Source organism: Aquicella lusitana (genome assembly GCF_902459475.1).
Taxonomy (GTDB): Bacteria; Pseudomonadota; Gammaproteobacteria; order DSM-16500; family DSM-16500; genus Aquicella; species Aquicella lusitana.
Window position 1 is genome coordinate 402,171 of the sequence record NZ_LR699114.1, and the last position, 115,343, is coordinate 517,513.

101 protein-coding genes, 4 tRNA genes and 3 rRNA genes (2 of these 108 cut by a window edge) are annotated in these 115,343 nt (G+C 45.9%); 60 read left to right on the forward strand and 48 right to left on the reverse strand.

Annotated features, from left to right (window positions below; all coding sequences use genetic code 11):
- The 3 genes in view from dotB to dotD are tightly spaced (at most 18 nt apart) and all read right to left on the reverse strand, a layout consistent with a single transcriptional unit that may run on beyond the window.
- Positions 1-40, reverse strand: the start of a protein-coding gene (dotB, locus tag AQUSIP_RS01865; protein ID WP_114834859.1) for a Dot/Icm type IV secretion system ATPase DotB. The gene continues 1,100 nt to the left of window position 1, outside the view; 40 of the gene's 1,140 nt are visible here — the first part of the coding sequence; its start codon is at positions 38-40; its stop codon lies off the left edge, out of view.
- The gene (locus AQUSIP_RS01870; protein ID WP_114834860.1) at positions 33-854 is read right to left on the reverse strand and encodes a type IV secretory system conjugative DNA transfer family protein; all 822 of its coding nucleotides are present in this window, start codon (positions 852-854) and stop codon (positions 33-35) included. The genes dotB and AQUSIP_RS01870 overlap by 8 nt, the downstream gene beginning before the upstream one ends.
- Before the next feature lie 18 nt (positions 855-872).
- Entirely contained in the window at positions 873-1,346 is a 474-nt protein-coding gene (gene dotD, locus AQUSIP_RS01875) for a type IVB secretion system lipoprotein DotD (RefSeq protein ID WP_170131846.1), read from the reverse strand.
- Between the two features lie 218 nt (positions 1,347-1,564).
- On the opposite strand from dotD, the gene icmT reads away from it, so the two are divergent.
- On the forward strand, positions 1,565-1,807 hold the full coding sequence (icmT, locus tag AQUSIP_RS12455) for an IcmT/TraK family protein (protein ID WP_114834862.1): 243 nt from the start codon (positions 1,565-1,567) through the stop codon (positions 1,805-1,807).
- 9 nt (positions 1,808-1,816) lie between these two features.
- Positions 1,817-2,164 (forward strand): type IV secretion IcmS family protein, encoded by a 348-nt coding sequence (locus tag AQUSIP_RS01885; protein WP_232058616.1) that lies wholly within the window; start codon positions 1,817-1,819, stop codon positions 2,162-2,164.
- A 225-nt stretch (positions 2,165-2,389) separates the two neighbouring features.
- Here the strand turns inward: AQUSIP_RS01885 and AQUSIP_RS01890 are convergent, their stop codons facing one another.
- The 6 genes from AQUSIP_RS01890 to AQUSIP_RS01915 form a co-directional block, all read right to left on the reverse strand.
- Positions 2,390-3,406: an NAD(P)H-dependent glycerol-3-phosphate dehydrogenase gene (locus AQUSIP_RS01890; protein ID WP_114834863.1), complete on the reverse strand. Its 1,017-nt coding sequence runs from the start codon at positions 3,404-3,406 to the stop codon at positions 2,390-2,392.
- Between the two features lie 16 nt (positions 3,407-3,422).
- On the reverse strand, positions 3,423-3,911 hold the full coding sequence (gene secB / locus AQUSIP_RS01895; protein WP_114834864.1) for a protein-export chaperone SecB: 489 nt from the start codon (positions 3,909-3,911) through the stop codon (positions 3,423-3,425).
- A gap of 18 nt (positions 3,912-3,929) precedes the next feature.
- Positions 3,930-4,184, reverse strand: a complete 255-nt coding sequence (grxC, locus tag AQUSIP_RS01900) for a glutaredoxin 3 (protein ID WP_114834865.1) — start codon at positions 4,182-4,184, stop codon at positions 3,930-3,932.
- Between the two features lie 2 nt (positions 4,185-4,186).
- Positions 4,187-4,609 carry a rhodanese-like domain-containing protein gene (locus AQUSIP_RS01905; protein WP_114834866.1) on the reverse strand — a complete coding sequence of 141 codons (423 nt, stop codon included), beginning with the start codon at positions 4,607-4,609 and terminating at the stop codon, positions 4,187-4,189.
- Positions 4,610-4,783: 174 nt separating this feature from the next.
- Positions 4,784-5,119 carry an endonuclease domain-containing protein gene (locus tag AQUSIP_RS01910; RefSeq protein ID WP_197737809.1) on the reverse strand — a complete coding sequence of 112 codons (336 nt, stop codon included), beginning with the start codon at positions 5,117-5,119 and terminating at the stop codon, positions 4,784-4,786.
- Between the two features lie 89 nt (positions 5,120-5,208).
- A complete protein-coding gene (locus tag AQUSIP_RS01915; protein ID WP_114834868.1) occupies positions 5,209-5,970 on the reverse strand; it encodes a ComF family protein in 762 nt (253 codons plus the stop codon).
- Here AQUSIP_RS01915 and AQUSIP_RS01920 point away from each other — a divergent pair.
- Positions 5,951-6,739, forward strand: a complete 789-nt coding sequence (locus tag AQUSIP_RS01920; RefSeq protein ID WP_114834869.1) for a methyltransferase domain-containing protein — start codon at positions 5,951-5,953, stop codon at positions 6,737-6,739. The two genes, AQUSIP_RS01915 and AQUSIP_RS01920, sit on opposite strands and share 20 nt — an antisense overlap.
- Here the strand turns inward: AQUSIP_RS01920 and AQUSIP_RS01925 are convergent.
- Positions 6,736-9,813, reverse strand: a complete 3,078-nt coding sequence (locus tag AQUSIP_RS01925) for a hypothetical protein (RefSeq protein ID WP_114834870.1) — start codon at positions 9,811-9,813, stop codon at positions 6,736-6,738. The genes AQUSIP_RS01920 and AQUSIP_RS01925 overlap by 4 nt on opposite strands.
- Positions 9,814-10,178: 365 nt before the next feature.
- Between AQUSIP_RS01925 and AQUSIP_RS01930 the strand changes: the two genes are divergently transcribed.
- The 3 genes from AQUSIP_RS01930 to nagA all read left to right on the forward strand — a co-directional run bounded on the left by AQUSIP_RS01930 (position 10,179) and on the right by nagA (position 15,198).
- Positions 10,179-13,010, forward strand: a complete 2,832-nt coding sequence (locus tag AQUSIP_RS01930; RefSeq protein ID WP_114834871.1) for a hypothetical protein — start codon at positions 10,179-10,181, stop codon at positions 13,008-13,010.
- A gap of 113 nt (positions 13,011-13,123) precedes the next feature.
- Positions 13,124-14,029 carry a glucosamine kinase nucleotide-binding domain-containing protein gene (locus AQUSIP_RS01935; RefSeq protein ID WP_170131847.1) on the forward strand — a complete coding sequence of 302 codons (906 nt, stop codon included), beginning with the start codon at positions 13,124-13,126 and terminating at the stop codon, positions 14,027-14,029.
- A complete protein-coding gene (nagA, locus tag AQUSIP_RS01940; protein ID WP_197737810.1) occupies positions 14,026-15,198 on the forward strand; it encodes an N-acetylglucosamine-6-phosphate deacetylase in 1,173 nt (390 codons plus the stop codon). Before AQUSIP_RS01935 ends, nagA begins: the two co-directional genes overlap by 4 nt.
- Before the next feature lie 8 nt (positions 15,199-15,206).
- On the opposite strand, the gene spoT is transcribed toward nagA, so the two are convergent.
- Positions 15,207-17,381, reverse strand: a complete 2,175-nt coding sequence (gene spoT / locus AQUSIP_RS01945; protein ID WP_148326078.1) for a bifunctional GTP diphosphokinase/guanosine-3',5'-bis pyrophosphate 3'-pyrophosphohydrolase — start codon at positions 17,379-17,381, stop codon at positions 15,207-15,209.
- Between the two features lie 169 nt (positions 17,382-17,550).
- Between spoT and AQUSIP_RS01950 the strand changes: the two genes are divergently transcribed.
- The 3 genes from AQUSIP_RS01950 to AQUSIP_RS01960 are packed head-to-tail and all read left to right on the forward strand — an operon-like array spanning position 17,551 to position 18,873.
- Positions 17,551-17,889 carry a hypothetical protein gene (locus tag AQUSIP_RS01950; RefSeq protein ID WP_114834874.1) on the forward strand — a complete coding sequence of 113 codons (339 nt, stop codon included), beginning with the start codon at positions 17,551-17,553 and terminating at the stop codon, positions 17,887-17,889.
- Positions 17,890-17,947: 58 nt separating this feature from the next.
- Positions 17,948-18,487 carry a DUF3592 domain-containing protein gene (locus AQUSIP_RS01955; RefSeq protein WP_114834875.1) on the forward strand — a complete coding sequence of 180 codons (540 nt, stop codon included), beginning with the start codon at positions 17,948-17,950 and terminating at the stop codon, positions 18,485-18,487.
- Between the two features lie 5 nt (positions 18,488-18,492).
- The gene (locus AQUSIP_RS01960) at positions 18,493-18,873 is read left to right on the forward strand and encodes a Rid family detoxifying hydrolase (RefSeq protein WP_114834876.1); all 381 of its coding nucleotides are present in this window, start codon (positions 18,493-18,495) and stop codon (positions 18,871-18,873) included.
- A 330-nt stretch (positions 18,874-19,203) separates the two neighbouring features.
- Here the strand turns inward: AQUSIP_RS01960 and AQUSIP_RS01965 are convergent, their stop codons facing one another.
- Both AQUSIP_RS01965 and gpmI read right to left on the reverse strand, forming a co-directional pair.
- The gene (locus AQUSIP_RS01965; protein WP_114834877.1) at positions 19,204-20,640 is read right to left on the reverse strand and encodes a S41 family peptidase; all 1,437 of its coding nucleotides are present in this window, start codon (positions 20,638-20,640) and stop codon (positions 19,204-19,206) included.
- 52 nt (positions 20,641-20,692) lie between these two features.
- A complete protein-coding gene (gene gpmI, locus AQUSIP_RS01970) occupies positions 20,693-22,237 on the reverse strand; it encodes a 2,3-bisphosphoglycerate-independent phosphoglycerate mutase (protein ID WP_407641513.1) in 1,545 nt (514 codons plus the stop codon).
- Positions 22,238-22,572: 335 nt separating this feature from the next.
- Between gpmI and AQUSIP_RS01975 the strand changes: the two genes are divergently transcribed.
- The 3 genes from AQUSIP_RS01975 (at position 22,573) to icmQ (ending at position 24,572) form a co-directional block, all read left to right on the forward strand.
- Positions 22,573-23,523, forward strand: coding sequence for an MlaA family lipoprotein (locus tag AQUSIP_RS01975; protein WP_114834879.1), 951 nt, complete (start codon positions 22,573-22,575; stop codon positions 23,521-23,523).
- An 80-nt stretch (positions 23,524-23,603) separates the two neighbouring features.
- Entirely contained in the window at positions 23,604-23,843 is a 240-nt protein-coding gene (locus AQUSIP_RS01980) for a hypothetical protein (RefSeq protein WP_114834880.1), read from the forward strand.
- Between the two features lie 150 nt (positions 23,844-23,993).
- Positions 23,994-24,572: a type IVB secretion system protein IcmQ gene (gene icmQ / locus AQUSIP_RS01985; protein WP_172621964.1), complete on the forward strand. Its 579-nt coding sequence runs from the start codon at positions 23,994-23,996 to the stop codon at positions 24,570-24,572.
- On the opposite strand, the gene AQUSIP_RS01990 is transcribed toward icmQ, so the two are convergent.
- On the reverse strand, positions 24,569-25,273 hold the full coding sequence (locus AQUSIP_RS01990) for a hypothetical protein (RefSeq protein WP_114834882.1): 705 nt from the start codon (positions 25,271-25,273) through the stop codon (positions 24,569-24,571). The genes icmQ and AQUSIP_RS01990 overlap by 4 nt on opposite strands.
- 388 nt (positions 25,274-25,661) lie before the next feature.
- On the opposite strand from AQUSIP_RS01990, the gene hfq reads away from it, so the two are divergent.
- The 4 genes from hfq to AQUSIP_RS02010 all read left to right on the forward strand — a co-directional run bounded on the left by hfq (position 25,662) and on the right by AQUSIP_RS02010 (position 29,076).
- Positions 25,662-25,964: an RNA chaperone Hfq gene (hfq, locus tag AQUSIP_RS01995; protein ID WP_114834883.1), complete on the forward strand. Its 303-nt coding sequence runs from the start codon at positions 25,662-25,664 to the stop codon at positions 25,962-25,964.
- Between the two features lie 254 nt (positions 25,965-26,218).
- Positions 26,219-27,469, forward strand: coding sequence for a ribosome rescue GTPase HflX (gene hflX, locus AQUSIP_RS02000; protein ID WP_114834884.1), 1,251 nt, complete (start codon positions 26,219-26,221; stop codon positions 27,467-27,469).
- A 51-nt stretch (positions 27,470-27,520) separates the two neighbouring features.
- Positions 27,521-27,718, forward strand: coding sequence for a DUF2065 domain-containing protein (locus AQUSIP_RS02005; RefSeq protein WP_197737811.1), 198 nt, complete (start codon positions 27,521-27,523; stop codon positions 27,716-27,718).
- 26 nt (positions 27,719-27,744) lie between these two features.
- A complete protein-coding gene (locus tag AQUSIP_RS02010) occupies positions 27,745-29,076 on the forward strand; it encodes an adenylosuccinate synthase (protein ID WP_114834893.1) in 1,332 nt (443 codons plus the stop codon).
- Here the strand turns inward: AQUSIP_RS02010 and AQUSIP_RS02015 are convergent.
- Positions 29,058-29,141, reverse strand: a tRNA-Leu gene (locus AQUSIP_RS02015). The genes AQUSIP_RS02010 and AQUSIP_RS02015 overlap by 19 nt on opposite strands.
- 381 nt (positions 29,142-29,522) lie before the next feature.
- Between AQUSIP_RS02015 and recG the strand changes: the two genes are divergently transcribed.
- Positions 29,523-31,616, forward strand: a complete 2,094-nt coding sequence (gene recG, locus AQUSIP_RS02020) for an ATP-dependent DNA helicase RecG (protein ID WP_232058617.1) — start codon at positions 29,523-29,525, stop codon at positions 31,614-31,616.
- Between the two features lie 43 nt (positions 31,617-31,659).
- Here the strand turns inward: recG and AQUSIP_RS02025 are convergent, their stop codons facing one another.
- Positions 31,660-32,628: a leucine-rich repeat domain-containing protein gene (locus AQUSIP_RS02025; RefSeq protein WP_170131848.1), complete on the reverse strand. Its 969-nt coding sequence runs from the start codon at positions 32,626-32,628 to the stop codon at positions 31,660-31,662.
- A 214-nt stretch (positions 32,629-32,842) separates the two neighbouring features.
- On the opposite strand from AQUSIP_RS02025, the gene AQUSIP_RS02030 reads away from it, so the two are divergent.
- On the forward strand, positions 32,843-37,093 hold the full coding sequence (locus AQUSIP_RS02030) for a hypothetical protein (RefSeq protein ID WP_114834887.1): 4,251 nt from the start codon (positions 32,843-32,845) through the stop codon (positions 37,091-37,093).
- Positions 37,094-37,145: 52 nt separating this feature from the next.
- On the opposite strand, the gene AQUSIP_RS02035 is transcribed toward AQUSIP_RS02030, so the two are convergent.
- Complete coding sequence (locus tag AQUSIP_RS02035; protein ID WP_114834888.1) at positions 37,146-38,279, reverse strand: anhydro-N-acetylmuramic acid kinase; 1,134 nt, start codon at positions 38,277-38,279, stop codon at positions 37,146-37,148.
- A 131-nt stretch (positions 38,280-38,410) separates the two neighbouring features.
- Here AQUSIP_RS02035 and tyrS point away from each other — a divergent pair, with 131 nt between their 5' ends.
- From tyrS to rrf, 6 genes are all read left to right on the forward strand, one after another.
- The gene (tyrS, locus tag AQUSIP_RS02040) at positions 38,411-39,610 is read left to right on the forward strand and encodes a tyrosine--tRNA ligase (RefSeq protein ID WP_114834889.1); all 1,200 of its coding nucleotides are present in this window, start codon (positions 38,411-38,413) and stop codon (positions 39,608-39,610) included.
- 182 nt (positions 39,611-39,792) lie between these two features.
- Positions 39,793-41,340 (forward strand): 16S ribosomal RNA (locus AQUSIP_RS02045).
- Between the two features lie 145 nt (positions 41,341-41,485).
- A tRNA-Ile gene (locus AQUSIP_RS02050) sits at positions 41,486-41,559 on the forward strand.
- A gap of 41 nt (positions 41,560-41,600) precedes the next feature.
- Positions 41,601-41,673 (forward strand) — tRNA-Ala (locus AQUSIP_RS02055).
- 249 nt (positions 41,674-41,922) lie between these two features.
- Positions 41,923-44,834 (forward strand): 23S ribosomal RNA (locus AQUSIP_RS02060).
- Between the two features lie 73 nt (positions 44,835-44,907).
- Positions 44,908-45,022, forward strand: a 5S ribosomal RNA gene (gene rrf, locus AQUSIP_RS02065).
- Together the 16S, 23S and 5S rRNA genes with 2 tRNA genes alongside form the textbook arrangement of a ribosomal RNA operon.
- A gap of 395 nt (positions 45,023-45,417) precedes the next feature.
- Here the strand turns inward: rrf and AQUSIP_RS02070 are convergent.
- The gene (locus AQUSIP_RS02070) at positions 45,418-45,726 is read right to left on the reverse strand and encodes a hypothetical protein (RefSeq protein WP_148326079.1); all 309 of its coding nucleotides are present in this window, start codon (positions 45,724-45,726) and stop codon (positions 45,418-45,420) included.
- 33 nt (positions 45,727-45,759) lie between these two features.
- Here AQUSIP_RS02070 and AQUSIP_RS02075 point away from each other — a divergent pair, with 33 nt between their 5' ends.
- On the forward strand, positions 45,760-46,644 hold the full coding sequence (locus AQUSIP_RS02075) for an IS982 family transposase (protein WP_148326070.1): 885 nt from the start codon (positions 45,760-45,762) through the stop codon (positions 46,642-46,644).
- Here the strand turns inward: AQUSIP_RS02075 and AQUSIP_RS02080 are convergent.
- The 3 genes from AQUSIP_RS02080 to dtd form a co-directional block, all read right to left on the reverse strand.
- A complete protein-coding gene (locus AQUSIP_RS02080) occupies positions 46,607-48,061 on the reverse strand; it encodes a hypothetical protein (RefSeq protein WP_114834089.1) in 1,455 nt (484 codons plus the stop codon). The genes AQUSIP_RS02075 and AQUSIP_RS02080 overlap by 38 nt on opposite strands.
- Before the next feature lie 350 nt (positions 48,062-48,411).
- Positions 48,412-49,974 carry a GMC family oxidoreductase gene (locus AQUSIP_RS02085; RefSeq protein ID WP_114834088.1) on the reverse strand — a complete coding sequence of 521 codons (1,563 nt, stop codon included), beginning with the start codon at positions 49,972-49,974 and terminating at the stop codon, positions 48,412-48,414.
- Between the two features lie 335 nt (positions 49,975-50,309).
- Positions 50,310-50,747, reverse strand: coding sequence for a D-aminoacyl-tRNA deacylase (dtd, locus tag AQUSIP_RS02090; RefSeq protein ID WP_114834087.1), 438 nt, complete (start codon positions 50,745-50,747; stop codon positions 50,310-50,312).
- A gap of 152 nt (positions 50,748-50,899) precedes the next feature.
- On the opposite strand from dtd, the gene glnA reads away from it, so the two are divergent.
- Positions 50,900-52,378, forward strand: a complete 1,479-nt coding sequence (glnA, locus tag AQUSIP_RS02095; protein WP_267896349.1) for a type I glutamate--ammonia ligase — start codon at positions 50,900-50,902, stop codon at positions 52,376-52,378.
- Positions 52,379-52,490: 112 nt separating this feature from the next.
- Entirely contained in the window at positions 52,491-53,261 is a 771-nt protein-coding gene (gene xth / locus AQUSIP_RS02100; RefSeq protein ID WP_197737857.1) for an exodeoxyribonuclease III, read from the forward strand.
- Positions 53,262-53,266: 5 nt separating this feature from the next.
- Here the strand turns inward: xth and AQUSIP_RS02105 are convergent, their stop codons facing one another.
- Positions 53,267-55,045 (reverse strand): tetratricopeptide repeat protein, encoded by a 1,779-nt coding sequence (locus tag AQUSIP_RS02105; RefSeq protein ID WP_114834085.1) that lies wholly within the window; start codon positions 55,043-55,045, stop codon positions 53,267-53,269.
- 169 nt (positions 55,046-55,214) lie between these two features.
- Here AQUSIP_RS02105 and rpmE point away from each other — a divergent pair, with 169 nt between their 5' ends.
- The gene (gene rpmE, locus AQUSIP_RS02110) at positions 55,215-55,451 is read left to right on the forward strand and encodes a 50S ribosomal protein L31 (RefSeq protein ID WP_114834084.1); all 237 of its coding nucleotides are present in this window, start codon (positions 55,215-55,217) and stop codon (positions 55,449-55,451) included.
- 28 nt (positions 55,452-55,479) lie between these two features.
- Complete coding sequence (locus tag AQUSIP_RS02115) at positions 55,480-56,706, forward strand: malic enzyme-like NAD(P)-binding protein (RefSeq protein ID WP_232058677.1); 1,227 nt, start codon at positions 55,480-55,482, stop codon at positions 56,704-56,706.
- Between the two features lie 23 nt (positions 56,707-56,729).
- Here AQUSIP_RS02115 and AQUSIP_RS02120 read toward each other — a convergent pair whose 3' ends face one another.
- Entirely contained in the window at positions 56,730-57,005 is a 276-nt protein-coding gene (locus AQUSIP_RS02120; RefSeq protein ID WP_114834082.1) for a hypothetical protein, read from the reverse strand.
- Between the two features lie 205 nt (positions 57,006-57,210).
- Between AQUSIP_RS02120 and AQUSIP_RS02125 the strand changes: the two genes are divergently transcribed.
- Positions 57,211-58,098: a hypothetical protein gene (locus AQUSIP_RS02125; protein WP_114834081.1), complete on the forward strand. Its 888-nt coding sequence runs from the start codon at positions 57,211-57,213 to the stop codon at positions 58,096-58,098.
- A gap of 126 nt (positions 58,099-58,224) precedes the next feature.
- Here the strand turns inward: AQUSIP_RS02125 and AQUSIP_RS02130 are convergent, their stop codons facing one another.
- Both AQUSIP_RS02130 and AQUSIP_RS02135 read right to left on the reverse strand, forming a co-directional pair.
- Positions 58,225-59,112: a sterol desaturase family protein gene (locus tag AQUSIP_RS02130; protein ID WP_114834080.1), complete on the reverse strand. Its 888-nt coding sequence runs from the start codon at positions 59,110-59,112 to the stop codon at positions 58,225-58,227.
- A 248-nt stretch (positions 59,113-59,360) separates the two neighbouring features.
- Positions 59,361-59,434, reverse strand: a tRNA-Met gene (locus AQUSIP_RS02135).
- 147 nt (positions 59,435-59,581) lie between these two features.
- Between AQUSIP_RS02135 and AQUSIP_RS02140 the strand changes: the two genes are divergently transcribed.
- The 7 genes from AQUSIP_RS02140 (at position 59,582) to alr (ending at position 65,521) form a co-directional block, all read left to right on the forward strand.
- Positions 59,582-60,205 carry a glutathione S-transferase N-terminal domain-containing protein gene (locus AQUSIP_RS02140; RefSeq protein ID WP_114834079.1) on the forward strand — a complete coding sequence of 208 codons (624 nt, stop codon included), beginning with the start codon at positions 59,582-59,584 and terminating at the stop codon, positions 60,203-60,205.
- Between the two features lie 139 nt (positions 60,206-60,344).
- Complete coding sequence (gene rpsF / locus AQUSIP_RS02145; protein WP_114834099.1) at positions 60,345-60,767, forward strand: 30S ribosomal protein S6; 423 nt, start codon at positions 60,345-60,347, stop codon at positions 60,765-60,767.
- A gap of 21 nt (positions 60,768-60,788) precedes the next feature.
- The gene (rpsR, locus tag AQUSIP_RS02150) at positions 60,789-61,013 is read left to right on the forward strand and encodes a 30S ribosomal protein S18 (RefSeq protein ID WP_114834078.1); all 225 of its coding nucleotides are present in this window, start codon (positions 60,789-60,791) and stop codon (positions 61,011-61,013) included.
- A gap of 13 nt (positions 61,014-61,026) precedes the next feature.
- Positions 61,027-61,959 (forward strand): YybS family protein, encoded by a 933-nt coding sequence (locus tag AQUSIP_RS02155; RefSeq protein WP_114834077.1) that lies wholly within the window; start codon positions 61,027-61,029, stop codon positions 61,957-61,959.
- Positions 61,960-61,988: 29 nt separating this feature from the next.
- On the forward strand, positions 61,989-62,441 hold the full coding sequence (gene rplI, locus AQUSIP_RS02160) for a 50S ribosomal protein L9 (protein WP_114834076.1): 453 nt from the start codon (positions 61,989-61,991) through the stop codon (positions 62,439-62,441).
- A gap of 559 nt (positions 62,442-63,000) precedes the next feature.
- Complete coding sequence (gene dnaB / locus AQUSIP_RS02165; RefSeq protein WP_114834098.1) at positions 63,001-64,350, forward strand: replicative DNA helicase; 1,350 nt, start codon at positions 63,001-63,003, stop codon at positions 64,348-64,350.
- 91 nt (positions 64,351-64,441) lie between these two features.
- Positions 64,442-65,521, forward strand: a complete 1,080-nt coding sequence (alr, locus tag AQUSIP_RS02170; protein ID WP_211310088.1) for an alanine racemase — start codon at positions 64,442-64,444, stop codon at positions 65,519-65,521.
- A 16-nt stretch (positions 65,522-65,537) separates the two neighbouring features.
- Here the strand turns inward: alr and AQUSIP_RS02175 are convergent, their stop codons facing one another.
- A complete protein-coding gene (locus tag AQUSIP_RS02175) occupies positions 65,538-66,305 on the reverse strand; it encodes a hypothetical protein (RefSeq protein ID WP_114834075.1) in 768 nt (255 codons plus the stop codon).
- Positions 66,306-66,467: 162 nt separating this feature from the next.
- Here AQUSIP_RS02175 and ceg10 point away from each other — a divergent pair, with 162 nt between their 5' ends.
- A complete protein-coding gene (gene ceg10, locus AQUSIP_RS02180; RefSeq protein WP_114834074.1) occupies positions 66,468-67,604 on the forward strand; it encodes a Ceg14 family Dot/Icm T4SS effector in 1,137 nt (378 codons plus the stop codon).
- 83 nt (positions 67,605-67,687) lie between these two features.
- Entirely contained in the window at positions 67,688-68,536 is an 849-nt protein-coding gene (locus tag AQUSIP_RS02185) for a S1/P1 nuclease (protein ID WP_170131773.1), read from the forward strand.
- A 139-nt stretch (positions 68,537-68,675) separates the two neighbouring features.
- Here the strand turns inward: AQUSIP_RS02185 and radA are convergent, their stop codons facing one another.
- Together radA and AQUSIP_RS02195 are read right to left on the reverse strand one after the other, a co-directional pair.
- Positions 68,676-70,040, reverse strand: a complete 1,365-nt coding sequence (radA, locus tag AQUSIP_RS02190; RefSeq protein ID WP_114834072.1) for a DNA repair protein RadA — start codon at positions 70,038-70,040, stop codon at positions 68,676-68,678.
- A 416-nt stretch (positions 70,041-70,456) separates the two neighbouring features.
- Positions 70,457-70,918, reverse strand: coding sequence for an RT0821/Lpp0805 family surface protein (locus tag AQUSIP_RS02195; RefSeq protein ID WP_114834071.1), 462 nt, complete (start codon positions 70,916-70,918; stop codon positions 70,457-70,459).
- 103 nt (positions 70,919-71,021) lie between these two features.
- Between AQUSIP_RS02195 and AQUSIP_RS02200 the strand changes: the two genes are divergently transcribed.
- Complete coding sequence (locus AQUSIP_RS02200) at positions 71,022-71,468, forward strand: GNAT family N-acetyltransferase (RefSeq protein ID WP_114834070.1); 447 nt, start codon at positions 71,022-71,024, stop codon at positions 71,466-71,468.
- A 36-nt stretch (positions 71,469-71,504) separates the two neighbouring features.
- Positions 71,505-72,353, forward strand: a complete 849-nt coding sequence (locus AQUSIP_RS02205) for a hypothetical protein (RefSeq protein WP_114834069.1) — start codon at positions 71,505-71,507, stop codon at positions 72,351-72,353.
- On the opposite strand, the gene AQUSIP_RS02210 is transcribed toward AQUSIP_RS02205, so the two are convergent.
- Genes AQUSIP_RS02210 through potA form a run of 4 tightly spaced genes read right to left on the reverse strand, consistent with a single transcriptional unit; the run spans position 72,350 to position 76,098 of the window.
- Positions 72,350-73,390 carry an ABC transporter substrate-binding protein gene (locus AQUSIP_RS02210; protein ID WP_114834068.1) on the reverse strand — a complete coding sequence of 347 codons (1,041 nt, stop codon included), beginning with the start codon at positions 73,388-73,390 and terminating at the stop codon, positions 72,350-72,352. The genes AQUSIP_RS02205 and AQUSIP_RS02210 overlap by 4 nt on opposite strands.
- Positions 73,387-74,160 carry a spermidine/putrescine ABC transporter permease PotC gene (gene potC / locus AQUSIP_RS02215; protein ID WP_114834067.1) on the reverse strand — a complete coding sequence of 258 codons (774 nt, stop codon included), beginning with the start codon at positions 74,158-74,160 and terminating at the stop codon, positions 73,387-73,389. Before potC ends, AQUSIP_RS02210 begins: the two co-directional genes overlap by 4 nt.
- A complete protein-coding gene (potB, locus tag AQUSIP_RS02220) occupies positions 74,157-75,011 on the reverse strand; it encodes a spermidine/putrescine ABC transporter permease PotB (RefSeq protein ID WP_114834066.1) in 855 nt (284 codons plus the stop codon). Before potB ends, potC begins: the two co-directional genes overlap by 4 nt.
- The gene (gene potA, locus AQUSIP_RS02225) at positions 75,001-76,098 is read right to left on the reverse strand and encodes a spermidine/putrescine ABC transporter ATP-binding protein PotA (protein ID WP_114834096.1); all 1,098 of its coding nucleotides are present in this window, start codon (positions 76,096-76,098) and stop codon (positions 75,001-75,003) included. The genes potB and potA overlap by 11 nt, the downstream gene beginning before the upstream one ends.
- 428 nt (positions 76,099-76,526) lie before the next feature.
- Between potA and AQUSIP_RS02230 the strand changes: the two genes are divergently transcribed.
- From AQUSIP_RS02230 to purN, 8 genes are all read left to right on the forward strand, one after another.
- Complete coding sequence (locus AQUSIP_RS02230) at positions 76,527-78,113, forward strand: protein kinase family protein (RefSeq protein WP_147277475.1); 1,587 nt, start codon at positions 76,527-76,529, stop codon at positions 78,111-78,113.
- A gap of 176 nt (positions 78,114-78,289) precedes the next feature.
- Positions 78,290-80,629, forward strand: coding sequence for a phosphoribosylformylglycinamidine synthase subunit PurL (gene purL / locus AQUSIP_RS02235; RefSeq protein ID WP_114834095.1), 2,340 nt, complete (start codon positions 78,290-78,292; stop codon positions 80,627-80,629).
- Positions 80,629-81,672, forward strand: a complete 1,044-nt coding sequence (gene purM, locus AQUSIP_RS02240; protein WP_114834064.1) for a phosphoribosylformylglycinamidine cyclo-ligase — start codon at positions 80,629-80,631, stop codon at positions 81,670-81,672. The genes purL and purM overlap by 1 nt, the downstream gene beginning before the upstream one ends.
- Before the next feature lies 1 nt (position 81,673).
- Positions 81,674-82,924 (forward strand): phosphoribosylformylglycinamidine synthase I, encoded by a 1,251-nt coding sequence (purQ, locus tag AQUSIP_RS02245; protein ID WP_114834063.1) that lies wholly within the window; start codon positions 81,674-81,676, stop codon positions 82,922-82,924.
- Entirely contained in the window at positions 82,896-83,891 is a 996-nt protein-coding gene (locus tag AQUSIP_RS02250) for a phosphoribosylaminoimidazolesuccinocarboxamide synthase (protein WP_114834062.1), read from the forward strand. The genes purQ and AQUSIP_RS02250 overlap by 29 nt, the downstream gene beginning before the upstream one ends.
- 167 nt (positions 83,892-84,058) lie before the next feature.
- On the forward strand, positions 84,059-85,531 hold the full coding sequence (gene purF / locus AQUSIP_RS02255; protein ID WP_114834061.1) for an amidophosphoribosyltransferase: 1,473 nt from the start codon (positions 84,059-84,061) through the stop codon (positions 85,529-85,531).
- A gap of 1 nt (position 85,532) precedes the next feature.
- Positions 85,533-86,855, forward strand: a complete 1,323-nt coding sequence (gene purD / locus AQUSIP_RS02260) for a phosphoribosylamine--glycine ligase (protein WP_114834060.1) — start codon at positions 85,533-85,535, stop codon at positions 86,853-86,855.
- Positions 86,855-87,418, forward strand: coding sequence for a phosphoribosylglycinamide formyltransferase (gene purN / locus AQUSIP_RS02265; protein WP_114834059.1), 564 nt, complete (start codon positions 86,855-86,857; stop codon positions 87,416-87,418). The genes purD and purN overlap by 1 nt, the downstream gene beginning before the upstream one ends.
- Here the strand turns inward: purN and AQUSIP_RS02270 are convergent.
- The 3 genes from AQUSIP_RS02270 to AQUSIP_RS02280 form a co-directional block, all read right to left on the reverse strand.
- Entirely contained in the window at positions 87,415-88,635 is a 1,221-nt protein-coding gene (locus tag AQUSIP_RS02270; RefSeq protein WP_114834058.1) for a GumC domain-containing protein, read from the reverse strand. The genes purN and AQUSIP_RS02270 overlap by 4 nt on opposite strands.
- Positions 88,636-88,828: 193 nt before the next feature.
- Entirely contained in the window at positions 88,829-89,701 is an 873-nt protein-coding gene (locus tag AQUSIP_RS02275) for a DMT family transporter (RefSeq protein ID WP_114834057.1), read from the reverse strand.
- Positions 89,702-89,746: 45 nt separating this feature from the next.
- Positions 89,747-90,184: a hypothetical protein gene (locus AQUSIP_RS02280; protein ID WP_147277474.1), complete on the reverse strand. Its 438-nt coding sequence runs from the start codon at positions 90,182-90,184 to the stop codon at positions 89,747-89,749.
- Between the two features lie 61 nt (positions 90,185-90,245).
- On the opposite strand from AQUSIP_RS02280, the gene purH reads away from it, so the two are divergent.
- On the forward strand, positions 90,246-91,808 hold the full coding sequence (gene purH, locus AQUSIP_RS02285; protein ID WP_267896348.1) for a bifunctional phosphoribosylaminoimidazolecarboxamide formyltransferase/IMP cyclohydrolase: 1,563 nt from the start codon (positions 90,246-90,248) through the stop codon (positions 91,806-91,808).
- 131 nt (positions 91,809-91,939) lie between these two features.
- Here purH and AQUSIP_RS02290 read toward each other — a convergent pair whose 3' ends face one another.
- A complete protein-coding gene (locus AQUSIP_RS02290; RefSeq protein WP_147277473.1) occupies positions 91,940-92,179 on the reverse strand; it encodes a hypothetical protein in 240 nt (79 codons plus the stop codon).
- A 66-nt stretch (positions 92,180-92,245) separates the two neighbouring features.
- Here AQUSIP_RS02290 and purE point away from each other — a divergent pair, with 66 nt between their 5' ends.
- The gene (gene purE, locus AQUSIP_RS02295) at positions 92,246-92,740 is read left to right on the forward strand and encodes a 5-(carboxyamino)imidazole ribonucleotide mutase (protein ID WP_114834055.1); all 495 of its coding nucleotides are present in this window, start codon (positions 92,246-92,248) and stop codon (positions 92,738-92,740) included.
- Between the two features lie 5 nt (positions 92,741-92,745).
- The gene (gene glyA / locus AQUSIP_RS02300) at positions 92,746-94,026 is read left to right on the forward strand and encodes a serine hydroxymethyltransferase (RefSeq protein WP_114834054.1); all 1,281 of its coding nucleotides are present in this window, start codon (positions 92,746-92,748) and stop codon (positions 94,024-94,026) included.
- A 72-nt stretch (positions 94,027-94,098) separates the two neighbouring features.
- Here glyA and AQUSIP_RS02305 read toward each other — a convergent pair whose 3' ends face one another.
- The 3 genes from AQUSIP_RS02305 to idi form a co-directional block, all read right to left on the reverse strand.
- Positions 94,099-95,223, reverse strand: coding sequence for a tetratricopeptide repeat protein (locus AQUSIP_RS02305; RefSeq protein WP_114834053.1), 1,125 nt, complete (start codon positions 95,221-95,223; stop codon positions 94,099-94,101).
- 83 nt (positions 95,224-95,306) lie between these two features.
- On the reverse strand, positions 95,307-96,896 hold the full coding sequence (locus tag AQUSIP_RS02310; RefSeq protein ID WP_114834052.1) for a hypothetical protein: 1,590 nt from the start codon (positions 96,894-96,896) through the stop codon (positions 95,307-95,309).
- A gap of 99 nt (positions 96,897-96,995) precedes the next feature.
- Positions 96,996-97,529, reverse strand: a complete 534-nt coding sequence (gene idi, locus AQUSIP_RS02315; protein WP_114834051.1) for an isopentenyl-diphosphate Delta-isomerase — start codon at positions 97,527-97,529, stop codon at positions 96,996-96,998.
- A 65-nt stretch (positions 97,530-97,594) separates the two neighbouring features.
- Here idi and AQUSIP_RS02320 point away from each other — a divergent pair, with 65 nt between their 5' ends.
- From AQUSIP_RS02320 to mvaD, 5 genes are all read left to right on the forward strand, one after another.
- A complete protein-coding gene (locus AQUSIP_RS02320) occupies positions 97,595-98,656 on the forward strand; it encodes a hydroxymethylglutaryl-CoA reductase (protein WP_114834050.1) in 1,062 nt (353 codons plus the stop codon).
- A 137-nt stretch (positions 98,657-98,793) separates the two neighbouring features.
- Positions 98,794-100,011 carry a hydroxymethylglutaryl-CoA synthase gene (locus AQUSIP_RS02325; RefSeq protein WP_114834049.1) on the forward strand — a complete coding sequence of 406 codons (1,218 nt, stop codon included), beginning with the start codon at positions 98,794-98,796 and terminating at the stop codon, positions 100,009-100,011.
- Positions 100,012-100,147: 136 nt separating this feature from the next.
- Entirely contained in the window at positions 100,148-101,158 is a 1,011-nt protein-coding gene (locus AQUSIP_RS02330) for a mevalonate kinase family protein (protein WP_114834048.1), read from the forward strand.
- Entirely contained in the window at positions 101,148-102,095 is a 948-nt protein-coding gene (mvk, locus tag AQUSIP_RS02335) for a mevalonate kinase (protein ID WP_114834047.1), read from the forward strand. Before AQUSIP_RS02330 ends, mvk begins: the two co-directional genes overlap by 11 nt.
- Positions 102,082-103,098, forward strand: a complete 1,017-nt coding sequence (gene mvaD / locus AQUSIP_RS02340; protein ID WP_197737812.1) for a diphosphomevalonate decarboxylase — start codon at positions 102,082-102,084, stop codon at positions 103,096-103,098. The genes mvk and mvaD overlap by 14 nt, the downstream gene beginning before the upstream one ends.
- Before the next feature lie 10 nt (positions 103,099-103,108).
- Here mvaD and AQUSIP_RS02345 read toward each other — a convergent pair whose 3' ends face one another.
- From AQUSIP_RS02345 to thiL, 6 genes are all read right to left on the reverse strand, one after another.
- The gene (locus AQUSIP_RS02345; RefSeq protein ID WP_148326080.1) at positions 103,109-103,888 is read right to left on the reverse strand and encodes a hypothetical protein; all 780 of its coding nucleotides are present in this window, start codon (positions 103,886-103,888) and stop codon (positions 103,109-103,111) included.
- Positions 103,889-104,120: 232 nt separating this feature from the next.
- Positions 104,121-106,532, reverse strand: a complete 2,412-nt coding sequence (locus AQUSIP_RS02350) for a hypothetical protein (RefSeq protein WP_114834044.1) — start codon at positions 106,530-106,532, stop codon at positions 104,121-104,123.
- Between the two features lie 121 nt (positions 106,533-106,653).
- Positions 106,654-108,030, reverse strand: a complete 1,377-nt coding sequence (locus AQUSIP_RS02355; protein WP_114834043.1) for a cryptochrome/photolyase family protein — start codon at positions 108,028-108,030, stop codon at positions 106,654-106,656.
- A 9-nt stretch (positions 108,031-108,039) separates the two neighbouring features.
- A complete protein-coding gene (locus AQUSIP_RS02360) occupies positions 108,040-108,450 on the reverse strand; it encodes an EamA family transporter (RefSeq protein WP_114834042.1) in 411 nt (136 codons plus the stop codon).
- On the reverse strand, positions 108,447-108,977 hold the full coding sequence (locus AQUSIP_RS02365) for a phosphatidylglycerophosphatase A family protein (RefSeq protein ID WP_114834093.1): 531 nt from the start codon (positions 108,975-108,977) through the stop codon (positions 108,447-108,449). The genes AQUSIP_RS02360 and AQUSIP_RS02365 overlap by 4 nt, the downstream gene beginning before the upstream one ends.
- Positions 108,946-109,905, reverse strand: coding sequence for a thiamine-phosphate kinase (gene thiL, locus AQUSIP_RS02370; protein WP_114834041.1), 960 nt, complete (start codon positions 109,903-109,905; stop codon positions 108,946-108,948). Before thiL ends, AQUSIP_RS02365 begins: the two co-directional genes overlap by 32 nt.
- Positions 109,906-110,200: 295 nt before the next feature.
- On the opposite strand from thiL, the gene AQUSIP_RS02375 reads away from it, so the two are divergent.
- Positions 110,201-111,469 carry an MFS transporter gene (locus AQUSIP_RS02375; protein ID WP_197737813.1) on the forward strand — a complete coding sequence of 423 codons (1,269 nt, stop codon included), beginning with the start codon at positions 110,201-110,203 and terminating at the stop codon, positions 111,467-111,469.
- Positions 111,456-112,619 (forward strand): acetylornithine deacetylase, encoded by a 1,164-nt coding sequence (gene argE / locus AQUSIP_RS02380; RefSeq protein ID WP_114834040.1) that lies wholly within the window; start codon positions 111,456-111,458, stop codon positions 112,617-112,619. Before AQUSIP_RS02375 ends, argE begins: the two co-directional genes overlap by 14 nt.
- Before the next feature lie 57 nt (positions 112,620-112,676).
- Here the strand turns inward: argE and AQUSIP_RS02385 are convergent, their stop codons facing one another.
- From AQUSIP_RS02385 to nrdR, 3 genes are read right to left on the reverse strand one after another with little or no spacing between them, the layout of a single operon-like run.
- Entirely contained in the window at positions 112,677-113,930 is a 1,254-nt protein-coding gene (locus tag AQUSIP_RS02385) for an MFS transporter (protein WP_114834039.1), read from the reverse strand.
- A 29-nt stretch (positions 113,931-113,959) separates the two neighbouring features.
- Entirely contained in the window at positions 113,960-114,448 is a 489-nt protein-coding gene (gene nusB, locus AQUSIP_RS02390) for a transcription antitermination factor NusB (RefSeq protein WP_114834038.1), read from the reverse strand.
- The gene (nrdR, locus tag AQUSIP_RS02395) at positions 114,405-114,896 is read right to left on the reverse strand and encodes a transcriptional regulator NrdR (protein ID WP_114834037.1); all 492 of its coding nucleotides are present in this window, start codon (positions 114,894-114,896) and stop codon (positions 114,405-114,407) included. Before nrdR ends, nusB begins: the two co-directional genes overlap by 44 nt.
- A 193-nt stretch (positions 114,897-115,089) precedes the next feature.
- Here nrdR and AQUSIP_RS02400 point away from each other — a divergent pair, with 193 nt between their 5' ends.
- A protein-coding gene (locus tag AQUSIP_RS02400) for a glycosyltransferase family 4 protein (protein WP_267896352.1) crosses the window boundary here: on the forward strand, positions 115,090-115,343 show its 5' end (the start). It continues 658 nt past the right edge of the window; 254 of the gene's 912 nt are visible here — the first part of the coding sequence; the start codon lies at positions 115,090-115,092; its stop codon lies beyond the right edge, outside the window.

Below are 115,343 nucleotides of genomic sequence, written 5' to 3' on the forward strand. Positions count from 1 at the left end.
ATAAACGGATAGGTTCTTGAGGAAAGAGAAATTCAGTCATTTTGTTTCACCACAACGGCTTTCCAGCCTTTACTGTTTGTTTGAAGTTGAGGCAGCTCAACGATACGTAGCACCTGATCATTGATGCGCATATCATTGCCATCTCCTGTGACGCCCAATTCTGTTCTTGCCACGAAAGGCGGGCTGATTTTTCTTTCTTGCAGTAGACGACGGTATAATACCATGCCGCGAAAATCCCGCTTCAGGCGCGCCAGATTCTGTTGAAAAATACTATAAGCCTGCTCAATGCCTTTTTCCCAGCCAACGCGAATGCCTTTTCGCCAGATGGCTTGTTCCTCCGGTGTTCTGGGCAGGAGGGTTTTGTCCGGCAATTGCGGCTTGTCGTATGAAAGCCAGAGATACTCACGCCAGTTAGGTGCTGTTGTGGCAAATCGGGCTTGCTGCACGATCTTGTATGTTCTGTCTGAAACACGAATGGTATTGGGATCCGCCAGGTTAAGGGTAAATTGGCCCTCTTCCAGCACAGGAGGAAGAACACCGTGACTTAGCATCATGGCATTAAAATTGTAAATGGTTTCCAAGTACTTGCTATCTTTTTCCATCCGCTTGTCAATCTGCTGGGAAGCCCATGCTAATCCTGCCTGGGCGCCAATGCTCATGGAAGAGTCGTGCAAGGATTTTGCCCTGAGCTGGCTGAGATCCGTTTTATGGGTAGAGCGTGATCGGGCTTGCACGCGTACCCCTTCAAGCTGTGAAAGGTTGGTGGTATCAATATCATCCAGATTTTGCTGATGTTGACCGCATCCAGTCAGCAGAAGAAAGATAAGGCCGGTAAGAGCATACTTCTTAATCATATGGGCGATAGGTCCAGATTAATTTTTTGCATAACGCAATTCAATTACACGGCTTTCAGGAAAAACAGTAACGGTTGCACGCCGTCCTGCCTGATAACCAACATCCCTTAATATGTCGCCTAGCATCGCATTTTTTGCATAGACGGTGACAATGACCGGTATGGCTGGCGGCGTTCCTAACACTCTGACGCGATAATCAGAGGCACGCGCGATTTGGCGAATCAGGGGCTCAATGGGGCCTGACCAATCAACAGTAGTAAGACCCGCCATGCCATAACTGGCAGGGTTGGGCGGTGGCGCAAGCGGCGGCAGCGGATGGGCAGCCTGTGCAGTTTCCGCTAGGTCAACCATCGAGCGGCTTACTGAATAGGAAGCCTCAGCTAGCGAAGCTTCGGTATTCGAGACATTGTAGCTCTGCTGGGGTTTGGGGGTGGCACATGCGTACAACAAAAGAGAGAAAAAACTGATAAGCGCGATCTTTTTATCGTTCATATTTGATAATGTCCCTCTATTTCGCATTGCATCCAATGACATATAACGAACATGGTATAACGGCAGGTAAGAAATTTGAATATTTTTCTTAGTTTCACAGGTCTTACAGTTAATTGTTTGGTTAATCGCGTCACACACCCTTGTTGCAGAAACCGCAAGATAGCATTCAGCGGCTTCTTTAGTTAAAATTGATTAATAAGGGACAAAGGGATAAAGCAATGGCGCATTGGCGTGATTCCGCAAGAAATGTCAGATTCTTCTTTATTGATTTTAGAGCAACCTTTCCTTTGCTTATCCTTATTTTCCATATTCGCTTGTGGACATTTATTTTTGCTATTGTAGCCACTTTGTTTTTTACCTTGCTTGACCGGTATGGATTTACACCGATCGTATTTTTGCGCTGGCTGCGGTCCTATGTAGCCGGCCCTCGCAAGATCGCTCACCCGTGGTGGAGAAACTAAGAATAGATTATGGCAACGCCCGATATTTCACAGCAGATGATCAAAATTGCCCGTCTCATGAATACGCAATTCACGTTGAATGGCCGTCCCATGACGATGGAAGAAGTTTTTGCGCCCACAGGATTGCTGCCAGGTATAGCACGTCGCGCAGATCAATTATCTTCGCTCTGTCTGGGTTATGGAATAGGCGTGACCTTTGAAGAAGCAGAGGGTTCAGTATTAGGCGTAAAAGTAATTTTTGACGACATCACACCGAATGTACTGAGGCTGCTCTGCCTGATGGATGTACTGAATGAACTGACCAAAGGCACACCGCGCGGTGAACCGACTGCATTGGACCAGCTGATGTATGATTAAGCGGAATGCGGGATAAGAGAAAAATTGACACTGCCAGGACTGTGCAACGAACGCCTCGTTTTGCGTGTTTTTTACTTCTAGATAACGCAAATAGTTTATGTGATGAAGCTTAAGATTCTCTTAAGAGAATAAATATTTTTGATTTTTTTCAAGTAACTATTTTCTGCTATGGCATGTGTTCGATTAACTCGTTCGCTCTGAGTGCCTCAAGCATCAAGTAAAAATTCAAGCGCTGAGCTCGCTTTTCTCTGCCCGGGACAGTAGCTGATCCACTGCGTCTTTTGCACTGATTTTTTCCTGCAAAATCTGCCACACCGTTTCGCAGATAGGCATGTCAACATTGTGGCGCTCCGCCAGCAGAACAACCAGCTCGGCATTCCGTTTGCCTTCTACCACCTGGCCAATTTCATGTTCCGCTTCTTGGACGTTGCGGCCTTTGCCGATGGCAAGTCCCAGGCGACGATTACGGGACAAGTTGTCTGTGCAAGTCAGAATGAGGTCTCCCATGCCAGATAAGCCAATAAACGTTTCCAGCTTGCCGCCAAGCGCGATGCCGAGCCGCATGATCTCCGCCAATCCACGCGTGATCAGGGCGCTGCGGGCATTGGCGCCGAGCTCCATTCCATCAGAAATGCCTGTCGCAATGGCAATGACATTTTTTACCACGCCACCCACTTCCACACCGACCACATCATCGCTGGGATAGATGCGGAAAATAGAACTGTTAAAACGCTGGGTCAAGTCGCTCAGCAGTATTTTATTGCGGCTCGCAATCACAACCGCAGCCGGTAAGCCGGCTGCTACTTCGCGTGCAAAGGAGGGCCCTGAAAGAACGGCAAAAGGCCGGTCCTTTTCAAGAATTTCCTCCGTTACTTCGCTCAGCAGTTGTCCTGTGTCCTCATCCAGTCCTTTTGACGCGCAGGTAATTCTTATCCGGTCATGAATAAGCGGCTTCAGCATGATCAGGGTTTCACGAAAGCCCACGGAAGGAACGGCAATGATGACGTCGTCAATATCTTTGATGGCATCAGCCAGATTAGCTGTTGGCTGAATAGTATCCGGAAATTGAAAACCGGGCAGGTAACGGCTGTTTGCCCGCTCTGCCAGCATGGCAGCAACTTCGGGAATTTCCACGCTCCATAGCCGCACGGTTTGCCCGCGCCTTGCAAGGTACAACGCTAACGCTGTGCCCCAGGAGCCGGCGCCAAGAATGGTGACAGGTTTAAATTGCTGACCTTCCATGTGGATTTCCTTCTTGCTAGTTGGCTTTTTGCGCCCCGCCGCCATTACCTTCCTGGCCCTGTTTTTCCATGTGTTGAGCATATAAGGCATCAAAATTGACAGGGGCTAAAATCAATTGCGGGAAACCGCCTCGTACAACCACGTCAGAAATCACTTCGCGTGCGTAAGGAAAAAGAATATTTGGACAGAAGCTGCCGAGCATCTGGTGTAATTGTTCGCTGGGAAATCCGTTGATCATGAAAACACCTGCCTGATGAACTTCAACCAGAAAAGCTGTTTTTTTGCTGGTGGTCACTGTCGCGGTGATGGATAACACCACTTCATGCAGATTATCCTGGAGGCGGTTGCTTTTGGTCTCCAGGTTTAAGGCAACTTCAGGTTTCCATTCTTCAACGAAAGTATGGGGGGTGTTAGGCGCTTCAAATGAAATGTCTTTGACAAAAATGCGCTGGATTTCAAATTGTGGAGCGTTAGCTTGATTAGCTTGGTTTGGTTGCTGTTGCATGATAAGAGCCCTTTCTGATTATGTTTTTAACAATCCTTCCAGGTTACCGGATTTTGCCAGTGCAGCAAGATCATCGTAACCGCCAATAGGTTGATCATTGATAAAGATCTGCGGGACAGTGCGCCGATTGCTGAGTCTCAGCATTTCATCGCGCTTACTTTCATCCAGATCAATGCGTATTTCTTCAAAAGTAATATTGCGCGCGGACAGCAGGTTTTTTGCCATGACGCAATAAGGGCAGTTTTCTTTGGTGTAGACCACAACTTTAGCCATTTTTACTCCTTGACCACGGGCATGTCTGCTGAATCCCAGGCGCGCATTCCGCCTGTCAATGAATAGGCATTATAACCCTGTTTTTGTAATAACGCGGCTACTTTTTGCGACTCTACGCCCGCACCGCATACGACAATAATGGGCTTGGCCCTGAATTTTTCGACTTTTTTAGGCGTTTCCAGGATTTCCTGCGCCGGAAGCGAAACCGCCCCGACAATATGGCCCTTACGGTAAAGGTCATTGGCGCGGACATCGATGACGACAGCGTTCTCACGGTTAATCAGCTGTGTTGCTTGCGATGGCGTTAAACTCAATGCTTTTTGCCGTGCACGAATAAACTCAATCACGACGATTAAGACAAAAATAATGAGAGCTGAAAGGCTCAATACAGGATGATTCGAGATGAATGTCATTATTTCTTGCATGCTAGTACCTTTATGATGATTAGGTGGCTTACTCTATAGCGCATTAGCTTTTGGGGCAATATTAGGTGATTTTGCCTGACAAGACCACCCCTTTTATCCATCACACCCGGGAGATACATGATAATCCTTCTCCCCTTGTGGGAGAAGGTGCCCGAAGGGCGGATGAGGGGGTGTTTAAACTTTATTTAATAATATCTGGTAAATAGTTTCCAACACGTCTTCCCTATTTCTCATTACCTCATGATTCCAAAATCGTAAAACGTGAAACCCTTCTTCTTCCAAGAGATTCGTACGTTTCCTGTCATACTTTTCTTGCTCTGAATGTTGTCCGCCATCAAGTTCTATAATGAGCTTCTTTTCGAAGCAAACAAAATCAACAATAAAACCTCGTAAAATCTGTTGGCGTCTAAATTTAAACCCATGAAATCGGCGATTTCTCAGATGAGTCCATAAATATATCTCAGCTTCTGTTAGATTCTTACGTAATTTTTTCTGATATTCCTTTAGCATAAATGCCTCTCTCCCCCTCATCCGCCCTTCGGGCACCTTCTCCCACAAGGGGAGAAGGATTATTTTTTATATCGGGCCATGTGGTCTTTTCATCCCCGCCGTGCGCAGCACCAGACATCAATTCGGCTGGCACCGTGTGCTTTAAGCATTTTGCAGAGTGCTGTCAGGGTATGTCCTGTGGTGATGACATCATCGAGAACGGCCAGATTTAAACCTGTATAATCACGGCAAATCGAGAAGGCGTGAGACACATTTTGTTTCCGTTCTGATCCGGTCAGTGTACTTTGCGGTGCGGTATGTTTAATACGGCGGGTACCGTGTGCATCAATGGGAATAGAAAGAGCGCGTGCAACAGGCTTTGCGATCTCGAGTGCCTGGTTAAAGCCGCGTTCACGCAATCGGCGCGGATGCAGCGGAACGGGAATGATAAGGTCTGGCAGGTGAGCGTCACTGTACCATTCGTGTCTGATTTTCTGGATTAATAGCTCACCCAGCGCTTTGGCGTGGCTTAGCCGGTGCTGGAATTTTAATTGAATGATGAGCTGTGTGATGGGCGGATCGTAAGGAAACAAGGCGAAGGTCTGATCAAAAGGAGGCGCCAGTTTGAGGCAGGCGCCGCAGGTGGGCACCGGCTCGGCCAGGGCATGAGGCGTAATGGGTAAAAACTGGGCGCATCGTGGACAATGATAAGGTAAAATGGGCAAATCCTGAAGGCAGGCAAGGCAGAGATTGCCCGTCTGCCGGGTCAGGCGGCCACATAAAATACAAACGGGCGGCAACAGACTTAAACCCAGCCTGCCCACTTGATGACGTAAGGTTGAATAAAAAGCGATGAGTTTTTCCAAGAACATACAATGGTCTCCCTCAGATTATGCTGACGCTTCAGTGTTGTCCCGCGAGGTGGGAGAGGAAATACTTTCCCGTCTCGCCTGGATGACGTTAAAGCCTGAAGTGATTGTAGATGCGGGGTGCGGAACGGGTGAGATGAGTGCACGTTTACAGGCGTGCTACCCAGATGCGCGGGTCATTGCGCTTGATATTAGCGAACCCATGATCACCTATGCCAAACAGCAGATGCAGAGCGCCAGTGGCAAAATTTCCTGTCTCCAGGCTGATGCGGGTTGTTTGCCGTTTGCGGATCAGTCTGTGGATTTCCTCTTTGCCCATTTGCTTTTGCCCTGGCATGAAGACCATAGCCGCTTGTTCCGTGAGTGGCGCCGCGTGCTGCGGCCCGATGGGCTGCTGTTCTTTACGGTGCTAGGGCCTGATACGCTGCGGGAATGGGAGAAACACACAGTGCTTATTCCTTCCAAAATGGATATGCATGATATGGGCGATCTGCTGCTGAAAGAAGGTTTCGCGGATCCCGTGCTGGATGTGGATTATTTTACGGTGCGGTATAAAGATAAGGATAAGATGATGAGGGAGTTGTGCGCAAGCGGGATGTTAATGCTGGAAGCTAAGCGGGACATTACTGATGAATATGCCTGGCAGGTGACGTATGAAGTTGTGTATGGGCATTCCTTTGCGCCTCTTGCGACGGGGTATGCTGCCCAACCTGATGGAACGGCAAGAGTACCCCTCGCTAGTTTGAAGAAAAAGCTGATAGCAAAAGATTAATGATGACTTTCGTTTGTTAATCCTCGTTGCTGGGTTTCAGTAAATCGCGCATCGTCTTTGGTAACGATGTCTATAACTTCATTTAATACCAGCTCTAAGCCACTTGAAAAACCTTTAAAATATTTTTTACCAGGAGTTTGATTTGGTGGCTCGTTCTGCAATATGTTTGTTACATCATTTGCGGTTTCACCATATCGGCTACCCATTAAAAGCATAGAAATATAATTTTTCTCGTCAGTAGCATTTTTATGCCTATCTTGAATAGACTCAATAATGGTTTTCATCGCAATTTGTTCTTCGGGATTTTTTTCATAGTGAGTTGCGACCTCATTTAAAATTTCTTTATAAATATTCTTAAGTGCGTCTATTTTTGCTTTGGTATCCAAAAGTCCCTTGTCGAAGATTTGTTCAATTGTGTAATTCAAGATAGCAGCGGCTTTGCTAATAATCTTTGCTTGATTAATAAAAAGAATGCGATTCTCATCAGCAAATATGTCTCTCAGACTCTCGGCAAGAGCTTTCTTATGCCTGGTTAGGGCAGGTTTTCTGAATACAAAGTTTAAGAACCCTTTTCTCTCTTCGAGATATTCAATATTTATTGTATCAACAATTAAGTCACGTGCTTCTTTGCTCATTACTGGTAAAGTATCGGAAAGTTTTTCAACTTTCAAATTTTGTACTGCTTGCTCAACTTTCGTTGCAGTTTCCTCTTTCTGTCTTTCTAACGCTTGTTTTTCTTCCACAACTCTCTTTTGCTTTTCTTCTTGTTTTTGCTGATATTCCTCTGAGTTTTCATAGGCTAGCGTTTCAACGTCAACTTGCAACTTAATTTGTTCAATATCTTCTTCCAGATCAGATAATCCCACCTTTAACGTTGATTCACCATCGTGAAATTGTTGATAGATTGATTCATAATGATCCAGATTTTTATTAGATTTAGCAGAATCAAAATGTTCTCTTGTCCTCTTTAAGGATTCAAGAGCTGAGATATTATTCTGGAGGCGTATTTTCAGATTAGCAATATCTTGCTTGAATTTGGATGGGTCTTGGGTTTCTGCAATTGTTTTTTCTAAAGCTTCGATCTCTTTGCTGTGAATGTTGATGTTACTTTCGAAACTCTCCATTACCTTGCTATCATGTATCGAATTGTAAAATTGCTGATATGTAGATAATGCGATTGTGTACTCCTTTTGAATGGATTCAACTTCGGATTTATACTTTTCCCCCAATGATTCAATTTCTTTTTTGATTTGCATGGCATCCATGTCTACTTTCATGGTTTGTGTTTCGCTTGCCAATCGGCCAAGTTGCAAATTTCTCGCTTTGATAGAATCTTCGTCTTTGTAAGGGATAAATGGATACGCTTTGCTAAGCGTTTCTGCGTCAGGTTTTATTTTTATTTTATCCTGTAAGGCTTGAATTTTTTCATTATACGTATTACGTGCCTCTAGCAGCTTGCTGTAGAAGGGTTCAAGATGCACAAGGTCTGGATGCGTAAAAGCATCTATAATTTTTTCGGCCTCCTTGGAATCCGCTTTTGCCTCTTTGAAAATTTCTTCATTGCCGAGTTGAGGAATGGTTTTTTTGACTTCTTCTTCCTTCTTTTTTGCATCTTCGTGAGCTTTTCGGAGATTATTATAATATGTCAGGTCTCTTTGGAACGGCTCGTAGTTATTATTAAACAAATAGATGGGCTGATCAGCTTTCATGTCTTCCTGCAGATAGCTGGAAGCCTGCTCATTTACCGATTTTTCAATCGCAGCTTTTAATTCCTGGCGAGATCTAAAGACGTTGCTATTCCAGGCAAATGTCCCGCCTTTAACATTCATTGTAAAAGGAAGTTGTTGTTTACTGCTTTCCTTGGTAAGAGTGTCGATTAAAGAATCTTGTTTGTCAGAGGTGCCAATAGTGGATGTGGCGATACCATTTTTGCCTAATAATTCATTGATAACTTTAGCAATTTGATCAAGATCAGACCCGCTAGTACCTGATTGGTATGCTAGTAATTTTTTTTCAACTGATGCGAGCGGTTCAGGATCAAGGTTTTGGTCAAATGTAATGAGGCCGCGGAAACATTTGTTGATTTCGTCCACTTTTTCTTGCACTGATTTTTTGGTTTTTTTGTTGTAATAAGTGATTGCGCTGTTGTATATGATTCTCGCAAGCTGTAATTTCGCTTCTTTAATCAGGCTTTCATTTTTCTCGTATTTGCTAACTTCGGCGTTGATTGTTTCTAATATCAAATTAAAGCCATCGATTTTATGTTGGGCTCTTTTTTTGGCTGCTTCTATATTTTTCAGTAACCAGTCTCTGCTTTGTGCTAATGTTTCAGGCAGATCTTTAGAAGAAAGGTCTTTTAATTTACTTTCTTTTTCCTCTAGATCCTTTAATTCTTGTACGGCTTTATTTTTTTTATTAACAAGCGTATCAAACAGCGGATTGTCGGGCAAAAGAGCTTTTGCTTTTTGCATTACCTCTTGTTCATTGAGCTGCGATACTTGATGTCTTTCCTCTTCGCTCTTACGGCTGAGCGTTGGTGTTAATTCGAGCGTTTGTTTAAATCGGCCATCTGTTATAAGTTGTCGACGAGTTTCATTGATGGCTTCATCTGATTCTCTGGGATTAGAATTTTTTATAGCTACGAGAGCATCTCGTTGACTCATTTCTTTTTTTACGGGTGATGTAATAGCGAGCCCTGGTGTTTGATAAGAGGGTGTTTCGATTGCGAGTGAGGATGAGATTGTTTCAGGTGCAATATGGGCCCTGAGGCTCTGTTCGCTGTTTATATATAATTTTAGTTTTCCATCTTTTGCATCTTTATAAATAAGAGGTATATATATGTCTGACTGGCGCTGAATATAAGTTATCATGTCAGATAAAATAGGTATTTTATCATTCGGATCAGCTAACGGCTTTGAATTAAGAATCAGATCTACGAGTCTTGTGGAGACTTCTTCTTCGTCTTTAATATTATAAAAACTAATGAACTCTCTATAAGCTTCATCGCTTAAATAAATTTTCCCATTTTTAAAGCCGACTTGATTATTGTAGAATGAATAACTAAATTCGCGCATAGACGCCTCGTAAGATTACTTTTGTTGTCTTCTTGTTACTACTATAGATCAGTTCTATTAAATCAATATTAACACGACTGCTATCTGACCATTTGCTATAAGTATAGATGAATATTAAGAAAATCGAGCCGGCACCTCCTTTTTTGATTACAAAATTAACCGATTGTTTTTATTGGTTATTTATATATTGATGCAACAGATTTGTTGCATAGAAGCTGGCTTTTAGCTGAAAGCCGCGATTTAATAAAATGACTTATTGAAATTAATACAATTTTAAGCCTAACAAAGTATGATGATAAAAGTAAAAAAAGAAGAAAAAGACAAGACGTATTTTGCATCATATTCTCAGAACGAGGTTAAAGGTAATGCAGTCTAATCACGTAACAAATACAGAAGCTCGGTCGCTTGGATCATTGGTGGTCCAGACAGAGCGATCGATTGTAGACAGGGTAAACGGCTTGCACAGCGCTTTTGATGCAGCGTTTAAAGACAAAGATGGCGGACATATTTCGCAGCTGGTGTATCGTGCATTGTGGGATAAGATCAAATCGATTTTCGAAAAATCCAATCCGTTTCTACAGCCGGAAAAAATTACCAGCCTCAATAACATTGATATAGCATTGTCTCAAGAGGAGCTGGAGAAAGCCTTTGATAGCCTTAAGTCTCAGCTTCGAGAAATAACGGAAGAATATTTTAAAACGCATCAGGCTGAATTCTCTAATTCAAAGCTTAAATCAAAGCTTAAATTTAAAACTACAACTAATTCACTAGATATTGAAGATTTATTCAAAAAGCTATCTGCAGATAAGCTACAACTTTTTCCTGTTCTTATTGACGCATTTAAGGCATTGGCTGTGCAAGGCTACTTGGTGAAAAATCTTGCGCCAGATAACAAATATATCCGTGACAGAAATGCGTTGATTGGAACCCATGTTGATATATACATCCGGGAAATGGATGAAGCGGAAAAGATTCTGGATTCCAACTTTGGGCCTGGAATAGGTTTTTTAAAAACGAGCGCTTTCGATGAAGTGTTGTCGGCTGCTGAAGACAGAGAAGCGTTAGGTAAAGATGCGGCTTTTAGAGATGCATTAGATACCAAAAAGCAGAAAATTGCAGAGGCAATGCAAAAGCTATTTGATGATTTGAAGAAAGAAAATACCTTGCTTGCTAAGTATAGTGAATTAATGCTGGATATTACTCGCTATAATGATTTTTATCGGCAAACTCAGCTGCGCATTCAGGAAGGTCAAATTGAAAAAACAGAATTAAATCGTATTCAGGATCAAATTGCACTTCAATATAAATCGCTATCGGAAAGAATGACGGATTTCCTTAAAACTGAAGGAAAAGAGTTTGAAAAAAACAAGAAGCAATTGCTCAGTAGAATTGCTTCAGTCAAAAGCCAACTTTCGCAAAATGATTATGTTCTGAATATTGAGAGTTTAGGGGAAAGTGTATTCACTCGAGTGGTTGCTATTGCAAGCATTGATTCTAAAATTAAAGAGTTAGCGCAAACGTTAACTTTTATTCAGCTTGAGAACTCGCCTCCTGCAATCGTCGCTGGGAGCGTTCAAGATGTCAGTTTGTTTATGGGAGAGATTGTTGCTCGATTGGAGAAGCTTAAGAGCAATTTGTCAAGTGCGCTGGTTGACAAAGAAATTGCCGCTTACCGCGAAGCGATAAAAGCGGCAATATCCTTAAAAGAAAAACTGGCGGCGCTATGCAAACAACAAACCGGTACGTGGAATGATTTGTGGACGGGACAAGCCGTGGGGGCGGTTGAACAGGCTTTTTCTCTTGATCCCTTTAGTCAACAGTTGCCCAATAAAGAAAAGTTGATTAAGGCTGATTTGGAAGAATTGATAGAGCATACCAACAATAAAATTTCTGAATATGAAGAAAAAAATAAAAGCAGTGTCAGTCGTTTGTTGAATAAAGCAGTGATTGCTCGTCACGCTTTGGTTGAGGCTCGTCAACGAGGTATTAAGTTATTGAGACAGATTGAAAGCGAAGAGTGTCAGCTAGCTGAAAGCGCGGCAAAGTCGAAATGCCTCGACAGCTTGAATCAATACGAAAGCATCGTTCAACAAACATCTCTGCCGGATTTGAGTAATGTGCAGCTGAGTAAACCTGAAAATTTAGTCAGCTTAAGTAAGCCGATTGTTATGTCAGGTTCTTCAGGTGGCCGACGAAAAAAGGATGAAGAAAATAGTGGTGAATTACCTGTAATATTACGCCCACGTCAGTCTGCATCTAAAAACCCAAAACCTGGCCTTTGGCAGCGCTTCAAGGGTTTTGCCCGGAAGCATCCTGTTATTACCGGCGCGTTGGTCGGGCTTGGCGTTGGTGTCGTTGCGGTCGGTGTCGTTGCTGCCTTGGTTTTTGCGCCTTATGTTGCTGTACCAGCCGTTGCTGCTGTGGGAGCAGCTGTCATCGGCAAATTCGGCGTCCTAGGTACGATCGGGCTGGTTGCAGGCGCTGTTGTGGCAGTAACAGGTGCAGGTGCTGCCGCGGGCGGCATAGCATCATGCTGCATAGAACTAGAAAGCTATGATGTGGAACGCCAGCCTTTATTATCAAATGGCCCTGATGCTGAGCCGAATAGTGATTCTGAAGACGAGGATAAGGACAAACATAATCACGATAAAGATGCGGATATATTAACCCATCATTCCAAACGGAGAGGCAGCACAGATACTTTGGATATTATAACAACTTTAGATGGGAACTCTGTTGGCAAGAACCCTTCTAGCCTGAGAACATCATCTCAGTTGACTGAAAAAACGAAAGCTTCAGCCCATTATAGTAATGGTTCCTTATTAAAAAGGAGCGGATCATTCCATGAGGTTCCTGCCGTCACTGTTAGTATCAATAGAGCACTGGTAAACGCTTTTGAGAAAGCGCTGGCTAAAAAAATTATGCAGGAGATTGTTTGGAAAAAAAATCCAGTAAGTGAAAAATTTAAAGAAGCTTTTTTAAAGAAAATTGATGATGGCGAAAGAGTCAAGGAGATATTCGAGAAGAATTATGAGGATATTGAGCGCAAAGAAGCTATTGATACATGCATTTCTTCTCTGATGAACGACGAGCAATTTAAAGGAAAACTGGAATTGAAGGATTTTCAATCTTCTTTCTTAAGAGACAGCATTGCTTCTTATTTTAATAAAAGACCTTCTTCAGCTTTCCACAAATAAACCAGTTGGATAATTCATGATAGGGGCGCTGAGACAAGCGCCCTTTTTATTTTTTTATTCTTCTTTCCAATCCGACCCGATACAATGAGCTTATTTACCCAAAGGACAAGCTCTTGACCAAACATATCTTCATCGGCGTCGACGGCGGCGCGACAAAATGCGTTGTCCGCGTTGAGGACGAGACTGGCTCCCTGCTGGGACTTGAAGTGAGCGGGCCTGCGAACATTCGCCTTTCTGCGGATCAGGCCTGGCAATCCATTCACTCTGCGTTGAACAATATCTTTCGTCCTCTTTCGCTTTCCCTGGCCGATAGCAGCTGTCAATTTCATGCCGGCATGGGGCTCGCTGGTTGTGAAGTGAAAGAAGCTTATCAGGCCTTTCTTGCGCATCCTCATTCACTGGCAACGCTGATCGTTTCTTCCGATTCACACACTGCCTGCCTGGGCGCACACGGCGGTCAGGATGGTGCGATTATTATTGCGGGTACGGGTGTGGTCGGTTTTCAGATCCAGCAGGGTAAAACGGTGCAGGTGGGTGGCTTTGGTTTTCCGCATGATGATGAGGGCGGCGGCGCCTGGCTGGGCTTGCAGGCGGTGAGGTTGACCCTGCAGTGGCTGGATGGGCGGCTGCCTGCATCAGCATTAGCTAGTGTCGTGTACAGCTATTTTGGTGAGGACCAGGATCAACTCATCAGCTTCGCAAACCGTGCCAATTCCACTCAATTTGCCGTACTCGCACCGCTCGTGATTCAACAAGCTGAAGCAGGCGATCAGATGGCCGGCGCTGTTCTGCAACAGGCGGCCAAGTTCATTGACCATATTGCCGATACGCTTGGGCGACAGCAGCTTGTCTCCGATAAACCACTTCCCTGTTCACTGGTCGGTGGCATTGCGCCTTTTCTTGAGCCTTATCTGGGATCGGCTTTACGTACACGGATACGCGACTGTCAGCTAACACCGGACGCAGGCGCCGTTTTAATGGTACGCCAGCATCTTAAGCAGCATAAAGGTGCCGCATGAGTGAATTTAACCGGACTATTTTTTCAGGTATGCAAATCCTGACGAATCACGCATGGGCAAAAGATCAAGCGGTTGTGGTGGAAGATGAAAAGATCAAAGCCATTATCCCTGACAATATGATTAAACATCATATGCCAGCCGCGCGTTTTGAGTTTACGGAAAATCACTATCTTGTTCCGGGATTCATCGATTTGCATATTCATGGTGCGCATGGCAAAGATGTGATGGATGCCTCGGAAGAGGCTTTACATGTGATAAGCCGTTCACTCGCTGCCGAAGGGGTCACGGGCTTTTTACCGACGACGCTGACAGCGTCTAGCAAACAGATTGAACGAGTGTTAAAAAACATTGCCTCAACCCCTTCACCCGCGGAAGGCGCCGCGATATTGGGCGTGCATCTGGAAGGGCCGTTTATTGCGCCATCCCGCATGGGTGCACAGCGCGGTGATGAAGTACAACTGCCCGATATAGCGCTATTGAAACAATGGCAGCATGCGGCGCAGGGGAATATCAAAGTGGTGACGCTTGCCCCCGAATTACCGGGGGCGCTGCCATTGATTGAGGCATTGCGAGACATGGATATTGTCGCATCCATCGGCCATACCAATGCAACATACGAGGAAGTGAGCGCAGCGATTGCTGCGGGCAGCACACAGGCCACGCATTTGTTCAATGCCATGCGCGGTATGCACCAGCGCGAACCAGGCACCGTTGCTGCGCTGCTCCTTGCGAGTGATGTGATTGTGGAACTGATAGCAGACGGCCTGCATGTTCATCCGGCCATGATCGAACTGGCTTATAAACTTAAAGGCAAGGACCGCGTCTTGCTGGTCACGGATGCCATGCGGGCCAAATGTCTTGGCGACGGACATTATGACCTGGGCGGTCAGTCTGTGCAGGCGCAATCGGGAAAAGTGACCCTGGCGAATGGAACGCTTGCCGGAAGTACGCTGCGCATGCCGGAGGCAATCCGGAACATGACACAATTTTCCAAATGCACCTTGATTGATGCTATTTACATGGCCTCACGCAATCCAGCACGCGTGCTTCGGCTTGATAACCGCAAAGGTACCATTGAAGTAGGCAATGATGCTGATCTGGTGGTGCTGAATACAGAGCTTGAGGTGGTATTGACCATGCGAGAGGGGCGGGAGATTTTTCGGGTATAATGGTTTGTTCACATCACCGTTTCTACATGCGGTTTATGACGCAGTACGCGGATCACATCTTTGCGTTTACGGATTTTGCGCAGAATGCGTGCGAGGTGTGAGCGGTTGCGGACGGAAATAGTGACATCGACATGAAAATGATGGCGATCGCTTTCTTCCGCGCGGATGTGTTCAATGTTGGATTCACCTTCGGAAATGGCGAGTGTGAGTGAAGCAAGACTGCCGCGTCGATTCACCAGATCAACTTTGAGATCCACAGAAAAATCCCCTTCAATACCTTCCTGCCAGATCAAGGGAACATATTTTTCCGGGACATGATGGTATTTCTCAATGTTAGGGCAATGCATCATGTGAACCTCGATACCTAATCCTACTTTGATGAGTCCTGCAATCTGATCACCTGGAATAGGGCGGCAGCATCGGGCAAAATTGATCACCAGTCCTTCCGTTCCTTTTATGATAAGCGGTTGAATCACAGCCTTATCTTCGACTGCTTCCCGGCTGCCTTTTTCCGCTGTTCCTTCTTTTCTTACCGTTTCGCCGATGAATTTCACCACCTGTTTTGCGACCAGCAAGGCAGGGCGGTTGCCAATGCCCACTTCTTCAAACAGATGGGCGATGGATTCCAGTTTTGAAGCGATGACGATCGTTTGCAGGGCAGGTTCTGAAACCTGATCCAGCGGAATGCCATAGAGCTGCAGTGCTTTTTCCACCAGCCGTCTGCCCAGTTCGATAGATTCTTCGCGCTGTTGTTTTTTCAGGTAATGTTTAATCTTGCTGCGGGCTTTTCCCGTTACGACAAAATTGAGCCATGCCGCGTTTGGCCGTGCGCCAGGCGCCGTGATGACTTCAACCTGTTGCCCGCTGACAAGCGGGGTTGACAGTGGGGACAGACGTTTATCCAGGCGCACCGCGACGCACGTATTACCAATATCAGAGTGGATGGCGTAAGCAAAATCCACGGGTGTTGCGCCTGCAGGTAATTCAATGATCTGGCCCTTGGGCGTGAAAACATAGACTTCGTCAGGAAAGAGATCAATTTTTACATTCTCAATGAATTCCAGTGAATTGCGCGAGCTCTTGTCCATTTCCAGAATGCCTTTCAGCCATTCGCGTGCGCGTGATAGCGCGTCATGGAAAACTTTTTTCTCTGTTTTGTAAAGCCAGTGCGCAGCGATCCCATTCTCTGCCATTTTGTGCATTTCTTCCGTGCGTATCTGCACTTCAATAGGCACTCCATAAGGACCGAAAAGCGTCGTATGCAGGGATTGATAGCCGTTCGCTTTAGGAATGGCTATATAATCCTTGAAGCGTTGTGCGATGGGCTTATAAAGATTATGTAAAACACCGAGTACACGATAGCAGGTGTCGACTTTGTCCACGATGATACGAAAGCCGTAGACGTCCATAATTTCAGAAAAAGATAAATGCCGCTCGTGCATTTTTTTATAAATACTGTAAAGATGTTTTTCGCGACCGGAAAGTGTGGCGGAAGGAATATGGCCTTTCTTGATGCTCTCCTGAATTTGCTTGTTAATCATATCCATAATTTCACGGCGATTGCCAAGCGCCTTGGCGACGGCTTCTTTTAATACGCGGTAACGCATGGGATAAAGCGATGCAAAGCCCAAATCTTCCAGCTCAACCCGGAAGGTGTGCATACCCAGGCGATTCGCAATGGGAGCAAAGATTTCCAGTGTTTCCTGAGAAATGCGCCTGCGTTTGTCAGGCGGCAAGCCATAGAGCGTGCGCATATTATGCAGTCGGTCAGCCAGTTTGACCAGGATAACACGGATGTCGCTCGCCATGGCCATCACCATTTTGCGAAAGTTTTCAGCTTGCGCTTGGGCGTAATTTTCAAAATGAATTTGTGTCAATTTGGTTACGCCATCAACCAGTTCAGCGACTTCATTACCAAATTTTTCTATGAGTTCCGCTTGGGTGACAGGTGTGTCCTCAACTACATCATGGAGGATGGCTGCCATGATGGTAGGCGGGTCCATGCGCATCTGTGCCAGTATTTGGGCCACTGCCACGGGGTGTGTGATATAAGGTTCGCCGGTATAGCGACTTTGGCTGCCGTGGGCTTCTTTTGCAAAAAGGTAGGCCTTTTCGATATCTGCCACCTGGGTGTGGCTAATATATTGATTTAATTCATCCCGTAATGTCTCAAATTCACCCACGCAAAGCTCCACTCAGCTATCCGGATTTAATGGCCAAAATTTACTATGATACTCTTTTTATTATGGATTGTCGGTGACAAGTTCGCTACTTAAAATGCTGCATTTAAGAACAAATTGCAGGAAGTGTCTTATAATTATAATGAAAAAGTAGAGGAATGAAGGAGGTCTTATGTGGTGCGGAAAATGCAAACGATCAGGGTCATTGTGTCCCGTTTCGTTTGGTTTGGCTTGGGGCATTGTGATTGGTTTGTTTATGGCAGGCTATGCCTGGATAGCATGGTTATCGGGTTATGGCACAGCAGTGGTCGATCAATATGCCGTATTTTACTATGGCTATGAAGCAACTTTTCTAGGCGGTATTATCGGAGGCTTCTGGGGCCTAGTAGTAGGGTTTTTGTTCGGGTTTTTCATCGCACTGTTTTATGACTTGATTGCTTGCTGTTGCAAGGCAAAGTGCTGCAAGCCATCAGAAGGGTCTGATGAATGCTGCAAGCCATCAGATAAGTAAGGTACAGAAAACAAATAAAAATTAGATTTGATCTTTCTGTGACCCTTCGTTACCATCCATGAATATGTGGAAACGTCATTTATCGCCAAAAAAGCGGATTACATTACTAATAGGACAATTTGTCGTTCTCGTTATATGCATAGGTTATATCGAGTATTTTTACACAACCCGCCTTCTACCAGATAAACGCGCACAAGCTGTTTTTAATTCTGCCGATTGTTTCCTTGTCAGTAAAAAACTCAATACCCGAAATTATCCCAAGCATGTTTATCGTGCAGATTTTCTGGTGAGTTATAACGTTAATAATGTGCAATATAATCGTTGGGCTTTTGGCAACGGAATGGATCGCTCATTTAGTGAAAGCAAAGGGGAACAGGAAGCTATCTTGGCCCGGTATGAAGTCGGCAAAACGTATCAATGCTGGTATGACCCGGAAGATCCTCAGCTGGTTGTGCTTGTCATGCGCCATGATTGGAGAGTGACATTCCCCTTGATTCTGCCTGCTGTTGTTGCTGTAATCATGCTCTATTATTTTCTGACAAATGCAGTTGGCTTAATGGGTATGATGGGAACAGTGATATCAAAACGGAAAAAGTAAGCAATATGAAAAACAAAATCCAGGCAGATCAGGCCCCCCAGGCAATCGGGCCTTATTCACAGGCAATTAGAACAGGGAATGTAGTTTACTTTTCAGGCCAGATTCCACTTGATCCCAACACGATGGCACTGGTTGCCGATGACTTTGCCAAACAGGCCACTCAGGTATTTGCCAATCTCGTTGAAGTATGCAAAGCGGCGGGCGGCAGTCTGGAGGCGATTGTAAAGCTCACTATATACCTGACGGACCTTGCTCATTTTCCTATCGTGAACGAAGTAATGATGCAATTTTTCAGTGAACCTTATCCCGCCCGTACCACGCTGCAAGTTTCTGCTCTGCCCAAGAATGCGCAAATTGAAATTGAAGCAATAATGGTGATGGAATAGCGAGCCTGCTTTTCTTCCTGCATGTCACTCTCTGCAAATCACTCTGTGCTTTACTTTGTCATCCCCACACTGCCCACTCTCTGTCATCCCGCACTTGCCTCTCTGTCATCCCGCATTTGTTGCGGGATCCGGTATCAAAAAATAAAGGAATACATTATGTTTTACACACCAGCCCCCGCAACAAGTGCGGGGTGACAAGGATTAAAGTGCGGTGCCAAGGAACAAAGAGAGTGACAAGGAACAAAGAGAGTGACAAGGAACAAAGAGAGTGACAAGGAGCAAAGAGAGTGACAAGGAGCAAAGAGGCTGTCAAAGAATAACCGTTTTACCTCATTTATTCGTCGCCACATTGCTGGTATGACCGACTTTACTGTTATCACCCAGCATATACATAGTGCGTAGAATTTTGATGGCTTCAAATAGTTGAAAATCTTCCTGGGCCAACAAGATATCATTGCGGCTTAACGCTGCGGGATTGGGTTGATTGCTGGTGGTTCCCGAGGTCAGATGGTTTTTGAGTTGATATTCCTTAATCGGCTCAAGCATCGCAATGTCTTCATCGGATTTGTTTTTTATTACTTTCAAATCTTCCACGTGCACATCAGGAATAATACCCACATTTTGGATCACGCGTCCTGAAGGAGTGTGGTAAAGGGCAGTGGTAAGTTTAAGCGCGTGTGTTTTATCCAGTGGTATGACAGTCTGCACAGAGCCTTTGCCAAAACTGGTGGTTCCTACAATCAATGCCCGTCTGTAATCTTGCAAGGCACCGGCGACAATTTCGGAAGCAGAAGCGGATCCGCCATTTATCAGGACAACGATGGGTGCACCATTTAAAATATCATTGCCGTTGGCTTTAGCGCTGTACTGCGCTTCAGGCAGCCTGCCTTCCGTGTAGACAATGAGATTTTTATGCTTGTTATTGAGGTTCTTGCTGTCAAGAAAACTATCGACGATTTGTACGGCTGTTTCCAGCAGGCCGCCCGGATTATTGCGTAAGTCTAGAATGATGCCATGCAACTGGCCGCGATTTTTATTTTTTAAATCCTGAATGGCATCGCGCATCAGCTTTGCAGTCGGTTCCTGAAACTGGGTGATGCGTATATAACCAAAGTTGTCATCGAGCATTTTGCTTTTAACACTGGCGATGCGAATGGTCTGACGCGTAAGCTTGAAAGTCAGCGGTAATTTTTCGCCCTTGCGCAAGACTGTCAATATGACTTGCGAACCGGATTTGCCGCGCATTTTTTCAACGGCTTCCTGCAGTGTCATTTCACTGACGAGTTTGCCATCAATGGCGACAATATAATCTCCCGCTTTGATGCCCGCTTTAGCAGCAGGCGTATCATCCATTGGCGTGACAATTTTAAGGATGCCAAATTCCGGTGTGACTTCAATGCCAACGCCGCCGAATTCGCCACTGGTTGTCATCAACAGTGTTTTGTAAGCTTCTTTATCCAGATATTCAGAGTGCGGATCAAGCCCGCTCACCATACCGCGAATAGCGTCATCCAGTAAAGAACGATCGCCAATAGGCTGCACATAAAAGTCTTTAATCAGGACGATGGTATTCGTAAAGCGATTAATATCATCATCGCTCACGCCCTGATTTTTTTCATCAGAAGTGGTTTTGGTGTCTTTGTTTTTTATATCAGCCGCTATCGTCTGGGTGCTGGAAACAGGAGATGTTTGGGCAATCGAAGAAGGGCCAACAAAAACAAAAGCCATAGAAATAAAAATAACTAAGATAAAGGTACGAATGTTCATCAGGGATGTTCCCCTTCTCTAGTTATTATAAGTATAGCACCTTGTCTTTTCGTTATACTAATTTGATGATGGACTCCCCCGTCATTTCGCTAGGTTTTCGTAGACCCATCAGATAGAGCAGAGTAGGGGCAATATCCGATAATTTCCCATCGTATTTGACGATTTCAGCCGGACGGCCTACATAAATAAAGGGGACTGGATCCGCAGTGTGTGCTGTATGTGGTTGATTAGTTTTGTAATCAAACATTTGTTCGGCATTGCCATGATCAGCCGTGATAATCGCTTCCCCTCCCGCTTCGCGAAGGGTTTTGATGATCTTGCCCAGGCATTGATCAATTGTTTCAATGGCTTTCACCGTCGCTTCAAAGTTGCCTGTATGTCCAACCATATCAGGGTTGGCAAAATTGCACACTATCACATCATATTGGCCCGTTTTGATTTCATTCACTAAGCGCTCGGTGAGCTCTGGCGCGCTCATTTCAGGCTGCAGGTCATAAGTGGCTACTTTAGGGGAGGGTATTAATATGCGATCTTCGCCCGGATAAGGTGGTTCCACGCCGCCATTAAAGAAAAAAGTCACATGCGCGTACTTTTCTGTTTCGGCAATGCGCAATTGTTTGAAACCCTGATGGCTCAGGCATTCGGCGAGAATGTGATTGAGTGGTTGCGGGGGGAAAGCAACCGGCGTGCTGAAACGGCTGTCATATTCTGATAAAGAAACAAACTGACCAAGATGAGGCCATTTTTCGCGGACGAAGCCATGGAAATCAGCATCAATAAATGCCTGGGTAATTTCACGCGCCCGGTCGGCACGGAAGTTCATGAAAAGAAGGACGTCACCATCATTCATGGTAACCGGCGGCGCATCCGCTGGATGAATGCTGGTGGCATGAACAAATTCATCGCTTTCGCCTCGCAGATAAGCAAGTTCTAGTCCTTCAATGGCTGTAGTGGCATGAAAATCTGCCTTGCCTTGCACCATCAGGTCATAGGCTGGGTGAATGCGTTCCCAACGTTTATCTCGGTCCATCGCATAATAGCGCCCAATCAATGAAACAATTCGCCCGCATTGTACTTCGCGGCATACGGCATCAAGCGCAAGCAGTGACGATTTGGCGCTCCTCGGCGGGGTATCGCGCCCGTCCAAAAAGGCATGGATATAGAGTGATGGCAGGTTTAATTTTGCGGCGAGCCTAACCACGGCCTGAATATGGCGCTCATGGCTGTGGACACCGCCTGCGGAGAGCAAGCCCATTAAATGAACAGCTTTTTGGGTCTTTTTTGCCTGGTTTATAGCGTTAACAAGGACTGCATTCTGAAAAAAATCCCCGGTTTCTATGGCGAGATCGATGCGTGTTAAGTCCTGGTGCACGATACGGCCTGCACCCATATTTAAATGGCCCACTTCTGAATTGCCCATCTGGCCTTCCGGTAGCCCCACACAGCGGCCGGACCCTGAGATGAGGGTGTGTGCACAGGTTTGCCATAGTCGGTCCCAGTGAGGTTTGTGCGCGGCGGCAATGGCATTGGCATCGGTTTGTTCTCGGTAACCAAAGCCGTCGAGGATAATGAGAGCAAGGGGTTTAGGTCGGGGTATCTTCGTCATAAATACTTCTTGTTACGCTAATAGGCTAATGATGATCTGCGCAGCTAGGCGCACCGTTTGATTTTTGGGAGGTTACATTATTTAGCAAAGTTGGCTTTTTGCAAATAGAGAATTCATTCCTTTATGATGTTGACAAGAGAATACCTGCCTCTGTGCCTTCACGGATGACAATAAGCATCCCTCATCCGCCCTTCGGGCACCTTCTCCCACAAGGGGAGAAGGATAAGGATTTTAAATTCCTAGAACGGACCTTCTATGATCTTAAGCGGGACATTTTTTGGGGATGGCGTTAAAATAAATTTTTAGCACATGTTTAGGATTGCGTTATGAACGATAAAAAACAAAAAAGGTCAAAATTACTTGCTCCAGCTCTCATGATTGCCATTATCTCAGGTGTGCACTGCTCACCCGGTTATGCTGAAACTGTCGTTAATCCGGATACAAGTGTTAATAGCTCAGATTCTTCTGCTAGCGCAGACACTGCTACCACTACAGCGAATAATAAAGATCCTCTCGAGCGCTTTAACCGCGTTATGTTTACGTTTAATGATAAACTGGACCAGTTTATTCTAAAGCCGGTCGCCACCGTCTATAACAAGATCATGCCCAAGCCCTTGAATAAGGGAATTCATAATTTTTTTAATAACATAGGCGAGCTGCCCACCATTGCGAACGATGTGTTACAGCTTAATTTTTATCAAGCAAGTAATGATTTCTGGCGTTTTGGCGTTAACACGACAGTGGGAATTTTAGGCTTTTTTGATGTCGCCTCACGCATCAACCTGAAATATTATTCCAACGATTTTGGCTTGACCCTGGCGGCTTGGGGTTACAAAAGTTCAAATTATCTTGTCTTGCCATTTTTCGGCCCAAGCACGATACGCGATGGTATAGGCTTGCCCGTCGATTATTTTGCCTTTTCTGTTTACCCTTACATCGAGCCTGACTCTACGCGTTATGCAGTATACGCGCTGGGCGCGGTTGATCGCAGGGCGCAGCTTTTGAAATTCGAATCTGTCATGGAAGAGGCTGCACTGGACAAATATGTGTTTGTGCGTAATGCCTATCTGCAGCGCCGTTCTTATCAAATTGAGCAGAATAAGCAGCGAGGCTATCAATACCAGGCGGATCAGCAGGAAGAGACGCCTCTTATCACTTCCGCCGCGGCGGTTTCTCCAATGGCTGACGTTGAATCACAAGCGGATACCTCAACCCAAAAGGCAGGATCAACGCCAAAGACGGGATCAGAGCAAGAAGCTGAATCAATAGCACAATAATCATTCTGATCAATCATCTTGCAAGGCGCTATGCTATGCTTATAAGAGAGAGTTACCTCCTGTCTAAGAGGGGTAGTGTGATGAGTGATATCGCCATTATTGCTGCATTGGTAAAAGGCACTTTTCTTGAAATTGGCAAACAGCAACGCGCCTTGGGTGAAGGCTTGCTTAACGCTGCGCCGGGAGACAGGACCGGTACACCCAATAATTCTGTGCAGTATTTGATAGCAGGAGCAGAACAACTGATTAATATGGCAAAACAGTGTGATGAGTTTATTCCAGCCGCCTCGCAGACATCAGAGACAGGGAAATCAGAGTGAGTCGGTTTTGTATCAAAATAATATTATCTGAATCATTCAGTCACTCATTTCCATGATGAAGAATGGGCAGGAATATCGTTAAAAAACGTTCTTTTTACCCCGTGTTGCGGGCTTGTTGCCGAATCTGGATTTAAATATACTCAAATGTATATGCCTAATAATAATGCAGAACAAAGAGAAAAGCTTCTTAAGCTCGTGCGTGATGCAGTTGAGCAGGATAAGATGTTGCGTGAGCAATATCAGATAGGCGATAAATTCCGTTTTATTCGCGATCGCCTGCATGCATTGCTGGCACGCATTGAAGAAAGCGTTGCCATTTCACAAAAAGAAAGCGAAATAAAAGCAGATAAGCTGGCTGAAGATGAAGAGCTGGTTTATGTGTATTTATACAATGCTCAGGGTCTCGCTTTGCAGTCATGGCAAAAGATGCTAAATCCTGCTGTGTTTTATGAGTATAGTGTTAATCGTCCGATTTATACGGATCGATCAGCAATCGATGCTTTTATTCGTAGTAAAACGAATAAAGCACAGCATGGTTATATAACCGTAGCAGTTAAAAAATCAAATATTCTTAAAATTCAGGATGCATCGTTAAAAGACCCTATTGGGAATCCGCTTGTCAAGGTAAAGGAAGGATCCCTTTCACCCGGCCGCATGTTTGCATTCACACATAATGGCCAGAATTACATACTCGATGAAGAAGGAAAAATTGTGCCGAAGCCGGTTTAGCGGCTCCTTGAGCCGGGACCAAATGAGCGCTTTACGTAGTCAGTCAAAGATTCTTCTTTTTTTTCTCCGGGTTTCTCATCTTTTGTTTGTTGTTTCTTGGCACCTTCAGTAGCTCTTACCAAAGGCGCGGCGTTACCTAGTACGCGCTTTTTGAATTCATGAAAGATGGAGCTCTGTTCATATTTAATTTTACCCGTAATTTCTGTATCCCTGAACGGCCCAGTAAGGTCAATCTGTCTTTCTTTGGCAGCCTGCTGTTCACCACCCACAACCTGTTGCTGTGCCTCTGTCCGGGGTTTAGTGCTGCTGTCTAAGAATGAACGCTTTTCCAGATAACTTTCACGGTGTTTTTTTTCATCCCGCGTACGGGTTTCGATTTTTTGCGTGCGATCTGCCAGCTGCTTTTCATCTTTTTCCATCTCATTTTGATCGAGTGTTTCCTGGCGCTGGCGCTGCTGTTTTTTGTCTACTTCTATCGCTAGACGTTCGCTGGCCCTGATTTTTGAACCGCCAGTTTCGCGTCGGGTTCTTTCATCCGCTTCTTTGGGGGTGGTTTTGTCCATTTGCGTCTTGCGACAGGCGGAGCAGATATTTCCGTACGTGGCTCCCTGTACGCCGGCAAGTTGCAAAAAGGCAGACAACGGCTTTTGAAGCCCGCAGCTGTTGCAGGTTTTTGTTAACGCTTGGTTCGGCTTATTCATGGTTCAATCTCAATCAATCTGAGCCTTTTAGAGGCTAGGGCGCAAGCAATATTATATCATATCAATAATATCAGTTTAGCAAATGATCAATCTTTTTAAGCTATATTACTAGGTCATGTTATCTCAAAAAAATGTAAGAAAATCTCGATCTTGCTTGAAAATACTATATCCGATATCCTCGGTTTTTTTATCGCCGTCCATTAACAAGGGATTTGAGGTTAGGGAGGCGAAAAAAATATCCGCAGCACTAGGATCTGATCAAGCGAGTCGCGGTTGTAAGCTAACCGGATGCGCACGATTCCGTGGGATTCAACGGCGAAAGATATTGGAAGGAAGCATTGTCGCCTCGATGAGAGGAAATTAAAAATTAAAATTGGAGAATAAGTACATGACAAAAGGACCATCTTTACAAGATCCTTTCTTGAATTCGTTACGTAAAGAAAAGATTCCCGTATCTATTTATTTGGTAAATGGGATCAAGCTTCAGGGAGTGATTGAATCATTTGATCAATTTGTAGTCTTGCTGAAAAACACGGTCAGTCAAATGGTATACAAGCACGCTATCTCAACCATTGTTCCAGCGCGGAATGTATCAGCAGCTTTTGAGTACAGCAGCAATGGCTATCATAGCGGTGGTAATGGTAATAAAAATAACGGGAATAGCACTAAGCAAGGCTATCCTCACGAATAAAAGTTAAGGTAATTTTGCCCGGACGGTCAAGCGACGGGCAATCTTTTTAATAGCTGCTGCTTGTTGTTTTAGAAAAAAGAGTAACAGGTAGCTGTGCCGCAAAGATTGTCATCCCGCGCAGGCGGAGACCTATCTATCTTTGACAATAATCGTGCCCAGCAAAACATGGATCCCTGCCTGCGCGGGATGACACAACTAGTAGAAAACGCTCGTGTTTAGCAGCAGAGCGGCATTATATATTGCGAGGAGATACGTTGAACGATCGCCCTTCTGGCGGAGAACGCGTTTTATTAGTCCATGTCCATTTTCCCATCGGGAAAATGGAAGAAGACCTTGATGAATTCCGGGAACTGGCTGCTTCTGCAGGCGCCGCCACTATTGAGGTGGTTACGTGCACGCGAAGGGTGCCGGAGTCCAAGTATTTTGTGGGTTCAGGCAAGGCGGAAGAAATTCGCGATAAAGTCGCCGCTAACAAGATCGAACTCGTCATTTTTAACCATAACCTGTCGCCGGCACAGGAACGGAACCTGGAGCAATTGCTAAAGTGCCGTGTTCTGGATCGCACTGGCCTCATTCTGGATATTTTTGCCCAGCGCGCACGCAGCTTTGAAGGAAAGCTCCAGGTAGAGCTTGCCCAGCTCAGACACCTTTCTACCCGGCTAGTACGAGGCTGGACTCACCTTGAGCGGCAACGGGGCGGTATTGGTCTGCGTGGTCCGGGTGAAACCCAGTTGGAAACCGACAGACGGTTAATACGTAATAAAATTAAGGTCATCACTGCAAGGCTCGCCAAATTGCGCAAACAGCGCGAGCTCGGAAGACGTGCCCGCCGGAAGGCGATTGTGCCTACCGTTGCTCTGGTTGGCTATACCAATGCCGGAAAGTCTACGCTGTTTAACCGGCTGACGGGCGCTACCGTGTATGTGGCGGATCAGTTATTTGCTACGCTTGACCCTACCTTGCGCCGCGTTGATTTCCCGGAAATTGGCCCGGTAATACTGGCTGATACGGTAGGTTTTATACGCCATCTTCCGCACGATCTGGTAGAAGCCTTCCAGGCTACACTGGAAGAAGTGAGCGAAGCGGATCTGCTGCTGCATGTAGTGGACGCAAGTGATGAACAGAAAAATACTCACATCGAGCAAGTCGAGCAAGTGCTTGATAGTATTCACGCGGAAGAAGTACCCAGGGTGTTAGTTTATAACAAGATTGATTTATGCCCCGGCTTATCGCCCGGCATTGAGCGCGATGAATGGGGTCAGATCAGGCGGATACTGATTTCAGCCTATATGGGAACAGGCATGACGGAGTTGTCGCTGGCTATTAGTGAAAGGCTGGCCAAAGAAATCGTTGAGCGCGAACTTATTTTGTCCCCCCATCAGGCTGGGTTGCGGGCTACGCTATACCGGCGTTCCGCCGTGATGGAAGAAAGAATTGATGAGGAAGGTAACTATCATCTTCGCATTCGCCTGCCCCGGGTGGAGTTAGAGAAGCTTTTTCATTAATATACAGGCTTGCTGTTCCATCATGCCCAAATTATAAGAGGAGACGATTGCATGATGTGGTCTATATTTCTGAGTGCTTTAGGGTTACTCTTTGTTTTTGAGGGGATCCTGCCGTTTTTATCCCCGTCATTCTGGCGACGGGTGATGCAGCAAGTTATTATCCAGAGCGATCGAACATTGCGCGTGATGGGGCTAGTCAGCATGCTGGTTGGTCTCGCGTTGGTTGTTATTGCACATGATCTTTTTTAGAAGAGAACTGACATATGGAAAAACATATGGGTAAAAGCGTTGTCATTTTAGGTAGTCAATGGGGCGATGAAGGTAAAGGCAAGATCGTGGATATGCTCATGGAGCAGGCGGAGGTCGTCGTGCGTTTTCAAGGCGGCCATAATGCGGGGCATACACTGATGATAGATGGTCAAAAAACCATCCTGCGCCTGATCCCTTCTGGTATTTTGCATTCGCATGCCAAGTGCCTTATTGGAAATGGCGTCGTGCTTTCACCCACTGCCTTGCTGGAAGAAATCGAAGAGCTGGAATCACGCGGTATTCCTGTGACCGAGCGCTTGCGTATCAGCGAAGCTTGCGTGCTTATTCTGCCCTACCATGTGGCGTTGGACCGAGCGCGCGAAACGGCGAAAGGCAAATCCGCCATTGGCACAACAGGCCGCGGCATTGGGCCCGCTTATGAAGACAAGGTGGCGCGCCGCGCATTGCGATTTGGCGACTTGTTTGATGAAAAACGTCTCAGCGAGAAGCTGGAAGAAGTACTGAATTATCATAATTTTATCCTGCAACACTACCATGGCCATGAGGTTATTGAATTCCGGCCTCTTCTGGATAACCTGCTAAGGATGGTTCCGCGTTTAAAACCCATGTGTGCAGATGTAGTTGCGTTGCTTTCCCAATATCGGACGGAAGGTAAAAACATTATGTTTGAAGGCGCGCAAGGCACTCTACTGGACGTGGATCATGGAACTTATCCTTTTGTGACTTCTTCTAACACCATTGCTGGCGCAGCTTCTGTGGGAAGTGGTTATGGACCGCGAAATCTCAATTATATTTTGGGGATCACTAAAGCCTATACCACCCGCGTGGGTTCAGGGCCGTTTCCGACCGAATTAAAGGACGAGGTAGGAAAACAGCTGGCTGAGCGCGGCAATGAATTTGGATCTGTGACCGGCCGGCCTCGACGCTGCGGCTGGCTCGACATCGTCATCCTGCGCCGCTCGATTGAATTAAACAGTTTTTCAGGACTTTGTGTCACCAAGCTGGATGTGCTGGACGGTCTGCCCACTGTAAAAATTTGCACGGGTTACCGATTGCATGGGAAAGAATGCCATTACCCGCCGGTTGAAAGTGATTTGTTTGCTGCGTGTGAACCCATCTATGAGGAATTGCCCGGCTGGCAGGAGTCCACTGCGCATATCCGTCATTTCAATGAGTTGCCTGTTAACGCACAAAAATATCTTTTACATATCGAAAAGCTGGCAGGGGTTCCTATTGATATCGTTTCGACGGGATCGGATAGAAAGGATACGATTTTGTTACGGCATCCCTTTGAAAGCGTAGAGTTAGATCCGTTTATTGCCGAGGAGAGGACTTGAACCTCCACGGGGTTTCCCCCACAGGCATCTGAAACCTGCGTGTCTACCAATTCCACCACCTCGGCATTGGAACTGAAGGCGCATTTATACATGCTCTGGTTTTTTTTTTCAATTCCGGAAAAAAAATTTTTGAATAATTCTATAAGTTAGCGGGCTGGCAGGTTCTTAACCCAGCCCGTGCCGAACCCACTATCACCCTGACAAAAGCCCTTGACTCTTATTCCCTGCCACCCCGGCACTGCCTCGCCACCCCAGCACTTGCCTCTGTACCTTGTCACCCCGCACTTGTTGCGGGGTCCGGTATATTAAAAAATAATGTATTTTCATTTTTTGATACCGGATCCCGCAACAAGTGCGGGATGACAGAGCGGAAAGTGCGGGATGACATAGAAGGATACTGTGGCGATTTATTTTTGTATAATCACCCAAAAAGGAGATTTTATTTTTTGCGCTCCAAAAAAGAAAAAACACCCAGCGTTGCTCCCTTTCGTTTGCGGGGGGTGGGCAAGCAGATTGCCAAGCACCTTGCACGGTTAGATATCCATTCTGTTCAAGATCTTCTTTTTCACTTGCCTTCTCGTTATCAGGACCGTACGCAAATCCAGGCTATACGGCAGCTGCTGCCAGGCCATGAAGCCGTGGTTGAGGGCGTCGTAAAAGCGGTTTCAACCCCGCGTCAGGGCCGTACGAAGTTGTTATGCGAATTGAAAGATGAAACCGGATCTATTTGGCTGCGTTTTTTTCACGTATTGCCGTTTCAGTCCGATATACTGAAGCCTGGTGCCCGGTTACGCTGTTATCATGAAGTGCGGCAAGGGCCAAAAGGGCTCGAAATGATCCATCCTGAGTTTCAGGTCATCATTCAGGATAAGTTTCAACCTGTCGATCCGCATTTAACGCCTATTTATCCCGCCACGGAAGGGCTTAGCCAATATACGCTAAGAAAGTTAACAACCAACGCGCTGGCCTGGATGGAAAATGAGCCATCTTTTGTTGAGCTGCTGCCGCTTGCGGTACTGCAAAAACTGAGCATGCCTACTTTAAAAGAAGCGTTACGGTTCGTGCACAGGCCGCCCCGCGATATTCCTGTCTCACACTTAGTTGAGAATAAAACGCTTCCGCAAAAAAGACTGGCATTTGAAGAACTTTTAGCGCACCGCATCAGCTTGTTGCAGGTCAAGCATCGTTTTCAGGCACAAGGCAGTTTGCCTTTTGGACGCTCCGAAAAATTGTCAGAGAAATTTCTCAAAAGTTTACCTTTTCAACTTACTCAAGCCCAACAACGGGTCATCGCCGAAATCAGGCAAGACCTTAATCAGGCTCACCCTATGCTGCGGCTGGTACAGGGGGATGTTGGATCAGGCAAAACAGTGATCGCGGCATATGCCATGCTGCAAGCGGTAGAAAATGGTTATCAGGCAGCGATGATGGCCCCTACAGAACTGCTGGCTGAGCAGCATGATCGCGTATTTAGGCGCTGGCTTGCGCCGTTGGGTATAAAAATGGCTTTTCTCTCGGGCAATGTGAAATCACGGGCAAGAATTTCTGCACTAAAATCGATTGAACGCGGCGAGGCGCAAGTTATTTTAGGAACTCATGCATTGTTTCAGGAGGCGGTTACTTTTTCCCGTCTTGCGTTGGTAGTGGTTGATGAGCAGCACCGCTTTGGTGTGCACCAGCGCGCCTTGCTTCGCCAGAAAGGCATCCAGGCTGATTATTATCCGCACCAGCTGGTGATGACTGCAACACCCATACCCCGGACGCTCGCGATGAGTTTTTATGCGGACCTGGATGTTTCTGTTATTGATGAATTACCCCCCGGCAGAACACCTATCATGACAAGTGTCATGACGAATGCCCGGCGCGAAGAAGTCATTGCGCGCATTCGCGAAGCCTGCGAGGAAGGCCGGCAGGTTTATTGGGTATGCCCGCTTATCGAAGAGTCCGACGTACTCAATTGCCAGGCAGCAACCCGTACTGCCGAAATGTTACAACAACAACTGCCCGAAATAAAAATAGGATTGATACACGGACGCCTCCGTGCTGAGGAAAAAGAAGGAGCAATGCGCTTATTTCAGCAGGGAGAGACAAAGCTGCTGGTTGCGACGACCGTGATTGAGGTGGGCGTGGACGTGCCCAATGCGAGTGTCATGGTCATTGAGAATGCAGAACGCCTTGGACTATCCCAATTACACCAGTTAAGGGGCAGGGTAGGCAGGGGTGCGGTGGCGAGCCATTGTGTTTTGCTGTATCAGCCGCCTTTGTCAGCGCTTGCTAAAGAGCGGTTGACAGTGATGCGAGAGACAACAGATGGCTTTCACATTGCGCAGCGTGATCTAGAGCTGCGCGGTCCTGGAGAAGTGTTGGGTACGAGGCAAACCGGCGATCTTGCTTTTAAGGTGGCCGATTTAATCCGGGACAGCGAAATATTACCTATCGTTCACGAAGCGGCCGATTTTATTATAAAGCAGCATGACGAAATTATTCAGCCCTTGATGAGGCGCTGGTTAGAGAAAGGTGAAGAATATGGGAAAGTCTAACGTATCATGCCAGCGCAAGCTGGCATGATTACTTTTAGGTTTTTCATTTAAGGAGAGCAGGAGGCTGAAATACAATAACGTTATTGTAATTATCCTTTTGTCTATATTCATCCCATGACCTGAATAATTCAGCGTGCCTTTTTGCAGGCGTAGGCTGGCAATACTGCTGTAATTTTTTGTTTAAGGACCAATCTGGACTTGTTGCATTTAATTTTACCGCACGAAGCAGCGGAATATTATCGGTAAGGTAGCTAGCAAGTGATTGGCTAATGGTACCCAGATTGAGAGTAAAGCTATGTTTAGCGTTAAGCGTTTGCAGTAAACAGCCGATGGCGTGGTGTGAAAGATTCGACAGCGAGCCGCTCAGATCAAGCTCTTGAAGAGAATTATTTGAGGATAAACCGCTTATCATGGCCTGAAAATGAGGGTATTGCAGGTTGATATTTCGTAGCGAAAGTTTAATCAGTGTGTCATTGACTGCAAGAGCACTTAAGAGTGTGGTGAGGGTCAGGTCATCGCTTGAGGGAGTGTCAAGCGCATTATTGTCCAGGGTCAGTACCTTAAGGGTTTTGTTGTATGAAATGAAAGAATTGATAATATTGCGATCTATGCTGTCTATCGCGTTGTCAGCAAGATTGAGCGATTCTAATCCCGTGTTGGGATTACGGGCAATAGCATTAAGCAGGCAGCTTGCGCCGTCACTGCCAAGACTGTTCCCTGAAACATCTAACTCTTTTAACGATGTATTTTTCCGTAATGCCCAAGCCAACTGTCGCATACTGCTGAAATTGAGTTTGTTTTGAGCCAAGTTCAAGACCTGAAGCCGCCCTGTTTCCAAAATTGCCAAGGCAGTTGAAGACAAAAAACCAAAGAGGTCATTATTGCTGAGGTCCAGATAAACCGGATTGAGGGAAAGCAGGGTGTTTAGCCATTCGTCATCTAATGATTTGTTTTTTAGCACGAATTTACCGTCTATTGAAGAAGCGATCGCTGGTTTTTCTCCGCTTAACATGATCATTTTCCCCTTATTTTGCTTGTCTTAATGGTACAAAAACTATAGATTAGGCGACCTTTCCTGGCATGAATTGGTTAATATTTTATTAATATTCAAGTTTTATAATCACACTTCACATCATATTGAGATTTTTAAAATTATTAAAGTCTAAAGACCCAAAAAAATAATAGCATTTAATGCTGAAATAACACACACAGCAAACGAGATTTCAATGTATAACCGTCACAAAAAAAGCGCCAAAGCAACGGGCAAGCCTGACTTGTTTCAAAAGGCAGATAGTTTTAATGAGAAATGCCTTGGTGCTCTCCACGAGTTAAAAAAACTGAGCAAATCATTAACTGATATCCACTCTGATCATTCCAGTGTCAAGAAAAACTTACGGAAGGATACGTTATTGCAACTGCGCTCGGAAATTGCAGAGCAAACCAAGAAAATATTAAATAATGTATCTGCAATAGAAAAAACGATTGCGCACGACAAAATAGACAGCGAAATAGCTGAGGCAATCGCAGAGCTAGAAGACGAATACAAAATAAAAACGAATGAAATCACAGAGGACTTGGCCCGTTTGGAAGAAAGCAAACGGCATGCAAAAGAAGAATTAAGAAAAATACAGAGCCAAGTGAATCAGCTTAAATTAATTTTGGCAAATTTACCAAAAGAAAGTGATCTTGCCCTGATCGCTAAATTATTGGAGTGGTCCGGTGAGGAGAAAAAAAAATGGAAAGAGATGTTTGTAGAGGCAGAAAAATATCAAGCCCGCTATTCGATTTTTAAGCTAAAAGATGCGCTTTTGGGTTCCTCGCATCCTGTTGAGAATCCGGCAGAAGCTATTCTTGCTGAAATAAAGAATAAAATAAAAACACTTGAAGCTGCTATCTCTTCGACGGAAGCTTTAATTGAAGACGATGAAACAAAAGTCGAAACGCTTATCGTTAAGATGAAACATTTGCGCGAGCAAAACGATGCGTTTTTGCTTAAGTTGGGGAATAGCAAAGATAAGTATTTGAATACACTGAATCAATGCAATGAAGAATTAAAAGAAATTTATAAGCAGGCCCAGAGAAGAGAATTACTCGATGAGATTGATAAGGCGATCTCGAGGCTGGAAAAAGAAGAGAGCCTAATGGGCCGATTAGACCAGCTGACAGAGCAGGCGCGCGGTCGAACCAGAGAGATGGCGTCTATTAGCAATGAAGTGAGAGAGCTATGTTTTACTTGGGAGTTGGCGGGAGATTTTGACAGTCAGGACGAGAGGCTGGGTTCACTGAAAAAGAAGTTTGCCAACCTGGAAAAGAAAAAAAATAGAACGGTACAGCAGGCTGCCGAGGTGGTTAAGGCGATTGCCGGTGTTACCGGTGCCGTCATGCAAGAGTATCAAGACAGCGTGCCCGGGGAAATCAGAAGGCAGCTTAAGATACTTGAAGCGCTTAATTCCTCTCTTTCTAAAGAAATGGAAAACGTTACAGCAAGCGTGAAAAAGAAGCAGGTTGAAATAGATTCAGCCTTGAAAATACGCGCGCAGCATAACTCGATGATTCAATATGAAGAAATGCTGACTCAATACCTTTCGGACATTCATTCCGATGAAGCCAGTTTCGCAGAGGTGGCAGAGAGGTTTTCTGATATCAGTGGGAAATTGCAATTTAACGGAAAGGCATTAAAGTTGTGTGATGAAACTTTTAAATGTCTGGCCATTATACAGAAAGAGAAGGGCGGAAAAGATAATAACCAAAAGCTATTAGCAAGCTTGAAAGTCTTCGCTTCATTTTTGACGGCTTATATCCAAGACGCGAATCCAAAGGGTATCCATGAAGCGCATGTTTATGTTCTTTCAATTTTAAGTTCCCTGCAGCAAATGAAATTTTTCGATTTGAGTACAGGGCTGATGAAGAACATGGGAGCGCTGCTGGATTTAAGCGGGTCAGCAACGGTCATTGAAGATATTAAGCTTTGTTTGTTGTTTAAAATGCCGGTTTTGCCTGTGATAATAGACATTGCTAATGATAGAGTGCTGGCCAATTTTTCTGCTGCACAAATTACAGAGTTATTGCAAATTTGCGAACAAATTGGTCTGAATAGGACGGGCAAACAGGATGACCAAAAAATAGCATCGTCTGAATTCAGTAAATTACAAGGCAAGTTTGAGTTATATTCCATTCGGGAGCACACTCAACAGCTGAGTATTTGCAAAGACATCCCTGAGGTCGCCGAGTTAGTTAACAAGCTAAGAAATAAATTGAAGACCCATCTGGGTCATTACGAGATGCTGATCGCGCTGGATCTGGCATTTAATAAAATGAATGTCTTTCGGAAAGCGGGCGGATTAAACAATACTAAGAAGAAGCCTGATATGTCTGGCCTTCTGGATGCGCTAAGCGATTTTTTATCTTATTATCAGCCGAATCCTAAAAATGCTTCCACGCAGCATAAATTCATTATCAATATATTACGCAACATTAACGAAATGCAATTTGCCATCATGGGGCGGGATAAGACCAGGATAGCGTCTTTGCTTTGTTTCGCACATATCAAGTCTACGGTGACTTTACAGGCGCTGAGCGAGCAATTATTAATTTGTGCGCGAGCAGGCATTAGCATTCGTGAATCGCTTGAACGTGTTTGTACGGAGCTTTTTATTAATGGAACAGATCAAAATAATCTTTCCATTATTCTGTATGCCTGCTGTTTGCATGATACATCCTATCCCAGCAGTAAAATCCCGGAGAAAATTGTTAAAGCCTGTCTTGATCGGGCGAAGTTACTGCAATCCAATGAAACAAGCAAATCGTCGAAGAGGAAAGGCGCAGCAGATACAACGGTAATTGAGAAAATGTTCTACTCCAATTCTGCCGAGCGGTTTCAAAATAATAACCTAAAAGATGTTAAATTTGCCCGGTTCCTGCTGATGGCTGTGGCTTTTTATGGTTATTCGATGGGCGAAGATAATGTAAAGTATCTTTCTTCTTATGTGGAATTCAATGATGAAAACACGATTTCAGAACCTCAAAAGAACTTGTTCCTTTATTTAACTGAGCAGTTCAAGGATCAGCAGTTTATTAAGATTACAATGGAGCAGAAAGCTGTCGCGGGTATGAGTGCGGATTTACTGATATTTAATCAGAAAACAGGCAAAAGGGTCAATGTAGAATACGATGGGTTGGACCACTATTATAAAAGACCTAACTTTACTTGCACATTTAATCAGCTGAGAGAAGATCGTGTCCGTGATTTCATCATGACAAAGAATGGCTATGAAGTGTTGCGGGTCAATGTAAATGATTTTTGCATTACCAAAACTGGAAAATTGCTCACTTCTCAAAGATTGCGGGATTTTATTTCAAATTTGAAAGGTGAAGATAGCTCGTTAAAAAAGACTGAATCGGATCGGCGCTTGGGAAGGAGCGATGTATCACGCAAGTCTTCTTTCTCTGAACAGCATCGTACGCGAGAGAGCAAAGTGCGAGCGGCATGCATCTATAAGAAGGTCGAAAAGAAGGTCGAAAAAACGACGCCACAGGGGCTTCCATTGGGTGCATCTGTCTTGTCTGAAATTCACTCCGCGATGCCTCTGTTAAAGGAGACGCCGAGCTTAACCAAGGCCACAAAGACTGTTTGTACCTCAACACCTGATTTGGTTTCAAATGAAATGGTATCAAATGCGTTTTCCGAACACCTCATGGCTTCGGAAGAGCAGACTTATCTGGAATATCAAGAAGAGAAATACGCCGAAGAGAAATACGAAGAAGAGAAATATCAGGAACCGGAATATTCCGAATATTCCGAATATTCCGAAACGCAGGCGCTTTCAACCGAATTTGAGCAAGACCCATATCAGCTTAATGAATGCCAGTATACGGAGTTTGATTATTACAATTCAGGTAATTTTTATCCCGTCCAAGAGACAACGCCTGCTACTTTTTTCCCCTATCCGTCGCAGGATATTGAACATCAACAGAATCCCTATTGCACGACGCAGTATCCCCAGCAATATCCGCAAATGCCGTATATGCCACCAAATTTTGCGCCCTATCAGCAGCCTTCTCTCTCTCCGAGCCAGAGACAGTATCCGCAGCATGGCGTATTCTATCCGCCGTCCTCAATGCATCAGTATGGCATGCCATATCAGTATGGTTTGCCATATACTTTCCAGAACTTTATAGCGCCGCCTCAAAGCGTGCCTTTCACTCATTCGGCGCCTCCGTACCAGCATTCTGGTTTCGGTATGAATCATTCTGAGCGCACAGAATCTCCTTTGCCTCCCAACCTGGAGCAGGTGCAGGCTCAGCCCCGATTTTATCGTGACTCTACTACATCTTTACTGTTTTCTCGTGACCTTAGCCGGCAACCAGTCAATACAATCCAGCAACCGGTTAACACAGCCCCACAGCCGGTGAACTCCATCCAGCAACAAACAGCGAACATAAAGCAACCGGATCCAAGGGTTATACAAAAGCGCTAGTAAGGGCACAAATCAGGATTATTTAAAGCCTTGCTGCTTTTGACGACGTGATTTATGCACTGTAATAAATGCCACCCAAAATCGCAGCCTGTTTTGCGCCGGTAACACTCGGCAGGTTGCCGGGTTGGCGATGCAGGGTTTGTTTTGCGAGCCAGGCGAAGGCCGTCGCTTCCATCCAGTCAGGATCAATGCCATAAGCTTTAGTCGAGGCTACTGTGAAATGCGGCGCAGCAAGTGTTTGCATGCGCTGCATTAGAAAAGCATTGTGTGCTCCTCCGCCGCAGACCAGTATTTCGCCACTAGAAAAATAGCGCTGAATGGCTTCAAGAATGCTCACTGCTGTTAATTCAGCAAGCGTTGCCTGCACATCCACAGCTGAAATGGCCTTGCCATAAATCAGTAATTGCTTGTGCAGCCAGGCGGAATTGAAATATTCCCGCCCGGTACTTTTGGGAGGCGGCAAATGAAAATAGGGATCAGATAGCATTTGTTTGACCAGGTCGGCATGCACATTTCCCTGTTTGCCCCATTTGCCCTGTTGATCATAGGTAGCCTGATGATGTGCCTCAATCCAGGCATCCATGAGTATATTGCCTGGACCCGTATCAAATCCAAAAACAGGCATTTCTTTTGCTTGCGCAAGCAGCGTGATATTGGCGATGCCTCCAATATTGACTATCACACGATTCGTGTCAGTTGAAGCCAGCACTTGCTGATGAAATGCGGGCACAAGCGGCGCGCCTTGGCCGCCAAACGCCATATCTTTGCGGCGGAAATCGGCAATGGTTGTGATACCGGTCAAGGAGGCAATCGTGTTGGGGTCACCAATTTGCAGGCTGAATCGATAAGGCCGGTCTGGGTAGTGACGGATGGTTTGCCCGTGGCTGCCAATGGCCTTGATGGAAGCGGCAGAAATGGCGTGCTGTTTCAATAAGTCATTGGCGGCTTGTGCAAATGCTTGCCCCAGTATAACGTCGAGCTCGCCCAGGCGTTCTATCTCATCTTCTCCTCTTTGGCATAGTGCCAGAATTTGATCGCGAATAGCTTGAGAATAAGGCGCATAATGGGTCGCTATCACGCGAGGGATAGCGGTCTCAAAATCAACCAGTGCCGCATCAATACCATCAGCGCTCGTGCCTGACATTAATCCTATATAAAATTCGGTATCCGCTTTGCTTTCTGTCATTAGAGGCCTCTTCTCAAGATACGAACTACGGAATGTGCGGGAATATAAAACCTTTCTGCTTGCATTGGGTATTGTGCCATAATTTCGGCTTCCTTTTAAAAATGATTTGCTAAAAAGCGGAGATGTATTTGATGGCAACGATTGATGAAGCTTTATCGATCATTCGTCGAGGAACAGAAGAAATCCTTGTTGAAGAAGAATTAATTGAGAAACTGAAGTCCGGCAGGCCTCTGCGCGTGAAGCTAGGTTGTGATCCCACTGCGCCGGATTTGCATCTCGGCCATACCGTTGTATTAAACAAGCTGAGGCAGTTTCAGGATCTGGGCCACGAGGTGCAATTTTTAATCGGTGACTTTACCGGCATGATCGGTGATCCTTCCGGAAAAAATGAAACACGGCCGCCGCTTTCACGTGAGCAGGTGCAGGAAAACGCGCAGACTTACCAAAAACAGGTTTTTAAAATTCTGGATCCGGCAAAAACGCAGATCATGTTTAACTCAGCGTGGATGAATAAATTGACATCGGCAGATTTAATCCGCTTGGCTTCTACTTATACCGTTGCCCGTATGCTGGAGCGAGACGACTTTCATAAGCGTTATACGACCGGCCAGCCAATCGCTATCCACGAGTTCCTTTATCCGCTGCTGCAGGGTTATGACTCTGTTGCCATGCAATCGGACATTGAGCTCGGCGGCACCGACCAGAAATTTAATCTTCTGATGGGCAGGGAGCTGCAGAAACACTTTAATCAAAAACCTCAAATCATCATTACATTGCCTTTATTGCCCGGGCTGGATGGGGTGAAGAAAATGTCCAAGTCGGTGGGCAACTATATCGGTATTAGTGAGTCGCCTGACCAGATTTTCGGTAAGGTGATGTCTATTTCGGATGAAACGATGTGGCTTTGGTATGAGCTCATCAGCTTCCGCTCATTGGCTGAGGTCAGGAAGCTCCGTGACGCGGTCAATGAAGGCATGAATCCGCGGGATGTGAAATTCCTATTAGCAGAAGAAATAGCGGGCCGTTTCCACGGCGAACAGGCCGGCAGGCAAGCGCGGGAAAATTTTGTGGCGCAATTTCAGAAAGGTCAGCTGCCTGAAGAGATGCCTGAAGTAAAACTCGCTATGGGTGAAAAAGGGATGTCTATTGCTGCCGTGATCAAATCCGCCGGACTAGCAGAGAGCGCTTCAGAGGCAAACCGCCTTATTCAACAAGGTGCTGTGCGCGTGGATGGTGAACGGATTCAGGATAGAAATGTACTGTTTGAAGATAAAAAGACAATTATTTTACAGGTTGGTAAGCGTCGCTTTGCAAAAGTAACGCTGGAATAAAAAAAATTAAAATTTTTATATTTTTAGTGTTGACACAAAACAGAGAACGGGTAGAATGCGCCCTCTCAAGCGGTAAAAGTTCTTTAACAAGATGAAAGAGTGAGATATGTGCGCGCTTACCTGAGAAGGTAATGCAAGGAGAGAATTAGCTGTAGATTTATTTCTATGGCGAAGAGTTTCAAGAAGTGGAGAGTTTGATCCTGGCTCAGATTGAACGCTGGCGGCACGCCTAACACATGCAAGTCGAGCGGTAACAGGATCTGTAGCAATACAGATTGCTGACGAGCGGCGGACGGGTGAGGAACACGTAGGAACTTGCCTGGGAGAGGGGGATAACCAAGGGAAACTTTGGCTAATACCGCGTAAACTCGAGAGAGCAAAGCTGCCCCGCACTTGTTGCGGGGTGGCGCTTCCAGAGAGGCCTGCGTCCGATTAGCTAGTTGGTGGGGTAAGAGCTCACCAAGGCGATGATCGGTAACTGGTCTGAGAGGACGACCAGTCACACTGGGACTGAGACACGGCCCAGACTCCTACGGGAGGCAGCAGTGGGGAATCTTGGACAATGGGGGCAACCCTGATCCAGCGATGCCGCGTGAGTGAAGAAGGCCTTCGGGTCGTAAAGCTCTTTAGGTTGGGAAGAAGTGTGTATGAGGATAATTCATGCACATTGACGGTACCGACAGAATAAGCACCGGCAAACTCTGTGCCAGCAGCCGCGGTAATACAGAGGGTGCAAGCGTTGATCGGAGTTACTGGGCGTAAAGGGCGCGTAGGCGGATGAGTGTGTGTGATGTGAAAGCCCCGGGCTTAACCTGGGAAGCGCATCGCAAACTACTGATCTGGAGTATGGGAGAGGGTGATGGAATTTCCGGTGTAGCGGTGAAATGCGTAGAGATCGGAAGGAACGTCAATGGCGAAGGCAGTCACCTGGCCCAATACTGACGCTGAGGTGCGAAAGCGTGGGGAGCGAACAGGATTAGATACCCTGGTAGTCCACGCTGTAAACGATGAGGACTAGATGTTGATTGGGGAACCAAGCAGTATCGAAGCTAACGCGATAAGTCTTCCGCCTGGGAAGTACGGCCGCAAGGTTGAAACTCAAAGGAATTGACGGGGGCCCGCACAAGCGGTGGAGCATGTGGTTTAATTCGATGCAACGCGAAGAACCTTACCTACCCTTGACATCCTGCGAATCCCGATGAGAGTTGGGAGTGCCGAAAGGAACGCAGAGACAGGTGCTGCATGGCTGTCGTCAGCTCGTGTTGTGAGATGTTGGGTTAAGTCCCGTAACGAGCGCAACCCTTGTCCTTAGTTGCCAGCATTAAGTTGGGGACTCTAAGGAGACTGCCGGTGAGGAACCGGAGGAAGGCGGGGACGACGTCAAGTCATCATGGCCTTTATGGGTAGGGCTACACACGTGCTACAATGGGGCGTACAGAGGGTAGCCAACCCGCGAGGGGGAGCCAATCTCAGAAAGCGTCTCGTAGTCCGGATTGGAGTCTGCAACTCGACTCCATGAAGTTGGAATCGCTAGTAATCGCGAATCAGCAACGTCGCGGTGAATACGTTCCCGGGCCTTGTACACACCGCCCGTCACGTCATGGGAGTGGATGGTACCAGAAGTGGGTAGTTGAACCGAAAGGGTGACGCCTACCACGGTATGATTCATGACTGGGACGAAGTCGTAACAAGGTAGCCGTAGGGGAACCTGTGGCTGGATCACCTCCTTACTATTATTGCTGCGAAAGCAGCCAGCCGAAAGGCAAATGTAGATGCATACGACTCGGAATAGGCGCGCACATAAGTCACTCTTTTAAGATCTTGTTAAATAAAGTTGTAGAGATGGGCTAGCAAAGCCCCATGAGTTATAGAAAGGGGCCTGTAGCTCAGTTGGTTAGAGCACACGCTTGATAAGCGTGGGGTCGGTGGTTCAAGTCCACCCAGGCCCACTAACTAAGTGGAAGGGTGAAGAAGAGTAAAGGTTGAAGTTGGGGCCATAGCTCAGCTGGGAGAGCATCTGCTTTGCAAGCAGGGGGTCGTCGGTTCGATCCCGACTGGCTCCAGGGTGAAGAGAGATTTGAAGATAAGGTTCTCGAGAAAGAGAAGGTTATGTTCTGATCTCTAGACGAGACAGAAAGTTCTTTAACAAAATGGTTGTAAGAAGCGAAGTACACTGTACATGAAGATGTACAAAACTGGGTGTTACTTGTGTGAGAGTCAGCACACCCGCAAAGAATGCGGGATGACGAGTATGACGCTGGAAGTTAAGCTGATGCGCGCGAGCGTATGAGTAAGACGACTTAGGGTTATATGGTCAAGAAATTAAGCGCACATGGTGAATGCCTTGGCAGTAAGAGGCGACGAAAGACGTGGCAGCCTGCGAAAAGCCCCGGGGAGCTGGCAACGAGCATTGATCCGAGGATATCTGAATGGGGAAACCCGATACGAGAGATCGTATCATCCTGGCCTGAATACATAGGGTCAGCGAAGCGAACGTAGGGAACTGAAACATCTAAGTACCTATAGGAAAAGAAATCAACCGAGATTTCCCAAGTAGTGGCGAGCGAAAGGGAAAGAGCCTGAACGTGGAAAGCATCGCTATCTTATTTGAATGACCTGGAAAGGTCAGCCGCAGAGGGTGATAGCCCCGTAGATTAAAAGATGTGATGTGCAAGCGTTCGAGAAGTAGGACGGGACACGAGAAATCCTGTTTGAAGATGGGGGGACCATCCTCCAAGGCTAAATACTCCTTACTGACCGATAGTGAACCAGTACCGTGAGGGAAAGGCGAAAAGAACCCCGGAGAGGGGAGTGAAATAGAACCTGAAACCGTGTGCGTACAAGCAGTAGGAGCAGGGCGCAAGCCTTGTGACTGCGTACCTTTTGTATAATGGGTCAGCGAGTTAATAGCGTTGGCGAGCTTAACCGTATAGGGGAGGCGAAGGGAAACCGAGTCCGAAATGGGCGTTAAGTCGGCGTTATTAGACCCGAAGCCGGGCGATCTATCCATGACCAGAGTGAAGGGACGGTAACACGTTCTGGAGGCTCGAACCCACTACTGTTGAAAAAGTAGGGGATGAGTTGTGGATTGGAGTGAAAGGCTAAACAAGCTCGGAGATAGCTGGTTCTCCTCGAAAGCTATTTAGGTAGTGCCTTGTATTTTAAGCTGTGGGGGTAGAGCACTGTGCCGGCTAGGGGGACGTGATAGTCCTACCAAACCGATGCAAACTCCGAATACCGCAGCGGATAATACAGGAGACACACGGCGGGTGATAAGGTCCGTCGTGAAGAGGGAAAAAGCCCAGACCGTCAGCTAAGGTCCCGAAGAGATAGTTAAGTGGTAAACGATGTGGGAAGGCAGAGACAGCCAGGAAGTTGGCTTAGAAGCAGCCATCTTTTAAAGAAAGCGTAATAGCTCACTGGTCGAGTCGGCCTGCGCGGAAGATGTAACGGGGCTAAAACTATCCACCGAAGCTACGGATTCACACGTAAGTGTGAGTGGTAGAGGAGCGTTCTGTAAGCCTGTGAAGGTGACCTGAGAGGGTTGCTGGAGGTATCAGAAGTGCGAATGCTGACATGAGTAACGATAATGCGGGAGAAAAACCCGCACGCCGGAAGTCCAAGGTTTCCTGCGCAACGGTAATCGGCGCAGGGTGAGTCGGTCCCTAAGGTGAGGCTGAGAAGCGTAGCTGATGGGAAACAGGTTAATATTCCTGTACTTGTAGACTGGAGCGAAGTGGGGACGGAGAAAGCTAGGCTAGCTGGGTGTTGGATATCCCAGTTTAAGCAAGTAGGCAGAACGGTTAGGCAAATCCGGCCGTTCATATGCTGAGATGTGATGACGATTTTATACTTCGGTATGAGAGAAGTAGCTGATGCTAAGCTTCCAGGAAAAGCCACTAAGCGATGAAAGTCTGTGAACCGTACCGCAAACCGACACAGGTGGACAAGTTGAGAATACTAAGGCGTTTGAGAGAACTCGGGTGAAGGAACTAGGCAAATTGACACCGTAACTTCGGGAGAAGGTGTGCCTCTTTAGGTGAAGGCCCTGCGGCTGGAGCGTGAAGGGGTTGCAAAGAATCGGTGGCTGCGACTGTTTATTAAAAACACAGCACTCTGCGAACTCGAAAGAGGAAGTATAGGGTGTGACGCCTGCCCGGTGCCGGAAGGTTAAGTGAAGGGGTTAGTCGCAAGACAAAGCTCTCGATCGAAGCCCCGGTAAACGGCGGCCGTAACTATAACGGTCCTAAGGTAGCGAAATTCCTTGTCGGGTAAGTTCCGACCTGCACGAAAGGCGTAACGATAGCCACACTGTCTCCACCCGAGACTCAGTGAAGTTGAAATCGCTGTGAAGATGCAGTGTACCCGCGGCAAGACGGAAAGACCCCGTGCACCTTTACTATAGCTTTGCACTGGACTTTGAGCGTTTCTGTGTAGGATAGGTGGGAGGCTTTGAAACCTGGGCGCTAGCTCAGGTGGAGCCGACCTTGAAATACCACCCTGAAATGCTTGGGGCTCTAACCTAATCTCGTAATCCGGGATGGGGACAGTGCATGGTGGGTAGTTTGACTGGGGCGGTCTCCTCCCAAAGAGTAACGGAGGAGTACGAAGGTACACTCAGCGCGGTCGGACATCGCGCAATGCGTATAAGAGCAAAAGTGTGCTTAACTGCGAGACTGACGGGTCGAGCAGATACGAAAGTAGGTTCTAGTGATCCGGTGGTTCTGTATGGAAGGGCCATCGCTCAACGGATAAAAGGTACGCCGGGGATAACAGGCTGATACCGCCCAAGAGTTCATATCGACGGCGGTGTTTGGCACCTCGATGTCGGCTCATCACATCCTGGGGCTGAAGCCGGTCCCAAGGGTATGGCTGTTCGCCATTTAAAGTGGTACGCGAGCTGGGTTTAGAACGTCGTGAGACAGTTCGGTCCCTATCTGCCGTGGGCGTTTGAGATTTGAGGGGAGTTGCTCCTAGTACGAGAGGACCGGAGTGAACGTACCTCTGGTGTTCCGGTTGTCACGCCAGTGGCATTGCCGGGTAGCTAAGTACGGAAAAGATAACCGCTGAAAGCATCTAAGCGGGAAGCTTGCCCCAAGATGAGATCTCACGGGCCGCAAGGCCCCTCAAGGTCCGTTTAAGACCAAGACGTTGATAGGCTGGGTGTGAAAGCGCAGTAATGCGTTCAGCTAACCAGTACTAATTGACCGTGAGACTTGACCATATAACACCCAAGTCGTTTTGCCCCGCAACGAGTGCGGGGTGACAGTGAATCGCAATCTTACAACCGTATTTTGCCTGGCGACCAGAGCAAGTGGGTACCACCTGATCCCATCCCGAACTCAGAAGTGAAACCATTTAGCGCCTATGATAGTGTGGTTTTAACTACGCAAAAGTCGGTCATCGCCAGGCTCTAATTCGAAAAAACCCCGGCTGATTAACTCAACCGGGGTTTTTTGTTTTATGGGTCCACCGCTGCCAAAGTTTATCGCCTGGCGGACACGCCTGCCATATAAAAACCTGTCATCGCTGTAATGGTTTGATCTTTATCTGGACTTGACCATTTTTGAAAAGCATTCACAAAACTGTCATCCTGAGCGAAGCGAAGGATCTCCTTTTGTTATCGGGAGATCCTTCGAGCAAAAAATGCTCTCAGGATGACAGCATTATTGAGTATTTTGTAAAATGCCCAAAGCCCAGTTTATGAGATGTTATTACAATGCTTCCCAACAACCAGCGCCGAAAAACCTGGATTGCTTCCGTTACGCTCGCAATGAAGTTCAACCGGCCGTCTAATCTATCGCTGGTTATTGATGTGCACGTTGTCGATTATTAAAATTTTGCGCTATTCGTAGATTAAGCTCTTCGGAAACTGCGGCACCAAGGCGATCAAATAACTTTAAGTATTCAGTCGTATCTTCAGCACGCTTACCGATATTCAGAATATTAGCTTTGTCAGCTAATATATCAAAAAACTTAGTACTTTTTGCGTGATTATCAGCAGCCTCTAAAGCTTTTTCTGCGATTTTGCTTATATTAACCTCAGTTATGGATAAGCGAATTTTAACTTTTTGAAAAGATTGAAAATAAGAAAGGCGCTTGGTAAATTTTGCCATTTTTAACCGCCCAAGGTTTTGAATGGAGTCAAAATGCTACTAGCGCCGATCGTTGAAATTTTCTGTGATATTGATGAGTTTTACAAGAACCATGTAAAAGAATCTGCAAATAAAATTTTGCCCTTACCTAAAGGCAAACGTCAGAGGAAAACAGAATTAAGTGAAAGCGAGATGATGACGATCATGATTTTATTTCACTTAAGCCACTATCGCACATTCAAGGATTTTTATCTGGATTGTGTGTTAGGCCAACTTTTTCGAGAATTTCCTAAAGCGGTAAGCTATCCACGTTTTGTTGCACTCATGCCAAGGTTGCTTGCACCACTAACGGCGTATGTACTATCAAGAACAGGAAAACACACCGGATTGTATTATTTGGATTCTACAAAAATGGTTGTATGCCACAATCGTCGAATTTACAGAAATAAAGTTTTTAAAGGCATTGCTGAACGCGGACACTGTTCTGTAGGCTTTTTTTATGGATTCAAATTACATTTAGCGATCAATCACCAGGGAGAAATTATGAGTTTTTGCATTACAAAAGGAAATGTTGATGATAGAGAAGTTGTTGAAAAATTAATGCAAGGATTAACTGGTTTTGGTGCGGGCGATAAAGGATACATCAGCAAAAAATTAGCGGAGTCGCTTGCAAAACGAGGCATAAAATTGATTACGAAAGTTAGAAAAAACATGAAGAAAAAAATGCTAAGCGCGTTCGAAAAATTTTTTCTTTATCAGCGAAGCATTGTAGAAACCGTCATTGATCAACTTAAATCTATCTGCCATATTGAGCATACTCGACATCGCAGTCCGGTAAATTTTCTGGTTAATCTTGTTAGTGGTTTAGCAGGTTACTGTTTAAAAGCAAAAAAACCGTCTATCAGCAGAAGTAAATTTTGGATGTCCTCAATTGCTTAACCATAACTGAGGTTATATTATTAAAGGCTACTTCAAATGTACCCGGCTGAAGCGTGCCTTCCTCTAGATCGCCAGAGTTGGGGCGATAATTACCTTTTTGGTAATTATTTAATGCGTCGTTTATAATCTCCCATTGCTTAAAAATAGTCGTAGGGACAGTTTTACTTCCGCCTTCAATTTTTATTGTGTTGTTTTTAACCACTACCTCTCTGGCTTCAACATTAATAGGTTTGCCTCCATAATTGACAACCCAGGGATGGAGTTCAATATAATTTTTAGCAGCAATAAGCGCATTGTAAAAAGTTTCCTCTCTTGGAGTAAGCGTAGCTAGATTTGGTGTTACTTTGTTACTTGTTGTTTCATCTACCTCTTCTTTTGCTTGCTTTGGGTTGGGAGTCTTCACCGATTCCGGAAGATGGTGGCGTTTATGTGTATTGTAATATTCTTTTTCAACATCTAAGTCATAGACCAGGATTGGTGTTGATTCTTCCTCTTTCTTAGTATTAGAGTTAGTCAATGACGTTTCTTGTGTTAATTTGGCATGTTCGCCAAATTCTTGTTCAAATTCATTTTCGGCTTTTTTCCTGATAGCCTCATAATTAGTTTCCCAAAGCCAAGTTTCCCCATAATTCTGCCGATCCTCACATACCTCATCCATCGTGCCAACCATCGCCAATCCTAAAAGTTCCTCATATTTGGAGGTATGACCATGGGTTTTATAATATTCAATTGCGACGTTCCATTTTTTAAAAAAACCTTTCCAGATTTGATATGGAATGTGGGGCTTTATATCAGGTGAGTAAATTCCCCAACAATCATTAATACTGCCTTCTAAATTTGGATATGCAAATTTAGTGCTATAAGGTAAAGATAATGATTGTATGTCTTCCCTTGGTTTAACATTTGTGTCCAAAGTATAACGAGGACCGTTCAATGTTTTATGTTGCGGGTCGTCCTTTGTCACGTGAAGAAATAAAGTAAAAGCATCTTTAATTGTAACTAAGTCACGAACAGTGGCTCTCTCTTTATTTTTTAGGTGAAATTTAATTATTTCTTGCATTTGCTGTGCTATCAGAATAGCCTCTCCGTCTCTATTTTTTTGTGCCATTTTTAGATATTGTTCGACATATTTTTGAATCGAAAAAACTTTGATGTTTTTATTTTTATTAAAAATTTGTTTATAATCGCTTACATAATCATCCAGGCACCAGTAATAAATCGGATTTACATTATTTTTTTTTGCCATCGCTTCAGGCCCCTCTCTATCATGACCTTTTTTTTCGAGGCCTATTTCAGTTTTGCGATCAGCATCAGATGGTGATGGTCTGCCCACCCAGACATAATGAATTGAGGGAATTGGGCCAGGAGCAGCAAAACTTTCGTCCAATTTTCTGGTAGGTAATTTATTTCTCAGCATAACTCACCCTTATTCTCGTTTTAGTGTTTTTGTGCGTATTAATTTATTAAGAATATTTATACAAAAATTATAGCGTATTTGCCTTAACCTAATCTTTTATCTTAACTTGAAATATATTTAATTAAATGAAAGAGTTATAGCCATTGATTGAGCCAACTTTTTGAAAATTAATAAGATATAACTTTCAAAAGCTAGCTCTTAAAGTAATAACGTGTTCAACTTGTTGGAAGATTTGATAACATAATTGGCCAGTTAGGTAATGTGGGCATTAATATCGAAAAAGTTGAAGCTAAATACAGAGTAAACCCAAAAGGGGAAGTTCAATACTCGCAATCCAATAGACAGATTTTTCATCTCCCTCCATCAAAAATAATCCTAGCCAAATTCAATCCTATTAAAATGCAGGCGGCATTAGGAGTAACCAAAGGCAAGGATGGCATAATAGCCGCATCAGCTACGCGTAGATTTTCTATGCCGATTACGCGCAGTTTCTCATCCACGACTTTTCCCATCGCACATGTGCCTGCATAATGGTAAGTCGTTCCAGTAAAGCTGTTTATATAGTCGCTTAACTCCATTTTGCCCGGCAGAAACTCCCGTTTGCGCCAGGCATTTAATGCGGATTGTTGAGCAATTTTTCTGGCAAGTTGAATGCCTTCCATTAAAACGAGTCTATCATGCTGTTCATGCAGATAGTTTGGGTTGATTTTTAAATCATCAAGTGGGTTAGCTGATTGTAGCGTGACTTTACCTCGGCTTTTGGGTTTCATGACGCATGGCATAATGGTAAAGCTTCTTTTTAAAAAGCGTTTAAGCGACGGAAACAATCGGATCATCCAGCGAATAATTATTCTGCTTAATATGCGTAATAAACGATAACGAATAAATACATTGGGAAATCCACGTAACCCCATAACTAATAATTCAGGATTGACTTCGCCAGGAATAAATAGCAATTGCAAATCGCACTCACCTTTACTGAGGGAAGATTTTGCGAAGGCACATATTGAGATTTGATTATTATCGTTAGGTAAATCCTTCAGGGCAATAAAACTGACGGGGCAGTCAGGCTGGTCTGCCAGGTTTTTTCCAACTTCCTCATTTACATGCACCTCTGGAATATTAAATTGGGTGAGCATATCTTTTGGGCCAATGCCGCTTAGCATAAGTATTTTAGGCGACTCTAGCGCGCCTGCACTCAGAATGATTTCACCTTCATCCTTTAAAGAAGCAATCTTTTTTTGTCCGTCTTTAATGTATTCGACGCCCATGGCTTTTTTATCAGAAAACAAAATTCGATGGACATGTGCCTCCGTTAATAGCTCCACCATTCCTGTTGTTAAGGCGGGTTTTAAAAAAGCAGTGTCAGTACTCTGCCGGTTTCCATGGATAGTTGTTGTGAGCGAGTGCCCGGTCCCTACATAGCCACTTTTTTCAAAGTTAGCGTTGTAAGCCAAGCCAGATGCTTCACAAGCTTTGATGATGGCAGATGTAAAAGCATTATCGGGTAAGGATTCAGGCTTGAGTATTTGTTCGATTTCTTCAAATAAAGACTCAAGCCTTGGCTGACTCCATTCTTCACTTTCACTCCAAGCAACATAGTCATTCAGGTTGCCGCGCGCGTACATCATGGAATTAATCGTGCTGCCACCGCCGGTAACCTGTCCGGCAGCGAGTAGATTGCATCTGCCGTTCAGGCCTGATTGGGGTTGGGTGCAATAATCATATACGGCTTCTGAATTAAAATTTTCGCCCCAGCGGGAAGCGGGGAAGGAAGCTGGATATTGTTCTTGTGTTTTTCCTCGCTCTAGAACCAGGATGGAATAATTTTTTTGAGCTAAATAATAGGCAGCCGTTGACCCTGCTGATCCTGCGCCAACAATGATAAAATCATAGGCGTTTGATGTTGTCATCACTTATCCATGATCTATTGCTTCTTTGAGGCTAACAAGGGGTTGTGTTAATCGATTCTGAAAATAAATCCACTATTATCTTAGCATGGATTGAACTGGTCTTTGGCCATTTTTGAGAGATATTCATGAATTGTCATCCTGACACAGCTGTTAACCTGACACAGCTGTTAACCTGACACAGCTTTGTCATCCTGAGCGCAGCGAAGGATCTCCTTTTGTACATCGGGATCCTTCGCTGCGCTCAGGATGACAGCATTATTGGGCATTTTGTAAAATGGCCAAAGTCCAGTTGAAATACCCTCACTATAACGGCAAAAATCTAAGGTTTTCGCAGACTAAGTGTGCAGCAGAAAAGTCACCGGTCCATCATTACAAAGGCTCACCTGCATATACGCACCAAACTGACCGGCTGCTACATGCGGGTAGTGGGCACGGGCGTGCTCAACCAGATAGGCGAACAGCTTTTTGCCTTCTTCAGGCGGCATGCCTCTGGAAAAGCCCGGGCGGGTGCCTTTATGGGTTTCGGCAACCAGGGTAAACTGGGGCACTAGCAAGAGTCCGCCCTGAATGTCCTGAAGGCTCAGGTTCATTCGGCCGGCTGCATCAGGAAAAATACGATATTGGAGAATGCGCTGGAACAGTTTTTCCGCTTCTTGGCTCGTATCTGTTTTTTCAACGCCAATGAGTGCCAGGATGCCTAACCCGATTGTACCCACTGTGTGGCCCGTGACCCTAACATCTGCATGAGAAACCCGCTGGATGAGCCCAAGCATGCACTATTCCATTAAATCTTAAGAGGGGTATTAATTTTAATAAATTTTTCCACACTTTGTCACGAATTGTTTTATAAAAAAACATAAAAAAATTACTTGCGAAAATGCCTGCATAATCAGCTAGAATACCTTTCATTTTAAGGGGGGCTGCCATGAGCGTCGAAATGAGAGAAAGAACGGAAACCAAAACGGAAACAGCTTTTTCACGCCGCATTGATACGCAGGGGAAAGAGCAGATCAAAAAAATCATGGAAGAGAACAACGTCGACTTCGTGGACTTGCGCTTTACCGATTTGCGCGGCAAGGAGCATCACGTGACCCTTCCAAAAAGCAAGATCGATGACGGATTTTTCAAATATGGCAAAGCGTTCGATGGTTCATCGCTTTGCGGCTGGCAGGATATTAATGAGTCGGATCTGCTGTTAATTCCTGATGCATCCACCGCTGTCATGGATATTTTCTGCGAATTACCCACACTGATTATACGCTGTGACATCTATGATCCTGCGACCCAGGCTCCCTATGTGCGCGATCCCAGAGCGGTAGCAAGACGTGCCGAAGCTTATTTGACTTCGACGGGCATTGCCGAAGTCTGTAACTTTGGTCAGGAAGTCGAGTTTTTTATCTTCGATGACATCCGCTGGGACATCCAGATGAACAGCTGCTTTTACAAAATTGATTCCCATGAAGCGAGCTGGAACACGGGCACGATGGTGGAGGGCGGCAATATGGGACACCGTCCGCGTATCAAAGGCGGCTATTTCCCGGTTCCTCCAGTCGATTCTTCCCATGATTTACGCAGCGCCATGTGTGTCGCGCTGGAAGAGATGGGGCTGGTACCCGAAGTGCATCATCATGAAGTGGCAACCTGCGGCCAGAACGAAATTACCACTCGTTACAGCACCCTTCTGCACAAGTCGGATGAAATGCTGATTTTTAAATATGTTATTCAGAATATCGCCCACGCCCATGGCAAGACAGTCACCTTCATGCCCAAGCCCCTGGTTGGTGACAATGGAAGCGGATTACACTGCCATCAGTCACTTTCAAGCGGTGGCAAAAACCTGTTTGCTGGCGACGGTTATGCAGGGCTGTCTGAGATGGCACTGTTTTACATTGGCGGTATCATCAAGCACGCCCGAGCCTTAAATGCCTTCACTAATCCCAGCACCAACAGCTATAAACGACTGGTGCCCGGATTTGAAGCGCCTGTTACCATGGTCTATTCTGAAGGCAATCGCTCAGCCGGTATTCGTATTCCACGTGTGTTCAACGAGAAGGAAAAACGCATTGAAGCGCGATTCCCGGATGCGTTGGCAAACCCTTATCTGGCTTTCCCCGCCATGCTCATGGCTGGTCTCGATGGCATTCGCAACAAGATTCACCCTGGTAAGGCAGTGGATGAAAACCTTTATGATTTACCGCCCAAGAAAGTCAAAGCTTTCCCAAGCCTCTGTTCTTCACTGGAGCAGGCGCTCGACAGTTTGGAAAAAGACCATGCGTTCTTGTTGGAAGGCGGTGTGTTTACCAAAGAGTTGATCGAATCATACATTGAAGTTAAACGGGAAGAAGTAACACGCCTCAATATGACAACGCACCCAGTTGAATTCGATCTTTATTATAGTTTGTAGAGCAAGACAGGGCAGGCTTCCATCGTCTGCCCTGATCCTTTTTTTCTCGCACGATCCTCCCGCAGGGCAATTTAGAAAAATCACTGGCTGATTGAGAGGAACACACATGCCAATATTTAAAATTGCAACATGGAACGTCAATTCATTGCGTGTGCGCTTGCCGCACGTGCTGACTTGGCTGCGTGACGTCGAGCCGCATGTGCTTGCGGTGCAGGAAACCAAACTGCCAGATGAGGATTTTCCACTGGATGCCATTCACGAAGCAGGTTACACAGCGATTTTCGCTGGGCAGAGAACTTATAATGGTGTTGCCATTTTTAGCCGTGAAAAAACAACGGAAATGATTACCGATATCCCTGAACTGGATGATCATCAGCGCCGTGTGCTGGGTGCTACTATTGACGGCATTCGTATCCTGAATCTCTATGTGCCTAACGGAGAAAGGGTCGGTTCAGAGAAATACCAGTACAAACTCAACTGGCTTAATAAACTGGATGCTTTTCTGAAGGAAGAGCTAAAAAAATATGACCGTATGATTGTCCTAGGTGATTTTAATATTGCTCCGGAAGAAATTGACGTGCATGATCCCCGATTATGGGAGGGACAAGTTTTATTTAGTGAACCGGAACGCAATGCTTTTCGCAATATGCTGAAGGTTGGTTTTCAGGATTGCTTCCGATTGCATTCGCCATCCGAAAAAAGCTACACGTGGTGGGATTATCGATTAGGCGCCTTTAGACGCAATATGGGTTTGCGCATTGATCATATTCTTGCGAGTAATGCGCTTGCTCCGCAATGCGTGAAATGTGAGATAGATAAAGCGCCGCGAACATGGGAGCGCCCTTCGGATCATGTGCCGGTGATAGCGGAATTTTCTATCTGAGAGTTTTAATCCCAACACATTCCGGCAATTTTCTTCGACATGTTTTTAGCCAGCCGCAACGTAGCCGGCGGATATTTTTTTTCGAATTCAGTGTTGTTTAATTTTTTCTTGCTGGCTTCAGCATATTGATATTGCACAAAAGCCGGAACAGGATCGGTAAATTCGTCATCTTTTGTTAAAGACGCCTGATTAAAAATATCATCTGCATACTCCATCAATAATTGCTGGCCTGCCTGCTTTAACAATTTTTCTGCCGTGGCTGTATCGTGCGGCACGCCACGGCCTGCAGCATAGAGCATGCCCAGATCATTATAAGCACAGGCATTAGGACGTGCCTTGATGGATTTTTCAAACCAGCTGGCGGCAATCGTGTAGCGCGGTGTGGGAATATCTTTCACATAGTACAATCCGAGATTATACATTGCATAACCATCACCCTTTGCCGCTGCCTGTTGATACAGGGCGAGCGCTTTTTGCAGGTCTTTTTTAACACCTTTGCCTGAAATATATAGCCCTGCCAGATCGTTTGCAGCAAAGGCATGCCCTTGGTCAGCGGCTTTTTGCAACCACAGGGCGGTTTTTTTATAATCTCTTATGCCATTGAGACCGTATTCATAGAAGGTTCCCAGTAAATACTGCGCTTCTGTGTTGCCGTGAATTGCGGCATCTTCCAGCCAGCGTTCAGCCTGATCATTGTCCTGAGTGACACCTTTACCATAGAAATACATTTTACCTAACAGCAGTTTTGCTGCAGCATCACCCTCGTAAGCCTGTGGTGCTGCTTTTTTATAGGCGGATTGGTAATAACCATAATCGTAGAGGATAAAGGCATTGCTGGTATTAGAGCGGTTGGCAAAGGCCAATTTTGTCATTACCGGAAACCAAAGGGTGAGGCCAATCAAGGTAAATATGGTCATGGCCACAGGCATTTTTTTTCTCGGTGCGTGAGGAAAAAGTTTATTGTTCAGACGATTAATAGCCAACTGAGGCGCAATATAGATAATGATGGCGAGGATAAAAATAGCCACATTAAATGTGCTGACCAGGGTTGAAGAGGGCCGATATAACTGCAAGCCTAAAAGGCGATAGGCAAGCGTTAATGCAGTAATAAAGAGGGCGCCAATAACAAGAAGAATATAATAGCTGGTCAGGGCCGAACTATATTTAAGACCACGCACGCCATGTTGTTCGCTGGTTTTATTAACATCATCTAGAAAGTTTTCATAATAGAAAACGGCGAACAGGGATCGAAACAGGGGTGAGAGTTTGCTTCCATCTCGTTGCTTGATGTGTTGCCAGTTTTTATACCACCAAAAATATTTAAATAAACTGAATGTGAAGAGATAGACGATGCACAGTTTGAAGGGTGACAAAGTAAAATAAACTCCATCGGGAGGAGGGGTAGCAGCCCGGAGAGTGGATTTGAATTTTTTACGCAGGAACAGCGCGCAAGTGGTCACACTATAGACCCCTAAAATAAAAACCAGATCGGACGGGGCGATTTTAAATAAAACGAAAAGCGTTAACAGCGAAGCCAGCAAAGCCAGGAAGCCGAGCAAAAATGGTTTTTGGGGCGCGTGGTTATTCTGTTGAAAAAAGATGATTGCATACAGCAAGCTGGCGCATAGGCCATATACCCAGGGAAACAGAGGCAGCATTTGGCCGGCAGGTATCGAAAAGATAAATCCGGTATTTTCGATGACAGTACGGGCAAAAAAAGCAGAAAAAAGCGGCGCCATTACTGCAAAAAAGCCGTATTGGAGAATATGCTTAAGGTATGGCATAAAATAAGGTCTTAGTTTTTAATTTTTAATAAATTGAAGCAATATTAAACAGTTGTGTATTATTTGTCTATAATCATTAGTAAACGTGGATCACTTAAGGTCGCTGGTTGCTTGATTAGTCAGTGATTCTTCGTTATTATGCCCGCCTATTTTAAGAGGTTCTGAGGTCATGAAGCCAAATATCCATCCAGAATATAAAGAAATTAAAGTTGTCTGCAGCTGCGGCCATACGTTCGTGACGCAATCAACTTTAGGTAAAGATCAGCTGTCGCTTGAAGTTTGTTCTGCCTGCCATCCTTTCTATACCGGCACACAAAAGATTGTGGATACCGCCGGCCGTGTGGATCGTTTCCGCCAGAAGTATGGTTTGAAAGGCAAGGAAACTAAAAAAGCTGACGATAAGTAAGCTTTTATAACTATAAGATTAATAAAAAATTATGTCTGATGTGTTGCGCCAGGCAGCGCTTGATTATCATGCTCACCCAACGCCAGGAAAAGTTCGTATTGCTCTGTCAAAACCCATGACAACGCAATATGATCTTTCCTTGGCTTATTCGCCCGGCGTTGCCGAACCTGTCAAAGAAATCGCCCAAGACCCTGCCAAAGCTTACCAATATACGAACAAGGGGAACCTGGTCGCTGTGATCTCCAATGGCACAGCCGTATTAGGCCTCGGGAATATGGGGGCGCTTGCCAGTAAGCCGGTCATGGAGGGAAAGGCTGCCCTTTTTAAGCGTTTTGCCGATATTGATGTTTATGACATCGAAATAGACTGTAACAATCAGCAGGATCTGGTCGATACCATCGCCCGGCTTGCGCCCACTTTCGGCGGCATTAATATTGAAGATATCAAAGCGCCAGAGTGCTTTTATGTGGAAGCGGAACTAAAAAAACGCCTCTCCATTCCCGTCTTGCACGATGATCAGCAAGGCACCGCCATTGTCGTCGCAGCGGCGCTTTTGAATGCGCTGGAGATACAAAACAAAAAATTATCAGCTGCAAATATCGTTTGCCTTGGCGCAGGCGCAGCCGGTATTGCGACAATGCGGCTGTTACGCAAACTGGGCGCGAGCCTTGAAAAATTATTTGTGATCGATCGTGAAGGCGTCATTCATATAGGCCGTCAGGATTTAAACGAGCAGAAAAAAGAATTTGCGATCAGAACAGAAAAGCGCACACTGGCAGACGCCATGCAGCATGCGGATGTGTTTATAGGCGTATCGGGTCCTAACCTGGTGACGCCAGATATGGTTAAAACCATGGCTAAAAATCCGGTTATTTTTGCGCTTTCCAATCCTATTCCTGAAATCATGCCAGAAGAAGCTTTGCGCGTGCGCGATGATGTTATTCTCGCCACCGGGCGTAGTGATTATCCCAATCAGGTCAATAACGTATTATGCTTTCCCTATCTTTTCCGCGGTGCGTTGGATGTGCGCGCAACTACCATTAATGAGCCTATGCAGCTGGCGGCTGTGCATGCGATCAGGTCGTTAGCCAAAGAGCCGATACCCGAAGAAGTGCTTGCAGCCTATGGCATAGAGCAGGGTCTTGTATTTGGTCCAGCTTATTTAATCCCCAAGCCCACGGATCCGCGTCTTAAAGAAAAAGTTTCTTCTGCTGTTGCAAAAGCTGCGATTGAATCCGGTGTGGCGCAGATTTAATTAGCTTTGCGCTCACATGTATTTCAAGGTCCCTTGGTTTTCACTTCTACTTGCCCACCGGGGTGTTGGGTCGTAATCGTTGAGTTACCTTGTGCATCGGTTACATAGGTTTCAACCACACCATTGGCGCGTTGCACTTGTCTCATTTTTGACCCATCTGGGCCATTGTATTCCGTTTCTACACTACCATCTGGCAATTGGCGCTGCTTATAGGTCATTTGCCCTTCCTGGGCGGCAACGGCAGACATGGCAGATAGTAATAATACTGAGCCGATGATTTTTTTGAGTGAGGTAGCCATAGCTGATTTCCTTTGAGCTAGATGAGTGATCCCATTAAATTTTATAGCTGAAATAACTAAGAAAAACAAATTAATGAATGGATACAAGCCTTAGGATGGGTGTCTTGGCAAGGAGCCATTATATATACAAAGATATGCTAAAATTAAAAATAGAATATATATCAAGCAGGATGGAGTCTATTAATCACTGTGAAGGTGTAACCACATGAACTTGAATAAAATGAAGGGGTTGACGCAAATAGCGGCTCTGATTATACCGCTGTTTTTTTCGCCTGTTGGTTTAAGCCAAACACCACCAACGTCTCAACAATTGCCGACTTCAACAAAGGCGAGCAGCACGAGTGTGACACCTCTTTCCCCTAGTCAATCGACAATAAAATATCCCGGACAGATTACACCGAATATTCCGATCAGTGATGAAGAATACAGCAATCTTCCCAGTTGTCCAGGCGATCCCAGTAATCCATCGGTTGCAAATCAGACGCCAATCTGTCCCGATATTAATGGCAATTACCCTCCCGGTGGGTCCAGCGCGACCTGTCCGTCGCTTTGTACGGTGACGAGAAAGGTGGTGGATCAGACGATTGGCAGTGTCACTCAGGTCTTAAGTACGCAATCACCCATCTGCCCAGTAGGTTATGCACAGGTGACGCAGTTTAACATGCAATCCGAGGTCACATGGAATAGCAACCCGCCCTATGCGTCTTATCCCATTACTGCATCCACTTATGCTGCTTATGTTGCCGCAGGCTATCAATGCGATGCTTATTACGGGGGGCAGGATGTAAGATGTGATACCGCTGACTCTAGCTGGCACCATAGCTTAAACTCGAATACATCCATAGGCGGGTTTTATGGTTATTATTCCGATCGGTGGAAAAGCAAATGTTATTACAAATCTCCTTCGGGCTGTAAAAACAAAGTTGTCGCGAGTGACTGCGAATGGCCCGAAAGCTGGTATGACAGAAAATTTTACTATAACTACTATTACTACCGCTGCCGTCCACCGGCTGGCTTGTACTACACTTCCAACAAATCGCCTGCCTCACTTGTCTGTTCTATTATCAGGCCGGAGTGGAAAACCAGAAATTAAAATTTGCTGGGAATGTCATCGTAATAAAGAAAACCCAATCCTAAGGCTGGTAGCTTGAACCACCAGCCTTAGGTATTAAAATAACTCTGCTTCTTCGCTCCCTGATTAGGAAAAAAATCACGCCCATTACTCAGCTAAATAACCAAGGTGCTTGTCAGATTGCTCTGAAATGCGGCTGATATATTTTTCATTGTTGGCTTGCCAATACCTGCGCTGTGGTTTAAATGGCATTAACAGTAAGTTGATGAAAGTATTATCTGACGGTTTAAGATAAGCTGGTACGCCGATCGTGATAGATTGTTGCGGAATGTTAAGCCTTATTGTTCTATGCAAATGATCCCAAAACGAAAATACTACACCATAGTTACGATTGGTTTCGTCTAGATAATTAGAATGATGAATGCCGTGCATTCGAGGCGTCACAATTATTTTATTAATCATTCTCTCAAGGCGAATCGGCAATTTAATATTGCTGTGCTGAAAAAATGTATTGCCTTGAAAGGCGAATTCGTAGCAGAAAAATGTTAGTGGATCTATGCCAATTAAGCCAAGTTGGATTAATCTGAAAATACTCGAGTAGGCTATTTCTATAAAGTGAAACCGCATGGATGTTGTTACGTCTAAGTCTGGATCAACATGATGTACATTATGAAATCGCCATAATAAAGGAATGACATGATTCATCCGATGCCAATAATAAAAGGTGAGATCCATTAATAAAAAACCTAATATAAAATGCGGAAGGCCTTGAATGGGTAATAATGGTAATAGCCCGAATGTATGGGTTTGTGTCATGTCGATAGTGAATTTTGCTAACGGGCTTATTAATGCGCTTGCAACAATATAAACGAGCGCTGTAAAGGTAAAATTAATTAATATACGCGGCAATAATGAATGCATTCGTTTTCGTAAAGGCCATCGCTGTTCAGCTATCAAAAGCGTGAAATAGCCTATTGCAATAATAATGCCAAGTATAAATTGCATATTTAAAAAATCATTTAATAACTCAGCCATCGAAGCACCTATGAAAACCTTGGTTCATCACAATAATAACATTAATTCTTAAACAATCTCTGTTCTGTAATGCGGTGTACCACCAGGTATCCAGCAAAAAAATAAGTGTTGAATTGAAGGAAGGCTTCAATTGCAAGATAAAGCTGATTCAATGCCTGGCTTATGAGTTTTGGAACTTAGAGGACGTAGACTTCGCGCAGCGCACTCTCTTAAAGGCTAGTATGAATGGGGGAAAACTCAAATTCATCTGGCTATGGGTGGACTCGAACCACCGACCTCAGCATTATGAGTGCCGCGCTCTAACCAGCTGAGCTACATAGCCAACGATTTTTCGGATGTTGTCCAGGATAAGATTCCCAGGAACAACGGTCGCATATTCTCGAAGTTTTTGGCTGGCTTTGTCAAGCAAACTGTGTTTTTTTTCTAATAAAAATATTATAGTGCGAATAACCAGTGACGGAGATGACGCATGATAGATTTTTATACTTGGAAAACGCCCAATGGACATAAAGTCGCTATCATGCTGGAAGAAACGGGGTTGCCTTATCAAGTGCATCCAATTGACTTAACCCGGCAAGAACAGTATCAACCCGCTTACCTGAAAATTAATCCCAACAACAAAATCCCCGCTATCATTGATCAGGAAGGACCTCATCACCGGCCTTTCCGCGTGTTTGAATCAGGCGCTATCCTGTTGTATTTGGCAGAGAAGACAGGCCGATTTCTCCCTTCTGACCCCTGTCGGCGCATGGAAGCCATCGAATGGCTGATGTTCCAGGTGAGCGGGGTGGGCCCCATGCTGGGTCAGTTGCATCATTTTCTGCATTTTGCGGCAGAAAAGGTGCCTTATGCGATTGAACGTTACGCTAATGAAGCCAGACGGCTTTACCACGTCATGGAGCAGCAGCTGGAGAAAGAGCGCTATTTTGCAGGGGATTACTCTATTGCGGACATGGCCATTTTCCCCTGGATTCACGCACATGAAAGGCAACACATTGATCTTACTGACTATCCATGCCTGCAGCGCTGGCACCATACCATTCTTGAACGACCCGCTGTCCAGAAAGGGCTGCACCTTCTTAGCCTGGCATAACAAAGAACGGTAATGCTGTTGCAACAGGCCCGCTTCTTCCGTACAATTGCTCCCCTTACAATTTGGGTATCTCCTTGCTTTCCCGCGGTTGGGTAAAGCTAATAAACCGAGAGGAGCTTTTATGAAGCGCAATGAAACACTGCGACATTACGAAGTCGTATTTCTCGTTCATCCTGATCAAAGCGAGCAAGTGCCCGCGATGATTGAACGTTATAACAACCTGATTTCTCAACGCAAAGGCAAAATTCATCGTCTCGAAGATTGGGGACGTAGACCGCTTGCCTATCCTATCAATAAGGTCATGAAGGCTCACTATGTGCTCATGAATATTGAGTGCGATCAGGCAACCGTTGACGAATTAAGCGATAACTTCCGCTATAACGATGCAGTGATTCGTAATATGGTCCTGCGTGTTGACCGTGCTGTTACCGAAGCCTCGCCTATCTCCAAGGAAAAAGACAGCCGGGGCGACCTGGATGTGCCTTCCTTCGATGCAGACGCTACTCGCGGCAAGAAAGCCGAGACAGAAGAAGGTGAAGAATCACGCGGTAAATCAAACTAATTTAGAGCGGGAGAAAAGATCATGGCGGCTTATTTTCGTCGTAAAAAAATGTGTTATTTCACGGCAAACAAGATCAAGGAAATTGATTATAAGGATGTCAATTTGCTGAGAAAATTTATCATGGAAAATGGCAAGATCGTACCCAGCCGTATCACCGGTACGAAAGCGCATTATCAACGTAAACTAGCAAAGGCAGTGAAGCTGGCACGTTTCCTCGCGTTATTGCCTTATTGCGACAGACATTAATGCAGCTGCCCGAATGTGGTTACAACGGTTTACAAATTATTTACTGGATCATCGTTGGCAAACGATAGCGCTCGCGTTCGTTATTACGTTTATACCTATTATTGGTATAGTCGGAATACTGATTGCTGCGTTTATGACACTGCGTAAAAGCATTGCTGAAGGCGCAGTATTGACTGTTGCAGCCACGTTGCCTTATGTCATCAGCTTTTTTGTGGCGGGGCATGAAGCGGCATCACCCGAAATTGTGGTATGGGCTGCCGTCAGTGTGGCGGTATTCAGCAATATCCTGACATGGGTATTTGCAGTGATGCTGCGCAGGAAAGCGAGCTGGAGCACGATACTCCAGCTAGGCGCGTTGACAGGTGTGCTGGTCGTCAGTGTGATTCATCTGGTTTTTCCAGATATAGCAGACTGGTGGGCAAGCCAGCTGCAATCCTATTATGCGGAAGCGCAGGCGATGACGGCGGGTATATTAAAGGCGCCGGTATCTCCAGGTGATACGCAGCTTGAGTCCATTAACATTACCAAACAGTACGCATCGGGACTGATTGTTGCGGGCATTCTGTTTAATGGCATTCTCCAGCTGATTATTGCTCGATGGTGGCAGGCGGTGCTTTATGCGCCTGGCAGCATGCGCAGGGAACTCCAGAGTATCCGGCTGAGCTCCTTGGCAGGTGTATTATTTATCGTCAGCCTGGTGCTTTCTTATTTGGGAAATAGCGTTGTCTTGGATATAATGCCAATCCTTTATATCCTGTTCGGTGCAGCCGGACTCAGCCTGATTCATTATTTGTTCAGGTTGATGAGCGCATCAAGCAGATGGTTTTGGATATTGCTATTATATGTCACGCTGGTTATCTCGTTGCCAACAAGCATGATATTCATCGCTGTTCTGGCCTTGGCTGATATATGGCTGGATATGCGGAAACGGGTTAGTAAGGTTTAGAAAATATTGATAAAAGAGGGGGTAAGAAGGTGGAAGTTATCTTACTTGAAAAGATTCGCAACTTGGGTTTATTAGGCGATAAAGTGAAGGTTAAACCTGGGTTTGCCCGGAATTATCTGATTCCAGAGGGCAAAGCAGTTTATGCGAATAAAGATAATATCGCTAAATTTGAACAGCGCCGGGCCGAATTTGAAAAAGTTGCGGCTGAAAAACACCGTCAGGCAGAAGAGAGACAGCAGACCATTAATTCATTGGCAGCTATCACACTTTCAGCTAAGGCGGGAGAAGAAGGCAAACTGTTTGGTTCGATCGGAACGCGTGATATCGTGACAGCATTAAACAAGCTGGGTGTGGCGGTTGAAAAACGTGAAATACGTTTGCCAGAAGGCCCCCTGCGCATGCTGGGTGAGCACGAGGTTATCGTAGAACTAGAGAGCGACGTGACTGCGATAGTCAAGGTTAACGTAGTTGCTGAAAGTTAATAACTGACGGGCCGGGCGTGTTGTCTTAACACGCCATTGCCCTGAGGTTTTTTCCTGCGTTTACGCTTATCGGGTTTTTAACCTGTTTTTTGTGATACGTGGCTAGTTTTCTCCCCACTGCCTGTACAATCTCTTTTTGCTACGGCGGCATCGCTTCTTTACAAGCCTCTCTTTCCGTCATTAACCCGCCCTTCGTTAAAAAATAAAAAATTATAAAATGATTACACTTAAACCAGTAATTTATCGTGGCCAACAAACAAAATGGACAGACTTCACAATACTGTCATCCTGAGCGAAGCGAAGGATTTCCTTTTGCACATCGGGAGGTCCTTCGCTTCGCTCAGGATGACAGTATTGTAAACCCTGGATTGCTTCGCTATGCTCGCAATGACGTGAGAGGCAGGGCACTAGCTGCAGGAAGGCAACAAAATCGCCATTGAAACACCCTTTGGACAATTCACCGCAATAATGCGAAAATCCGCTGTATTATCATTCATACAGCATAAAGCACGCAAATATGACCGATGCCTTATTAACCAGACGCCAATCCGCCGTACGCATGAGAAATCCGGATTCAATCAAAGTCCCCCCTCATTCTATTGAGGCAGAGCAGTCTGTGCTGGGTGGGTTAATGCTTGATAACCGGGCCTGGGACCAGGTGGTTGACCGGTTACGTGCGGAGGATTTTTACCGCAACCAGCACCGCCAGATTTATGGTGCCATGGCGCGGCTCGTTGAGCAGAACAAGCCTATTGACGTCCTGACAGTGTCTGAAGTTCTGCGCGAACTGCATGAGCTCGATCAGATAGGCGGTGAAGTGTATCTTTTTGAGTTGGCGAATAATACACCCAGTGCTGCCAATATCGCTGCCTATGCGGATATTGTGCGTGAGCGCTCGATTTTGCGGCAACTCATTTCAGCTGCCGGTACCATTACAGAAAGCGCTTTTAATGCTCAGGGGCGCAGTATTACTGAATTGCTTGATGCAGCAGAACGCAGTGTTTTCTCTATTTCAGAACAGGGTTCGCGCGGAAGCGGGCCGATCAATATTAAAGAATTTTTAACCAAGACGATGGACAGGATTGATACCCTGTTTCATTCCAACTCCTCCATTACGGGGGTGCCCACGGGTTACCATGATTTCGATAATATGACCTCCGGTTTACAACCATCTGATCTCGTCATTATTGCTGGACGGCCCTCCATGGGTAAAACCGGTCTTGCCATGAATATCGCAGAGCATGTGGCGATCAAAAGCCGCTTGCCGGTATTGGTATTCAGTATGGAAATGCCGGGTGAAGCTCTCGTTATGCGTTTGTTGTCCTCGCTTTGCCGCATCGATCAGTTGCGCATTCGCACGGGCAAGCTGGCGGATGAAGATTGGCCGCGCATTAGCTCGACTGTGAGCATGCTTTCCGAAGCGCCACTTTTCATCGATGATACGCCAGCCTTAAGTCCTGCAGAAATGCGAGCAAGAGCAAGGCGGCTGACCAAAGAGCATGGGCAATTGGGACTGATTGTTGTCGACTATCTTCAGCTTATGCAGGTACCGGGAAGCGGAGAAAACCGTACAGCTGAAATCTCGGAAATATCCCGCTCACTCAAAAGCATGGCAAAAGAATTAAATGTGCCTCTGATTGCCCTGTCCCAGTTAAATCGCGGACTGGAACAACGTGCAGATAAGCGTCCAGTGATGTCAGATTTAAGAGAATCCGGTGCAATTGAACAGGATGCTGACCTGATTGTCTTTATTTACCGTGATGAAGTTTATAACGAAAATAGTCCTGATAAAGGGACAGCGGAAATCATTATTGCCAAACAGCGTAACGGCCCTATAGGCAAAGTACGTTTAACCTTTATGGGTCAATATACATGCTTTGAAAATTTTGTTCGTCAACCAGGTTATTAACACAGTCTATGATGATTTTACAAATAGTACTTTCGCACTGTCCTCGGTTTGCTGTAGGGAAGGCTCGTCTCGTTAAAAAGCAGGGTTTAAGATGAGCCGTCCTACTTTTATGACCATTGATCTTTCCGCACTGACGCATAATTTTGAACGTGTGCGTGACTTGGCGCCTGATCGTTTTATTATTGCAATGGTTAAAGCTAATGCGTATGGACATGGGGTAGTCAGTGTGGCACGCGCACTCCCGGGCGCAGCTGCTTTAGGAGTGGCTTCGCTTGAAGAGGGCATCAGGCTGCGGGAGGCTGGTATCACCAAGCCAATTGTATTGATCGAAGGCTTATTTTATCCCGAAGAATTGACGGAAGCCGTGCGGCATGATTTTACGCTGGTCGTCCATCATTTGCCGCATGTGGAAATGCTGGAAAAAGCGCAAGTGGTAAAACCGCTTTCGGTCTGGCTCAAAATTAATACGGGCATGCACCGGCTGGGGATTGACCCTGCGCAGACGGAGAAAATATACGCGCGCCTTGCGGCGGCGGCATCGGTTAAAAAACCCATAGGGTTAATGACGCATTTTGCCGAAGCAGACAGGGCAGACAGTATGGCAACCCCTCGCCAGGTGGAAGTCTTCAATCAAGCCACGGCCCATTTGCCAGGCCCTCGCAGCCTTTGCAATTCAGCAGGCATTATTGCGTGGCCCAATGCGCATGGAGATTGGGTGCGGCCGGGGCTCATGCTATATGGGGCTTCGCCTTTTGCTGATAAGACGGGCTTGGATCATGGTTTAGCACCTGTCATGACGCTATGGTCACGGCTCATCGCGATTACAGAAGTCAAGAAAGGCGGGAAAGTAGGCTATGGCGGTACATGGACGGCACCTGAAGATATGCGAGTGGGAGTCGTAGGCGTAGGGTATGGCGATGGCTACCCTCAGTTTGCCCAGAATGGCACGCCGGTGCTGGTGAAAGGTGTGGAATGTCCGCTGGCAGGCCGCGTTTCAATGGATATGCTGACGGTAGACTTGCGTAACCAGCCGCAAGCCAGCATTGGAGACCCTGTTGTATTGTGGGGTAAAGGTTTGCCTGTAGAACGCATCGCACAGCACTGCAATACCTCAGCTTATGAAATTCTGACACGCATGACACCGCGGCCGAATATTGAAATGATTAGTTAAAATGGCCAGAGTCCAGTTAAAGACCTTTGAAATGTTTTTCGGTTTTTAACCCAGACGATAAAGATTCCTCATTTTCTTTTTGTTCAGAGGTGCTTGAGTCCATCCTCGATCGTTTCTTAATTTGCTTGCCAAAATTTGAAAAGAGGGGCGTCGGCGGGATCGGGTCGAGCGGTTTGTTTTGTTGAAGAGAAGTGATTAATTTATTGAACAAGTCTTTTTTTAAAACGGAATCCGTGCAGGTTCGTTGGGTGATGTTAGAGAATAATGTTTCTGTGAAACGGGTAGAGTCAAGATCAAGGGCATCATCAGCATAACAATACCAATTAGCGCGTATGCCAAAATATTCGCTCAGCCTGTCATCTTTTTTGAAATTGCCTTTTATATATTCTGTTTTGCCAAACAGGATATCACACTTGATTTCATCGTTAACTATAATAAAAGCATGCCGTGCCGTGGTCCAGATAGCGACGGGAATACATTGAAAATAATCCGAAAAACCAGTTAAGACGTAGCATTTCAACAAATAATCCAAACCCATAATGCATTTCAGTAAGCAATTACCCCCGCCAAACCTTTCAACTTCGCGGGCACACAGAGAAAGTTTCTCTAAAGCGCTTATCTCGCTTTGGCCTAATATCGCATCGCAGGCATCCTGGCTTAATTTAACCAGCGGCTCAAAGAGCCTGTTATGGTTTTTATCTGCCAAATTAGAGGCATGAATAGCCTGGTAGATATATTCCGTGACTTCTTGGGCAATTCGGAAAATCGCTTGATTCTTAGGCATAACTTCTTGTTTTCAAAAAAAATTGTAAGCTGCCCTCATTAGTACCATGAACACTCTCCCGAAGGCAACAGTTTGCCAATATTATTGGCTCAAATTCATTAATAATGCATTAATGTTGTTCAGTTATGATGGCGATTTAATCATATGCCCAGGTGAATAATCATGCAGCGCAAATTTGATTACGGCGATCTCTTGGCCGGTTTTAATCAACTAAAAAACAAATCGCAGATACAGGACACTCAATATGTCCAGCAGCCAACCCCTGTTATTCCAGTGGTAGCGTCCAGCCAACCGAGCACGAGGCACGTAAACAGATACGCTCTCCTGACTGAATCCCAGGTGGACAAAATCAAAAAGCGCGTGGCAAAAATAAATGATTTGTTATTGAATGACTTAACTGACGAAGAGCGCAAAATCTGGGATGTGCTCAATCAAGCGAATGCGCTCGCACAGAAAATTTGTTCCTCTGATTTACCTTCTGATGCCGAGGCTACCAAAGACATCGTTGGTGTCGTTCAGCAGGAAGAAGAGCGCATTCTCGCTGATGACAAACTGTCCTGGTTAGAAAAAATCGTAAAGATTGTGCAGTTTGTTGTCTCGCTTGAAGCAGGTAATTGCCAGGAAAAAGCCTATTTTGGTTTTTTGTCCATGTTACACAATTTGACTAAATATGGGCTTACCTATGAGGGAAAACCCGTTTCACTGAAGCTTGCTTATTTTGACAATCACTTTGTTATCATTGTGGCAGATCGGTTTTTTATGGATCCGTGGTTAAATCTCGCATTTCCTTTGTCCCCAGGTAAAGGAGAGATTCGTGAAGTATTCAATGGGTTTGGCGAATTAAGAGATTATTTTTCGATCGATTCCAATAACCGTTGTTTTACCCATGAAATCATGGAAAAAAGGCATATGCCAACCGCGATCGACAAATTATCTGGCGCAAAGTTAAATGTGTGTTTAAAACAGCTTGATAACCAGCATAACGATTTTGGAGTAAGTCCGCCGGCAGAAATGCAACAAAAAACAGGTAGCGCAAAAAGAAAAAAAACCGCTAAAAAAGAAGAAGAACTTCAAGAAGACGCAGCGCCGATTCAGGAAGCGGCGCATTTAACCAATACGACCGCCTCCAGCTTTTACATTACTCAGGAGAAGCGTAGAAAAGCATTGGTTGAGCCGAATCAAAAAGAGACTGCAGTTACAAGCAAAGGCCAGAAAGCAGAAGCATCGAGCGTATACCAGGAGCAAGCTGAGGGTGAGGATCAACTCATCAATGCAAGTCCATACAGCTCCAAAGCTTAAGTCGCGATAAGGCTTTTCTCAATTTGCTTGATAATCGCTAACATCCTGCTAACATCCCTAAAACTTTTTTGGGGATCATGCCGATGAAATGGGGAATAGTCAGATATATCGCTGCTGTTTTTTTCTGTAGTTTAATTCTTCCATCCGTTACTTTTGCTTGGAATGCGCTGGGACACATGGTGGTAGCCCAGATTGCTTATCAGGAACTTTCGCCTGCGGCGCGTGCAAAAGCGGATAAACTGGTTGACTATTTCCACAGTGAATACCCTGAGATGGAGTCTTTCCTGAATATCGCCTACTGGCCAGATGCTATACGCTCACAAAAAATTGATACCTATACCCGTTGGCACTATATCGATATTGCTTTCAGCAATGATGGAACACCGCTTAAAAATTTGATTGATACCGATAACGCCGTGTGGGCGCTTAATAACGTTGAAAAGGTTGTTAAGAACGATAAGGCGAATCCCTACGAGCGTGCACGTTTCCTTGCCTTTTTGGTGCATATTGTCGGCGATTTACATCAGCCGTTGCATACCGTCAGCTATATTTCAGCCGCGCATCCAGATGGTGACAAGGGCGGGAATCAGTATTTTATTCGTTATAATAATGATCGTATCAATCTCCATCGTTTGTGGGACGGAGGCGTTGGCTTGTTTGAGCAGAGCGCCACTAAGGAAAATGCAGCTTCACTTGCTGCAATAATCACAGCGCGCTATCCAAAAGATTATTTTGATAAACAGATAGACGATCTTAACCCGGATAACTGGGCACAGGAAGGTGTCGCAACGGCGAAGGCTAATGTTTATAATACACCGGAAAACTTGCCGCCCATATCAGGTTATATCGATAATGGCAAACAGACTGCCCAGCAGCGAGCAGCGCTCGCAGGGTACAGACTGGCAGTGTTACTCGATGAGTTGCTGAGCTAGTAGCAATCAATGTAAAACCAGCTTGTCAGTTTTGTACTGGCAAGCGAGTTCTCCGTTAATTAGCAAAAAAAAGAAACCCGATTACTAAACGGTTCCTGTGGCAAGCTGTAGGAATCAATTTAAATGATCGGGCTGCTGCTTAGATTGCTTGAAAGTATTCGACAGCATCTTTTAACGTCTGCACGGGGATAATCTTCATACCATCCAACGTTTTTTTGACAGCATTGGCATGTGGAACAATGGCTGTTTTAAACCCGTGCTTTGCTGCTTCTTTTAGCCGTTCCTGTCCGCCGGGAACGGGCCGTATTTCACCGGCGAGGCCCACTTCGCCAAAGGCGATGAGATCATGTGGAAGCGGGCGGTTGCGCAGGCTGGAGAGAATGGCGAAAAGAATAGGCAGATCAGCTGCCGTCTCAAAAATTTGCAAGCCGCCTACTACATTTAAAAAAACATCGAGGCTATGGGTAGAAATGCCGCTGTGTCTATTTAGAATAGCCAGCAGCATGGAAAGGCGCTGGGTTTCGAGTCCCACCGAAAGCCTGCGGGGATTGGCGATATGGCTTTGGTCCACTAATGCTTGGACTTCTACCAGCAGCGGACGTGAACCTTCTTTGGTCGCGGTTATAATGCTCCCAGAAACAGGTTGGGCGTAGCGCGAAAGGAAAATGGCGGAAGGATGGCTGACTTCACGGAGTCCTTTTTCTGTCATTGCAAAAATACCCAGTTCATTCACGGCGCCAAACCGGTTTTTGACCGCGCGTATCATGCGGTAACGGTTGTCTTGCTCCCCTTCAAAGTACAAAACGGTATCCACCATATGTTCAAGCACACGCGGCCCTGCCAGGCTGCCTTCCTTGGTGACATGGCCTACCAGAAAAAGCGCGGTTTGCGACTGCTTGGCATAATTGACCAGTTGCATCGCGCTTTCGCGCACCTGGCCCACTGAGCCTGGTGCAGAAGAAAGGAGAGAGGTATGCATGGTTTGAATGGAATCAATTACGAGCACACGGGGCTTTTCTTTTTGAACGTGGGCAAGGATGTTTTCAACGTGCGTATCCGCAAATAACCAGACCTGATCTTCGGGCAACCCGAGCCTTCTTGCCCGCAGTGTGATCTGCTGCGGGGATTCTTCACCTGTGACATATAGGACTTTGAGTGATTGGCTCAAGTGAGCAACGGTTTGCAATAAAATGGTTGATTTGCCAATGCCCGGATCACCGCCAATGAGGATGGCCGACCCCATAATAATTCCGCCGCCCAATACCCGGTCCAATTCCTGTGAGCCTGAGGGAAGACGGATTTCATCATCCAACTGCACATCCGCCATGCGTGTCATGGCTGTTTCCCGGCCGGCATAGCCCTGATAACGGGAGGAAGGGGCAGAAGCCTGGTTTACTTCTTCCACAATCGTGTTCCACTCGCCGCATCCCGTACATTGGCCTGACCACTTGGGATAAAGCGTGCCACAGGTCTGACAACAGAAGCTGAGTTTATTTTTTGACATAGTCTCCTGATCCTTCAAGCCATTGTAATGCAAGCACAAGCTTAGCTTGTGCGCAGGGCATTAACAATAAAGCATCACGTGTTGTTAATAAATGTGTCATGCCCGATCTTTGGCCATTTTTGAAAAGCGTTCACAAAACTGTCATCCTGAGCGAAGCGAAGGATCTCCTTTTGTACATCGGGAGATCCTTCGAGCAAAAAAAACGCTCTCAGGATGACAGCATTATCGAGCATTTTGTAAAATGGCCGAAGTCCAGTTTATGAGATGTTATTACAATGTTTCCCGATAACCAGCGCCGAAAAACCTGGATTGCTTCGCTACGCTTGAGAATGGAAAGAAAAAGCCCTCAGAAGAGGGCTTAAGTGGCGCCTTCGTCCGCAACGAGTGCAGGCGAAGGCAATCGTTTTTATTATTATTTAGTTGCTAACCGCTTGCCATGAACCATCCGGCTGACGGCAGGCTGTGCCATACATTTGCTGCTTTTTACCGCCAATATTTGCGACTGTACGGTATTCGCGGCAGTAAGGATTGCCGTCTACGGTTACATTCTTGGTCGGAGTCACCTGATAGGTGGCGCCGCTATTGTTGTTGCTCCAGTAAGCAGGCTGGCCTACGTTATTGCTTTCCAGCGCCTGGTTCATTTTCAGCTTGTCGGTATCGTCCATATTTTTACCAATGGCACCGCCAATCAAGGCGCCCGCAATCGTTCCTGCTGCGATGGCTAATACCCGGCCGCTACCCTGGCCAACTGTGCTGCCTAATAAACCGCCGGCCACACCGCCAGTGACTACGCCCATATCCTGTTTGGTCATGCTTTCGCAGCCAATCAAGCTGACGCTGCAAAGAATGACAACAAGAGCTGTCAAGATTCGTTTCATATGATTTTGCTCCTCATGTATATAATGATTCTTCTGAATCGCTGCGATATTCTATACTGATGCTAAAAAGATGCCAACTTACTTGTAAAGAGCTGACCAAACCATGACCTACCGATCAACTTACCCAGACGGCGTATTTCGTGACTATACATTTACCGCCAACAAGAAAAAGCTCGATCTTGAATACCTGTATAAACTGCTCTGCATTCCTTCACGGTACTCCACGGGCCTGCCGCCTGAACGCTTCCCCCTGGTCATTGAAAATTCGCTGTGTTTTAGCGTCTTTTACCAGGGCAAACAGGTGGGCTTTTCCCGAGTAATCAGTGATCATTCGGAATTCGCTTCGCTTTGGGATGTGTTCATTGACGAACCCCACCGAGGCAAGGGTGTGGGCCAGGCCTTGTTGAAATACATCTTCGACCATTACCAGCTGCGCGGCATTTTCCGCTGGTTTTTAATGACCGAGGACGCGCACGGCCTTTACCAGAAGTTCGATTTCAAGACTGAAGTTTATAATCCTTATATTATGATGAAGGTGAATATTACCTGATAGAGAGATAATAAATTTAAAAACGGGGAGAGTGGCATGAAAAAACATAAAAAAAGATCAGACCAGATTTTTTACTGGGATCCCAGTACTGGATACAGCATCCTGGATGAGTTTGTTGACACATTCTCCAATAAAAAAGAAGTGTCTTATCATTACTGGTATAAACATCGTCCTGTTGATCGACTGACCGGCGAGAATTTATTCCTTGACCATGAGGCACTATTGAAAGCCATTCAAAACAAAACGGTAACAAACTATCACCATTGGTATGCCAGCCGTTGGATGGATATTTATAGCGAAAAGAAAACTACGCTTTCAGGAGAAGATTTAAAAATAGCTATTTTCGAAAAGCGGGTCGTAAAATATGCCACGCTTCAAAAGCGTAAAGCAAAAGCAAAACAAGCAGACAAGAATGACAACTTATCTGTTGGGCAACTAGAAACAGTGCCTTCTTCTTTTTCCCTTCCTGCAGAAAAAACCCAAATAAATAGTCAGAATGATGTCGAAGAAGAAACGCTCGCAACAGGTAATGTCCTTGACGACGTTACTGGCATTTATTCCTCAAATCCCATGCAAGGCTTCCCTTCAATGATAGCGTTAGGCACATCATCTATTCTAGTCATCGATTCGGAAGAAGCTCCGCCTAAAAGGAACAACTTTCAATTGTTTGCTGCACCGACGCCAACGAAAACAACAGAAGTAACGACCAAGCCGCAGGAAGCCAGGCCGCGTAATCTGACATTTTCGCCCATCGAGGTTGTTGATTCGGAGGAACATCCACCTAAAAGATATGAGCAGCCAAGATTCTTTTTGCCTGTGGATCGTTCAAATCCTTTGTGGAAAATAGACGCTTTTTTGGAAGAGCAAATTAAAAATAAGCGTTAACCGCTCATTTTCAATTCTTCCCAATATTGCTCAAACAGCGCGAGCGTTTCTTCACCCACATCGATTTGAAACTGACCGTGCTGCAAAATTTCCTTGGGAGGATAAACGGTGGGGTTGTTGCGAATCGCTTCAGGCAGCAGTTTTTGACCGGCCAGGTTAGTGATGGGAAAACTGGTTGCGATGGCGATTGCTTTGGCAATATCCGGACGCAGCATGAAGTTGATAAAAGCATACGCTTCATTCTTGTGTCGGGCATTCGCTGGAATGGCAAAAGTATCTACCCAGATGACAAACCCATCTTTGGGATAGATAAATTTTACTTGTGAATTATCCTGGGCTGCCTTAAATGTGTCGCCGTTCCAGGCCATCCCAAGCGTGGCATCTTCGTCAATGATGATGGAAACGACTGTCTCAGTGGAGAACACTTTGACATTTTGCATTAGCTCTTTGAGTTTAAGAAAAGCAGCTTTAATGTGTTCGGGGTCTTTATCATTGGCAGAATAACCGAGAGATAATAATGCCATGGAAAAAACTTCACGCGTATCATCGAGCAGCATCAGCGTGTCTTTGTATTGCGGACTCCAAAGGTCTGTCCATTTGCTTACACCGTTCGGTGCAAAGTAACGGCTATTAACAAAGATGCCTGTGACACCCCAAATAAACGGCACACTGTATTGTGAAGACGGATCATAGGCTGGATGCAGAAAAGAAGGATTCAGGTTTTTCCAGTTAGGCAATTTGCTTTTATCCAGCGTTTCCAGCATGTGCTGTTTACTCATGCGGTCTACAAAATAGCTGGATGGCATGACCACGTCATAGCTCGCCGTTTTGGTTGCGCGCAATTTGGTATACATGATTTCATTATTTTCATAGGTCGAAAAATTAACCTTGATGCCAGTCTCTTTTTCGAACTGGCGAACAATGAATTCCGGCACTTCGCCTGTCCAGGCATATACATTAACGATCTTTTGCTGGGCAAAAGCCTGCATGGGCAGGAGCATGACCATGACAAGGAGCAAGCGGTAAAAGAGTTTCATGCTTTTTTCCTTAATGCCAATTGAGACAGGACAATGAAGAGCAGTGTCACGCCAAAGAGGACCGAGCAAAGTGCATTGATCTCGGGTTTAATGCCTGAACGCACCATGGAGTAAATGCGTAACGGCAGGATTTCAAACTCAGGACCGGACACAAAATAACTGATAATCACGTCATCCAGCGAAAGCGTGAAACTGAGCAGCCAGCCTGCCATGAGAGCGGGCAGCAGCAGGGGAAGGAAAATGCGCATAAAAATCACGCCATCGGTCGCGCCCAGATCTTTGGCGGCTTCGAAAATATTGCGGTCAAAACTGGCGAGACGACTGTAAAGCGTGACAATGACAAAAGGGATGCAAAAGCTGATATGCGACAACAGCAGAGTGAAAAAACCCAGCTCAAGTTTAATCAGCGTATATAAAATCAGGAACGAAGCGCCGGTCACAATTTCGGGCGATAAAATCAGAATGAAGACTAGCCCGTTTAAAAAATTTCGCCCCAGAAACCGATAGCGATAGAGACTGACTGCAGCGAGCATGCCGACGAAAGTAGCGATGGTGGCGGCAGCAAAACCTAGAAAAAAAGAATGCCATGTGGCAATCCACAAATCACTGTCTTCGAATAATTCGGTATACCAGCGGAGGGTAAAGCCATGCCAGAGTAGGGAGTATTGTGTGTTATTGAAAGAGTACACAATCAGGATAATGATTGGTATATAGAAAAACAAATAGACCAATGAAAGATAGGAAGATGCGGAAAGCGATTTCAGTTTCATAGTAACTCCCGCCGTTTGCTGCCGCGTGATACCCAAAGATAAATCAGGATCAACGTGGCGAGTACGATTGTCAGGACGGCACTCACAGCGGATCCCAATGGCCAGTTTTCAGCAATTAAAAATTGGTTCTGAATAAGATTGCCGAGCAGAATGGATTTTGCGCCGCCCAGGATATCCGGAATATAAAAGATGGTCATGGCAGGTAAAAAAACCAGTATGCAGCCAGCGATAATGCCTGGCATGGTCAGGGGAATAATGACTCTTCTAAACGTTGTGAAATGGTTCGCACCCAGATCGCGCGCCGCATCGACCAGGCGGTTATCCAGCCTTTCGACATTGGTCATGATAGGCAGGATCATGAAAGGCAGCAGGTTGTAGACAAGCCCGATAATCACTGCCGAATTGGTAAATAAAATGGAGAGCGGGTGATCAATGATGCCCAGCAAAATGAGCAGGGAATTCAAAATGCCTTTTGCCTTGATAATGGCGATCAGGGCATAGCTGCGAATCAGCGAGCTGGTCCAGAAGGGAATGATGACCAGCAAGAGCAAAAAGTTCTTCCAGGGTCCTTGTAGCCGGGCAATGATATAAGCGAAAGGATAGCCGATGACAAGGCATAACAAGGTGGAAAAACCGGCAATCAAAAAGGATTTTTCAAAAATGCGAATGTAAATGGCATTGTTGAGCTGCCGATAATTGTCGAGTGTCAGCGGCAATTGAATTAAGTGTTCATCACTATGCCCCATAAAACTGGCTGCGATCACAAGACAGAATGGTAGCAAGGCAAAGAGAAACAGCCAAAACCAGACGACGGTTAACGAAAAATGTTTGAAATGGTTATCAGGCTTCATGAGGCAAGATGACCTCCCACCCCGGTGTCCAATTTACCCAAACCTGTTCGCCAAGCTTATATTCCAGACGATCATCGTCTTCATCAAAAAACTCGGTGGAGGCGACCACTTTATTGTTAGACAGGCGCACCATCAAATCAACGGTCGTGCCTTTGTAAATGACTTCTTCAACGGTTGCGGCAAACATGTCACTGGTGTTATCCACTTCAGACTGGTTCCATACGCGCACGTCTTCGGGCCTGACGAGCACATGGACTTTTTCACCTATCGTAAAGGTGCGTGCACTCCTGGTTGTCAGTGCTTTGCCTAACACATTGACGACGACCTGTTTATTGCCATTGGCATTGACGATTTCACCTTCAAAAATATTGGCTTCGCCGATGAACTTTGCCACCACGAGATTTTGTGGTTCTTCATAAACCTGGCGCGGCGTGCCGACCTGTTCGATGCGGCCGTCATGCATGACCACAACGCGGTCTGACATTGAGAGGGCTTCTTCCTGGTCATGCGTCACGAAGATGAACGTAATGCCCAGCGTACGTTGCAACTGCTTCAATTCAATCTGCATGGTCTTGCGCAGCCGATAATCCAATGAGGACAGCGGTTCATCAAGCAAAAGCACGCGCGGGCGGTTGACCGCTGCACGGGCGATCGCAACACGCTGCTGCTGGCCGCCACTTAACTGGTTTGGTTTGCGTTCGGCAAATTTTTCCAGCTTGACCATCTTTAAAACTTCCGCCACTCGCGTACGGATTTCATCCGCCGGTACTTTCTGGCAGCGCAATCCAAACGCTACATTTTCAAAAACACTCATGTGGGGAAACAGGGCATAGCTTTGAAAAACCGTGTGCACATGCCTTTGATGGGGAGGCAGGCCGATGACGGTTTTATTATCGATAATAAGGGTGCCTTGAGTGGGTTCTTCAAAACCGGAGATAAGACGAAGCAATGTAGTCTTTCCGCAACCGGAAGGTCCCAGTAGCGTTAAAAATTCGCCTTCACGCACTTCGAGATTGATGTCATGCAGAATCTCGTGGTCGTGTATAGTCTTGTAAACGCCGCGCAGTTCAACAACGTTTTTGTCCAATTCATAATCCCCCACAAAATGTTTGGGTATTTTCCCAAAGCATATCATAAAAAGAAGGGGGCAAATTATGGGACTTGGTTAAAAGAATGTCTAGTAAAATTGAATTGGCTTTTGCATCTTAATCGCATCTACTGCGCCGTTTTGCGTTTGCATTAAAAATTTCCGTCATTGCAATGACGGAAAAATATTGCAGAACAGCAAAGTACGCTACAAGTCTTTTGCCCGAGATCGAGACATGCGCCATGTTTTCCAACAGTTAGTGTTTTGTTTTTTAAGCAAATTTAAGCTTATGACACCAACATCGGCATTCAATGCTATACTTTTTTGTATGTAAAAAATCAAAAAACGGGAGTGGATGAGAACGCTATGTTTCTTCGCAAAAAACACAGTCGTGGAAAAGATGAGGTGATTGTAAAAAAATTCCTGCTTTGCCCGAAGGCATCAAGACAAGCGATCTTGATAAAGACGGCAGGTTGATGCCGGCAGGCTGGTCTTCTATCAATACAGTGCAAACTGCTATTGCTTATGCAGAAGAAGAGGGAAGGATTAAAGAATCGGAAGATGTTTTACTCAGCAAAAAAGAATTGGGAACGAAATTTAGTTTTATTAAATTGAAAGATCGCTCCTCGTTACAAGGGTTCAGTTATTATGCTATTTATCCCGAAGTAACCCTTGGTAAGGGTGCTTTTGGAAAAGTGGTGATCGCTCAAAACATTGAAACTGGGAAGTGGTACGCTTTAAAAAAGCAGGCTATCAAGAGCGGATCTGAAAAAAAGCTTCGTTCGCTTGCTGAAGCTGAAAAAATGTTGTTAACAGATCTCAAACGAAGTCCTCTGACGCCGATTAAAGGCAGGCGTTCACCCAGTAAAAATCTTGAGCATTATATGCTGCTGATGGAGCTTGAAGAAGGCGAAACGATTCAGTCGTTAGTGGATCAGGAAAAAGACTTCATCTTGCGTATCCCGCCCCCGATTCGACTACAAATAGCGATAGAAATACTGAGGGCTGGCAAGACACTGTTCGAAGAAAAAGGTTTCATTTTGCACCGCGATATTAAAGAGGCAAATATCGTTGCAAACTTATCCGAACTAGAAGCAAAACTCATTGATTTTGGCTTGTCTGTCAAAGCCGATCCGGATGGAAAATATGTTAGTACTTCTTTGGCGGGATCGATTGATGTCGTTGCGCCCGAGCTTAGAGCGGAGATGGTGGCTTGTCAGGATGACCCTTCCAGGTCACCTCAATTTATATATAGTCAAAAAACGGAGGTTTACGGTTATGGCGCGCTTTTGGCAGGCTGGTTTGGCATGTTTGATAACAGTGACGCCGTTGATGAACAGACGGATGATTGGAAACCGATTAAAGAGTGGATGGAAAATACGTTTATTGTAAACGAAAGCCATCCTTATTTTCTTGATAATGGATGTATGCCTAAAGACAAATTCGGCGGGCAATTACTGAGGGAGATTCTCGCGTGCATTCACGAGATGACGCATTATGACGCAGCGGATCCCGACCAAAAAAACAGGTGTTCACTGGATCAAGCCATTACAAAATTGGAAGAGATAAAGAAAAAATACATCCAACATTACGGAGCTAAAGCCAATCTCAGGGTGGGTGTGCTGGACATAGAAAAATACCTGGACGAGGATACGGATAAACAAAAGACCCTGAATCAGTTTGATGACTTTGATGAAATTATACTCGTTGACAGCAGCGGAAAAGATCGCGGCATCAATTTTTATCTCGACTTGAAAAGAGAGTTGAAAAAAGCAATACAGAATAAAAGTGAAGCGCTTGGGGAACCCTTGTCTGTCATTTTTAGTGAGGAGGTTTATATCAGTTCCAATAAAAAAATGCTTCAGGAAAAAGTCGATGAACACCTTGCCTGGCTTAAAGAAAAAGCGATACCCGTCGAACTGAATCCGGTCGTTTACCACTCAAAGCCAAACGTTGAAATCTCGGATAAAGAGTTTGCGCATAGTGGATATAGCTCAGGCCGCCGGTTCCGCTAAGTGTGTAAAATTTTCCCTGGCATCATTGGACGCCCTGTTACTAAATTTGTCATCCCCGCGCTGGCGCGAGAATGGCAGTTGAGGTAACATCATCTTTTCCGGATGCCAGACTGGATTATTTGCGCAAACCCCTTTATCTTATGCTCAATTCCGGCATGACACAGGGCATCTACGCAATGCAGTCAACACCCGATATTCTTGATTTTTCCGCTATGTCACGCGAGGCGATTCAAGCGCTATTACAGCAGTATCAGCTTGGCTTGACCGTCGATGAAGCACTGACGATCCAGCAAGCCCTCTTAAAGCGGCCGCCGACCTTTGCCGAATGCGTTTTGTGGTCCATTCAGGGGTCCGAGCATTGTTCTTATAAAAGCAGCCGCCCCCATCTCAAGCAGTTTGTGACCGAGGCCCCTTATGTCATCCTGGGCCCCCGAGAGGATGCTGGTATTGTAGCAGTGGCTGCCGATAACCAGGGCAAGCGGTATGGAGTCGTGATCAGCCACGAGTCCCATAATCATCCTTCCCAGATCGTGCCTTATGAAGGTGCAGCTACCGGCGTAGGCGGTAATATCCGTGACGTCTGCTGCATGGGGGCAGAAGTCATTGCGGTCGCTGACAGCTTACGCTTTGGGGATATTACGCGTTCCAAGACTCACTGGATCCATGAAGGTGTTGTGGGTGGAATTGCAGGCTATGGCAACCCCATCGGCGTGCCCAATCTGGCAGGCGATCTTTATTACGATCCCGGCTATAACGAAAACTGCTTGGTAACAGTCGTCACGCTCGGTGTGGTGCGAGAAGATCATGTTATCCATTCCTACGCGCCGCCCCATGCAGAAAATCACGTGTTTATCCTGGTGGGCAAGCCTACGGATAACAGCGGCTTTGGCGGTGCGAGCTTTGCCTCGTCTACGCTGCGTGAGGAACACAAAGAACGCAATAAGGGCGCAGTCCAAGAGCCGAATGCTTTCCTCCAGCGCCATCTTTTAAAAGCCAATTATGCTCTGTTCAGACATCTTCGGGAAAAGAACCTGCTGGATAAAGTGGGCTTCAAAGATTTGGGCGCAGGCGGCATTGCCTGCGCTAGCGTTGAACTTGCAGAAGCGGGTGGCTATGGCGCGGAAATTGATTTGGAACAAGTGCCCACTAGCATGGAGGGCTTACTGCCAGCGGTTGTGCTGTGTTCTGAAACGCAGGAACGCTTTATGTGGGTTGTTCCGCCTGACCTGGCCGAGATGGTGCTATCCCATTACAATGAAACCTTTGCTTTGCCCCGCGTCTCACAGGGAGCCTGTGCCTCGGTGGTAGGCAGGATACGGACGGACGGCCTTTATGTTGTCCGGCATCAGGGCAGGGAATTGGTGCGGGCGAGAGCCTGCGATGTGACCAAAGGAATTGTGTATGATCGCTCCTATACTGCACCAACGCAGGTTTTATCGGAACCCGATCTTGTTTCTCCCGCTGATTTTAATACCGTCTTATTAAAGCTGTTGGCGCATGAAAATATCGCCTCGCGCGCGCCTATTTTTGAAACTTATGATAAGCAGGTCCAAGGAAGAACAGTCATTGAAGCGGGCTCAGCAGATGCAGGCGTGATGCAGCCATTCAATGATGAAAGCTATCCAGAAGAAATACGAAAGACGGGCGTTGCACTTTCATTAGACCATAACCCGCGCTATAACCAGATTGATGCTTATTGGGGCGCAGTGAATGCCGTCGTCGAGGCTGTACGTAATGTGGTGGCCGTCGGCGCAACACCGCTTGCGCTGACGGACTGCCTGTGTTTTGGCAATCCGGAAAAGCCGGAGCAGATGCATGAATTTGTCGCATCCGTGCGTGGCATCGCTGATGCCTGCCGTGCGGTAACATTGAAAGACCACCCTGAGGCTACCTTGCCGGTGGTGGCAGGTAATGTTTCGTTTTATAACGAATCAGCAGCGGGCGCGATCCCTCCGAGCCCCATGATCAGTTGTCTGGGCGCTATGCCGGATGTGACCAAGGCGCTGACCTATGATCTCAAGCGGCCAGAAACCATGCTGATTTTAATTGGCGAACGCCGGGACGAATGCGGCGGCAGTGTTTACTACCAATTAAATGGCGAGTTGGGCAGCCAAGTTCCCAAGCCAGATTTGTCGACTTTTGCACGGGAAATCCATGCTGTGCAGGCGGCGATTCAACAGGGTCTTGTGCTCTCCGCACATGATATTTCCGAAGGCGGTCTCGCTTGCGCCCTGGCGGAAATGAGTTTTAAAAACCAGATTGGCATGAAGGTTGATGTCCCCGGGGAGTTGGCCATAGAGAAAAAATTGTTTGGCGAAACCGGTGGGTTTGTGCTGGAGGTGGCGCGCGATAAGTTAAAAGAATTACGCAAACTGTTTGAGGAAAAGCAGGTACCTCTGATGGTGTTAGGGGAGACGATTGCCGAGCCACGTCTCGTGATGAATGAAGTCATTGATCTGCCTCTCAGTGCGGCAAAAGTTGCCTGGGAACAGGGCTTAAGGGAGAAATTACTATAATGACCACCCTCAATTACAAAGCCGCGGGCGTTGATATTGAAGCCGGTAATGAAGCCGTACGCCGCATTAAACGAGCGGTGGAAAGCACTTTTTCGCCATACGTGCTAACAAATATCGGCAGTTTCGGGGCGATGTTTGATTTGAAACCGCTGATGGAGCAGTACCATCATCCTATTCTTGTGCAGAGCATTGATGGGGTGGGCACGAAAATGATGGTAGCTAAAATGATGCAAAAGTTTGATACCATCGGCATGGACCTGGTGAGCGCTACGACGAATGACATTATTGTACTGGGAGCGAAACCGCTTACACTGCTGGATTACATTGCCAATGACAAACTGAAACCTGACGTTATCGAACAGATTGTATTGGGTATGGTGAAGGCCTGCCGCGAAAATGAAATTTCACTGGTGGGCGGTGAGACAGCTGAAATGCCCGGCACCTATTTACCCGGTGAACATGATCTGGTGGGGGTGGTGACGGGTGTAGTGGAAAAAGACAAGGCGATTTTGGGCGGCGATATTGAACCCGGCGATGTAGTAATGGCTTTTGCTTCCAGCGGCTTGCATACCAACGGCTATTCGCTTGCGCGCAAACTCTTTTTCGATGTGGGCGGTTATACGGTTGATACAGTGCTCCCCGAGCTGGGCCAATCGGTAGGCGAGGCATTGCTGACACCGCACATCAATTACACGCGGCCTGTGCTTCACCTGCTGGCCAATCATGTTCACATCAAAGGCATGGCGCATATTACTGGCGGCGGCCTGCTTGAAAACATTCCAAGGATTTTACCCTCACATTGTGCTGTGGAAATCCGAAAAGAAGCCTGTCCGGTGCTGCCCATCTTCCAGCTGCTGGCAAGCCTAGGCAAGCTTGAAGAGGTTGAGCGGTATCGTACCTTTAACATGGGGGTGGGGCTCATCATGATCGTTTCTCCGGAAGTGATCACGGAAATGCGCGCCGCGCTGTCCGTTTTCCCTGCTTTCCCGTTATATGAAATAGGCCGTGTCACAAACGGCAAACAAGAGGTGAGGTTAATCTGACATGCGCATTGCCGTTGTTCAATTTCCGGGTTCCAATTGCGAACGTGAAACCATGCAGGCGCTCCGGCGCGCGGAAATGGACCCTGTTGAGTTTTTATGGAACGAACCCAGCGAAAAACTCCGTGGCATGGATGGTTATGTCATTGTCGGCGGATTTTCCTACGAAGACCGTTCGCGTGCTGGCATCATTGCCGCGCTTGACCCGGTCATGCAGGAAATAAAGGCACAAAGTGAAAAAGGCAAGCCTGTACTCGGGATTTGTAACGGCGCACAAATACTGGTAGAAACCGGCCTTGTGCCAGGGCTCGAAAACAACAAAGTTGGCATGGCGCTTACGGAAAATAAACGTATTGCCGAAGGGAAAATCCTGGGAACAGGTTATTATAATGCCTGGATCCACATGCGCCTTTCGGACCAGTATCAACGCAATGCTTTTACCCGTCATTTGACTGCCGAGACGGTGCTTCACGTCCCTGTCGCACATGCGGAAGGACGGTTTGTCATGACAGAAGCCTTGCTGACAGAAGTTGAGATGCAGGGCCTGAATGTCTTCCAGTATTGTGATGCAACTGGCGCTATTGTGGATCATTTTCCGGTGAATCCGAACGGTTCATTGCGCAATATTGCCGCCATCTCCAACAAGGCAGGCAATGTAATGGCCATGATGCCGCATCCGGAACGTACCCCAAACGGTGATGCGATCTTTTTATCGATGCGCGATTTTATCGCGGAAGGACGTCTCGATCAGACTGTGCCGCTTTATTATTATCCGCGCCGCAACCCTTTGCCTGCTTATACCAAACCGGCGAACAGTCATGAATGCATCGTTGAGCTGATGATCACCGATAATCATGCACTGACGGTGCAAAATACCTTGCGCCAGCTGGGATTCCCTGTGACGGTCAAGCGCCAGGTGCATTGGGAGGTGCAGTGTGAACCTGCGGTGATTCAGCGTATCAAACAAAGCGGTGTGCTCTATAACGAAAGGAAGGAAGTCGCGATCTCGCCCGCTGAAATCAAAAAACCGGCTTCAGTCACTTTCCTGGTGCGTGCGAAAGAGGATCTGCACGGCCGTCAAAAGCAGCAAACGCTAGAAGATCACTTTTCTATTCAAGCAGTTAAATTGCTACAATATGGTATTTTGTGGCAATTTACTGCGGAAAACGCTAACATAACGGACCTGGTGGACAGGATTTTACACACTAACATTATATTTAACCCCTATGCCCATGATTGCTACCAATACTGCTGATTTTTCTCTGGAAACCATTCGCGAAGCGATTCCTTTTTGTTTAACAGAAACCCATTTTGCTTTCGGTAAAAAATACCAGGGCAAGGTACGTGACACGTATGACCTAGGCGACAGGCTGATGCTGGTGACCACAGACCGGCTGACGGCTTTTGACCGGCAGCTGGCGCTGATTCCTTACAAAGGCCAGGTGCTGAACCTGACCAGTGCGTGGTGGTTTCAGCAGACAGAGGAAATTGTTCCCAATCATTTAATCGCTGTGCCGGATCCCAATGTAGTGATCGCCAAAAAATGCAGCGTATTTCCTGTTGAATTTGTGGTGCGCGGTTATATTACCGGCACGACGGGCACGTCATTGTGGACGCAATATCAAAAAGGCGTGCGCGATTATTGCGGTATTCGTTTTCCGGAAGGACTCCGTAAGAATCAGAAGCTTGACCAGCCAGTATTAACACCGACTACTAAAGAAGCGGTACACGATCGTCCCATCAGTCCCAGCGAAATTGTCACCGAAGGCTGGATGACGCAGGCAGATTGGGATGAAGCAAGTGCGTTGGCATTAAAGCTCTATCATCGTGGTGCAGAAATTGCGGCAAAACACGGTTTGATCTTGGTTGACACCAAATATGAATTCGGCCGCGATCGTGATGGCCGTATTATCGTAGTTGATGAAATTCACACACCCGATTCCAGCCGATACTGGCTCGCTAGCAGTTATGCCGAACGTGTTGCCAAAGGCGAAGAGCCTGAAAATATCGATAAAGAGTTTTTACGGTTATGGTTTGCCAAACACTGTGATCCGTATCAGGACAAAGTGCTGCCTGAGGCGCCAGAAGAATTAGTCGTGACCTTGGCTTCTCGTTATATTCAATTGTACGAAATGATTACCAGCATGAAATTTGCTTTTATGCAAAAGCCTGAATCCATTGAGCAGCGCATTTTGCGCAATGTGGCAGGGTATTTGGGTTAAACCGATAACTGGATCATGGGCAAGCCGCGAATGGCGGTTGCGTAGTGCAAGTCTTCATCCGTCGTCCCGCGGCTTGTCCGCGGGATCCATTGACCGGAATCAACACGCAATGTTGAGCGTTAGTGATGAAATAACGGCATAACCAAACATAACTTTCGGAAACAAACATGTGCGGCATAGTTGGCATTTATAGTCATGAACCGGTAGCAGCAGAACTCTATGATAGTCTTATTCATTTGCAGCATCGGGGACAGGATGCGGCGGGCATATTAACGTGCGATGAGCGATTTTATCCCAAACATGGTTTGGGACTTGTGCGGGAAATTTTCACACCGCGTGATTTGATTCCGCTCAAAGGTAATATAGGCATTGCTCATACCCGCTATCCTACCGCGGGCGGTTATAGTGAATCTGATATTCAACCGCTCTGGGTAGGAAGCCCGCGCGGTATTGCACTTGCGCATAATGGCAATCTGGTGAACTACAAGGCATTAGCAGATGATATTTGCGGCAAGCAGCATCGGCATTTAAATTCTACACTCGATTCCGAAGCACTCCTGCTTTTGCTTGCGGATAACCTGGCTACAGGTTCTTATGCCGATAACGATGAAGAAGCATTCTTTCAAAAATTATGCCGTTCTGTTCAAACGATTTATGAACGAGTGGAAGGATCTTTTTCAGTTGTCAGTGTCGTGATCGGAAAAGGCCTGGTTGCGTTTCGTGATCCGCACGGCATCCGTCCTTTAGTCTGGGGCGAGCGCAAGCGTGAAGACGGAACGAGTGACTATATCTTCGCTTCGGAAACCACCGCATTTTATGCGCTGGGCTTTGAACCACAAGGTGATTTGCAACCGGGCGAAGTCGCTTATGTAAATAAGGCAGGTAAGCTGTTCAGGCAGGTGGTTCAGGCAAAAGCATTTACGCCGTGCGTATTTGAATATGTCTATTTTTCACGACCAGACTCAACATTGGATGGCGTCAGTGTTTATCGTTCGCGGCTGCGCATGGGGCAAAATCTGGCGCGGCAATGGAAGCAGGTTTATCCCGACATACTGCCTGATGTGGTCATTCCCGCCCCTTTTACAGCCAATACGGCGGCCCTGTCATTTGCCCATGAGCTGGGGGTGCGTTATTCAGAAGGCTTATATAAAAATCCATTTATAGGGCGTACTTTTATTATGCCCAATCAGAAGGCGCGCTCACGCAGCGTTCGCTATAAATTGACGCCGCAGCGCACCGAAATAGAAAATAAAAAAGTACTGATTGTGGATGACAGCATTGTACGCGGCACGACTTCCCGCGAAATCATTAAAATGGTTCGCGAATATGGCGCAAAGGAAATTTACCTGGTTTCTTCCTGTCCGCCTATTAAAAATCCCTGTTTTTACGGCATTGATATTCCTTCGCGCAAAGAATTGATTGCCTCTACCCATACTGAAGCGCAGATCCGTGACTATTTGGGTGTCGATCGTCTCCTTTATCAAACACAGGAAGATTTGGTGGAAGCCGTGACACGGCGTGGTCAGCATCATATTGAGCGTCCTTGCATGGGCTGCATGGACGGCATGTATATTTGCGGAAACATAACAGAAGAAAAGATACAGGCGTTAGAGCTGCAGCGTGAGAAGGACAGAGAATAAGATGAACATACTTATTATTGGATCAGGTGCGCGTGAACACGCTATTGCTGTGGCGTTGCATCGTTCGCCGCAGCAGCCGCATATTTTTTGTTGCGGCACCTCGCTCAATCCGGGCATACAGCAAATGGCGTTTCACTATTGGGTCGGCGATATCACGGATATCGCAACCATTGCCAGACTCGCTCCTGAATGGCATATCGACCTTGCGATCATTGGCCCGGAAGCGCCGCTCGAAAAAGGATTGGCTGACGCGCTTTGGAAAGCGGGCATCCCTGTAATTGGGCCTAAACGGGAGCTAGCGCAGATTGAAACCAGCAAAAGCTTTGCGCGTGAGTTGATGAAGAAATATCACATTCCCGGTCTGCCGCGTTTTCGACGTTTTAATACCCTTGAAGGGGCCGCGGAATTTCTGGCTGAATTGGGCGACGACAATTATGTGGTCAAGGCGAATGGATTGATGAGCGGCAAAGGCGTGAAAGTGGCTGGGGATCATTTGCATTCGTTCGCAGAAGCCATTGGTTTTTGTAAAACGATCCTGGCCCAAGGTCAGTCTTTTGTGATTGAAGAAAAACTGCTGGGACAGGAGTTTTCATTCATGTGTTTTAGTGACGGCGAGCATATCGTTCCCATGCCTGTTGTTCAGGATCATAAACGTGCCTATGTAAATGACAAGGGACCGAATACCGGCGGAATGGGCAGTTATTCCGATGCCAATCACAGTCTGCCATTCCTGACGGAAAAAGACCTTCATTGTGCGCACGAAATTAATGAGGCCGTACTGCGGGCGCTTTCCACTGAATTGAACGATAAGTATATCGGTATTCTCTACGGCAGTTTTATTGCCACGCGGAATGGTATTTATGTGATCGAATTTAACGCCCGCTTCGGCGATCCGGAATGTTTGAATGTGCTGACCATACTGGAATCGGATTTTGTAGGGATCTGTCAGTCGCTGATCGCAGGTAATCTATCAGGGAAACAGGTTCGTTTTGCTCACAAGGCAACCGTATGTAAATACGCAGTTCCCGAAGGCTATCCGGATTCGCCGATGCAAAATGCGGTCATTGACATTGCCGCTGTTAAAAATAAAGCGCAGTTGTATCTTGCTTCGGTAAACGCGGTGGAAGGAAAAATATTTGCGACTGGATCACGCACAGCGGCTTATGTAGGCGTAGGGCATACCATTTCAGAAGCAGAGGAAGTCGCTGAAAAAGAAATACGCGCGATCCAGGGGCCTTTATTTCATCGCGAGGATATTGGCACAGACAGCCTGATTCAGCGCCGCATTGACGAGATGCGCAGACTGCGGGCAGGTCAATTGTGATGATCCGCCTAGGCATTCTGGGCTCAACCCGCGGCACCAACATGCTCGCCATTATTGATGCTATCCAGCAGCGTGATTTGACTGCGACGATCGAAATCGTTATTAGTAATAAGGCAGATGCCGTCATTCTTGAGCGCGCAGCAACGTACGGGCTGCCTGCACGGTTTATTGACCCCAAAGGATTAACGCGAGAAGCCTATGATGCAAAACTCTCTGCGGTTTTACGCCAATGCAGCGTAGACCTGGTGGTGCTGACCGGTTTTATGCGCATCTTGTCGGCTGACTTTATTGCCGAATGGAAACATAAAATCATCAATGTTCATCCATCTTTATTGCCTGCTTTCGCGGGAAAAATGGATATGGAGGTTCATCGGGCAGTCGTTGAATCAGGCGTGAGTGAAACAGGTTGTACCGTGCATTATGTCACGGAAGAAGTGGATGCTGGTCCTGTTATCTTACAAAAAAAATGCCCTGTCCTTGCTGGCGACACGCCCGAAAGTGTGAAGGCGCGTGTCCAGCAATTAGAAAGCAGGGCATTAGTTGAGGCTATACGGCTCCTTTAGGAGTTTTCGCCATCCTGACTGCGTCTTAAGCTGGGTCCGGTTGAATTTGAGCCGGGAAGCTGACTGGTTGTATTGTTGAACAGGCTTGCTGTTTGAATTCTGCTTCCATTTATGCCTCCGCCAAAAAGGCTGTAGTGAGAAAGTCCAAGCCCGTAACCAGGCAGAATACCCAACGGTCTGATATGTGACGATGATAAAGGTCTAAAGGGAGATTGGCTGTTTCGCATCAAATTCAAAAAGGAAGATTTCATTAGAATATTATCTTCTTCTTTGTCTTTGGAGAGATCATCATTTTCTTTTTGATCGACTATCTCTTCTTTGAACTTGTCGTCTTCCTTCAATTGCTCAGGTTTGAATTCATCCATTGATGCCAGTTGATTTTCTTCTAATTCATTTTCGAGCGCTTTCAGCTGTTCTTCGGCGTCGACTAGTATTTCGGCATCGGAACCATCTTTTGCTGCCTGGCTCTCGATGGTTTCTTTTGTCGTGAAAATGAATAACGCTAGCTGATCGCGCAGTTCCTGCTTGATTGCTCGGACCCCTTCGTTGTACTGCCTCCTTTGCTCCTGGATAAACTCTGCTTGCACTTTGGGATCAAGATTACTATCTGCGAGCAATTCTTCCAGATTGGCAGGTGATTCTTTTTCTGCTTTTGCTAGTTGTTGTTCTAGCGCGTAAATTTTTTCTCGCAAGGATACAAAAGTTTCCATTTGAATTTTGAGTTTCATTTCATTTTCATATTGTGTAATGAGTTTATTTCTTTTTTCGATGCGGGCTTCAGTTTCTTTTATCATGGCATCCAGGTCGGATTCTTCGCTCTTTTGATGAGATGTGTCATTTTTCTGGTCATATTTAAACGCATGCAGTTTAAGCTCGTCTTTTTTAATTTTTTCTTTTTCTGCTTCTAAATCAAATGACTTCGGAAGCAAAATAATATCATCCCGATTATATGGATTTTGGTTGGGTCTGTCGCTATTTTTGATTGAAGGTAAGGTTTCTGCATCAACAGAGTGCTGGATGTTTGAGCTAAGTAGCACAGGGTTATTCATCATGATGAATGCGATATGATCAATAAACGAACTTGGAACCAGTTCAGTGTCATACCCAATTGCAGTCAGTCGCTTTGCAAAGTTCTTATAGCTGATGTCTGTTTTTTCTCGTGCAGGTGCAGGTTTATTGTCCTGTTTTGGTTTGCCAAAAAAGAAGTTTCGCAACATGGTTTTTTATCTCTCTCATTTTGTATGTAATAGAAGGTTCCCTTATTTTTTTATTCAGTCTGCCATCAACTGTTTTTATAGTGAGAAAAATATTGTAAACCTGTTAGCTTAAGTAAATCTTATCAATAGCTTACTTTAAACAGATTTTTAGTTGACTGTTTTGGCTTGGCTGAAATAAAGGTATTTTGTTAGTTCAAATTACAATACAAATTAGTCCGAGCAGAATGGATATCATGGCAACCGTTGTGGGCAGGTTGATGACTTCATGCATGAAAAAAGCAGAGACCAGCAGACTGAACACAGGCACAGCGAGGAATCCTAATGAGACGACCATCGTAGGCAATTCTTTATTGACGACTACACCGCTCCAGTAGGAGAGTCCTGTGACGAGAAACCCGGTATAAATCAGTGAAAGAATCAAGGCAGGATTCCAGTGAATGGTTACAGCGGGTTCTTTTACCCAGGCAAAGAGCAGAATAGGAATGGTGCCCACTAGCAGCTGCCAGGGAATCAGTTCCAGAGGCGATTTGGTCCACTTCATATAGCGGGCACAAAGCATGGAGATCGCCCAGCACAGGGAGGCGAGCAGCAGCATGGCGCTGCCGAAGAGGACTTTCTTGTCTGCCCAGTTCATTTCCCAGGGGCTCAGGAGGATCAGCAGACCGCCTACCCCCAAAAGGAATCCTAGCCAGCGTGACCAACCGGCTTTTTCATCAAAGAACAGGATGGCAGCGGGCATGACCCATAAAGGCGTTGTGTAAGCAAGCAAAGACGACCGGCCGGCAGGCAAATAGGCGAGGCCAATGTTCGCCAGCAAAATGTAAATGCTGATTTGCAGCAAGCCAATGATCACAATGAGAGGGATGTCTTTGGTTTTAGGCCACGCAAATTTTTTGATAGCGGCGACCAGGCCCATCATCGTGACTGTCCCCACGATGAGACGCAGTGCGGTATACCAGAGCGGCGACATGTATTGTAAACCGATTTTATTTATCGGCCAGGCGATTCCCCAGCTGAAAATAATAAACGTAAACAGTCCAAACATGCGATAGTTGATCTTTGCCATTGTTGCAGCCTCTCTATTGTGTGTCGCTTCGTTGCTAGCGCTATCTTACTTGTTTCTTCTAATGTCGGATATATACAACAGCAAAGTCCTGCCTTTGTCTATGAGTTGATAGCCTCCACCCAGGCAACCGGGTCCTGCGACGCTTACCTTTGGATTGCCAGGCCCATAATAACCCACTGTAAAATGACAGTCCTGTTTGCCAGTGAAAATAATGTCGAAAGTAGCCTGTGCGGTCAGGGGTTCGATATGGACGCCATATTGCGGACTTTTTTCGTGAGCAGCCAGAGGGGTGTTGTTGTTCAGGGCAGGGATAAGATACACGGCAGTCTGGCTGTTTTTTTCATTAGGCTCAAAACGGAGGATAGTGGTTTTTTCGCTGCGGTTCTCCATTTGCAGATAGAAATGCGCAGGTGAGCTTGCATAAAGGGCGGTAGACAGAAGAAGGGTAAAGAGAAAAAAAGCTGTCAAATTGAGACGTTCCATGAGAATGATCCTTTTGTTTAGAAATTTGAGCGAACCGTTATAATAGGCGGAACTTTTTAACATGATGCTCTGGCAAATGCAAATGAAAATCATTCCCATTAAGCGTGCGTTACTTTCTGTGTCAGATAAAACGGGTATTGTCGAGCTAGCCCGCCATTTGATAGCTCATGGCGTTGAGATTATCTCGACGGGCGGGACAAGCCGGACGCTCGCGGAGGCGGGCATTGCCCATCAGCAGGTAGATGAATTGACCGGGCTCCCCGAAATGCTGGATGGGCGAGTGAAAACCCTGCATCCCAAAGTGCACGGCGGCATATTAGGCAAGCGCGACAAGCACGCTGCAGAAGCCGGGCAGCATCAAATTTCCTGGATAGATCTGGTCGTCGTCAATTTTTATCCTTTTGCACAGGCGATTCGCGATCAAGCCTTATCCTGGGAGGAAGCGGTAGAATACATAGATATTGGCGGTCCCACGATGGTAAGAGCTGCGGCCAAGAATTTTGCCTGGGTAGGTGTGGTGGTCGATCCTGCGGATTATGGCCAGATTGCGACCGAGCTGGATGCCGAGCAGGGGCTAATGATTGAGACCCGTATCCGCCTTGCGGAGAAAGCCTTCGCCTTGACGAGCCGTTATGATGGGATGATTCATCGTTATTTTCTGGAAAAAAGAGGCGCGGAAACGAGCCCCTGCCCTGATGAAATGCATTTACAGCTGGAAAAGCACGCCGAGTTACGCTATGGGGAAAATCCACATCAAAAAGCCTGTGCCTACCAGTTTAAACAGGAAAAAGCGGGTGTGCTGGCGGCGAGACAGCACCAGGGGAAACCGCTTTCTTACAACAATATTCTCGATGCGGAAGCAGCGCTTTCCTGTGTACGCGAGTTCGACAGTCCTGCCTGTGTGATTGTCAAACACGCCAATCCCTGCGGCGTGGCGGCAGCACACACGATAGATGAAGCCTTTACACGTGCGCATCAGGCCGATCCCCAATCCGCATTTGGTGGCATCATTGCACTGAATCGGCTTTGCACCAAAGCCATTGCTTCTGCCGTTACCAATCTGTTTATGGAAGTCATATTGTCGCCGGGTTATACCGATGAAGCGTTATCTATTTTGGCTGCAAAACCTAATCTGCGTGTATTGGAAGTCCAGACAGGCCTATCCCCGGCATGGGAAATGAAATTTATTACAGGCGGCCTGCTGCTGCAGGAAAAAGACCCGCAAGTGATTGGCGAGGAGGATTTAAAAATCGTGACAAAGACGCAGCCCAGACAGGAAGATATTGCTGCGATGCTGTTTGCGTGGCGGGTTCTGAAGCATATTAAGTCCAATGGCATTTTGATTGCTAAAAATAATATGACCGTAGGTATTGGCGCAGGGCAGGTATCGCGCATCGATGCCGTCGATATTGCAGTACGCAAAGCAGGTGAAGCGATTCATGACACGGTACTTGCCTCGGATGCTTTTTTTCCTTTCCGTGACAGTATCGATCGGATCGGTAAAACGGGTGTGCGCGCAGTGATACAGCCTGGCGGATCGGTTCGCGATGAAGAAGTGATCGCGGCGTGTAATGAGCATGGTATCGCGATGGTGTTTACTGGTAGACGGTGTTTTAGGCACTAACGGTGTTTTGGGTATTGTAATAATATCATCTTAGTCCTCCGCTACCCTGCAATACCTCTGCCACCTTGTCGCTTCCCCTTGTCACCCCGCACTTGTTGCGGGGTCTGGTGTATAAAATATAATGTATTCCTTTATTTTTTTGATACCGGATCCCGCAACAAGTGCGGGATGACAGAGCGGGCAGTGCGGGATGACAGAGCGGGCAGTGCGGGATAGAAGAGCGGGGAAGTGCGGGATAGAAGAGCGGGGAAGTGCGGGATAGAAGAGCGGGGAAGTGCGGGATAGAAGAGCGGGGAAGTGCGGGATGGAAGAGGGAAGGCAGAGGACAGTGCAGGATGGTGAATGAGTGCCCATTCATCTCGACATCGCATGAAGATTCAAGTAAATTCAGGCACATATTTCCAGCTCTTGCATACCATATATAGAAGGAACAGATTATGTCCAACATACTCGTCAGCATTCTCATGGGATCCAAATCGGATTGGGGGGTCATGGAAGAAACGAGCCTTATGCTTGATAAACTGAATATTCCCCATGAAGCACGCGCGCTCTCTGCGCACCGCACACCCGATGCCCTGTTTGATTATCTGAAGTCCGCTGAGCAGCGTGGCGCGGAAGTCTTTATTGCGGCGGCAGGTGGTGCAGCGCATCTTCCGGGTGTTGTTGCTGCCAAGACCCTTCTGCCCGTATTAGGCGTTCCTATGCCGTCTTCCACCTTTGTTAATGGGTTAGATGCGCTACTCTCCATTGTGCAAATGCCAGCCGGTATTCCTGTTGGCACGCTGGCCGTAGGCAAGGCGGGAGCCATTAATGCGGCTATTATGGCAGCGAATATATTAGGCAACAAATATCCGCAATACCGCGAGGCTGTGCGCCTGCAACGTGAAAAACAGGCAAAGGCCGTACTCGAAAACGCTGAACTGAAAGGATAAAAAATATGTTTCCCTCTATCCCATTACGCAATGCCGATTTTGCCATCTGGCAATCAATTGAAAATGAAAAGAAGCGACAGGAAGAACATATTGAACTCATTGCTTCGGAGAATTATGTCAGTCCAAATGTGTTGACCGTACAGGGTTCAGTGCTGACCAACAAGTACGCCGAAGGATACCCTGATAAGCGCTATTACGGCGGTTGTGAATTTGTGGATGTGGCGGAAAAGTTGGCGATTGAACGTGCCAAGCAACTGTTTGGCGCTGCTTATGCTAATGTGCAGCCGCACTCCGGCTCGCAAGCCAACGCCGCAGCGTATGCCGCCATGATTAAACCGGGTGATGTCGTGCTGGGGATGAGCCTTGCGCATGGAGGGCATTTGACGCACGGGTCGCCAGTTAATTTCTCGGGTAAACTTTACCATTTTTATTCTTATGGCCTGCATCCCGAGACCGGTGAAATCGATTACGATGAAGCAGAGCGACTTGCCAACGAGCACAAACCCAAATTGATTGTGACAGGTTTTTCCGCATATTCTCGCATTGTTGATTGGGAGCGTTTTCGCAAGATTGCCGACAGTGTTAATGCTTATCTAATGGCTGATATTGCACACGTTGCTGGTCTGGTTGCCACAGGGCTTTATCCTTCTCCTGTCAATATTGCAGATGTTACTACCACAACGACTCATAAAACCCTGCGCGGTCCACGCGGCGGGATGATACTCGCCAAAGCGAATCCTGAGCTGGAAAAGAAGCTTAACTCGGCTGTTTTCCCAGGCGGACAAGGCGGTCCGCTCATGCATGTGATCGCGGCAAAAGCGGTTGCTTTCAATGAAGCGCTGCAGCCTGAATTTAAAACTTATCAGCAACAGATATTGAATAATGCACGTGCAATGGCGAAAGTTCTTCTGAAGCGGAATTACAAAATTGTAAGCGGTGGCACGGATAATCATCTGTTGCTGATTGATCTGATTGATAAGCAGATCACAGGCAAGGATGCAGAAGCCGCTTTAGGTCTGGCAAATATTACTGTCAATAAAAATGCCGTACCGAATGATCCTCAATCTCCTTTTATCACCAGCGGATTGCGTATTGGTTCACCGGCAGTGACGACACGTGGTTTTAAGGAAGCTGAATGTGAACAGGTGGCCAACTGGATTTGCGATATCCTGGATGACATGCAAAATGCCACGACTATTTCTCGCATCAAGAGCGAAGTGGCAGCTTTGTGCAAGCGATATCCCGTTTATGAAAGCCAGGTTTATTCCAATGCCAGTACAGGCTAGTCGATAACAAAAACACTAGTCTCCGCCTAGGGCGGGGATGGCACTCTGTACAAAGCGATATCGTTTGGTGATTCAGGATTTGCAGCACTTTGACAAAGTGATACCTGGGTTAAGTTCACAACTTTTATTATACTGATTGAACACAGCCTGGAGCACGGCATCTTCCGAGTTCTGAAACAGATGCAGATAGTCAGTGGATATGAGTTGTTGAAGTATGTCATAAGCAGCAGTCAATACAGTTATGTCTGAGGTATGGATATTCAAAAATTGTAAGGCGATTTTAAGATGATTCTTTGCCATTTTATTATTGAGTTCCGCAACATAACAGATTCCCAGAGCAAGATGGGTGGTAGCGGCAACTGAGTCCAATTCATTCGCTTGATAGCATTTTAATGCTTTAGTTAAAAAGAGAATGGCACGATCAGGGTCTTTATTTTTGAGATGGCATATTCCCAGCAGCTGCTCAGTGTCTGCTGCGCTGATTGTATCAGTCAAGGAGCTCCTTTTATTACGCGATTGGGTGAATAGATGAATAGCTTCATCGATATGATTGAGCTGTAACTGGCTTACTCCCATTTCCAGGCAGCTTTCTGCTTGCATTTCGATATCATTAAATAAAGTAAATATATCAAGCGCCTGTTTCAGGTGGCTAAACGCCTCAGCATAGTTCTTGTTTCTATTGTAAATCTGGCCTAGGTAAAATAATGATAAAGCCTTATAGTAGTAGTATTCCTGATCAGTTTTATTTGCTTCGCTGCAATTATTAAACCCCGCCAATGCTTGATTAAAATGGCTCAGCGTCGTTTCAATATCCAAGCCGAGCTTGGATGAACAAATACCAAGATGCAACGCGATTAACGAGAGGAAGTTTTTATCATTTAATTTTAGGGCGATTTTAGCTGCCTCTCTAAAATAAGTGGCAGCTTCGTCATATTGTCCTATGGCATTGTAATTTATGCCAAGATAAAAGGCGGCCCTGGCGAAGCAGTTTTCAGCGAATGAGAGATGCTTTTTTGCGGAGTCTGCATGGAATGAATGCTGGGTCATGCGATTAAAGTAATTAATCTGATCCTGATAATATAAATACACAGGTTCTAGATAGGCGTTTGATCCAGTATAGTTTTTTTCAACATGAAAATTAATGCCTATTTCCATATCGAGATCAGGTTGAATGCTAATGGTTGCCCGGCTTTTCATCTGTGTATTCCTTATTTGTTTACGAAGTATTATTTTTTCTACTATTACGAACGACAAAAATTCACATCTTTGTGCATTAATAATCAGCTCTTTACTTTTATTTTCTTTTTCTCATGTTCGGTAGCAAGTTTTATAGTGGCTTCATACGGGTTGGCGCCGCTCTCGGCTACGCGCTCTCGCTTTTTCTCGTGCTTTTTTTCTTCCCCTGTTTCTAGCACAGTTTTACGGGTTTGAACAGCGGTCGGGGACGGCTGGAAAAAGTTGTAGAGCGATGAAGTTTCGATTTCAAATTCCCGTATTGGCGAAACCGGAGGGAACTGGCTCGCTTTTTCTTTCAAACGCAGCGCATACTGCTGAAGGCCGTTTAAAGTAACAAGGTAGGCGGCACGATTGTCCTGGCAGGCGGAACAGCAGGGTTTGGTGTGCAAAATAAACGTTCTGTCATCTAAAAGGGAATGCATGATAGGTTCTGTCACTTTATAAGCAGATGATCGTTTATCAGCCTGTTCTCCATATTTGGCGCCGTGCCGATAGGGATAAAGATCACAGTTTGTTACGCCTTCTATGACAAAGTTCCTGCCATGCTCATGTTTTAATTTTGCAACTAGCGCACCATAATCATATTCACCGCAGGTCCGTGGTCTGTAATCGCTTCCCAAATCCCTGGCCACTCTACCAATGAGCTGCTGGTAATGTTGACTGGAGTACTGGATAACACAAAACCGTATTTTAGGGCGGCTTTCCGCATTGAATTGGTTTGCAAACTGGTCTAACGTTTGTAAAAATTCTTTGTCAGTTCTTCCATCACCAGCCCGTGAGAGAGCCACCAGGCAAACGAGTTCTTTGTTCACTTGAGCCACGATAAAGGAAATATTGGTTGGCGGCATGCGATCCTTCTTTAATTTTCTGACTTTATCGTCATGCTTTTCTATGATGATGTCAGCCAGTTTCGAATCACTATAGAGCGCATGCATAAACTCCTGAGCACAATTCTGGCTTAATCTCGTATCATCAAAATATTGTGTATTATCCCGTAACCATATGTTGCCCATATCGCTAAAATTGTTTTTCAGGTCCCGGTAATCTTCGAGTTCTTTTAACCTTCGCAGTATGTCATTTTTTTGATCAACGTTCCGAAATTTTTGGTTCTGCAAGTCGCGTTTTTGGTTCAGTAATGCTTTTTTTTCCTGTTGTAGTTCACTCATCCTGTTTTTTTCTTCCCTGGAGAATGCCTTAAAAGCTTTATTGCATAGTCCTTTGTTGTTTTTATCAAAAGCGTTGGCTTCATCTGTACTAAGGTGTTTGCAATAGAGGGATTCAATCTCTTTAAATACGTTATCTAGCGAGCCTTGAATGGAGTGTACTTGATCGTTTTGGGAATGAATCACTTCATTGAGCGCTTCGATTTCTCTTTTTAATCTTGTTTGATTCTTTATCCGATTTTGTAATTCATGATAAAGATCCGACTCCTGGATTTCTTGATACAATAACTCCCACTGATTATTTTCACGAATGCGCGCAAAATCTCGGGATTCAAAAAGGCGGACACTCGGACGATTGACTCGCTTTAAGTCTATGATACTGGTGCCTTTGTTTTTATTTTCGGTTGCATCTTCGGAAGCGGGTGAAGATAGAAGGCCTTTATGAGGCTCTAAGGGTAAGCGCGACTCCATAATAATCCTCGTTTTTTGTGCAAATAGTTATAATAATTGAGCGAAATTTTATCACTATTTACGTTAACGAACTATTAAGGATCAATTAAAAAGCTAGCCTTAGGACATGAGGTGGTGTTTTACGAGAACAAGGGCTTTTTCCAGCCAGGGGGTGAATTGCTCGGGGTGGGCGGCAAGCTCCTGCTCCAAATCTTCCAGCGTGATCCAGCGATAAGCATGAACTTCGTCAGGATTAGGCAGGATGGGGGTCTCAACCATCAGGGTGCCAATTAACACATGGTCAATTTCATTTTCTGATAACCCATTGGAAAAATGCGCATTATAGTGGAACCAGCCTAAGCTTTTCAGAGGTGTGCTGATCCCCAGTTCATCCTTAAGACGCCGCACCCCGGCGTCAATGACGCTTTCACCTGCGCGGGGATGGGAGCAGCAGGTATTGGTCCACAGGCCAGGCGAATGGTATTTGTTGAGCGCGCGTTGTTGCAATAATAGCTCACGCCGTGGATTTTCACGGAAAAGAAAGACGGAAAAAGCGCGATGCAGCAGGTTTTGCTCATGGACAGCAAGCTTTTCGCCCAGGCCGGTTTCCCGGTCCTGTTCATCCACCAGGATGATGTATTCGGTTGCTGTCATAATGCTTTTTCCAGTAGAATGGTGGCCTTTTTATAGCCTCAGGGCTCATTTATTTCAAGCAAAATATGCGCTGGCAGAATACATATAAAGGCGACACAAAACAAATCGCAGCCATCCCGATGCGAGTGGTAGGTCCGGTCAAGATTATCAGTGCGGAAGTGACGGGCGATATTCCCTTGCCGCTCGCGACCCTGGAATCACCTCTTTGGCCATCAACCCATCGTGGAGCGAGGGTTTGCACACAGGCAGGTGGTATCCATGCGACGCTGATTGATGAACGCATGACCCGCTCTATCCTGATTGAAGCGGCTTCCGCGGCGGAAGCTTATCAGGCTATGGTTGAGATCAGGCAGCAAAAAGAAGCATTGCAGGCCGTTATCGGCGAAACCAGCCGTTTTGCCCGATTAATAGACATGAACATGCAGATAGTGGGTTCCTTGATTTATCTGCGTTTTGAATTACTGACCGGTGATGCTGCGGGCCATAATATGGTCACGCTGGCTTCTGACCGCCTGCTAGACTGGATTCTTTCACACTATCCGCATCTGCGTTATGTTTCCATCTCTGGCAATTACTGTTCTGACAAAAAGGTGTCGGCAGTTAACGGCATCTTGGGTCGCGGAAAAAACGTAGTGGCTGAAGTGACCCTTTCCCGGGCGTTATGTAAACGCTTTTTAAAAACAAGCCCCGAGAAATTAATTGAGTTAAACATCAAGAAAAACTTGCTAGGCAATATTATCGCGGGTGGTTTGCGCACGGCGAATGCGCATTTTGCCAATATGCTATTGGGTTTTTATCTGGCGACAGGGCAGGATGCGGCAAACATTATTGAGGGTTCTCAGGGTATCGTGCATGCTGAATTACGGCAAGATGCGCTTTATTTCTCTGTCACCTTGCCTAACCTGATTATCGGTGCCGTGGGTAACGGTAAGACACTGGATTTTGTGCAGGAAAATTTGCATCTATTGGGGTGTAACGAAAAACAGGAACCAGGCTATAATGCGAGGCGCCTCGCTGTCATTGCGGCTGCAGCAGTATTATGCGGTGAACTGTCGCTGCTGGCTGCCCAGACTAATCGGGGCGAATTAATGCGTAGCCACCTGAAGCTGGAACGCGAAAGGAAATAATTTATTAACTTTTCGTCATTTTTCATGGAAGCAGTGCCTGATATATCAGGTGCTTAATAAGAAGATCTGACCGTTAACAGGTCAAAGATGAACCATGATGAAAGGACGAGTTCTTTAAATGAAAGAGAGAATACATCGTGGTAAAAGTCGGCATAGACACATTAGCGATATATACCTCACGGTATGTACTGGATCTGACGACACTCGCTAAAGCGCGAGGTGTTGAATTAACCAAATATCAGTCGGGCCTTGGCCAGCAGATGATGTCTGTGCCGCCGCCAGGTGAAGACATCGTCACCATGGCAGCAAATGCTGCAAGCGAGGCACTGGACGGTGTCGATATCAACGAAATCGAGATGCTACTGTTTGCGACTGAATCGGGCATGGACCAGTCCAAAGCCGCCGGCATTTATGTGCATCATCTATTAGGCCTTCCTTCCCGCTGCCGTGTTGTTGAGCTCAAGCAAGCCTGTTATGCCGGTACTGCGGCACTGCAACTCGCTTTGCCTTTCCTGCACGAAAACCCCGATAAAAAAATTCTGGTGATTGCTTCTGATATCGCCCGCTATGGATTGGGTGCGGTTGCTGAATCCTCACAAGGCGCAGGCGCAGTAGCCATGGTCTTGTCCGCCAACCCTCGCGTGCTTGCTTTTGAGCCAGAGTATGGCGTTGTCACAGAAGATGTAATGGATTTCTGGCGGCCAAATTATTTACACGAAGCACTGGTAGACGGTAAATATTCCAGCCGGCTTTATCTCGGCATGCTGGAAAAAAGCTGGAAACAGTATCAGTCCCTATCAGGCCGTGGTTTTCTCGATCATGCTTATTATTGTTATCACACACCTGTGCCGCGCTTGGTAGAAAAAGCACATCAACATTTGCTGAAACAGACGGGTTTTGAGCATTTGCCGGAAGAAGTTACTGTTAAACAGTTTAATGACTCGCTGGAATACGGGCGGAAGATTGGTAATAGCTATACTGCCTCCTTGTATATCGGCCTAACTGCCTTACTGGATTTGGTGAAGGAAGATCTAGCGGGCAAGCGTATTGGTTTTTACAGCTATGGTTCCGGCTGCGTTGCCGAATATTTCAGCGGCGTGATTGAGTCGGGCTATCGCCGCGCGCTGCATACACGTTATCATGCTGATTTACTGGCGACCCGTTCATTGCTGACGTATGAAGATTATGAAGCTTTTTATACGTTCCACTATGTTGAAGACGGCAGTGATCAGGCGATCCCTGTTTATGATACAGGCCGCTTTCGTCTGGCACGATTGCACAAGCATAAGCGGATTTATGAAAAGGTAGATCCGGCTGCAGAAGTATTGTTGGCTGCCGGTGATTATGTGAAATAGCGGGGATTGCATTGGCCGAGTGATATTTCTTGGGTCCTGTCATCTCTCCGCACAGGTATCATTCCCTGCGAAAGCGTTCGGATTGAATGATAAGTGGAGTATAACCTGCTCATTTGATGTATAAACTAAGGCGCCTATGAAAGTTCAAGCACCCGGAAAATTAATTTTGTCTGGTGAACATGCGGTGGTTTACGGCAGTCCGGCGCTTGCCATGGCAGTTAACCGATACGTAAGCGCAACCGTGACGCGTGAATTATTGCCGCAAATTTTATTTGATTTGTCTGACCTTGCCCATCATGGTCACCTTAGTTTTACCGCTTTACGTCAGCTAAAGACACGCATTAAACAAAAATATCAGCGCTTTATTCGCGGCGACTTCAGTATTCGTGAAGTCTTGCACAAACCTTTTGAGCTCGCTCAATTTGCTCTGGGCGTATTTGTAGAGTCGCTTAACCTTTCGCTTCCGCATGGTGTCCGAATTCAAGTGCACTCAGACCTTCCTATCGGTTGCGGCATGGGTTCCTCTGCCGCGACAATCTTAAGCGTCATGCATGGTGTTTCGCGTCATTTGCAAATGTCATTGACGGAAGAAACGCTGTTCCAGCTAGCACTGGAAGCTGAAAAAATGCAGCATGGATTTTCCAGTGGTCTGGATTTGCGCGTGGCGTTGCATGGCGGATGTCTGTACGTGAACGGACCGGCGCTGGAGCAACGTCCAGTACCGACTTTCCCCATGTATCTGGTCAATACCGGCGCTCCACAGACAACGACCGGTCAATGTGTGGAAAAAGTCGCTCCGCATTTTAAATCAAATGCGCTGCGTGATGATTTTGCCGCTGTGACGGACAGCATGGATAACGCGTTGAAACAACAGTCATGGCAAGGCATGCGAGAAGCGATCCATTATAATCACCAGCTGCTTGTTCGTATTGGCGTGGTACCTGATCAACCCCGGCGTTTTATTGAAGCGACTGAAAAGCTGGGTGGCGCCGCCAAAATTTGCGGTGCGGGTGCAGTGGCTGGCGATCAGGCGGGTGTTGTGCTGGTGACAGCAGATGACAAGGAAGCGGTGACCATGCTCGCTTCACGATTTGGCTATACCATGATTCCTATTTTAGGTGAAACTCGAGGTTTACATGCAGCTTAAAGCATCGGCGCCAGGTTCATTAATCCTGTTGGGTGAATATGCGGTGCTGCATGGTAAACATGCACTGGTTTGTGCGGTTAACAAATACATTACCGTCACGCTTACACCCTCGCTTGATAAACGGATTGAGATTGAATCGTCGCTGCATGGCCGGTATGAAACGGATTTAACCTCTATCAGCATTGAAAAACCGTTTCATTTTGTACTCGGCGCACTGCAGCACTATCAGCCCAAATTAAAAACGGGCTGCCATATTGCAATTGAATCAGAATTTTCTGACAAAGTCGGGCTCGGTTCTTCTGCGGCTGTGACAGTCGCGACATTGGCTGCTTTGGTAACGTGGCTGAATATTCGTGTGTCGCCGCTTGACCTGGTACGCCAGGGTCGAAATGTGGTGCGTCATGTTCAGGGAGTGGGCTCAGGTGCAGATATAGCAGCTTCTGTTTATGGCGGCCTGGTTGGTTATCAACCACAACCTTTACTGGTAGAAAAATTTGCTGCTACTTATCCGCTCAGCGCATTATACGCTGGCTTTAAAACGCCCACGGTAGAAGCCATCAAACGGGTGCAGCAGCAGTTTTCAGCGCACCCTGATCTTTTTCGCCATATTAGCAACAGCATTGGCCAGTGTGCCTTTTCAGGTATGCATGCCGCGCGCAAGGCAGAGTGGTCAAAGCTGGGGGAGATCATGAATATACAACAGGGAATGATGGAAGCACTGGGGGTCAGCCTGCCAATTTTGCGTGACATGGTGGAAGAATTGCGCAAACAGCCCGGCATGCTGGGCGCGAAAATTTCAGGTTCGGGCTTGGGCGATTGCGTCGTAGGTCTTGGGGGGCCTTTACCGGATCAGTATGTTTATAAAGGCGAGCATACTGGTATCCAACCTGTTTCTGCACAAATGTCGCAACAAGGAGTACGTTGTGAAAAAATCTGATGTCATACGGGCAGTGTTCCATTCGCTACTTCAGGAAGCGCCGAACAAAGTATGGCAGCCGCAGCATGAGAAGGGGCTCGGGTTTGCGCCAACAAATATCGCGCTTTGTAAATATTGGGGCAAACGTGATATAGAACTTAATCTTCCCATGACCTCCAGTCTTTCAATAGCCCTGCCTGACAAGGGAGCGCTGACTTCTGTATCCTTGCATGATCAGTCCTATGATCGGATTATCTTAAATGATCAGGAAGTTGTACGTGACTCCGCTTTTGCGGTGCGTACCAGCCAGTTCCTGGATTTATTCCGCCCGCAAAAAACTGGGTATTTACAGATTGATATTAAGATGAATATTCCCGTTGCCGCAGGCCTTGCTTCTTCTGCTTGTGGTTTTGCCTCGCTTGTATCTGCTTTAAATGATTTGTTTGACTGGAAATTAAAAAAACAGTCTTTATCCATTCTCGCCCGCTTGGGGAGCGGCAGTGCCGCGCGTTCATTTTGGAATGGATTTGTGGAATGGTATGCAGGTGTACGGCCAGATGGAATGGACAGCTTTGGAGAGCCGCTTGCTTTCGAATGGCCGGAATTATGCGTGGGTATTTTAACAATGAGCGAGGTAGAAAAGCCTATTTCATCACGCGAAGCCATGCAGCGGACAGTGAACAGCAGTCTGCTGTATGGCAGCTGGCCAAAGAAAGTGGCGCAGGATCTCGCCATTCTAAAGCAAGCCATGCAGGTGACCAATTTTCCTTTACTGGGTGGGACGGCGGAATCCAACGCCCTCACCATGCATGCCACCATGCTTTCCAGCTGGCCGCCTGTTTGTTATTTCATGCCCGAAACCATTGCGGCCATGCACAAGATCTGGAAGTCAAGGAAAGAGGGGCTGGAACTTTATTTCACGCAGGATGCAGGGCCTAATTTGAAATTATTGTTTCTCGAACAGGACAAAGAGCAGGTGCAACAGCTTTTTCCATCGGTTGATATCGTTAAGGTATTTGAATAGCGGCGCAATATCAAATACCCGAAGTTAAACGCTCAGGTTGTGTGCTAACGAAACCAAAAGAAGTTTCATCTGGGCAGCAATTGAGGATAAACCTGTTTCCTTGCCAATCCGTTAATCGAGATACAAAATTTTCAAAACTCAACATAAAGATTTTTTCTGGTTTATTGGGCGCGGATCGAGAGTTAGGGTCGCGAAAGAAAACCATTTCTTTTCCATTGACAATTTTTAGCTGATCGACAATGACGCAATGAGTAAAAGGTATGTAATCCCCCATATAAGTATTTTTACGAAAATAAAATACATGGCGGTTTTGAGTTGTTTCACTCATGAAAGGCTGTGGTTTTTCATTATGGCACCATGCGCCAAATTTACCCATAAAAGCATGGGCGCCATGATTTCTTAGCGATTCCTTTAGCTTATTAAAACCATCCCTTGGATGCCATGCGGCATTTTCAAGATGAAGCAAAGGAAGAAGAATTTTATAGGTCAATATATCATACAAAATAATCCATTGACCGCGTTCCTCGAGGGAGGTTAAGTACTCTATTTTGCTTAACGCTTTATTGGCTCGCTTAATGAAGCGATTCATGAAAGCTGAATTTAAAGACAGAGCTGTTTCAAGGTCAATATTTAAATTTTGGCATAAAGTAAAGGCAATCTCTGCTAAATGAGCATAATCGTGATTGAAATTCATTAAGGCATTTTTCATTGTTTTATAAGCAATCATTTCTTTAATAGAATCATTCTGATTGCTGCTTTCAAAAAAAGCGATTCTGCGCATGCCATACAAGGTGCAGGTCATGCCTTTTTGACGTTTGATCGGTTTTCTAGCGCCTTTTTTGGATAGCTTTCCGGAAGACAGGTCGACCAAGGTATTGTCTGTTTGATCAATTAATAATTTAACCATGGTCTATATCTCTGAAAAAATGATGTGGATTAGCATAAATAATTTTTTTTATAAATGATTAAAATAAACTTAATGATTAATACTGGACTTCGGCCATTTTAGTCGTGTTCCGATTTTATACTTTGCCCACATTCAGTTTGGCTATCTCTTTCTCCGGCAGCGAATTTGAAAGCGGATTAACGGAAGGAATGGTTTTGGCGCCAGTACCAGGTGTGGTTGAGAATATACCTCGACTCCCTTCCGACCCATGCCTGACATGACGAAGGACGGTCTGGGCAGTTTTGGCAGGTTCATCTGTAATCAATTTTTCAAGCTCCGTCTCAGGGATGTTTTTATTCATGGGATTGGACAGCACAATATTCAATCTGACTATTTTTTTATATTCTTTACTGATGGCCGCGAGATCGATTGCGTCAACAAGTGGTTGGTAATGTATTTTGCCTTGTTGAACTTTACGTTCGCATCTTTGCTTGTAGTCAGCAAATTCCTGTTGAATCTCTTTAAAAACATAATCACCATTTTCGGCTAGGAAATCTCTGAATTCAGGCATTCTCAGCAAGACATCTTTAAGTTGTTGTATGCGAGCCGCTTTATATTTGACGAATTCATCCAGCAGGTTTTTTGTCTGGATGTGGCCTTTTTTAGCTGTCACTTCCTGACGTATTTCTTTTGTGACTTCGCGGGATTGCAATACCGATGTTGAATTTTCTTCTGGAAACTTGACCCCTTCAAATAATTTTCTATCCAGCTCGGTTGTCTTCCATGTTTGCCCTGAAAATCCATAAAGACTGACTTGATCGCCGTGACGGATTAAAATGGGTTTGTTACTATTCTTTTCTGAAATGATTCGCAGGTCATTCAAATTGATTGCTTTCGCTGACATCAAAACGAAGTCATATTCCTCTCTTTTAGTGTCTTTTTCATCCACATAGTTCAAATCATTGCGGATATTCATTTGAGCAATGCTTCTGTACATGGCCTCCGTTGTTAAAATATGCTTTAACAATGATTTGAATTTATGAAACACATAAACAGGATGGAAGGCCAGTTTTTGAAAGACTTCATTGTCATGCTGGGTGTAAAAGTTTTCATGCAGTGAGGAAAGATCAATTTTAGATTGCGAAAAAGAATTTTTAGTCGGGAAATAGCGGAATACCGCATCCTGCAGATTGGGAAAGTTGCGGATGTCACGCTCGGTAAAATTAAAATTCGGTGTTTTACTAAACAGCCATTCAGAGAAATTGGTTTTCTTGAATTGCTGCATGAAGCCCCATTCAGACATGTCCGTATCAACACGTTTGCCGTTTTTGGCGCCGTTCCTGTTATGATAATCATTTTCTGCATTGACATAACTGGCGATGGTGCCTTTGGCTAGCCCCTTGATCGTGCGATAGTTAATCAGGTCCCTGACTTTTATGGGATAAGGTTTGTTAAATGCCTTTTCATTAATGATTCTATTTTTATCCAGCTTGCCGAGCAGGCCGCCATTTTTAATATCCGCTACTTTAATCGTGATTGACTGGCCAAGTAAATTAACGGTGACGTCTTTATCCTTATCTTCTTTTGCATACTTGCGTTCAATCTCATCTTCGAGTTTTTTAACCAGCTTATCAATTTCTTCCAGTTTTTTGACGTCTACATGTTCGTTTAGCGTGGATGCCATGAGTTTTTTGGTTGTCTCATTGGCTATTTTTAGATATTCAAGCTCCGTTTGGCGCTGTGGAGTGGTGTCCATTTTGCTGATGTGCTGCTGGCGAGCTTCAATTTGATTTAACAGGGTATTGAGTGTTTCTCTTGAAAGCTTGGATTGCTGAGTTAAAAGTTTGTCTACGTGATCTTTCAGTTGAATGGCTTTGGGCTTGGAATCCCACAGGGAGCTATACCAGTTGATCTGGTTGCGTGTATAACTATAGGCATAGGATAAAGACAGCCAACTGGAATCGTTGGGCGTTCTATCCCAACTGGCTGATAATAATTTTAAATTTTCCATCAAACGATGACGCTGATAATCCGTGTCATTTTCGACGGGTTCAATAATGAGATCCTGTTCCAGCAAAGGATCGTAACGGTTGGGCGTAAAACCCGGTAATTTTTTAGAGGAAACAGCGGTAAAATAATAAGCGTCGTCTTTGTATTCGTAACACGCATGGGTAGCAGGAACAATGTCAGGCTCCACGAGCCGGTACCATTCACAACTGGTGACTTCGAGCTGGGCAAGGATCTCTGCCAATTGAAGATTTTCAGCCGTCTTTTCCTCGGGAGTATCGTCTTTTACAAAATAATCTTTGCCGTTTCGTGTTGCGGTATTAACAAGATGGCAGGTTTCTTTTTTCGTTTTGTGCGAAGTATAAGTAAAAAGTCGAAGTGATCGGCTGCGTTTAGGGAAGTTAGGCGGCAAAGGAGGAAGGTGCTGAAGAATCGTAGGACTTTCGTCCTTATCATCTACTTCCATTTGTAGAAAATCGGAGCCGTCATCGAGTAGCACACTTTTTTCAGTTGTTTTTGGCTGCTCTCTACTGGAGGTCACGGTGTCCTTCCTTTTTATTTGAGCGTTATTTTTTTCACCCTATCAGACAAAGATTAAGAAAATCTTAAGATATAATCCTATGTTGTTGTCAGAAAATATCTATTCTTGCCATACAGGGAAATTATGAAATTTTTTTATACAATATTTTAGTTTTTTTACTTTCGAGAGAGTGATTAACCAATGGAGAAGGGTAATGGGTGATGGGGGGCGGTGGGTTTTTATCCAGCGCGTGAATGGTTTTAGCCGTGAGCCTCGCCAGTTCCGGCACCCAGCGCTTGATATAGAGACAATCCGGATCAAATTTTTGCTGCTGCAGCCAGGGATTAAAGATACGAAAATAAGGCTGTGCATCACAGCCGGTAGAAGCCGTCCACTGCCAATTGCCGTTATTGACAGCAGGATCATAATCCACCAGCTTTTGAGCAAAGTATTTTTCGCCCCAGCGCCAGTCAATGAGCAAGTCTTTAATGAGAAAGGAAGCAGTGACCATGCGTACACGGTTATGCATAAAGCCCGTTGTATTGAGCTCCCGCATGCCTGCATCGACAAGAGGAAAGCCTGTTCTGCCTTCACACCAGAGACGAAACTGTTTTTCATTGTTGCGCCAGGGAAGTGCGTCATATTTTGCATGGAAAGCGCCACCTAACACACGCGGATAATGAAAGGCAATGTGCGTAAAAAAATCCCGCCAATAGAATTCAGTGATCAGCTGATGCTGTTTGCCGAAGGTTTTTAGCGCCGTTGCATAGCTTTCCCGAATGGAAAGGGTGCCAAATTTGTGGTGCGCGGAAAGCCGCGTGGTACCATCTAACGCGGGAAAATCACGCATTTTTTTATAATTCGTCAATGCTTCCGCTTTCTTCAACAATTTGAGCGCTTCCTGCCGGCCGCCTTTGACAGACAAGTTGGGATTGGTTTTTTGTAACAATTTCTGGAGCGTTTGCTTGTCTTCTAGCGGGGTGGATGCCTGATAATAATTCGCATACCTATTTTTTTGCGGTGGTTGCACCGGAAGGCGTGTGGCTGTTTTAAAAAAAGGGGTAAACAGCGTATAAGGCTCGTCGTTCTTCTTTGTCACCTGCTCGGGTTCCTGCAGCAGGGCATCAGCATAACTGTAAAAAGCAATCCTGTTATGTTTGCAAACGGTTTCCATTTTTTGATCACGCACACGGCTGAACGGTGTGTAATCTCGGTTAACAAACACAGCTTGAAGCGGAAGGGTGGCGATAAGTTGCGCGAGTACTTCTTCGGCCGTGCCATAAAAAAAATAAAGACGGCTTTGTTTTTCTTTCAGCGCAGCATCCAATTCCTGCAATGAATGCGCCATGAATTGGATGGCATTATCGCTTTTATAATCATTACACTCAATTTGCCGTTTATCAAAGATAAAGCAAGGGATGACTTGTTCAGATAGCTTCAATGCTTCTATCAGGGCTGTATTGTCCTGCAGCCGTAAGTCCCTTCGGAAGATGTGTAACGCAAGCGTATGGGTTTTCATTCCCTCATTTTATTGCGACATCAAATAAATCGCTACCAGGGCAAACAGGATACCCAGGCATTGCTTGAGGTTGACAGCTTCGCGCAGGAAAAGATAAGAAAGCACGATCGTCACCAGAGGATAAAGCGCAGTGAGAGTGACTACTGTAATGATTTTGCCCCGGTCGGCGGCGATGAAATAAAAGAGACAGCCTACGCCGTAAGCAAGACCAGTTAGCAGGCCGAAACTGAGTCCCTTCATGTCTGTGGTAGGCTTGAAATTCAGCATGCCGAGCGTGACTAATCCTACTACCAATACCCCTACTGTCTGAAAGACCAGGGCACTTTTGGAATCGATATAGACAATGGCAAGTTTGGTGAACAAGCCCCACAAGCCAAAACTGAAGAGCGCGAGCAGAGCGGCGGGTAACCATTGTGTCATGTGATAACTCCTATTAGTTGGATGACAATCATTGCATAAAGACCCGCAACAACATCATCCAGCACCATACCAAAGCCACCATGCACATTTTTATCTAGAAAATAAATGGGCCAGGGTTTCCATATGTCAAACAGACGGAATAACAAAAATCCCAGCAGAATCCAGGAAAAGCCGTGAGGTGCATTAATCATGGCGACAAAAAAACCTGCAAATTCATCAATACACATGCCCGGATGGTCATGAAGATGGATATTCCTGCTGATATGTTCGCAAAGCAGAGAACTCAGGATAACGAAAGCTAGCACAACCAGCAGATAAATTCCAAGCGGGAGGGGTCTTAGCAATAAGTAAAAAGGAATGGCCATTAGGGTGCCAAAGGTGCCAGGGGCAAACGGAACGGCGCCGCTACCCAGGCCAAAAGCGATAAAATAGAGCGGGTTTTGCCAGACAGCAGCAGGAACCGGCGGTGAGGGTTTTTTACGGGAAGAAAGGCGGTTAAAAATGTTGGTAACCCAGCTTTGGACCATGATACTTTTTTTCATCCTGATAACGTAGATCCAATCCTTGCTGTTCAGTAATGACGCCAATGCAGGTATAGCGGCAAGGAATGGACGATAATTTTTTTTCAATTAAAGCGCGTTTTTCAGGCGGGACGGTGAAACATAACTCATAATCATCCCCCGCGGTGAGGGCAAGTGTAATCGCTTTTTCCGGCGGGAGCGACTGTTTTACAGCTTCCGATAAGGGCAGTTGGTCCACATAAACAATAGCCCCTACCTGGCTTTGCTCCAATATGTGGCCAAGATCCGCAGCCAACCCGTCTGAAATATCAATGGCGGCATGGGCGAGTCCACGCAAATGTTCGCCTTGGGGAAGACGCGGCTCCGGGCGGTTGAGCCGGGTTAACACGGCGTGCTGCGCTTCTGTCGAGAGGGAAATCTGCTGCTTGAGATGGTGCAGGGCGAGCCCTGCATCACCCAGGGTGCCTGTCACATAAATCAGGTCGGCGGGCTTTGCGGTGGATCGAAGCAAGGCTTGGCCGGGGGGAATGAACCCCATGGCTTGAACCGTCATGCTAAGCGAACCGTGTGTGAGATCGCCCCCTATTAGTTGGACCTGATAGCGATTGGCAAGCGTAAAAAATCCATCGCAAAAGGCTTGTATCCAGGCTTCATTCGCTTCAGCCAGCGTGATGGCGAGCGTCGCCCAGGCAGGCGAAGCGCCCATGGCTGCAAGGTCACTCAGGTTTACCGCGAGGGCCTTATAGCCAATGTCATAGGGAGGTGTTAATGCAGGAAAATGCACGTCTGCGATCAGCGTATCCGTTGTGACAACAAGCTCATGACCGGCCGGTACAGTCACGATGGCGGCGTCATCCCCAATGCCCAGCCTCACGTCAGGGCGGTGTTCTGTTTGTGTTGCGAAATATTTTTTGATGAGGTCGAATTCAGTCATGCGTATCACTTTATCAAGTTTGTGTGGGCAAGACACGTATTTATGTGAGCTAGTTGTCGGGAAGCCGCTTCGTGGCGTCTGGATCCCGCTGTCAAGCAGCGGGACGACGGCGAGACGGAAATTTACCGGACAGTAATGCGCTGCGCTCAGAATGACAGTTTTGTGAACGCTTTATTGCTTCGCTACGCTCGCAATGACAGGTGCAGCTTCATTAACGAATTACCTGACCTTTGTGGTAATTCCGCGATTTTTGTTTTTTAATGTGTTTTTTAAGATAGTGCTATTGGATAAAAAGATGATGTCGCCCCTTAAGCCATCGAAAAAAAATATCATTGCGATTGTCCTTGGTAATGCACTCGAATGGTATGATTTTGTTATTTATTCTTTTTTGACGATTTTTATCGCAAAATTATTTTTCCCCAATGTGAATGACACGAATTCGCTGCTCGCGACGACAGCGACTTTTGGTGTAGCGTTTTGCATGCGTCCGTTGGGTGGTATTGTGCTAGGTATTTATGCGGATAAGTATGGGCGCAAAGCGGCGATGACCCGTGTTATTACCATGATGACCCTTGCTATCTTTATCATTACAGCTGCTCCAACGTATGCGCAAGCGGGCATCATAGCGCCTGTGCTGATTGTGATTGCACGGTTATTACAAGGCTTTTCCGCCGGGGGTGAATTTGGTACTTCTACAGCCATGTTGATTGAGTTGTCACCGCCTGCGCAGCGTGGTTTTTATGGTTCATGGCAGATGGTCGGGCAGATTCTCGCTATGCTGCTAGGTGCATTGATCAGCCTGCTTCTCACGCAATTTTTAAGTATCGAGCAGATTGAATCCTGGGGGTTTCGTCTTCCCTTTATTGTTGGTTTGCTGATTGCGCCCGTCGGTATTTATATACGCCTACACCTGGATGAGACGCATATCGATGACAGTTTACTGCGCCGCAAAAATCATTTCGCCCAAAAAATCTGGCAGCACGTTGACCGTTTTTTAATTGCCATGGGGTTGGTCATAGGCGGAACAGTGTCGACCTATACCAATCTGATTTATATGCCGACTTATGCAGCGCACTATCTGCATCTTTCCCTGACGGAGAGTTATGCGGCATTGATGGCAGGTGTGTTGCTGATGGTTGTCCTTATGCCTTTCTTTGGCTGGTGGTCAGATCGTATCGGCAGAAAACCCATTCTGCTGACAGCGCTTGTTCTCTATTTATTTTCTATTTATCCCTTGTTTTGGTGGTTAGGTATCCAGCCAAGTGTTGCGAAACTGATCAGCGTGCAATTGATTTTCTGTTTACTGCTGGCAGCGTATTTTAGTGTTTTTGCCGTGATCATCGCTGAATTATTTCCCAAAGAAATTCGCTCAACAGGTCTCTCGATCAGTTATAATCTAGCTGTCATGTTATTCGGCGGCTTTGCGCAATTTATTGTGACGTGGCTGATTAGTGCGGCAGGGACACCGCTTGCAATCACTTATTATCTCATTGCAGCGATCATTATGAGTTTAATTGCAGCGATTTTGTATCAGGAAAAAGGAATGCGTTATGAACACAGTTGAATGGCTGTCACGGCTGGTCGCGTTTGATACAACTTCACGCTATTCGAACCTTGACCTGATCCAAACTATTCAAGACTGGCTTGCACGCTATCATATAGAGACCCGTTTTACTTATGACCTCAAGGAAAAAAAAGCCAACTTATTTGCCACGCTGCCTGCGCAGAATGGAAGCGTGGACGGCGGAATTATCTTGTCCGGCCATACCGATGTAGTCCCGGTGGATGGCCAGCATTGGGATACAAACCCATTTGAAGCTGTGTTGATGAATGACAGAATATATGGCCGCGGCACCTGCGACATGAAAGGTTTTCTGGCAGTGGCTTTGACCTTGCTTCCTGAGTTTCAGCAGATGAAATTATCTGAGCCAGTGCATTTTGCGTTTACATACGACGAAGAAGTAGGTTGCCGCGGTGTGCCATTGCTGCTTGCTGATTTGCAGCAGGCTGGCATTCGCCCCAAAGCCTGTATCGTGGGCGAGCCAACAGAAATGAAGCCTGTTGTAGCACACAAAGGCATTCAAGGTTTCCGCTGCCGCTTAAACGGGCGGGCTGCTCACTCTTCGCTTACACCCCAGGGTTGCAACGCCATTGAACACGCTGCGCGATTGATTTGTCATATTCGTGATCTTGCAGATGAAATGCGGCGCAAAGGACCTTTTGACAGTCATTTTGATGTGCCTTTTACCAGCATTTCAACGAACATGATCCATGGCGGCAATGCACATAATACTATTCCAGCCTTGTGTGAATTTATCTTTGAATTTCGTCATTTGCCGCATGTTAAGCCGCAGCAGATTCGTGAGCAGATTGAAATTTATATACAAAATGAATTACTGCCAAAAATGCGAAACGAATATCCTGATGCTTCCGTTGAATTGGATAGTTTATCCGTCGTGCCCAGCTTCGAGGTGCTGGAAGCGTCTGCGATCACGCTATTAGCACGTCATATCAGCAATGAAAAGACTATTCACAAGGTTGCTTATGCAACAGAAGCTGGTCTTTTTCAGCAGGCGGATATCCCGACCATTGTGTGCGGTCCTGGCAATATCGAACAGGCTCATCGGCAAAATGAGTTTGTTACACTGGATCAGCTGGGAAAGTGTGAGGTATTTTTGCGTAAAGTAGTGAGTGAGTTTGCACGGGTAACCTGAAAAATGTCATTGCTTTACTTTTACTGGCATGACGACAGATCAATGTTCGTTTCCTTATTATTCCTGCTGCAATTTTCCTGTTTGGATAAAAAACAGAGCAAAAGCACACAGCAGGGCGGTAAATACTAAGTAGAAACCAGGCGAAATCAGCAGATTGGTTTTGTAAATGAGAAGGGTTGCAATAAGCGGTGTCAAACCGCCAAAAATGGCAAATCCGAGATTATAGCTGACAGCAACACCACTATAGCGGATATGGGCGGGAAAGAGCTCGCTTAAAAGTGAGGGAATGACGCCCCAGGCAAAACCTGTCAGCAAAGCACTTGCAAGAAGTGCCCATGCAAAAAAAGCGAAATAGGCTGAATAGATACCGAAGATAGGCAAGCTCAACAATAAGGTTAACAGGCTTAAACTCATCACTAGATTTTTTTTATTGAATTTATCAGCAAGGGCGCCAAAGAAAATATTCAGCAAGGACATAAAAAAGATGGCGACCGTGTTATACCAGATATAACTGCTTGCTGAGATGTGCAGCACTTTGCTGAGATAAGAAGGTATAAACAAAAATAATAAAGTAATGAGTGAGGCGCCCAGTGCAACAATGAAGGTCGCAGCAATGGCGTGTACGCATTTATGCTGAAAAACGGTTAACAAGGGGAAGGGGACGGTTTTGTTTTCAATCTGTTGGAAAACAGGCGATTCTTTTAATTCTCGCCTGAAACGGTAACTGAGTAATCCAAACAGGCCGCCAATAAAGAAAGGAATACGCCAGCCCCACGCGAGCATTTGTGCTTCTGTTAACGTGGTAGTGATAACTGCTTGTATGAATGAACCCAAGACCAGGCCGTTGATGAGCGAGCAAAATATAATACCATTGGCAATCCCTTTACGTTCCGGAATGGATTCGCTGACATAAGCAATCGCACCGGGAATTTCACCACCTACGGACAATCCCTGAAAAATACGCAGCAACGTTAATATTAATGGCGCGGCAATGCCAATAGTGGCGTAGGACGGTACGATGCCAATCAGGAAGGTGGACAACGCCATCATGAGAATGGAAATGGTGAATGTTTTTTTGCGGCCGAGCTTGTCGCCAAAATGGCCGAATAAAATACCGCCGATAGGTCTCGCCAGATAGCCGATGGAAAAAGTAGCAAAGGTAGCAATCAGAGAGATGACACTGTTTTCAGCAGGAAAAAATTCTTTGGAGATATAGCTTGCGAGCAGGGCGTAAATAATGAAATCATAAAATTCCAATACACCGCCCACGCTGGATAAAAATAATAATTTTTTTTGTTCGTGCGTGAACATGTTTCCTTCGTCCTTAATGGATTTGCCAATCAGGTTTTATTTTTTTGCATTTTTATTTCAGTGACGCGGGTTTTTTTTGCGACCCGATCAAGCACACCGTTAACAAACTTGTGACCTTCGATGGAACCAAACTTCTTAGTGAGCTCGAGTGCCTCATTAATGATGACGCGGTAAGGAACATCCGGGCGTTTAATTAATTCATAAATCGCAAGCCTCAGTACGGCCAGTTCTACAGGATCAATCTCCTGCAGGCTGCGGCCGAGAAACGGCTGCATTTCATGATCGATTTCATGCTGATGCTTAGGCACGCCATGAATGAGCTCTTTGAAATAGGTAAGGTCCAGTTTTTTATCGATGTGATAATGCAGGAATTCCGCTTCCAGTTCGTTGATGGATGTACCTGCGAGCTGCCATTGATACATTGCCTGTAAGGCGTATCGGCGTGCATTATGGCGCGCAACCGGGTTAATGGTATTACTTTCTTGAATGATTTGACTTTGTTTTGGATCGTTTGGCATGGCGTGTCAGTCTGCTTATTTCTTTACGGAATTCATTTATATCCTGAAAACAACGATATACGGACGCAAATCGGACGTAGGCAACCTGGTCAAGCTGATGCAATTCTTCCATGACCCATTCACCTACTTGAGCGGAGGCAATTTCACGTTCCCCTGTCGTCATCGCTTTACGTTTGATGCGCGCAATCGCGGTCTCAATCTGCTCGACACTCACCGGGCGTTTCTCAAGCGCCCTTAGCATGCCGCCGCGTAGTTTTTCTTCGCTAAATGGTGCTCGCCGGCCGTCCCGCTTAATGATGCGTGGCAGGGATAATTCAGCCATTTCATAAGTAGTGAAGCGTTCTTTGCAATCCGGACATTCACGACGACGCCGGGTTTGATTGCCTTCGCGAATCAAACGGGAGTCGATCACTTTCGTATCATCAGCATTACAAAATGGGCAATACATCGCGTTTCAGTTCATTTAATCGCTTTAATGTACAAAGCTTATCCGATTAAATTGAAAAAGAGAACAGAAATAACAGGAATTATTGCGAAGTGGCCACCCGTCATGCCAGCCTTTATGCAAAAAGGCGAAAGAAATTTGATTAAAAATGCCCTTCTAGACGGCCGCTTCGCGGCCTCCTCAGCGTGATCTCAAGATTGACCTTATTCATGCCCAGGGTCTTTATCATCCCGGTTTTGCGGCTTATATGCTCAAGCGCATGATTAAGATGCCTTATATTATTACTAGCCATGGCGACTGTTTGCCGCAAAGCTCAAGGCGGATGGCAAGTGCAGCGGCCCGCAAACTGTGTCGGCGTATTTTGCAGCAGGCGGATGCGGTTACCCATCTCAATCAATTCATGGCGCACGCATCGCATGCCATCCAGGACACCACTGAAAAAAGCATCAT

Bases quoted from the DNA above. Each gene is read 5' to 3' on its own strand.
- rpmE (WP_114834084.1), top strand. From the start codon at position 55,215: ATGAAGCCAAATATCCATCCAGAATATAAAGAAATTAAAGTTGTCTGC.
- icmT (WP_114834862.1), top strand. From the start codon at position 1,565: ATGGCGCATTGGCGTGATTCCGCAAGAAATGTCAGATTCTTCTTTATT.
- glnA (WP_267896349.1), top strand. From the start codon at position 50,900: ATGAGCGTCGAAATGAGAGAAAGAACGGAAACCAAAACGGAAACAGCT.
- AQUSIP_RS02125 (WP_114834081.1), top strand. From the start codon at position 57,211: ATGAACTTGAATAAAATGAAGGGGTTGACGCAAATAGCGGCTCTGATT.
- AQUSIP_RS02130 (WP_114834080.1), bottom strand. From the start codon at position 59,112: ATGGCTGAGTTATTAAATGATTTTTTAAATATGCAATTTATACTTGGC.
- AQUSIP_RS01950 (WP_114834874.1), top strand. From the start codon at position 17,551: ATGTGGTGCGGAAAATGCAAACGATCAGGGTCATTGTGTCCCGTTTCG.
- AQUSIP_RS02185 (WP_170131773.1), top strand. From the start codon at position 67,688: ATGAAATGGGGAATAGTCAGATATATCGCTGCTGTTTTTTTCTGTAGT.
- purH (WP_267896348.1), top strand. From the start codon at position 90,246: ATGATGCTCTGGCAAATGCAAATGAAAATCATTCCCATTAAGCGTGCG.
- AQUSIP_RS02030 (WP_114834887.1), top strand. From the start codon at position 32,843: ATGTATAACCGTCACAAAAAAAGCGCCAAAGCAACGGGCAAGCCTGAC.
- mvk (WP_114834047.1), top strand. From the start codon at position 101,148: ATGCAGCTTAAAGCATCGGCGCCAGGTTCATTAATCCTGTTGGGTGAA.
- AQUSIP_RS02155 (WP_114834077.1), top strand. From the start codon at position 61,027: ATGTGGTTACAACGGTTTACAAATTATTTACTGGATCATCGTTGGCAA.
- AQUSIP_RS02175 (WP_114834075.1), bottom strand. From the start codon at position 66,305: ATGCCTAAGAATCAAGCGATTTTCCGAATTGCCCAAGAAGTCACGGAA.
- AQUSIP_RS02320 (WP_114834050.1), top strand. From the start codon at position 97,595: ATGCGCTGGCAGAATACATATAAAGGCGACACAAAACAAATCGCAGCC.
- AQUSIP_RS01905 (WP_114834866.1), bottom strand. From the start codon at position 4,609: ATGCAAGAAATAATGACATTCATCTCGAATCATCCTGTATTGAGCCTT.
- dtd (WP_114834087.1), bottom strand. From the start codon at position 50,747: ATGCTTGGGCTCATCCAGCGGGTTTCTCATGCAGATGTTAGGGTCACG.
- AQUSIP_RS01910 (WP_197737809.1), bottom strand. From the start codon at position 5,119: ATGCTAAAGGAATATCAGAAAAAATTACGTAAGAATCTAACAGAAGCT.
- argE (WP_114834040.1), top strand. From the start codon at position 111,456: ATGAACACAGTTGAATGGCTGTCACGGCTGGTCGCGTTTGATACAACT.
- potC (WP_114834067.1), bottom strand. From the start codon at position 74,160: ATGAAACTGAAATCGCTTTCCGCATCTTCCTATCTTTCATTGGTCTAT.
- purF (WP_114834061.1), top strand. From the start codon at position 84,059: ATGTGCGGCATAGTTGGCATTTATAGTCATGAACCGGTAGCAGCAGAA.
- AQUSIP_RS02375 (WP_197737813.1), top strand. From the start codon at position 110,201: ATGATGTCGCCCCTTAAGCCATCGAAAAAAAATATCATTGCGATTGTC.
- nusB (WP_114834038.1), bottom strand. From the start codon at position 114,448: ATGCCAAACGATCCAAAACAAAGTCAAATCATTCAAGAAAGTAATACC.
- purL (WP_114834095.1), top strand. From the start codon at position 78,290: ATGCAGTCAACACCCGATATTCTTGATTTTTCCGCTATGTCACGCGAG.
- AQUSIP_RS01925 (WP_114834870.1), bottom strand. From the start codon at position 9,813: ATGCGCGAATTTAGTTATTCATTCTACAATAATCAAGTCGGCTTTAAA.
- nagA (WP_197737810.1), top strand. From the start codon at position 14,026: ATGAGTGAATTTAACCGGACTATTTTTTCAGGTATGCAAATCCTGACG.
- purE (WP_114834055.1), top strand. From the start codon at position 92,246: ATGTCCAACATACTCGTCAGCATTCTCATGGGATCCAAATCGGATTGG.
- AQUSIP_RS02120 (WP_114834082.1), bottom strand. From the start codon at position 57,005: ATGGCTACCTCACTCAAAAAAATCATCGGCTCAGTATTATTACTATCT.
- AQUSIP_RS02200 (WP_114834070.1), top strand. From the start codon at position 71,022: ATGACCTACCGATCAACTTACCCAGACGGCGTATTTCGTGACTATACA.
- AQUSIP_RS02105 (WP_114834085.1), bottom strand. From the start codon at position 55,045: ATGCCATACCTTAAGCATATTCTCCAATACGGCTTTTTTGCAGTAATG.
- AQUSIP_RS02210 (WP_114834068.1), bottom strand. From the start codon at position 73,390: ATGAAACTCTTTTACCGCTTGCTCCTTGTCATGGTCATGCTCCTGCCC.
- AQUSIP_RS02195 (WP_114834071.1), bottom strand. From the start codon at position 70,918: ATGAAACGAATCTTGACAGCTCTTGTTGTCATTCTTTGCAGCGTCAGC.
- AQUSIP_RS02205 (WP_114834069.1), top strand. From the start codon at position 71,505: ATGAAAAAACATAAAAAAAGATCAGACCAGATTTTTTACTGGGATCCC.
- hfq (WP_114834883.1), top strand. From the start codon at position 25,662: ATGACAAAAGGACCATCTTTACAAGATCCTTTCTTGAATTCGTTACGT.
- AQUSIP_RS02310 (WP_114834052.1), bottom strand. From the start codon at position 96,896: ATGGAGTCGCGCTTACCCTTAGAGCCTCATAAAGGCCTTCTATCTTCA.
- idi (WP_114834051.1), bottom strand. From the start codon at position 97,529: ATGACAGCAACCGAATACATCATCCTGGTGGATGAACAGGACCGGGAA.
- AQUSIP_RS01920 (WP_114834869.1), top strand. From the start codon at position 5,951: ATGAGTTTTTCCAAGAACATACAATGGTCTCCCTCAGATTATGCTGAC.
- purD (WP_114834060.1), top strand. From the start codon at position 85,533: ATGAACATACTTATTATTGGATCAGGTGCGCGTGAACACGCTATTGCT.
- AQUSIP_RS01955 (WP_114834875.1), top strand. From the start codon at position 17,948: ATGAATATGTGGAAACGTCATTTATCGCCAAAAAAGCGGATTACATTA.
- AQUSIP_RS01975 (WP_114834879.1), top strand. From the start codon at position 22,573: ATGAACGATAAAAAACAAAAAAGGTCAAAATTACTTGCTCCAGCTCTC.
- AQUSIP_RS02070 (WP_148326079.1), bottom strand. From the start codon at position 45,726: ATGGCAAAATTTACCAAGCGCCTTTCTTATTTTCAATCTTTTCAAAAA.
- AQUSIP_RS01870 (WP_114834860.1), bottom strand. From the start codon at position 854: ATGATTAAGAAGTATGCTCTTACCGGCCTTATCTTTCTTCTGCTGACT.
- AQUSIP_RS02025 (WP_170131848.1), bottom strand. From the start codon at position 32,628: ATGTTAAGCGGAGAAAAACCAGCGATCGCTTCTTCAATAGACGGTAAA.
- AQUSIP_RS01965 (WP_114834877.1), bottom strand. From the start codon at position 20,640: ATGAACATTCGTACCTTTATCTTAGTTATTTTTATTTCTATGGCTTTT.
- ceg10 (WP_114834074.1), top strand. From the start codon at position 66,468: ATGCAGCGCAAATTTGATTACGGCGATCTCTTGGCCGGTTTTAATCAA.
- purQ (WP_114834063.1), top strand. From the start codon at position 81,674: ATGCGCATTGCCGTTGTTCAATTTCCGGGTTCCAATTGCGAACGTGAA.
- AQUSIP_RS02035 (WP_114834888.1), bottom strand. From the start codon at position 38,279: ATGACAGAAAGCAAAGCGGATACCGAATTTTATATAGGATTAATGTCA.
- AQUSIP_RS02385 (WP_114834039.1), bottom strand. From the start codon at position 113,930: ATGTTCACGCACGAACAAAAAAAATTATTATTTTTATCCAGCGTGGGC.
- AQUSIP_RS02085 (WP_114834088.1), bottom strand. From the start codon at position 49,974: ATGACAACATCAAACGCCTATGATTTTATCATTGTTGGCGCAGGATCA.
- grxC (WP_114834865.1), bottom strand. From the start codon at position 4,184: ATGGCTAAAGTTGTGGTCTACACCAAAGAAAACTGCCCTTATTGCGTC.
- AQUSIP_RS01980 (WP_114834880.1), top strand. From the start codon at position 23,604: ATGAGTGATATCGCCATTATTGCTGCATTGGTAAAAGGCACTTTTCTT.
- tyrS (WP_114834889.1), top strand. From the start codon at position 38,411: ATGGCAACGATTGATGAAGCTTTATCGATCATTCGTCGAGGAACAGAA.
- potB (WP_114834066.1), bottom strand. From the start codon at position 75,011: ATGAAGCCTGATAACCATTTCAAACATTTTTCGTTAACCGTCGTCTGG.
- AQUSIP_RS02360 (WP_114834042.1), bottom strand. From the start codon at position 108,450: ATGACACAATGGTTACCCGCCGCTCTGCTCGCGCTCTTCAGTTTTGGC.
- icmQ (WP_172621964.1), top strand. From the start codon at position 23,994: ATGCCTAATAATAATGCAGAACAAAGAGAAAAGCTTCTTAAGCTCGTG.
- AQUSIP_RS01890 (WP_114834863.1), bottom strand. From the start codon at position 3,406: ATGGAAGGTCAGCAATTTAAACCTGTCACCATTCTTGGCGCCGGCTCC.
- AQUSIP_RS01885 (WP_232058616.1), top strand. From the start codon at position 1,817: ATGGCAACGCCCGATATTTCACAGCAGATGATCAAAATTGCCCGTCTC.
- AQUSIP_RS01915 (WP_114834868.1), bottom strand. From the start codon at position 5,970: ATGTTCTTGGAAAAACTCATCGCTTTTTATTCAACCTTACGTCATCAA.
- dnaB (WP_114834098.1), top strand. From the start codon at position 63,001: ATGAGAAATCCGGATTCAATCAAAGTCCCCCCTCATTCTATTGAGGCA.
- AQUSIP_RS02365 (WP_114834093.1), bottom strand. From the start codon at position 108,977: ATGGTCCAAAGCTGGGTTACCAACATTTTTAACCGCCTTTCTTCCCGT.
- AQUSIP_RS02330 (WP_114834048.1), top strand. From the start codon at position 100,148: ATGAAAGTTCAAGCACCCGGAAAATTAATTTTGTCTGGTGAACATGCG.
- alr (WP_211310088.1), top strand. From the start codon at position 64,442: ATGAGCCGTCCTACTTTTATGACCATTGATCTTTCCGCACTGACGCAT.
- purM (WP_114834064.1), top strand. From the start codon at position 80,629: ATGACCACCCTCAATTACAAAGCCGCGGGCGTTGATATTGAAGCCGGT.
- AQUSIP_RS01960 (WP_114834876.1), top strand. From the start codon at position 18,493: ATGAAAAACAAAATCCAGGCAGATCAGGCCCCCCAGGCAATCGGGCCT.
- AQUSIP_RS02250 (WP_114834062.1), top strand. From the start codon at position 82,896: ATGCCCATGATTGCTACCAATACTGCTGATTTTTCTCTGGAAACCATT.
- AQUSIP_RS02305 (WP_114834053.1), bottom strand. From the start codon at position 95,223: ATGAAAAGCCGGGCAACCATTAGCATTCAACCTGATCTCGATATGGAA.
- AQUSIP_RS02075 (WP_148326070.1), top strand. From the start codon at position 45,760: ATGCTACTAGCGCCGATCGTTGAAATTTTCTGTGATATTGATGAGTTT.
- nrdR (WP_114834037.1), bottom strand. From the start codon at position 114,896: ATGTATTGCCCATTTTGTAATGCTGATGATACGAAAGTGATCGACTCC.
- glyA (WP_114834054.1), top strand. From the start codon at position 92,746: ATGTTTCCCTCTATCCCATTACGCAATGCCGATTTTGCCATCTGGCAA.
- AQUSIP_RS02280 (WP_147277474.1), bottom strand. From the start codon at position 90,184: ATGGAACGTCTCAATTTGACAGCTTTTTTTCTCTTTACCCTTCTTCTG.
- AQUSIP_RS02355 (WP_114834043.1), bottom strand. From the start codon at position 108,030: ATGAAAACCCATACGCTTGCGTTACACATCTTCCGAAGGGACTTACGG.
- AQUSIP_RS02010 (WP_114834893.1), top strand. From the start codon at position 27,745: ATGGGTAAAAGCGTTGTCATTTTAGGTAGTCAATGGGGCGATGAAGGT.
- rpsR (WP_114834078.1), top strand. From the start codon at position 60,789: ATGGCGGCTTATTTTCGTCGTAAAAAAATGTGTTATTTCACGGCAAAC.
- thiL (WP_114834041.1), bottom strand. From the start codon at position 109,905: ATGACTGAATTCGACCTCATCAAAAAATATTTCGCAACACAAACAGAA.
- AQUSIP_RS02005 (WP_197737811.1), top strand. From the start codon at position 27,521: ATGATGTGGTCTATATTTCTGAGTGCTTTAGGGTTACTCTTTGTTTTT.
- AQUSIP_RS01930 (WP_114834871.1), top strand. From the start codon at position 10,179: ATGCAGTCTAATCACGTAACAAATACAGAAGCTCGGTCGCTTGGATCA.
- AQUSIP_RS02140 (WP_114834079.1), top strand. From the start codon at position 59,582: ATGATAGATTTTTATACTTGGAAAACGCCCAATGGACATAAAGTCGCT.
- AQUSIP_RS02290 (WP_147277473.1), bottom strand. From the start codon at position 92,179: ATGCGATGTCGAGATGAATGGGCACTCATTCACCATCCTGCACTGTCC.
- AQUSIP_RS02270 (WP_114834058.1), bottom strand. From the start codon at position 88,635: ATGTTGCGAAACTTCTTTTTTGGCAAACCAAAACAGGACAATAAACCT.
- secB (WP_114834864.1), bottom strand. From the start codon at position 3,911: ATGCAACAGCAACCAAACCAAGCTAATCAAGCTAACGCTCCACAATTT.
- dotD (WP_170131846.1), bottom strand. From the start codon at position 1,346: ATGAACGATAAAAAGATCGCGCTTATCAGTTTTTTCTCTCTTTTGTTG.
- AQUSIP_RS02275 (WP_114834057.1), bottom strand. From the start codon at position 89,701: ATGGCAAAGATCAACTATCGCATGTTTGGACTGTTTACGTTTATTATT.
- radA (WP_114834072.1), bottom strand. From the start codon at position 70,040: ATGTCAAAAAATAAACTCAGCTTCTGTTGTCAGACCTGTGGCACGCTT.
- purN (WP_114834059.1), top strand. From the start codon at position 86,855: ATGATCCGCCTAGGCATTCTGGGCTCAACCCGCGGCACCAACATGCTC.
- AQUSIP_RS02080 (WP_114834089.1), bottom strand. From the start codon at position 48,061: ATGCTGAGAAATAAATTACCTACCAGAAAATTGGACGAAAGTTTTGCT.
- AQUSIP_RS01990 (WP_114834882.1), bottom strand. From the start codon at position 25,273: ATGAATAAGCCGAACCAAGCGTTAACAAAAACCTGCAACAGCTGCGGG.